Below are 114,417 nucleotides of genomic sequence, written 5' to 3'. Positions count from 1 at the left end.
GTGCGGCTCGTAGGAGCGGATGACCTCCGATTCGCTCTCCAGGCTCACGAAGACGCTGAACCACTCCGGCAGAACATCGCGGTAGCGGTGCCACCAGCCGGGCTGGTTGGCCTCCCGTGCGAGCGAGACGAACCCGTCGATCTCCTCCTGCTCGGTCACCCCGTAAGTGCGCAGCAACTTCTCCACGTAGGGGACTTTGAGCCCGACCTCGGCCTTCTCCATCCGGCGGACAGTGGCGTGCGTGACATCGAGGGCTCTCGCCGCTTGCTCGAACGTCACGCCCGCCCTCTCCCGCAGGTGCTGCAGCCGTTTGCCCAGCACCACACGCAACACGGTGGGCGCCCCACCGCCCGTCCGCGAGTCCGCCACAGTCGCTCCCCTCCAACTGACATCGGTTGAGGGAAGTTTGGCACGCGGGGCCCTTCGTGCACACCCTGTCATTCACACTTCTGCAATTAACAGACTGATCCTTGCCATACGCGAGTGACGAACCGCATAGTGGAGCCGTGGCTGCCCCCCATGACGCCCTGCCCTTAGAACACCGGCCCGTCGGCGCGCCCACGGCCCGTCCGCTGCGTGACGCGTTCCACCTGCCGGCCCGTGACACCTCCGTGGCCGTCGCCCGCGCGCGGGTCCTGGAGAGACTCCGCGAGTGGTACGTGGACGAGGAGTCCAGCGCCGACGCCCAGCTGCTCATGTCCGAGCTGTTCACCAACGCGGTCCGGCACACGGACAGCGAGAAGGTCAGCTGTGAGTTGTGGGTCATCGGGGTGCGGCTGAGACTCGAGGTCACCGACGAGGGCGGTAGCGGTCCGCTGATGCGCCCCCGTATCCCCCTCGGCGCCGGACCGGGCGACGACGAGGGCGAGAACGGGCGAGGTCTGCTGCTGGTGAGCGTGCTCGCCGACGACTGGGGCATCCGCAAGGCCCAGCCGGGCGATCCCGACGCGACGGCAGGGCACGCCGTCTGGGCCGAGTTGGAGTGCCGGCGGACACACGGCTCCCTCCCCGTGCCGACGCAGCGGTGGCCGGCCCCGACGGAGAACTGACGCGGCAGGCACCGCTGACAGCGCCCCGCGCCGATGGCAGGATGCACGGCACTCACCGGCCTTGATCGGGCGTTATTGCCGACCTGTCCCTCAGTGGAGGCGCTGTGTCCGCACGATCCACGCGTCAGCGACAGCACGGAAGATCCCGGATTCCCCTGGTGACGGCACTGGCCGCAGCCCTGGTGGCGGCGGCCACGGCCTGTTCCAGTACCAAGACCACCGGTGGCGGCGGCAGCGAGGTGCAGCTTGTCGACGCGGGCAAGCTGACCACCTGTACGCATCTGCCCTACGAGCCCTTCCAGTTCCGGAAGGGCAAACAGGTGGTCGGTTTCGACGTCGATCTGGTCGATCTGGTGGCGCGGGACCTCGGCGTCGAGCAGAAGATCGTGGACACCCCCTTCGAGGGCATCCAGACCGGTGAGGACCTCAACGCGGGCAAATGCGATCTGGCCGCGGCGGGCATGACCATCACGCCGGTGCGCGAGAAGAACCTGGACTTCTCGCGTTCCTATTTCGAGGCCACACAGGCTCTGCTCGTCCGGAAGGGCGACACCTACGGCTCTCTGGGCGCCCTGAAGGGCAGGAAGCTGGGTGTCCAGCAGTCGACGACGGGCGAGGAGTACGCGAAAAAGCACGCCAAGGGCGTGGAGACCGTCCAGTTCGAGGATCTGGGCCTGCTGCTGACCGCCGTGAAGACCGGCAAGGTGGACGCGGGGATCAACGACAACGGTGTGCTCTACGACTACGCCAAGAAGAACCCGGACACCAAGGTCACCGCCGAGTTCGACACCGGCGAGCAGTACGGGCTCGGGGTGCGCACCGGCAACGACGCACTGCGCGCACAGATCGACAAGACCATCAAGAAGGCGAAGCGCAACGGGCGCTACGACGCCCTGTACAAGAAATGGTTCGGCACGGAGCCGCGCACGTGAGCCGCCGCAACCGCACACGCGCCGTGCGCACCGCCCAGTACGGGGTGCTCGTGCTGCTCGTCGTCGCTGTGGCGCTCGCGGCCGACTGGTCGGAGCTGCGCCGGGCCTTCTTCGACGCCGAGGTGGCCCGGGAGCAGTTCCCGGATGTGGTGACGACCGCGTTGGTCAACACCGTGGTCTACACAGTGCTCGGTTTCGTCTTCGGTCTGGCCCTGGGACTGCTGCTGGCTCTGATGCGGCTGTCGCCCGTGCCGCCCTACCGCTGGCTGGCGGTCGCCTACATCGAGTTCTTCCGGGGCGTACCGGCGCTGCTGGTCTTCATCGCGTTGGGCTTCGGCGTACCGCTCGCCTTCCAGGTGTCCATCAACCAGTACGTGACGGTGATGCTGGCGCTCGGCCTGGTGGGTGCCGCCTACATGGCCGAGACCATTCGTGCCGGCATCCAGGCCGTGCCCAAGGGACAGACGGAGGCCGCGCGCTCCCTGGGCATGTCCTCGTCGCGCGCGATGGTCTCCATCGTCATCCCGCAGGCGTTCCGCATCGTGCTGCCCCCGCTGGCCAACGAACTGATCCTGCTGACCAAGGACTCCTCCCTCGTGTACCTGCTGGGGCTGTCGATGGACCAGTACGAACTGGCCAAGTTCGGGCGGGACGCGCTCAACCAGCACCGCAGCCTCACCCCGATCCTCATCGCGGGACTCTTCTATCTGGCCATCACACTGCCCCTGGGCCATTTGGTGCGGCGCCTGGAAGCCCGCGCGGCAAGGGCGAGGTGAGGAAATGGGCACACCGCACGCGCAGCGGGAGACACACACCGGTGCGGCGACGGCCATCGAGGTGGCCGGGCTGCACAAGTCGTTCGGCGAGTCGGAGGTACTGCGCGGCATCGACCTGACGGTACGCAGCGGCGAGGTCGTCTGTGTCATCGGCCCCTCCGGCTCGGGAAAATCCACGCTCCTGCGCTGTGTGAACCTGCTGGAGGAGCCGACCTCGGGTACGGTCCGGGTGGCCGGCACGGAGGTGACCGATCCGGATGTCGACATCGACCGGGTGCGGCGGCGCATCGGTATGGTCTTCCAGTCCTTCAACCTCTTCCCGCATCTGACCGCGCTGGGCAATCTGACCATCGCGCAGCGCCGCGTCCTGGGGCGGGGGAAGGCGGAGGCGGAGGATGTGGCCAGGCGGAACCTGCGCCGTGTGGGGCTGACGGACAAGGAGGGCAGTTACCCGGCGCAGTTGTCCGGCGGTCAGCAGCAGCGGGTGGCCATCGCCCGCGCCCTGTCGATGGGCCCGGATCTGATGCTGTTCGACGAGCCGACCTCGGCCCTGGACCCCGAACTGGTCGGTGACGTCCTGGCGGTGATGCGGCGGCTGGCCGACGAGGGCATGACGATGCTGGTCGTCACGCACGAGATGAGTTTCGCACGGGAGGTCGCCGACCGGGTGGTCTTCATGGACGGCGGCACGGTGGTCGAGGAAGGCCCCGCGGAACAGGTCGTGGCCGCACCCCGGCACCCTCGCACCCGCGCCTTTCTCTCCCGGGTGCTCGATCCGGCCGCCGCCGACGTGCTGGAGGCGCCCTCGCCGGCGCAGGGGACGCCTCCGGAGGAACGGGCGGCGAACTGAGGTCCCGGGTCCCGTTGTTCGGCCGTCATCGCGGAAGAGGGAGCGGAGTGTCGGACCCTCCCTCTACATTCATAAGCCTCACCGACTTCGCGTGTTCGCCGGCGCCCCGGGCGGCCGGAGCAGACGAAAGGCATTGACGATGGCAGACAGCCCCCGCACGGCGGACGTTCCGGCGGCCCGGCAACCCGGCAGCGCCGACGACCTGCTGGAGCAGGCGAAGCCGTACCGCAACGAGTTGTTGGCGCACTGTTACCGGATGCTGGGCTCGGTGCACGACGCCGAGGACCTGGTGCAGGACACCTATCTGCGCGCCTGGCGGGCCGGTGAGCGTTTCGAGGGCCGCTCCTCCCTGCGCACCTGGCTGTACCGGATCGCAACCAACGCCTGTCTGACGGCGATCGAGCAGCGGGGCCGGCGCCCGATGCCGTCCGGTCTGGGCGCGCCCAGCGATCCGGAGCAGCCGGTGTCTCAGAGCCCGGAGGTGCCGTGGCTCGAACCGATCCCGGACGCCATGTTCGCCGACTCCTCGGGCGCCGGTGATCCGGCCTCGGTGGTGGTGAACAAGTCGACCATGCGGCTGGCGCTGGTGGCCGCGCTCCAGCATCTGCCGGGCCGCCAGCGTGCGGTGCTGCTGCTGCGGGACGTGCTCAAATGGCGGGCCGCCGAGGTCGCCGAGCTGCTCGGCATGACGACGGCCGGCGTGAACAGCGCGCTTCAGCGGGCGCGCGCCCAGCTGGAGCAGGTCGCGCCCGTCGAGGAGGAGCTGACGGAACCGACCAAGCCGTCCGCGCGGGAGCTGCTGGACAGGTACGCGGCGGCGTTCGAGCACGCCGATGTGGCCGCGATCGTCGACTTGTTCAAGGAGGACGCCGTCTGGGAGATGCCCCCGTTCCCGCAGTGGTTCCGCGGCCGGGAGAACATCGTGCGGCTCATCAGCACGCAGTGCCCCATCGGGCGCGACGAGGGCCTCATGCTGCCGACGTTCGCCAACGGCCAGCCCGCGTTCGGCCTCTACAACCTGCGGGAGGACGGCTCGTACCACGCCTTCCACCTCCAGGTGCTCACCCTGCTGGACGGACAGGTGGCCCATGTCAGCGCGTTCTTCGGCACGCCGCTGTTCGCCACCTTCGGGCTGCCGGAGGTGGTGACCGCGCAGGAGGCCGCGGCCCGGCGCTGAGTCCGCGCCGCGGGGCCGCTCGCCACGCGGCTGGGGCGGTTCCGGCCCGCCCCAGCCGCTCCTGGTCTCACCCCGGTGCGGGCCCGGTCCGGCCCGGGGCGGGCCCGCGTGGGCGGCGCCCGTGGACCGGTCAGTCGCCCGGCGTACGGACGCCCAGCAGGTGGTCCATGGCCAGCTGGTCGAGGCGTTCGAATGCCATGCCCCGGCCGGCTGCCGCCGCGGCGTCGAAGTCCTCGTACGCGGTGCGGTCGGCCAGCAGCGCGGAGGGCGTCTCCCCGGCGTCCAGCGTGGGCCGGGAGAGCTGGTCGAGCCGGGATGCCCGCAGCGCCTCCTGGACGGCCGGGTCGGCCCGGAAGGCCGCCGCGCGCTCCCGCAGGATCAGATAGTTGCGCATGCATCCGGCGGCCGAGGCCCACACCCCGTCGATGTCCTCGGTGCGCGGCGGTTTGAAGTCGAAGTGCCGCGGCCCGTCGTAGCCGCTGCTCTCCAGCAGGTCGACGGTCCAGAAGGCGGAGCGCAGGTCACCGGCGCCGAAGCGCAGGTCCTGGTCGTACTTGATGCCGGACTGTCCGTTGAGGTCCAGGTGGAAGAGCTTGCCCGCCCACAGTGCCTGGGCGATGCCGTGGGGGTAGTTGAGCCCGGCCATCTGCTCGTGGCCGACTTCCGGGTTGACGCCGAACAGTTCGGGGCGTTCGAGCCGTTCGATGAAGGCGAGGGCGTGGCCGACGGTGGGCAGGAGGATGTCACCGCGCGGTTCGTTGGGTTTGGGTTCCACCGCGAACCGCAGCTCGTACCCCTGTTCGGTGACGTACTGGGCCAGCAGGTCGAAGGCTTCCTTCATCCGGTCGAGGGCCGCGCGCACGTCTTTGGCGGCGCCCGACTCGGCGCCTTCCCTGCCGCCCCAGGCGACGTAGGTGCGGGCGCCCAGTTCGGCGGCCAGGTCGATGTTGCGCATCGTCTTGCGCAGGGCGAAGCGCCGCACGTCCCGGTCGTTGGCGGTGAACGCCCCGTCCTTGAAGACCGGATGGGTGAAGAGGTTGGTGGTGGCCATGGGAACGGTCATGCCGGTCGCGTCGAGGGCCTGGCGGAAGCGTTTGACGTGTGCGTCGCGCTCGCTGTCGGAAGCGCCGAAGGGAATGAGGTCGTCGTCGTGGAAGGTGACACCGTAGGCGCCGAGTGCGGCGAGCCGGTGCACCGCCTCGGCCGGGTCGAGCGGCGCCCGCGTGGCGTCGCCGAACGGATCGCGGCCCTGCCAACCCACCGTCCACAGGCCGAAGCTGAACTTGTCCGCCGGTTGGGGCTCGTAGCTCATCCTGTCGTCCTCTCACGTGCGGCTGTCGCCACCCGGGCCTATTCGTCAGGCCCGTTGACAAATTAGTATGCGCACAGCACCGGCACCCAGGGAAGGGAACGGCAGCCCATGACCGCACCGGAAGGGCCGCTTGTCATCGGGGTCGACAGCTCGACCCAGTCCACGAAGGCGCTCGTGGTGGACGCCGCCACGGGAGACGTGGTGGCGCGGGGCCAGGCACCGCACACCGTCTCGCCCGGCGACCGCCGGGAGTCCGATCCGGAGGAGTGGTGGCAGGCGCTGCGCACGGCGGTGGGCCAGTGCGGAAGAGCCGCGAGCGAGGCCGCCGCCATGTCCGTCGCCGGCCAGCAGCACGGCCTGGTGACGCTGGACGCCGAAGGCCGCCCGGTGCGCGAGGCCCTGCTGTGGAACGACGTGCGGTCCGCACCGCAGCGCGACCGCCTGGTGGCCGCCCTCGGCGGCCCCCAGGCGTGGGCCGAGCGGGTCGGCAGCGTGCCCGCGCCGGCGTTCACCGTCACCAAGTGGGCGTGGCTGCGCGAACACGAGCCCGAAGCCGCCCGTGCGGCCACCGCCGTCCGGCTGCCGCACGACTTCCTGACCGAGCGACTGACCGGGCGTGGGGCCACCGACCGCGGTGACGCGTCCGGCACCGGCTGGTGGTCCGCGGCCACCGAGTCGTACGACGAGGAGATCCTGGATCTGGCCGGCCTGGACCCGGCGCTGCTGCCGCCCGTCCTCGGTGCCGGGGAGGCCGCGGGCACCGTCCGGGAGGCGGACGACGGCTTCCTGACACCCGGCACGCTGGTTGCCACCGGTACGGGTGACAACATGGCGGCGGCGCTCGGCCTCGGTCTGGTGCCGGGGCAGGCGGTTCTCAGTCTGGGCACGTCCGGCACCGTCTACACCGTCTCGACGCGCCGCCCCGCCGACCCGACCGGCACGGTCGCCGGGTTCGCCGACGCCCGCACCGGGTGGCTGCCCCTGGCCTGCACCCTCAACTGCACCCTGGCCGTGGACCGGATCGCCGCGCTGCTCTCCCGGGACCGTGAGGACGTGGAGGCGGGCGGCCACGTCACCGCGCTGCCGTTCCTCGACGGGGAGCGCACCCCGCACCTGCCGTACGCCACCGGTCTGCTGACCGGTCTCCAGCACGCCACCACCGGCGGCCAGGTGCTCCAGGCCGCGTACGACGGGGCGGTCTTCACCCTGCTGCGCGCTCTCGACCTCGTCCTGGCCGAGACCGGCGAAGGGCCCGGGGACACCCCCCTGCTGCTGATCGGCGGCGGTGCCAAGGGGGTGGCCTGGCGCGAGACGGTGCGGCGGCTGTCCGGACGTGCCGTCCAGGTGCCCGCGGCCGGGGAACTCGTGGCGCTGGGAGCGGCGGCACAGGCGGCCGGTCTGCTGCTGGGCGAGGACCCGGCCGCCGTCGCCCGGCGCTGGCGGACCGCCGAAGGCCCCTCCTACGAGCCGGTGGCACGGGACGAGGAGGCGCTGGACCGGCTCTCCGCCGCGCTCGACGGCGCGCAGCCGCTGCTGGGCCGGCGGTCCTGAACCGACTGCCCTGTCGGTCTCCCCCAGAACGTCGGTGCCAGGACGGACGCTGTCAGCGCCCGACGCCGGGACGCTCGCCAGGGCGTCCACCCCGGACGGCGGCCTGGGAAGGCCGTTCACCGGCTCGACGGCTGTTCCGTACGGCGGCGGGAGCAGGCCGCCCGCGCACGAGGGACCCTCTGTCCGTCATTCCCGGATACGCCGGTCCGCACGTCCCGTCTCCCCTCCGAAGGAGTCTCCATGACAGGTCACGTGCCCGGCACACAGCGGGAGATACGCAGACGCAATCTCTCCCGTGTGCTGTACGCGGTCGCCGGGCAGGGGCCGTGTTCCCGAGCGGCGGTGGCGGCGCGGCTGGGGCTGACCCGCACGGCGGTCTCCACCCTCGTCGAGGAGTTGCTGCGCGCCGGGCTGCTCACCGAACAAGGTCCCACCCCGCCCGGAGGGGGCCCCGGCCGTCCGGGCACCGCGCTGGCGCTGCCGGACCGGGGGCCGTGCGGGCTGGGCGCGGAGATCGGCGTCGACCACCTCGCCGTGTGCGCCGTCGATCCGCGCGGCCGGGTGCGCGCGAGCACGCGGATCGTCTCCGACGGCCGGGACAGCGCCCCGGAACCCGTCCTGGCACGGCTGAGGGAACTGGTGGACGACGTGGCCGTGCGGGCCCGGGAGGAGGGACTCGTCCCCGCCGGACTCGCGGTGGCCGTTCCCGGCCTGGTCGCCCGGGGCACCACCACGGTCGTCCGTGCGCCGAACCTGGGCTGGCACGGCATCGACCTGGCTCCCGCCCTCGCGGGGGCCGGGACGGCGCCGGGGAACGAGCGGGAGGGGCTGCCCCTCGCCGTCGACAACGAGGCCAATCTGGGCGCGCTGGCCGAATTGTGGCTCGACCACACGCGGGTGCCCCGCGATTTCGTTCACGTCTCGGCGGAGATCGGCATCGGTGCCGCTGTCGTGCTCGACGGCGAACTGCTCCGCGGCACCAGGGGATTCGCCGGGGAGCTGGGCCATGTGCCCGTACATCCGCAGGGGCCGCGCTGCGCCTGCGGTGGCCGCGGCTGTCTTGAGCAGTACGCGGGTGAGAGCGCGGTGCTGCGTGCCGCCGGGCTCACCGCCGACGGCGACCGTGCCGCGGCCCTCACCGCGCTGGCGGAGCGTGCCGCACGGGGCGAGGTGCGCGTGCGGAGTGCGCTTGAGGACGCGGGTACGGCCTTGGGCATCGCGCTGGCCGGGACGGTCAGTCTGCTCGACCCGCGCGCCGTGGTGCTGGGGGGCGCCCTGGCCCGCTTCGCGCCCTGGCTGCGGCCCGCGCTGGAGAGGGAGCTGGCCGAGCGGACGGCTGCCCCGGAAGCCGCCGTCGAGCTGCTGGTCTCTCAGCTGGGCGGCGAGGGACCGCTGCTGGGGGCGGCCCATGCGGCCGTCCGCGTGGTACTGGACGACCCTTTGTCGTACGTGGCCTCACGCGTGGGATGACTGCGCGCATGGAGCGCGACCGTTCCGGCCCGGCACCCGCACGGGCGAGGACCACGGCCCGGTCGCACCCCGCACGGGGTACGGCGCGGCGGCGGGCCAGGGAGCCCGGACAGCGCAGCGGGGGCGCACGTCGCGCCCGATGCGCCGCACCAGGGGCCGGATCCGCAAGGGCCAGGGGCCGGATCCGCGCGGCGCGACGGGCCCCAGCGGCTACGGCAACGGGGCGCCAGCGCTTCGGCCTCCATGGACACATGGCATTCACGCACACGCAGGGCCCTTCACGCGTACATCGCGGTGCCCCCTCCCGATATCCCGAACCACCGCGCCGCTCCCTGCACCAGGCCGCCAAGCCCGGCCCATCCACCCCCATCCACCGAGCCCGGCGCGCCCTCCCACGCGCCGGTCCACCGCGCCCTCCCCGTGCGCCGGGCCCGGTCGCGGCTTCGGTCACTGGTCGGCCCAATGGCACGGCCCTACAGCCCTTGGCAGCACCTCCGGGCGGCTGCCATCATCAACGCGCGTCAACTTGTCATGCACGTGCCCCCCATTGCTCCTCCGCTTCCTTCCCCCCACCGGGAGACACGATGGACTCAGCACGCCGGCACCACACACCCTCGCCCTCACACCCTCGCCTGCCCACGCGTCGCGCGCTCCTGCGCGGCGGGGCGGGCCTCACCGTCGCCGCAGGGCTCGCCGGAGCCTCGCTCCTGACGAGCGGTACCGCATCGGCCCGCCCCGGCCACGGCAGGCAGGCGGACCGGCCGAGAGGCCCGCTCGCCGTCGACTACCCCGGCGCCGAGTGGATTCCCGCCTCGTCGTCCAACTACACGGCCGCAGACCGGCCGGAGCAGTACCCGATCGACTTCGTGGTCATCCACGTCACACAGGAGTTCTACGACGACACCCTCGCGATCTTCCAGAACCCCGACAAGGCCGTCTCCTCGCACTACGTCGTGCGGTCCGCCGACGGCCACGTCGCGCAGGTGGTGCGGGAGAAGAACGTGGCCTGGCACGCGGGCAACTGGAACTACAACACGCGCAGCGTCGGCATCGAGCACGAGGGGTGGATCGACCAACCCGACCAGTGGTTCACCGACGCCCTCTACACCGCCTCGGCCGCGCTGACGGCCGACATCTGCCGCCGCCACGGCATCCCCGTGGACCGACGGCACATCATCGGCCACAACGAGGTGCCCGGCGCCGACCACACCGACCCCGGCCCCTCGTGGGACTGGGCGCGCTACATGAAGCTCGTCGCAGCGCACTGACGCCACCCCCGCTCCGCCCGGTGAGGCCCGCCGGGCCCGGCACGGGCCTCACCGGGTACGCCGCCGCCCGACTCGGGAGCCGGCCGCCACGCATCGCCGCACGTGTCGACCGCATCGCGCACGCCTCGACCGCATCACGTACGTGTCGACCGGCGTCCGATAGAAGTAAAAGCCGCTCTCAGTAACCCAGTTCGGGAGCACAGCCGAGCGGACACCCAAACAGTTCAGCCCATCGTGTGACTACCGGCGGAAAGCCTTCCCCGTCCTACCCGGCCCCGTCATCCTCGGTCCGTGCAACAAGGGGACAAGGGGCGCACCGGGGGCCGGAACGCGCGGGCCGGAAGCCGCGCCGGACGGAAGACGCTGACAGCTGCGGCCGTGGCCGCCTGCGCGGCGCTGGGTACGGCACACAGCGCCGCGGCTTTGGGCTCCTCGTCCACCGAGCCGCATGCCACCGAGTCGCCCTCCGCCTCACAGCACGAAGCAGCCCCCTCGTCCGGAGCAGGCGCCGCCGCGCCCGATGACGGCTCCCGCCCGGAGGCTCCCGGCGAGGCCGCGCCCCCGCTCACTTACCGCACCGCACCGGTTGCCCCACGGCTCGTCGGCTCCGTGCCGCACATGTCCCGTCACGACGAGGGCGCCCATCTGTCGGTGCGGGACGGCGGCGCCCGCGTGGACGCGGCGGCCGGGAGAAGCGGTCACTGCGAAGGTGCCACGCTGCACATCCGGACGGCGGACGGCACCGTCGTCCATCTCTCGACGGGGCACCCGTGCCCCACTCCCCCGCCCTCGCCCCCGCCGACTCCGCCCGAGCCGACGCCGCCCGAGCCCACTCCGCCCCGGCCGACACCGCCGCCCCCGGAGCCGACGCCCCCGCAGCAGCCGTCGCCCTCTCCCTCCGCGCCGCCCGCACCCCAGGCCCCGGAGCGGCCGGCCCCGCAGCAGCCCGAGCCCGCCCGGCGGGCAGCGGCGCCCGCTCCCCCACCGCAGGAGCGGCCCGCACCGAAGCCGCGTCCGAGCAAGCCCGCGCCGAAGCCGCCGCAGCCCTCGCCGCCGCCCAGTCTGCTGGCGGTGCCACGCCAGCCGATGCCCGACCGCCAGCAGCCGGACGGCAGCATGTCGATGGTCACCCGCACGCTGTTGATCGTCGCCCCCGCCGTGCTGGCGGCAGCGGCGTTGCGGCCCCGTTCCGGCAGCGGCGGGGCGGCGTCCCGAGCCTCCGGGGAAGCCACCGGCGCGGGCGGTGACTGACCCCCGCGCCCGCTGGCCCGGCATTGGCATGCCGTGCCGCCCACGTCCCGGCGCCGCGGTCCGGAGCGCTTCATGAGGCGCTGCGCGCCGCCGCACCACCGTGCCGTCTGAATCTCCCCTGCCCCGTCCCGCCCGTTTCCGATCCGTCTTCTCATGTTCGTGGAGGCCCCGTTGTCCGAATGGCTCGCGCTGCTCATCGGCCTGCTCGCCGCTTTCCTCGTCGTCGCCGCGGTCGTCGTCCTCAGACGTCGCCGGGTCGTGAACGAGGACCCCTCCGAGACACCCGACGTGATCGAGTACATGACGATGATGATCGGCGTGGTCTACGCGATCGTGCTGGGTCTGGCCATCGCGGGTGTCTGGGAGGCCCGCAACGCGGCTGACGCGGCCGTCACCCAGGAGGCGCAGGCGCTCCACGAGGTGAGGGAACGCGTCCAGGTCTATCCGGCGGCCACCCGCGAACGAGTGCGCGACGGAATCGACGCGTACGTGCGCCACGTCGTCGACAAGGAATGGCCGTACATGGTCGAGCACGGCGAACTCACCGAACGGGGCGACCGCATGCTGGAGCAGGTCCGCAAGGACGTGACCGGCTACGACCCCAAGACCACGCAGCAGGCCCAGGCGTATCAGTCCCTCGTCGACCAGGTCGCCGAGGCCGACAACGCCCGTACGGAACGCGGCGACAGCGCCGAACCGACGATGCCCGGCGTGGTGTGGATCGGACTGTACGCGGGAGCTGCCGTCTCCGTCGGCATGCTCTTCGCCCTCCAGATCCAGCGCTCGGGAAGGGAATTGGTGCTGGCCGGCATCTTCAGCGCGCTGATCGCGTTCCTGCTGTTCCTCGTCTGGTACTTCGACGCGCCGTTCGCCCGGGGGCTGGACGATCCCACTCAGGCGTTCACCTCGCTGTTCCCGCGCGCCACCGGCACCTGAGCGTCCCGGTGGACCGCGCCCGTGCGGTACGTGTGCGTCCTCCGGGGTGTGGCCCGGGGACGCACGCGTACTGGTCGGCGCGCACGTACCGGTGGCGTGCGCCGGCCGTGCGGGACCGGTGCGGACGCCCCTCCGTGGTGACCTGCGGACGACGCCCCCGCCACGTCCGTGTGCCGGAAGGCGGGTGAGATGCTGGCCGTACCGAGAGGCGAGAGACCACGAAGGAGTTCCGGGTGTCCCAGCTCTTCCCCGCCCTGCACACCGCGTCGTCGCAGACGGCACTGCGCTTCGGTGACCGGGCGCTCAGCTACCGGGAGCTCGCCGGCGCGGCCGGCCGGCTGGCCGCCAGGCTGGAGCCCGCCGCCCCGGTGGCCGTGTGGGCGACGCCCAGCCTGGAGACGGCGGTCGGAGTGGTGGCCGGGCTGCTGGCCGGGGTACCCGTCGTACCGGTGAACCCGAAGAGCGGCGAACGGGAACTGACGCACATCGTGACCGACAGCGCGCCGGGCACGGTGGTGGCCGAACCCGGTGCCGAGCTGCCCGGCCCCCTCGCGTCCCTGCTCCGCATGGACGTCGACCTCAGCGAGGAGTCGACAGAGGTGGCCGACGCGACGGAGGCGGCCTGGTTCCCGCCGGCCGAGCCCGCGGCGGAGACGGCCGCGCTCGTCGTCTACACCTCCGGCACGACCGGTCCCCCCAAGGGCGTGGTGCTCTCCCGCCGGGCGCTGGCCAGCAACCTGGACGCGCTGGAGGAAGCCTGGGGCTGGACGGCCGACGACGTCCTGGTGCACGGGCTGCCACTGTTCCACGTGCACGGACTGATCCTGGGCGTCCTCGGTCCGCTCCGTCGCGGCGGCACCCTGCGCCATCTGGGCCGGTTCACGGTCGAGGGCGTGACGCGGGAGATGGCGAGCGGCGGGACGATGCTGTTCGGGGTGCCGACGATGTACCACCGGCTCGCGGACGCCTGCGCGAGCGACCCCGACCTGGTGCGGGCGCTGGCGGGGGCCCGGCTGCTGGTGTCCGGTTCGGCCGCGCTGCCGCTGCACGACCACGAGCGGCTGACCGCCGCCACCGGCCAGCGGGTGATCGAGCGCTACGGAATGACCGAGACGCTGATGAACACCAGCGTGCTCCCCGGCGGGACCTCCCGGGTGGGCACGGTCGGGGTCCCGCTGCGCGATGTGGACATCCGCATCGTGGACGACGCAGGCCGGCGGATTCCGGCGGAGGACACCGAGACGGTGGGCGAGCTCGAAGTACGCGGCCCGAACCTGTTCACCGAGTACCTCAACCGGCCGGACGCCACGGCCGAGGCCTTCGACGGCGGCTGGTTCCGCACCGGTGACATGGCGACGCGTGACGCGGACGGCTCCGTGCGGCTCGTCGGCCGGAAAGCCACCGACCTGATCAAGAGCGGTGGCTACAAGATCGGGGCCGGCGAGATCGAGAACGTGCTCCTCGGCCACCCGGCGGTGGCCGAGGCCGCCGTCACGGGCGAGCCCGACCCCGACCTGGGCGAGCGCGTCGTCGCCTGGATCGTCCCCGCCGCCGGGCAGCAGCCGCCGCGCGAGGAGGAGCTCGCCGATCTCGTGGCCGGCCAGCTGGCCCCGCACAAGCGCCCCCGCCGGGTGCGGTTCCTGGAGGCCCTGCCGCGCAACGACATGGGCAAGGTGCTCAAGCGGGAGCTGCCCGGCCGGCAGGACTGACCGTCAGCCGAGCGCCCCCGGCACCGGCCGCCGGGCCACCCCGGCGGCCTCGGCCAGCCGGCGGTAGGAGTCCAGCCGGTCCGCCGGGTCGTGGGTGTTGAGGGTGAGCAGCAGTTCGTCGGCGCCGGTGCGGGACACGAGCGATGCCAGCTCGTCGGCCACCTCGTCCGCGGTGCCCCACAGCTGCGACTGCCGCGCCGCGTCGAAGGCGGCCCGCTCCTTTTGGCTCATCACCCGGCTCAGGATCTCCTCGGGCGGCAGCAGCGGGGTGAAGGTGCCGCGGGTCCGGGAGACGGCCGTGGACCACGCTTCGGGGATCTGGAGCAGCTCCGCACGCTCCCGGCTGTCGGCGACGGCGGCGTTCACCGCGACGACGACGTAGGGCGCGGCCGGGTAGGCCGCAGGGCCGTCCGGTCCGGCGGCGCCCCGTTCGCCGCCCGTCGGCCCGCTCAGGCCGGCCGCACCGGCCCATCCGCCCTGCCGGGCGTCGGCACCGGCCGGCTCTGCGGCCGGTCCGGCACCGATGGCGGGGGCGCTCGGTGCGGCGGCCTCGCGCGGGCGGAACGTCTCGCGATAGAGGTCGATGGCCTCCCGCATGCGGCGTTCGTCACGGGCGGCACCGATGACCAGGGGCAGCCCGTGCGCCGCGGCCACGGACGCACCGGAGCCGACCGCCAGGATGAACGGCGGCACCCGCAGCCCCTCGGCGGGGCGGGCCCGTACCGTCCCGGTGCCGTCGAAATAGGCGAGCAGCTCGGACAGCTGTTCGCTGAAACCGTCCGCCGCGTCCTTGCCGACGCCGAGTGCCTTCCGGACACCGTCGGTGAACCCGACGGAACGCCCGAGGCCCATGTCGATGCGCCCCGGAAACAGCGACGCCAGGACGCCGAACTGTTCGGCGACCACCAGGGGCTGGTGGTTGGGGAGCATCACTCCCCCCGTCCCGACCCGGATACGGGAGGTGGCGGAGGCCACCGCCGCCGCCAGCACGGTCGGAGCCGAGCCCGCGATCCCGGGTACCGCGTGGTGCTCGGACACCCAGAACCGCGAGAATCCCAGCTCCTCGGCCTGCTGCGCGAAGCGCACCGTCTCCCGCAGCGCCCGGCCGGAAGGCTCGCCCTCCCGGGTGAGGGAGCGGTCGAGGACGGACAGAGGTACCTGAAGCCGACGCGTCGAAGTCACACCCGGTTCAACACGTGGGGCCGCTGTGGATTCCCGCGGCTCATTCCTCGCCCGCCCCGGCCTCCTCCAGCAGCCCGGCGTCGTGGACGAGAAGGGCGATCTGGACGCGGTTGTTGAGGTCCAGCTTGGTCAGGATGCGGGAGACGTGGGTTTTGACCGTGGGCACGCTCATGTAGAGCGAGGCCGCGATCTCGGCGTTCGCCAGCCCGCGGCCGACTCCGACGGCGACCTCGCGCTCCCGTTCGCCGAGGACCGCCAGCACCTCGCGGGCGCGCTCCCGGCGGCTGTCGTACCCGGCGGGGGCGACGTGCTGGATGAGCTGGCGGGTGACGGCCGGCGACAGCACGGGCTCGCCCGCCGCCACCTTGCGCACCGCGGCGACGATCTCGGCGGGCGGCGTGTCCTTGAGCAGGAACCCGGCGGCGCCGGCCCGCAGCGCGCGCAGCACCTGGCTGTCGGCGTGGAAGGTGGTCAGTACGAGGACCTCGGGCGGCTCGGCACGCCGGCGCAGGGTCTCGGTCGCCGTGAGACCGTCCACGGCCGGCATACGGATGTCCATGAGGACGACGTGCGGCCGGTGGGCGTCCACCAGCGGCACGACGTGATCGCCGTCCGCGGCCTCGCCGACGATCTCGATGTCCGGGGCGCCGTCGAGCATCAGCCGGAGTCCGGCCCGCACGAGGGCGTCGTCGTCGACGAGGAGCACGCGGATGGTCATGCGCATACGGTAACCAGCCGCTCAGCGGGCGCAGCCGCCGAGCCCTCTCCGCAGCCGTCGGTCTTCTGACCGGTCACGTCAGGGTGTGCCTGCTGTCCCTGCTCCGACGGGGCTGTCCCAGTCGATGCGGTACCGCAGCAGCCAGTCGCTGCCCGCGGGAGCTTCCTGGCCGGGGTGCGGGGCCGTGCGGTGAGCCGCGGGGCGCTGGACGGCACGGTCGTTGAGGCGGGCGCTGCGTTCGACGACGGCCTCCACCCGGCCCCTGCGCAGCAGTTCGAAGCGTGCGAAGGCCGCCTCCGGTCCCGGCAGGTCCCGCAGGCACTTGGCCAGGACCACGCTGTCCTCGATCGCCATGGAGGCGCCCTGGGCGGCGTTGGGTGTCGCCGCGTGTGCCGCGTCGCCGAGCACCACCAGCGGCCCCCGGGACCAGACCGGGGTGCGGGCCAGGTCGTAGGCGTTCGTGGCGACGATCCCCGCGCCGCTGCCGCGCACGATCTCGGCGGCGGGCGAGGCGTCCTCCGAGAAGAGACCGGCCACATGATCACGCCACCGGGTGTGCTGTCGCGGTGTGGCCGTCGCCAGCGCGGACCGGCTCAGTTCACCGCCGGGCGTGTTCGCGAACCACCACAGGTCGCCGCCGGGGGCCAGGGTGCAGCCGAGGAAGGCACGCCTGCCCCGGATCATCCGGTAGGTACCGGGGGCCGGGGCGATCTCCGGCCCGGCGCCCGGTGTCCGGCCGCATACCGTGATCTGGCCGGTGTGCCGCGGGCCGGGCGCGGCCGGGTCGATGAGGCGGCGGGTGACGGAGTGGAGGCCGTCGGCACCGATGAGCAGATCGCCTTGCGCGGTGCTGCCGTCCGCGAACCGGGCGGTCACCCGCCCGTCCTCGCCCGTGACGGCGTCGACGAGGCGCTTGCCGTACTCGATGGCCGCCCCACGCCGCTCCGCCTCCTGGCGCAGCACACGGCAGAGCACCGCCCGGCGGATCGTCCGCGGACCCGGCGTCTCCTCTTCCGGGGTGCCTGCCGGAAGTCCGCCGGCGATGGGCCGCACCCCCAGACTGTCGCCCGTGTGCGCGAGCATCTCCACTCGTTCGGCGGAGAACGACGCCTCCAGCACGGGCTCGTGGGCGTCGATGGTGCGCAGCGCCTGAAGTCCGTTGGGGAACAGGACGAGAAAGGCGCCCGCATCGTCGTCCGCTGCGGCCGGGTACGCCTCGTGGACCGTCGCGCTGATCCCGGCCTTGCCCAGCGACATCGCCGCCGTGGCTCCCGCGATACCGCCGCCGATGATGAGCGCGTGCGTCATGCCGCCTCCCGAGTGTGCCCGTTCGTGCCGTTCCGTCCTGCCTCAGATACGGACTTCCGGAAAGGCGCCGTCGGTTGCCCCGAGGGGCGTACGCCACTGGCGCACCTGCCGGGCGCGTGGCCGCACGAGGGTGCGCGGGAGACCGCGCCGGGGCGCGCCTTGCAAGAGCGCGCCCCGGCGAAACCCGCCCCCAGGGATACCCGGAGCTGCCGCCGGAAGGGTCCGCGCCCGGAAGGGCCGCATCCGTGCGGCTGTCCGCCTCGGCGCGCGGAACGGCGTCCGCCGGCGTGCGGGTGGGCCACGGGTGGTACCCATGGCCGCCATGGAGTGGTTCACACCGTGGTTCACCGCCCCCGGGTACGGGATGAGCCGGCTGGTCCTCCAGCGCGCCCTGGCGGCCGTCTACCTCGTCGCCTTCCTCTCCGCAGCGATGCAGTTCCCGGCGCTGCTGGGCGAACGCGGCCTGCTGCCCGCCGCCCGCTTCGTACGGCGGATTCCCTTCCGGGCCTCGCCCAGCCTCTTCCACTGGCGGTGCGACGACCGGGTGACGGGGACCTGCGCCTGGGCGGGCGTGCTGCTGGCCGCCGCCGTACTGGCCGGTGCCGCCGACGCGGTGCCGCTGTGGGCGTCGATGGTGATGTGGGCGCTGCTGTGGTTCCTCTACCTGTCGTTCGTGAACGTCGGGCAGATCTTCTACAGCTTCGGCTGGGAGTCGCTGCTGCTGGAGGCGGGCTTCCTCGCGATCTTCCTGGGCAACGCCCGGACGGCACCGCCCGTGCTGACGCTGTGGCTGATGCGGTGGCTGCTCTTCCGCGTCGAATTCGGCGCGGGTCTGGTCAAGTGGCGCGGCGACCAGTGCTGGCGGAACCTGACCTGCCTCTACTACCACCACGAGACCCAGCCGATGCCCGGCCCGCTCAGCTGGTACTTCCACCACCTGCCCAAGCCGCTGCACCGCGTCGAGGTCGCCGCCAACCATGTGGCGCAGCTCATCGTCCCCTTCGGGCTGTTCTTCCCCCAGCCCGTCGCCAGCATCGCCGCCGGTCTGATCATCGTCACCCAGCTGTGGCTGGTGATGTCCGGCAACTTCTCCTGGCTCAACTGGCTGACGATCGTGCTGGCCTTCGCCGCCGTGGACTTCTCCGGGCTCACCGGCACCTCGTCCGAGGCGCCGACCCCGCTGTGGTTCGGCGTCGTCGTGTGCGCGGCGGCCCTCCTCATCGTGGTGCTCAGCTACTGGCCCGCCCGCAACCTGGTCAGCCGCTCCCAGCAGATGAACCGCTCCTTCAACCCCCTGCACCTGGTGAACACCTACGGCGCCTTCGGCAGCGTGACCCGTGTGCGGCAGGAGATCGTGCTGGAGGGGACGGAGGAGGAACGGATCACCCGGGACACCGTGTGGCGCGAGTACGAGTTCAAGGGCAAGCCCGGCAACGTGCTCCGGCTGCCCCGCCAGTTCGCGCCCTACCATCTGCGGCTCGACTGGCAGATGTGGTTCGCGGCCCTCTCCCCCGCGTACACGCGCGGCTGGTTCGAGCCGCTCGTGGAGCGGCTCCTCGTCAACGACCGGAAAACCCTGCGGCTGCTGCGCACCAACCCGTTCCCCGGTCACCCGCCGGCCCATGTCCGCGCCGTGCTCTACCGCTACCGCTTCACCACCAGGGCGGAGCGCCGCGAGACCGGCGCGTGGTGGCACCGCACCTATGTGCGCGAGTTCCTGCCGCCGGTCCGTATCGAGGGAGGGAGCGGAGGCAGCCGGTAGCACTGGGGCACGGCCCGGCCAGTACGACCGGGCACCTGCGTGGCACGCCGGGTGAGTCGGCGCCCACCCGGTCAGTCCGCCGTGTGCCCTGTCTGCTGTGCCGTCGGCGGAACGGGCCGGAGGGCGCCGCTGTTGTCCTCCGTTCCCGACTGGCGGTCCGCGGCGGCCTGCCGCCCGGTTCCGGCGGCTTCCCGGGCCCTGGCAGCGACCTGGCGGACACGCACGACAGTCGCGTCGGCCTCGTCCATCCACACGACGTCGTCGTCCACGTCCGCCTGACCCAGCAGGACGATGAAAACGCGCTCCCATGTGCCGTCCAGCGCCCACGTCCGCAGCCGGTCGTAGACGCCGCGCCAGTGCCCGTATTTCTCGGGGAGGCGGCCCCACGGCAAGCCCGTCTGGAACTTCCAGGCGATGGCGTCGAGCACGTCCCGGTCGTCCAGCGGCCTTTCGCCCCGGGCACCCCGCCTCACCGGCGGACGCTCCGACAGCACCGGCGCGACCCGGGCCCACTGCGCATCAGTCAACGGCACGCCCGGACCAACGACCGGATGACCCGGACGAAACGGCCGCCGACGGACGGGGGGTGCCCGGCGGCCCGACCGACCGGGCCGCCGTCCCTGGGGCCGCCGGGCAGTCCGGGCAGCCGGAAACCAGCGACTCAGGAAACCGGCGTACGGGCCACCTCGGGTGAGGAGGACTCCAGCGGAACGGACCAGGACCGCACCAGCCCCAGCTGCGCGGCCTGCCGCGGCAGCACGGCGTCCAGCGCCCAGTCCGCCAGGACGCGGATCCGGTTCCCCGGCATGGACGCCAGGTGGTAGCCGCGGGTGACCAGGTTGGCGAGCGGCCCCGAGAGCGGGACCTTCAACGGGTTCGCCGCGGCCTGCACCCCGCCCAGGTCCACCATGAAACCGAGGTCGTGGTGCTTGTACGGGCGGGACGCACCGTAACCGAACGAGGCCGCCAGGTTACGGCCCGCGGTCTTGCCCTGCCGCACCGCGTGCTGCGCCGTCATCGGAGTGATCTCCCCGGGCCGGGTCAGATCCGGAACGGCCGCCGCGTCACCACAGGCCATCACCTCCGGGTGGCCGGGCACCCGCAGGTACTCGTCCACCACCAGGCGGCCCTGCTGCGTCTCCAGCCCCAGATCCTTCACCAGCGGGTCGGGGCGCACCCCCACGCACCAGATGAGGGAGCGGGTGGGCACGAACTCACCACTGTCCAGGAGCACGCCCTCGCTGGTCGCTTCCTTGATCGACGTTCCGGGCCTCACGTCCACACCGCGTTTGCGCAGCACGCGGTGCGCCGTCTCCGACAGCCGTTCGTCCAGTTCGGGCAGGACGCGCGGGGCGATGTCGAGCAGCATCCAGCGCGGTCGCTCCCCCTCGGGAAGGCGACGGCCGCCGCCGGCCCGCTGCCCGTCGCGGCTGTGCTGCCGGGCGAGCGCGTCCGTGAACATCTGGCCGTGCGCCGCAACCTCCGTCCCCGTGTACCCGGCACCGACCACGACGAAGGTACGGCGGGCCGCCGCCTCCTCCGGGTCGTCGGCAGCCGCGGCCAGGGCAATCTGCCGGTTGACGTGATCCCGCAGGTACAGGGCCTCCGGCATACCGCGGAATCCGTGCGCGTGCTCGGCGACTCCCGGGATGGGCAGCAGCTTGTTCACACTGCCCACGGTCAGCAGCAACCTGTCGTAACCGAGCTCTCCCGAGCGTCCCTCCGGGTCCACGTAGCGCAGGGTGCGCCGGTCGAAGTCCACACTCCCGACCTCGCCGAGCACCAGACGGACGTGGGGCAGGGTGCCCGCCAGCGAGACCGACACCCGCCGCGGCTCCAGCATGCCGGAGGCCACCTCGGGCAGCAGCGGCATGTAGAGGAAGTAGTCGTTCGGATTCACCAGCACGATCTCCACCGCGTCACGGACAGTGCGCGGGAGCGTACGCGAGAGGGTCCGCGCCGCCTGGTATCCGGCGAATCCAGCTCCGACGATCACAATGCGGGACCGGCTCACAGCCGAGACCTCCTCCCCGGGCGAGGCCGGAGCCGTCCACCGGCCCCGGCCGTCTGTCGCAGGCCACCCGGGTTTCCCCCACCCACCCGCTCAAACTCTGGGGCCCCTGTCCCCGGCGCTGCCCATGGACGGGGGCCTGGCGCGGGGGACGCGAGGAGTCGTCGCCAGGGGCTGGGAGGAGGGGGCCGGGGAGTGAGGAGGGGGGTGGCAGCGAGCACCCCCTGAAGTGCTGTATTGTTCTTTGTGCGCGAGCGGAACGGGGAAAAACCCCGGACCGAACGAGCACCGGGACGTGGCGCAGTTTGGTAGCGCACTTGACTGGGGGTCAAGGGGTCGTGGGTTCAAATCCCGCCGTCCCGACCAGGTTTTAGCTGGTCGAAGGCCGTTTCCACCGAGAGGTGGAAACGGCCTTCCGCGTTTTGTGGTCGATAGGTGGTCGTCCTCGGCACGGGGCAGGCGCACGGGCCCCGACGTTGCAGCGGCGTACTCATGGGACGTGCGGCCTGGTGCTCGCGATGTGGTCGCGGACCTGTTCCTCTTGGTCGAGCGCGGCGGCGATGGCGTCGACGGCCTGGCCGGCCGTGCGCTGGGGGACGCGGGCATAGACGTTCGCGGTGGTGGAGAGCGTCGAGTGCCGCGCGGTCCGGGAGACGGCCCACAGGCTGCGGCCCCCGCTGGCTGGTAGCGACGAGGTGGCGCAGGCCGAAGAGTGCAGCGTGGACGCCGACCCTGCTTGGGGGCCGCGAAGATGTTCGAGGCCCCCCGGGGAGCAGCGGGCGACTGTGACCCCCGGGTTCAGCGGCGGGGATCTCGACGGCCAACGCCTGGAGCCCTCGGTGCGGCGCACAGTCCCACTGCCGTCACGTGGGAGTCCCCGGGCCGGGCACCGGCACACGCAGCAGGGTCTCACCCCCTGGCAGGAATCAGGGGTTTACCGGCATTTTCGCCTCTGTTGGGTGCTACAGCCCTGTTCATAGGCTCCTGGCATCAACCGCTCAGCAGCCGAGGAGAGGGCAGCATCCGTGTTCGACAAAGGAAACGAGCCGAAAAACATGACCCGGCGCACGGCACTGGAGCGTGGTGTGGGCGTCGCCGCGCTCGGTGCGGCCTCCGCGTTCGCCGGCGCGGTGTCCAATGCGCCCGCGGCTTCGGCCGCGGCACACGCGCCCCGCGGCAATGTTCCGACAGCGCGTACCGAGGCCCTTCCCCGGGAAGTGGGCGGAATACGTATCCCCAGGAGCGAAGTGGCGCAGAAGGCAGCGGCGTTCGCACGGAGGGAATCCTCTGTGACGCTCTTCAACCACGTCATGCGAACCTATCTGTTCGGCTGCGTGCTGTTCGATCAGCGCGGTGTCCACTACGACCGGGAAATCGCCTTCGTCGCGTCGATCCTGCACGACCTCGGGATGGTCGAGAAGTACCGGTCCCCGAATGAACGCTTCGAGCTCGACGGTGCCGACGTCGCACAGCAGTTCCTGCGAAAACGCCGCATGTCGGCGGACCGCGTCGAGGTCGTCTGGGATGCGATCGCCCTGCACACCAATCGCCCCATCGCGTTGCGGAAGAGGCCCGAGATCGCCATGGTCTCCGTCGGCTCCGGGCTCGACTTCGCCGGGAACGAGCTGGAGAAGATCCCGTCCGAGACCCTCGATGACATTCTTGGCGCCTTCCCCCGGGAAGGTTTCAAGAAGAACGCGGTCGACACCATGTTGTCGCTGTGCCGCACCAAGCCCATGTCGGTGCTCATGCACCCCTTCGCCGAGGTCGGGCGCCGTCACCTTCCCGACTTCGCCGTGCCCACCGTCGAAGACGTGCTGCTCGCCGCCCCTTTCGACGAGTGACAGAACTGCCGCCCAGGGGCCCGCTCGTCGGAGTGAGCACCCCGGCGGGGCCGCAGGGCGGTCGTGCCACCGCGGACTTCCAGGCAAACCCAGCGGGTAGCCGCCGACGGGCTGCAGGTCACGGTGGACAACGAGGAGGGCTACGCGCGGATCTCCAACTTCGCCGAGATTCCCGTACCCCAGCCGATACGCCGATCCTTCGGTGCGCGTCCGCCGCGCAGTCCGTGACGTGGAACGGCCAAGCAAGCGGCGAACCGCACGGGCGGTCCGTGGTATCCGGCCGACATGTACGGCCACACCGTCGAGTTCATCTGACGTCCCGGCTGCGTCGGCTGCGGTCGGGCCACCACGGGCGCGGCTTGCGAAGCTGAGGGCACCTCCAGCGGGCTACACCGCAGTCGGCTCCGCCGTCTTCCGCACCCGTCAGCACGCCGCCGGGGCCCGTCGAAAAGGGGTCCCGGCCGGCAAGCCGCCGCCCTCGGCCGGCCGCGCGGCGGGCCGACGACGAAGATCTGCCCGGCCCCCGACGGCCGTTGCCGGCCACTGGTCGTCCACCCCACCACCGATCAGGCCACCCATGTGTGCCCGCGTTCCCGCGGGTCATGAGCCGTTCGCGGGCTTCTCGGCCTGGCATAACGCCCGCAACAGGGCAAGGCAAGATGTTCGTCGCCCGCTAGGGACGCCGAACAGCAGCCACCGCATGACTCTTCAGTCAGGGAACCGGCTTCACCTGCCACCGGATGCGCGGGACCAATGCTCGTGGATGGTGGCCAGCTTCCAGTTCCTCCGCAAGGCGGCAGCACTGAGACAGACAGTCTCCTGGGGTGCTTTCACGGGGTCGTCCACCCGTACTCGAACCACGCGCCGTACCACGTTGCCGCGCCCTCGCGGCTCGGGGCACGACGTAGCACTCCGCCCTGCCCCATTTCGCCGGCCGCACGGGCCGGCCCGGAGACGCCTTCGGAGGTCAAGAGCGTCGGTGGATCGAGACCGCGTACGTTCCGCCCATGTACGGATCACGGGACCATGTCGCGTACCGCGCCTCGAGCGCGAGGCCCGCCGCGGCGCAGTGTGCGTCGTAGTCGTCCAGGCTGTAGCCGCGGTCCAGGGAGAAGCCCGCTACCAAGCAGCCGCCCGACCGGACATGCGCCGCCACCCCGGCGACCAGAGCCGGTTCCGTCCCCGCCGGGGTGAACAGGGGGACGTTGCCGGCCATCACCACCACGTCGAAGGACCTGCCGAGGTCGAGTTCGGCCAGGTCACTCAAATGCCAGGGAAGGTCGGGCGCGAGGCGCCGAGCGGTGGCCAGCATCGACGCGTCGACGTCCACGCCCACCACATCGATCCCGTGCCGCGCCAGCTCGATCGCCACCCGGCCCGTACCGCACCCCGCGTCGAGGACACTGGACGGGCCCAGGGCACGCACCAGCGTGGCCTCGCCGTGCACATCGCCGCCCCGGGCGGCGATACCGTCGAACCGGGCCTGATACTCCTCACCGTCCCACGCCATGAGGGACACCCTCGCACAGTGCAACCGCCTTGCCCGCCCCGGCCCGCGGGCTCACCAGCACTCCACTGTTCCGGCTGGGGCGTCGGCCCGCGCCCCGGTCCGCCGGGCGGCGCGCTCAGCACGGGCCCGTTGCAGCACGGCCGTCTCGCTCACCGCGGCATGGCGGCGGCGCTCGGCACGTGTTCTGCTCGAACGAGGCCGGCGCGACGCCGCACCCCGTCCGGCTCCTGGAACGCCCGGCGCTGAGTTCGCGCATCGAGCACGTCTGCTGTTCGACAGCCGCCACCATGTCCGGGTCGATCCGCTGCGGAGGGCGTGACGGCCCGATGTGCGGCGAGCGCGGCGCGGTAGTCGGGGCACACCGCCTCGCGGGTCTTCACCGGCACCTCGGAAACGGCCGGCGCCGTCCGGGCCTGCTCCGTCGTACGGGGCCGTAGCGTGAGGTGCGCCGACTGCCAGGATCCGGATGGTGCGCACGTGTCCGTGCCGACCGTGCGGCTCGCTGCGGAGACGATCCGGGCGATGCTGAGCCGCGGTTGAGTGGCGTAGGCCACGAAGTCCGGGCGCAGACCCGCTGTCCGGTCTCGTCGTGGAACGGGGCGGCGTGGATACGGCCGGCAAAGACCGGGCAGAGGGCAGCGGCGAGGACCGGCCACTGGTCCGGGACTGTGCCTGCGGCACGGAGGCACACCAATACGGAAAGGGTCGCGGGGCGCCCCGTTGCAGACACGATTCAGATGCGTTTTTTCACCGGCGGTCGCCAGATCAGGGAGTCGTCAACGATCGTAGGCTTGTAGCGACTTTCCTCTGTTCCTTCGAGCTGTTTGCGCATCGATGCGAAGAAGTCACTGAGGCTGCTCCATTTGATTTTGGCACTGTCTTCGTGATCGAAAGTTCCCACTTGCCCGAAGGACGGGCCCGGGCGATAGTCGATGAACAGTGCGTCAGCGGTCACATGGTCGGCAATGGGGACCCACAAGGGGTGCCACCAATACCCGACCATTTCGTCGTCGGCGCCAGCAAGAAGATCGGACAGTATCTGATGTCGTTGGATGGCTTCCTGGGCCGGAAGGGGGCGATAATTCTTGGGGTAGAAATATGCTCGCACGTCAGCTTCGGCCTGGGCGACCCCGTTGTGCAGAGCGTAGAGCTGTACAAGTTCACCGGAAAGTTCGACACCGACGGCTTGTCCCAGTTGGAAAACATCCTCCGCAGACGCGGGAGGAAGCAAGACCGCACGGCTGGCAGGAGCGTACGTGGCCAACCATCTGTCGATCTCCGCCCAGTGAGCGAGGGAAGTCTGTCGCATTTCGAACCTTGTCTGATCCATGGGCAGGCCGGCGACGGCGGGAGGCGCTTGACAGAAGCCTGTCCCTGACTGACGTCGTTGCTGCCCGGAGCTGCGGCGCGTACGCGGGGTCCCCATCATCCGCAGGCTCTCCCGGCACGTCCACCGGCGGTACTTCGAGGAAATGGTCTGCGCCGCCTCCGCCCCGCGCGGAGGTGATCGGCGCCGCCGGGCTTCCGGCCGGCGTGCCCGCGTGGACGCAGGTGGTCCGACGGTCGGCGCTGCGCCGGTGGACGCGGGGGTTGAGAGCGGCAAGACGAGCGATGACAAGAAGGTCCGGAGTTTCATGCGGACTGAAGCCCCGCGGTTTGAGTCGGATCGCCGAGCGGTGGAGGTATGGACGGCAGCAGTGTGCGGACGCCTGTCCTGCCGGCCCGTTTGCGGGCGATCCACGGCCGATGACGAGTGGGGCAACAAGGGCGGCCGACGCGTCGCCACGCCGGCCGCCCTGTACGGCGCCGGGCCGCTGACGAAGGAATCACATCGTGCCAGTGAGACTCCTTCACCAGCTGTCAAGCACGGGTCACGATGCCGGGCTGCCGCAGTAGCCGCCGGTCAGACAGGCCCGGAAGTTGAGTCCGCTGATGCCGTAGAAGTCGGCGGAGAACGACTCCCCGTTGGCTGCGGTTTTCACCGGCGTCCAGCCCCGTCCGGCCCACCTTGCCTGGAGGATCACCCACCTGCCGTCCTTGGCGTAGTCGTAGAACTTGCCCCTGTAAGTGCCGTCGTAGGTGCCCCTCGAGTTCTTGTGCCAGTTCCAGCAGACGTGGACCGAGCCCTTGCCGTTGCTCGCCCACACGGTCGCGCACTTGCTGCCCTGAGCGGACACGGAGCTCTGCTCAGCGGCTGCGGCACTGCCGACGAACCCGGTGGTGAGAGCGGTTGCTGCCACCATCGAAGCGATGAGCGATCGGAACTTGACCATGCTGTTCCCCCTGCCGTGATCACGGTCTGATCTTTCCGGTGCTGTGCTTCGCCGAGGATGCCGCTGCCGCGAAGATCGAGACATCCCGTCACGGTTCGGACTTCGTCTCAGCCCAGAACGGTAGTGCGCGGACCCGTACAACTTTCGCAGTAGGCCACAGACTGGCCGTATCAATCCTGGTGAGGGGCCACTCAACTTCCATGTCCAGCTGTCCGGCCTTCTCATGCTGGGTAGCGTGACTGGTTCGTGAAGCGGGCCAAGGAGCGTGCTCAGCCGCGCGTGCGACGTATCTCCGAGCAGCGCTTCGCGACGGCCGGTCCCGGAGCGGGTGCGTCGGGCTCAGTTCGAGCCCGCGCGAAGAGCAGGCAGCACGGCGGCCGGTGGCCTCCCCCCGCCACGCAACTCGACCCGCTGTCCGCCGCTGTCGAGACCTTGCTGCGCAAGGTCGCATCGGCCGGAACCAGCCTGATCCGGGCACAGTTGCACGGGCAGATCCCCCGAGGGGCTGACCTCGCTGAAGCACAACCAGCAGACGGCTGCTGATCCGGACCGGCCGTAGCCGTGGGAGCAATGCGTCCTTGCTCTCCGCGCCCGTCACCGGTGCCGACCACGGCACGTCCCGCCCACCCGGATCGCGGCCACCTTGGGCCGACTACGAACGCGGGAGCACCTGGCGGCGCTCGCGCAATGGGCCGCAGAAGCCTCACGGTTGCAATGCGGCGGCACGCAGCAGGAGCCGGGACCCAGATGCTCTGGACACGGGCGTGCCCTGCCTGGGCGAGGTTGCCGGACTGCCGTTGCACCGCTTAACGCCGGAGCAGGCCGCCGACGACCACGCGGTACTGGAGAAGGGTGTCACCGGAAAGCTTCTGCTCGACGTCGCTTGACGGGCGCGGCCCCCACGAATACTCTCCACGCGTTGATTGGGGATGGCCTCCTGTCATCCGAGTAGGTTTGCGTTCTGCTCATCCTGTGCGCGGTGCTCTTCGCACCTGGCCTGAAAGGGTGTGAAGCCGCCCCCGTAGGGTGAGTTGCGCGGACGGGCACAAGGTGTCTGTCGAGAGGGAAGGGGCCCCGGAGCCGATGGAGCCGAGCGATCTCGTATGGCAGGACGCGGTGGGCCTCGCGAGTCTGGTCTCGGCGGGTACGGTGAGCGCCGTCGAGGTGGTGGCCGCCCATCTCGACCGGATCGAGGCCGTCGGAGACCGGGTGAACGCCTTCGTGACCGTGCTCGGCGAGCAGGCTCTGCACGCCGCGGCGCAACCGGCCGGTGGCCCGCTCAGCGGGGTCCCCTTCACCGTCAAGGACTCCTTCGACACCGCGGGCGCCCCCACCACCTGGGGGTCGAAGCTCTTCGCCGACCGGGTGCCTGAGACCGATGCCACCCCAGTGGCCCGCCTTCGGCAGGCCGGCGGCATCCTGCTGGCCAAGACGAACCTGCCGGAGATGTCCTACTGGACCGAAACGGACAACCGCCTGGCCGGCAGGTCCCTGAACCCTTACGATCCCCAGCGCACTCCCGGGGGCTCCAGCGGCGGTGAGTCGGCGGCCATCGCAAGCGGGCTCTCGCCACTCGGTATCGGGAGCGACGTCGCCATCTCCGTGCGCGGGCCCGCCGCCGACACGGGGATCGCCTCGATCAAACCCACCCACGGCAGGGTGCCGATGACCGGCCACTTCCCCGCCGTACCGCGCCGCTGGTGGCACGCCGGCCCCATGGCCCGCAGCGTGCGCGACCTGCGCCTGGCACTCTCCCTCATGGAGGGGCCCGACGGCAGCGACCCCTACGCCGTGGCGCTGCCCGCCGCAGACCGCACCCGCGGCAAGGGCCGGCTTCGCATCGGCTGGACCGCCTCGGCGTTCGGCCCGGTCGATCGACAGGTCGCCGCCACGGTCGCCGCGGCGGCCACGGCGCTGACCGAGTTGGGGCACGACGTCCGGGAGAGCGAGCTTCCATGGCTCGCCGAGCGGGACTGCACCCTGCTGTCGGCGACGCTGTTCCCCGCAGAGGTACGGCCCGCCCTGCGCGCCGTCACTTCCGGCCGCGAGGGGGCGGTGCACCCGGTCGTCGCGGCGACGCTGGAGTCCCCCGAGGTTCCGCTGGCCGACTACATCGCCGCCGAACAGGAGGTGGAGCACCTGCGGATGCGATGCGCCGCCTGGTTCGCCGACCATGACGTCCTGCTGTGCCCCGTGACGCCCTTCCCCGCGCCGCCTCATGGCCTCAGCCGCATCGACGTGAACGGTGTCTCCCTGCCGGCGCGGGCGGTGATGCGCGCGACCGTACCGTTCAACCTGACCGGCCTGCCCGCCGTCGCGCTCCCCTTCGGGGCCACGGACGACGGCCTGCCTCTCGGCATCCAGTTGGTCAGCCGCTGGTGGGCCGACGACCTCGTCCTCGGCCTCGCGGAGCGCCTGGAGGCAGTCAGCCCTGTCCGCGACCGCCGCCCCGCCTTCTGAGGAGACGTTTCACCCGCGGAGGGTTCGCTCCGGAGGCCGGGCGCTGCCGCCGTTCGCCGGCCTCGCCAGGGAGACGTCGTCATCCCGGACGCAGGTCAGCGAACGGCCGTGCCGGCGGACACGGAGCTTGACGGAGACGTGGTCAGGGTCTGGTCCGCAGAGGGACAGGCGGGATCGGGGCGAGGGGGCCGTCAGTGTTCGCCGGGTGCGGCCGAGGGACCGCGGATTCCGTCCAAGAGGTAGCTGGTGCGGCGGTCGTAGTCGGCGCGGGGAGGGCGCTCTCCGTGTTTGAGGGCGAGGGCGTTGTCGACGACGAGTGCGTGGAGGTCGCCCGCCGTGAACTCCGGCCGCAGCGCGCCGGAGGTCCGCGCCGCTGCGATGAGTTCTTCGTTGGCCTCGCTTCCGACCCGGCAGATCTCCATGAGCTGCTGCGAGTGCGGATATGTCTGCAGCAGGACGTCGTTGAAGGCGGGCTGGCGGTACTGGAGGTCGCGGATCGCGGTGAAGTAGTACGCGATCCGCTCGTCGATGTCGTCGATGCTCCGCGTGCGGTCGATGACGGCGAACAGCGCACTCGCCACGACCTCTTCGATGACGGCTTCGATGAGGCCGATCCGCCCGCCGAACCGGTTGAAGATCGTAGCCTTGCTCACCCCCGCCGCCTTGGCGACCTCCTCCAGGGGCACCGTCAGGCCCTGCCCCTGGAAGGCCCCGATCGCGGCGGAGCGGATCTGCTCGGAATTGCGCCGGGCGTCGGCGCGCAGCCGGGTTTTCGAAGATGCCGCACCGGCCATGGCCCTCACCGTCCTCTTTTCTCACTCACCGCCGTAACTTGACTCGCGCAGTCAGTTTACCTACGGCCGCAGACGGAGAAAGCTGACCCGCATGGTCAATTTACGACTGCCGCCCACCACCGAGACGGACACCGTGGGCGCTCGGAAAGGTCGAGCACATGATCGTTGTCACCGGCGCCACCGGCGGGCTGGGCGGCGCCATCGTCGAGCACCTCCTCAAGCGCATACCCGCCGACCGGATCGGGGTCAGCGTCGCGACACCGCCAAGGCGCAGCACTTCGCCGACCGCGGCGTACGCGTGCGGCAGGGCTCCTACGAGGACCCGGCCGCGCTGCGTGACTCCTTCGCCGGTGCCGAGCAGGTCCTTCTGATCTCCGGCAACGACCCGGCCGCCGACATGGTCGGCCTGCACCGCAATGCCGTCGAGGCCGCGGTCGCAGCCAGCGCCGGGCGGATCCTCTACACGAGCCAGCAGGGCGCCGTCCCCGGTAATCCGTACCGGCCGTCGGACATCCACATCGCCACCGAGGCGATCCTCGGCGACTCCGGAGTCGCCTGGACCGCACTGCGCAACGGCGCCTACGGGCCACTCGATCACCTTCTCGGCCCGTGGCAGCGGACCGGTGTGATCGCCCAGCCGGAAGACGGCCCCGTACCGTACACCGACCGCGACGACATAGCCGAAGCCACGGCGATCATCCTCGCCGGTGACCGCTCCTTCGACGGCCCCGTCACCCTCACCGCGCCGACCGCCCTCACCTTCGACGACTTCGCCAAGATCGCCTGCGACCTCACCGGTCGTACTGTCGAACGCGTCGTCGTGAACGGCAAACGGTGGGTCGCCGACCAGGTCGCGGCCGGTGTGCCGGAGCAGGTGGCCCGGCACTTGCTCACCTGGCATCAGGCGGCCCGCGCGGGCTGGTTCGCCGAAGCCGACCCTCTGCTGGCCGAACTCCTCGGCCGTGCGCCCCGTACCGCCGAGGACCGGCTCGCAGCCGAGATCGGCATCTGACGCCCCTTACCGGTCGCCGGACCGGTGATCGTCGAGTAGGAGGAGGTCGCCTCCGGGCCGCCGACCAGGCATTCAGAAGCAGTCGCAGCACGACGAAGGGCCCCCGCATCCGCGGGGGCCCTTCGCTCGTCGGCGCCCTCCCCCGGGGGGGACTCCCCTTTGCCCTCCTGTCGCCACCCGTCCTGGGGCGAGCCCGGTGGGCCGGTCTCAGGTCGGCTTGACGGCGTGCTCGTGGGTCTCCCTATACTGAACACTGTTCACGTGAACACCGTTCACTAAATATGGGAGGACATCACCGATGAACCCCGACGTGATCATCGTTGGCGCGGGCCCGACCGGGCTGATGCTCGCCTGCGAGCTGGCACTGGCGGGCGTACGGACCCGCGTCCTGGAACGCCGCACGGAACCGCAACGCAATTCACGGGCGCTGAGCCTGCACCCGCGCAGCGTGGAACTGATGGACCAGAGGGGGCTGCTGGACCGGTTCCTCGAGCTCGGCAGGACCGTGCCGGGCTGGCACTTCGCGGGGCTGCGCACCCAACTGGACTTCAGCGCCCTCGACTCCCGGCACGGCTACACCCTCTTCCTGCCCCAGGCACGTACCGAGGCGATCCTGGAGGAGCGGGCGCACGAACTGGGGGTGGAGATCAGCCGGGGACACGAGACTCTCGGCGTGGCCCAGGACGGCGACGGGGTCGAGGTGGAGACGCGCGTTCCCGGCGGCGGCACCGAGACCGTACGCGGCCTCTACGCGGTCGGCTGCGACGGCGGGCGCAGCATCGTGCGGCGGGCCGCGGGGATCGACTTCCCCGGCACGGACGAGACCCTGACCGGGATGCTCGGGGACTTCGCGGTCGTCACCCCGGAGCCCGGCGCCCTGGACGCGGCGCGGTCCCGCGGCGTGATCATCGCGCCGCTGGAGGGAGGGCTCACCCGGTTCGTCTGCCTGGATCCGGAGCGGATACGGGTCCCGGCCCGGGAGCCCGTCACCCTGGAGGAGTTCCGTACGTCGCTCACCCGGATCGCCGGCTCCGACTGCGGGATCGCCGAGCCCCGCTGGCTGTCGCGTTTCGGCAACGCCACGCGGCTCGCGGAGAGCTACCGTTCGGGGCGGATACTGCTGGCGGGCGACGCCGCCCACATCCACTTCCCCGCGGCGGGCCAGGGGCTCAACACGGGGCTCCAGGACGCCATGAACCTGGGGTGGAAGCTGGCCGCCGCGGTGAACGGCTGGGCCCCGCCCGGTCTGCTGGACAGTTACGACGGGGAGCGTCGGCCGGTCGGCCAGTCGGTGACCGAGAACACCGAGGTCCAGACCCTGCTGGCGGAGCTGACGCTGGTCCCGCAGTACCAGCGCCCGGCCGCGGCCCTGCGCAAGCTCCTCGACGAGCTGCTGGGCATGGCCGAGGTCAACCGCCGGCTCGCCGATCAGGTCTCCGCGCTCGGCACCCTCTACCCACCGGCGGACCCGGACGCCGACCCGCTGGTGGGGCGGCGGATGCCCGATGTCGGGCTGACCGCCGCCGGGTCGGAGGCGACGCGGGTGTACGAACTCCTCGCCCGAGGCCGCTTCGTCCTGCTCGCTCCGGCCGAGGGCCCGTCCCTTCGGGAGGCCGTCGAGACGGGCTGGGGCTCGCGGGTCACGGCCGTCACCGTCGACAAGTACGACGAGCACCCTGACCTCGACGGGGTGACCGAGGTGCTCGTACGCCCCGACGGCCACGTCGCGTGGGCCACCCGTACCACCGACGGCGGCGCGCGCCGCGACGAACGGGTCCGGGCGCTGACCGCCTGGGCCGGTACGCCCTCGGAAAGGGGCTGAACATGCCTGTGAACCGCGTCAGTCCGCCGTCCGTGCACAACCCGTCCGACCAGATCACCCAGGTCGTCACCGTCGACGGGATGCGGCTCGTGCATCTCTCCGGGCAGGTCGCCTGGGACGCACAGGGCCGGCCCGTGGGGGTCGGCGACCACGGGGCGCAGGCGGCGCAGATCGCCCGCAACCTCGACGCCGCGCTCGCCTCGGTCGGCGCCACCCGCGACGACATCGTCGAGGAGACCGTCTACGTCGTCGGCCACTCCCCCGAGCTGCTGCCCGCGATCTTCGGGCCGCTGCGGGCCGGAGTCACGAAGACACCTGCGAGCACGCTGGTGGGCGTGTCCGCACTCTTCGCACCGGAATTCCTCCTGGAGGTCCGGGTGGTCGCCGCGCTCCCCGCAGGAGGGAGCCACGACCGGGCCGTACCGGCCGAAGACGCCGCAGCGGGCGAGCCCGCCAAGGCACACGAGCCCCACCAGGGCCGCACGGCATCCCGCACGGGCGAAGACCCGGATTTCGAGACGGCACTCACCCGCCGTGCATGGGAGGACCCGTCCTTCGCCGCACGGCTGGAGCGCGAGCCCCTGGAGGCGCTGGCCTCGATGGGGGTGCACGTGCCCCCGGGAGTCAAGGTGCAGGTGAGACTGCAGAAACGGGACACGCTGTACTACGTCCTCCCACCCGCGAAACGGCCCGACGAGCCGGACCGCAGTGAGCCCGTGAACCTCATGGATCTGTGGCGCAGCGGGGACAACTTCGTCTGGCTGCTGCCCGAACGCCTCAAGACCGAACTGCTGGCCATGCGCCGGAGTTTCCTCGGGGCCCGGACCGGCACCGATACGGCATACGACGCGGAGCAATCATGAACCATGACGCCGGCACCCTCCACACGCTGCGACTCGTCAACGACAGCGCCTACCGGGAGAGGCTCATCTCCGACCCGAAGGCGGTGCTGTGCGAGGAGTCAGGCCACGAGCCGCGCGAGGACTTCGCCGTCGAGGCGGTGGAACAGCGGGACGACACCATCGTCATCCTGCTGCCCGCGGAACCGGAGAACGACGAGGATTTCGCGCAGCGGCTCACCGAGGCGTCCCAGCGCGTGTACGACGTGCTGTTCTCGTCCGGAGTCGGCGGGTTCCTGATCCCGGACGACCGGCTGAAGTGGATTCTGCGGGACATCCGCTCCTCCTGGGCTGCCAGGGCCGAGCAGGAGGGGTGATGGCCACCTTCGTTCTCGTGCACGGTTCCTGGCTCGGCGGCTGGGCCTGGGAACGGGTCGCTCCCGGGCTGCGTGCGTCGGGCCACACCGTCCTGTGTCCCTCGCTCGCCCCGGCAGGACCCCGTGTCGGGTTGCGCACCCACATCGCCGAGATCGTCGCCCTGATCGACGAGCACGCTCTCACCGACGTGGTCCTCGTGGGCCACAGCTACGGAGGCATGGTCATCTCCGGAGCCGGACACGAGCGACCGCAGCGCATCCGGCGACTCGTGTATCTGGACGCGTACTTACCCTCGCCCGGCCAGTCGGCCTTCGACCTCCAGCCCGTCCTGCGCGACGCGTGCGACGCCGCTGCCGCTCTGCGGCCGGAGCGGGAGGCATGGCTGATTCCTCCCCTCGGCTTCGAGACCATGGGGCTGTCGGCGGCCGATCTGGAGTGGGTGACCGCGCGGGCCCGGCCGCTGAGCCGGGCCACCCACGAGGAACCCCTGCCGCAGCCCGTGTCCGGCCACCCTCCCCCGCCGGCGACGTACATACGGCTGGGAGGTTCTCCCCTCTTCGCCGATGCGGCGCATACGGCGCTGCAGCGCGGGGCCCGCCTCCTGACGGTCGAAGGCGCCGCCCATCTGGCGCCCATCAGCGACCCCGAGCGTGTGGTCGCGGTGCTCGGCAGCACAAGCTGAGCAGTTGTCGCCGTGCGTCGCTTTCCCCTCGGCGTCCGCGTCCTCCTGGACGATGCTTCGGCGTGACGGGCTCGTGGCGCACAAAGGTGGCCCCTCGCACGGTGAGGGGCCACCTGCGTGCGCCTGGTGGTGCGTCAGCGCAGCGCGGCGATCATGTCCTCCGCCAGCCTGGCGCTGGAGGCGGGGTTCTGGCCGGTGAAGAGGTTGCCGTCGACGATGTTGTGCTGCTGGTACGCGGCCCCTGCGACGTGGACTCCGCCCAGCTCCCGGAGCCGGGAGGCGAGCAGCCACGGAGCGCCCTCGGCGGTGCCGAACTGGTGCTCCTCCTCGTCGGTGAACGCGGTCATCCTGCGGCCGGTGAAGAGCCAGTTGCCGTCCTCGTCCCGGGCGCTCAGCAGTGCGGCCGGACCGTGGCAGACCGCGCCGATGGGCTTGCTCTCCCTGTCGGCCTCGGCCAGCAGACGGCCCAGGTCGGCGTCCTGGAAGAGGTCGACAACCGGGCCGTGGCCGCCGGGCAGCACCACCGCGGCGTAGTCGTCGATGTCGATATCGGCGAGCTTCAGCAGCGGGCCGAACTCCTCCAGTGCCTTTCGGGCGTGTGCCACGTAGTGACCGCACTCCTCCCCCGCCAGCGCGGGGTCGGCGCTGTGCTCGTCCAGCGGCTGCAGCACCCCGCCCGGGGAAGCGAAATCGACCGTGTAACCGGCCTCCACGAATTTCTCGTGCGGAGCCGCCAGCTCCTCCGCCCAGTAACCCGTCGGGTACGTCGATCCGTCGGTGCGCTCCCAGACGTCGGCGGCCGACATGACGATGAGAACCTTGCCCTTGCTCATAGGAGTTCCTTTTCCGTGGAAAACCGTCCCGGGCAGGCGGCAGCTTGCCCGGGAAAACGGTTGGTCAGGCATTACGCGATTGCGGCGGGGGAATCACTGCGTTCCCGCTCGCCCGCCCCGAGGACGTACGTTCAGCATGGCCTGCCACCAGCCCTCGCGGGCGCCCATAGCAGGCCCTGCGCGACAGCGGACCCGGCAGACCAGGACTGAGAGGGCCAGGCGGGAGAACACCCGCGTCGGCGACACTGACGGGTATGGCCGACAACAACCGTGAGCTGGGGAGCTTTCTGCGGAAGGCGCGTGGTCAGGTGGATCCCGAGCAGGCCGGTCTGCCGCCTGACAGCCGTACGCGGCGTGTTCCGGGCCTGCGCCGTGAAGAGGTCGCCCGCCTGGCAGGTGTGTCGACCGACTACTACACCCGGCTCGAACAAGGTCGTCCGATCACCCCGTCGCCGGGGGTCGTGGACGCACTCTGCCGCGCCCTGGGCCTCGACGAGGCGGGACGCGCCTACGTGCACGGCCTCGTCGGGGTGACGGACGCGCCGTCACGGCGTCGCAGTCGAAGCGTCCAACGGCTCCGCCCCGGTCTCCGCCGGCTCATCGACGCCTTCGACGGTGCACCCGTCCTGGTCCTCGGCCGCCGCAGCGACGTCCTGGCGGCCACCCGGATGGCGAAGGCGCTGTTCACGGATTTCGACCAGCTGCCCGTCCGGCACCGCAACTACGCGCGCTGGATGTTCCTCAGCGAGGAGGCCCGGTCCTTGTTCGCCGACTGGGAGGACCAGGCACGGGCCGCCGTGGAAAGCCTGCGCCTGGAGGCGGGACGGGACCCGGACGACCGAGCCACGAACGATCTCATCGCGAAGCTGCGCGGAAAGAGTACGGAATTCGACCACTGGTGGGAGAAGCACCGGGTGCACCAGCGCACCCACGGCTCCAAACGCCTCCACCACACCCTGGTCGGCGAGCTGACGGTGGAGTACGAGACGCTGATCCTGCCGGGAGACCCCGACACGACTCTCTTCGTCTACACCGCGGAGCCCGGCTCGTCGTCCGCACAGGCACTCGACATCCTGGCCATGTGGACCCTCACCGGCACCGGAGCACCCGCACCCCGGACCGGCACGGCCCGGGAGCAGGACTGACCCGGGTGAACCCCGCCTACCGGTGGCCCACTTGACGGCCCCATCTGTGAGTGGTTTATTACTCACATGCCGAAAGCCACCTCACAGCGCCAGCTCTCGACCGCCGACGAACGGCGGAGGACAGTCCTCGAGACCGCGGTCAGCGCGTTCGCGGACCGGGGCTACTTCGGTACGAGGACCACGGACGTGGCGCAGCGAGCCGGCATCTCACAGGCGTACGTCTACCGGCTCTTCCCCGACAAGGAGGCGCTGTTCGTGGCGGTGGTGGAGCACTGTTTCGAGCGGGTACGCGAGAGCTTGGGCGACGGGGCCGCCGCGGCCAAGGGGAGTTCCGCACAGGAGGTCCTGGACGCAATGGGCAACGCGTACGCGGAACTCATCTCGGACCGCGACCTGCTGCTGCTCCAGCTCCACGCGCAGTGCGCGGCAGCCTCCGAGCCGGCCGTCCGCGAGGTGGTGCGCAGCGGTTACGCGCGTCTGGTCGAGTACGTACGAGGGGTTTCCGGCGCACCGGAGGCCGACGTCCAGCGATTCTTCGCCGTGGGCATGCTGTGTCATCTTGTGACCGCCCTCGGCACCCACGAGGTGGATGCCCCGTGGGCCCGGACACTGTCCGACGGGCTCCGGCACTACTGAGGCCGGGGACCGTTCGCCGCAGAGAGGGGGTGATCTCATGCAGCGCACCGTTGCGGCCCGCTGGGTCGCACTCCTTCCGCTTGCCGTCGTGGACGCACTGCTGTTCGCGCTGTGGCGGTGAGCACCGTGCCGTGAGCTACACGGCTTCTTTTTTGCCCCCAAGAGTGAGTGGTCAACCACACACAACACAGGAGGACCGAGATGCCACCCAACGACCCCACCACACCCGCGTCGCGCGCGGAACGGCTCGCGTGGAAGACCACGCTGACCGTCCTGCTGCTCGCACTGGCCTTCATGGTCACGCTCTGGAACTGACCACGGGCGGCCCGCGCTCGTGAAAGGAGGGCAGCCATGGCCCTCACCACGGCACAGCCCTCCCGGGCGCGGCAGCCACCACCGATGCGGCGCGGCGGGACGAGCCGCATCGCCGGCGTGTACCTGCTGGCGCTGGCGGCAGCACTCGCACTCTGCATGGGGCCCGCCCAACTGCCGTCACCGCTCCACAACTTCGGCAGCGGTCCCGGCGTCGCAGGAGCAGTGATCGCCGGGAGCACGGTGACCGGAACTCTCGGCACACCGGCCTTCCCGCAACTGCGACGGCGGCCGGCCACCACCGCGATCACCACCGTCAGCATCACGCTGCTGGGCGCCGGCCGGCTGCCGGCCGGGACGGGCGGCATGGTCGTCCGCGTCCTGGGCGGGATGCTCGTCGGCGGTACGGGCACCGTGCTCGTCGCACCCGACCTCAGCCTGCTCCTGAGCGAACTCGCTCCCGACGGGCCGCGCGGGCGGGTCCTCAGCGGACTCGTCACGGCGGCCTCCTCGGACAGTCCCTCTCGCCCCTGGCCCTCCGACGCCTCGTCCGCGGGACCGGCCTCGCAGCCGCCTTCACCTGGGCGGGAGGGGCGCCGGCTGCCGACGCGGCCCGGCCCTGGCCGGCCTCCCCGCCGGCCTGACGCGCCGGGTCCGACGCGTCCGCGACAGACCCCGCCACACACCGACCACATCTCTCACAGAAACGAACGACGGAAAGGGAGCACCCCGATGATCCACCACTGCGTGCGCTTCACCATCAAGCCCGGCACGACGCCGACGCAGCTCGAAGACGCCCTCGCCAGCCTGCGCAACCAGGGCGAGGTTATCCCCTCCGTGCACTCCTTCCTCGTCGGCCGCGACCACGGCGGCGAGTACGAGTGGGGCGCCACCTTCCAAATAGCCGATCTGGAAGGCTACTGGGAGTACCTCATCCACCCCGCCCACCGCCGCACCGACGAGATCGGGCTGCCGCTCGTCGACAAGTTCGTCTCCTTCGACATCACCGACGACCCCGACCCCGCATACGGCGACCAAATCGCCGCGCTGCACCGGCGCCGCTTCGACGCCGACCCCGGGCTCACCGAACTCGTCTCCAACCTCAACCGGTACGAAGGCAGCGCCGCCCCCGGCCGCCACGCCGTCTGACATCCACGCCGGGAGGCGGGGCCCGGCGGCCTGACACCGCCGCACCCCGCCTCCCGGGTGTGCCACCGTTCCATGGGGCGCCCTTACGTCCGGTCTGTGGCTCCTCCTCCCCGTGCTCCCCCACCCGGCGCACCCGTCAATCGTTCGATGTAGTCGCGGATCATCACCGGCGACGAAGTCCACCCCTGTTGCCGCGGCCGAAAATGGGCCCATCCCAGTCCTCCCATGTCCCTTGAGGAGAGCCGCACATGAAAAAGCCGCCCGGCCGGGCGCTGTTCGGCGGTGCCGTGATGGCCGCGGCACTCGGGATCGGTACCGGTGCCGGACCGTCGCTCTCCCGCGCCGTCGGTTTCGCGCCCGGAAGTCTGCCGGCCCGGCTGGTGTCGGCCAGGCTGGTCAGCGCGGTGGCCCTGCCCCTCGTTCTCGCGGCGCTGCGCGGCACGGGACGCCGCCCCCGCGACGCGGGGTTCGGCAGGGTGGGCGCGAGTGCCCGCTCGGCACTGCTCGGGGTGGCCGTCACCGGCACGGCGGCGGCACTCGTACTGGGCCTCGGCACGGTGGCGGGCATGCTGCGCTGGTCCGCCCCCGACCTGCCCGCCCTCGCGGCGTTCCTCGCCGACAACACCGCGGTCGCCCTGCTGCTCGAAGCGCTGCCGGAAGAGACCACCCTGCGCGGCTGCACATGGTCGGCGCTGCGCGAGGGGTACGGGGCCGTCACGGCGGCGCTCGGTACGACCGGTGTCTTCCTGCTGGTGCCCGGGGCCTCCACAGTGGTGGCGGCCGGGGTCGCACGGCTGAGCGGAGGACCGCACAGGGCCATCGGCCTCGTCCCCGAGGGACAGCACCCGGTGGACTACCTGATACTGCTGGCGGTCTTCGGCCTCACCCTGGTCGCCGCGCGCACAGCGGTGCGGGACGCGCCCCTGTGGACCTCGATCGGCACCCATCTGACCTTCCTGACCGTCAACCGCGTCACCTACGAGGGCGACCACCGTCACGCGGGCTGGTACACCACGGACCGGACGGCGACCGCACCCCTGCTGGTCCTGCTCTCTCTGCTGCTGACGGCCGCCGCCTTCGTCCTGCTGGGCCGGCTCAACCGCCGAAGGGCGAGTACGGGGACAGCACCCGGAGTGCGCGCGGAGAGGCACGGAGAGGAACCCCGTCCCGCTCCAACGCCGGGAGGTACTTCGCTGCGGGAAACTCCTGGCCCGCAGGGTTCCTGACGGTCGGTCAGGATCGCACGAACCGGCGGTGCCGATGGCCGTGCTCGACGCGTGCGGGCATCACATCTCCTGTCGTCCGCCCCTTCGACATCGCTCACGAACTCGACCGCGCCAATGGCTGGTTGTCGCCCACGAGCAACCGCACGGGAGAGGCAAGCCGCAGGCCACCGCACACGAATCACGCCATGTAATTGCGCCGTCACGGAGCCATTGACTGTGCTGGGGGGCTCTCCTAGGCTGGCCGGGAAGCCCCGAGAAGACAAACGATCTCTGCCCGTTTTCTTTTGGCGGCTGTGCGCCGCCCGCATCAACGCACACGTTGCCTCAGCCGCAGAGGATACGGAGTGTCGCACGCATGGGGATCAGCATGGCGCATCCATACTCCCGGAAGAATGCGCTCGACAGTCTTTCCGACATCGATCCCGATCACCCGGTCCCGGAAGTCGCGGCACTGCTCACCGACGAGCGCAATGACGAACTCCTCGGTTATCTGCAGGCCGAAGCGTTCACCCATGTTTTCACCGGCGACGTCGACAGCACGCCGTCCGACTTCTTCGCCGGCTTGGAACGCGAGTTGCGCAAGGCACCGGCCTACCATCTGTGGGTCGATATCCCGCTCTGCCGCTACCGATGCCATTTCTGCCAGTTTCCGACTCTCGTGACGAGCAGCCGCTCCGAGACGGCGGACGCGACCGCGCGCCGGTGGGTGGACGCCAACATCAAGGAAGCGCGTGCCTGGGTGGAGGCGGTCCCGGCGCTGCGTACGACGCCGGTAGGTGAGTTCTGCTTGTTCGGTGGTACGCCGAGCGTTCTGCCTCCCGGCGAGATCGAACGGCTGGTCGACTTCTACCGGGAGACGTTCGCCATCGACGAGCAGACCTCGATGCGCGCCGAGGGGAGCCCGGACTCGCTCTCCGAGGAGATACTGCAGGCTCTGCGTGCGTCGGGATTCACCGCTCTCGCCTACGGCATCCAGTCGCTGGACGACCGGCTGCTGGCCATCGCCAACCGCCGGCACACCGGGGAACAGGCACTGCAGGTGCGGGAGGCGGCAGAACGGTCGGGATTCGACAGGGTCGACGGCGACCTCGTCTGGGGCCTGCCCGGACAGACCGTCGCCGGGTTCCTCGACGACGTGGACCGCATGATCGCAGCCGAGTTCAGCACCATCGTCGCGATCAAGTTGCATCTGCGCTCCTTCCACGAGGTGGAGTCGGCGATCGGACACGTCTCCCCCGCTCCCTGGGAGGATCCGCGGGTACGCGAGCAACTGGAGCGGCGCGGGTACCCGTGGCCGTCCCTGGGCCGGCAACTCCAGATGAGGGAGGGCGCCGTCGAACGGCTCGCCGCTGCCGGCTACTACGAACACCCCACCACATACTTCCCCCGGCGTGAGGTGGGCCCGGAGCTGTGGCGCTCCCTCAACCTCGACCAGGACCAGCAGGTCCCCCAGGTGGGCATCGGCCTGGGCACCTACAGCTGGTGCGGGGACGCGGAAGCGAACGTGGTGGCTGCTCCCGCGCACTACCTCAAGGCGGTGGAGCAGGGGGAGATCCCGTTCGAGAACGTCACGGCGGTCAGTGCGGAGCACCGTGAGGTGCGGGCGGTGCAGATGGCGCTGTCCACGTGCCGGCCGCTGCGTGAGGACATTCACCGCTCCCGTTTTCCCGGCAGCTCCCTGCTGTCCGGCAGGTGGGGTGAAAAGTTCGACTCGCTCGCCGGGCGCGGGCTGATGCGCGTGGACCGCGAGGCCGGCAGCGTCGCCCTCACCGAGGAAGGGGCCACATTGGTGGAGGCCGTCATCAACACACAGTTGGGCCGGTGACGGCCGCATGCGTGTAGGACTGGTCTGCGGGGACGGTGTGCCGGCCAGTGGTCTGCTCACCATCTTCCGCAACGTGGTCGGCCTCGGCGTCGACCTGCAACTGCTCGACCTGCCCGTGGCCGCCGACCTCGGCTACTCCTGGCGACCCGACAAGCCCGCCTTCTTCCCGCACGGGCCGCGGGAGCAGGAGTCGTCCGCGCTGCTGGAACCGACCCGGCAGGCCCCGCCCGTGCCGGGTGACCCCGGTCAGGCGGCGGCCGAATGGACCGCCATCCGGATGTCGGTCGCGGACAGTGCAGCGCTGCCGGCCGTCGAACGTGCCCGGCTGCACGAGCGGATCGACCGTCTGGCCCGCCACTACCGGCACCACTTCGCGCAGTGGATGCGCCGGAATGGGATCGACTGGACCATCGCCGTCAACATGACGCTGTCGGACGCGGTGCCGGTCACCAAGGCCCTGCACGCCGCCGCGCGCGACCATTACCGCGAGCGGCGGGCCGGCGGCGTGCTGTTCTGGGACCACGACCTCTTCGGCAGCTGCGCGGTGTACGACGAGGGCGTACGCATGTACCCGGACCGTCCCAACGAATTCACGCCGGTTCCGCACGCAGGACCGGGTGTGCGGTGGGCGGTCGTCTCCGAAGCACTCGCGGACGAAGCCGCGACGTACCCGGTGCCGGAGCGGCCCCGGGTGGTGCCCAACATCCTGCCCCACGTACCCACCGAGCCCTTGGAGCCGAAGCACGAGCAGTTCCTCCGCGACCTGGACCTCGATCCCCGGCGGCCGATCCTGCTCAATCCCGTGCGGGTCTTCCGCGTCAAAGGGGTGGAGCTGGCCCTCGAACTGCTGTCGGCGGCCCGGTCCGCCAGCGCCGAGCGCGGTCTGCCCTCCCCGTATCTGCTCGTGTTCGGCAGCCTGGCGGAAGATCCCTCCTACGCCGAGGAGGTCCGGAGCACCGCGCGACGCCTCGGTCTGCTCCCCGACGTGCGCTTCCTCGACGGTGTGCCGCTGTGCAGCGTCCAGAATGCCGACGGGTCCTGGCGGCTGGACGAGATCGACCTCCTCCGTACCGCGGCGGCGAGCGGTGGTGGCGTGGTCTTCACGCCGAACACCGACGACGTCGAAACGGTCGGCCTGGGACCGGCGTTGGCCGCAGTCGCGGACTTGCCGTGCGCGAGTACGAGCTACGCCGCTTTCACTCCGGTGTACGGCGAGGACTTCTTCGTCGTACCGGTGGACCCCGACCCCGCCGGGATGGCCCGGTCGGGTGCCGAGCTCGTGGAGGCCATGCAGTCCCGACGTGCCGGGGAGCGGCGCATGGCCGACCTGTTGCGGCGTAACCGGGCGATCGCCGACCGCCGCTTCCCGACCGGACCGTGGGCGACGCTGCTGACCGAAATGGCGAAGAGCGCCGGCGAGCCGCCCGCACCGCCTGGGTGAGCAGCCCGGGCGCCGCTGGACCACGCTCGCCTCCGCAGCGCTCAGCACGCGGAGGCGGGAGCACTCGCCGCCGCGATGCGGAGCAACTGGAACACGGACGGGCCAGGCGGCCGGTCAGTTCAGCAGGGGCCGGACGATGTTCCCCGGGATCTCCTCCAGCCGGCACGGCCACGCCTGCCACCGGAAAGAAGAAGAGGCGCGGCCCCCGACATCTGCCCTGGTTGCGGCGTACGCAGAACCCGGCCCCACCACCGTGCTGAGGCGAAGACGGGGCCGGGGCACGCACCGTTGAGCGCCGGAGTCAGGTGGGGGCCCTTTTCAACCGGACCGGGCGGCGGTCCTGTTCGCGTTGCAGGGCGCGGAAGTCGTCGAAGAACCCGTAGGAGCGGGCCGGCCGGCCGTCGTGGGACCGTTCGACGGTGCGGTTGGAGTAGAGGCTGTTGAGCAGCCACGGTTGCTTGTGGGGGCCGAAGTCCTTCGTCATGGCGGTGGCCTGGCTGACCCCGTACGTGGCCACGGCGAGGCGGCCGGTGCGGCGGAAGGCGCTCACCTGGTTGCGCAGGAAGTGCTTGTTCTTCTCGAACCAGGGGCTCATGGAGAGGAAGTCCCGCCATTTGCTCTCCGGCATCGGCTTCTCGATCGCTTCCACGATCAGCTGCCACACCGGGGTGTCCTGCGGCAGACGGTACTTGCGCGCGAAGCCGGCGGGAACGGGGTCGCTCAGGTGCTGCTTCCACAGCTGCACCAGGGAGAACTCCGTCACCAAGAACTTCTGGTCCTCGCGGAGCCGGGGCAGGATGTAGTCCAGATACGCCTGCGCCCCCTGTGGCGAGGACACGTGCGGGTGGATGTCCACGCCGTCGAGCTGCCGGGTGCGCCGGACGAAGGACAGCCAGCGCGCGGTGGCCTCCGTCAGTTCGTGCGGCCGGTCGAGGTGGTTGAGCGCCCCCATGTACAGCCGGGTGCGGCAGCCTTGGGGAAAACGTTTCCGCCGGTACGCGATGATGTGCGCGGCGACCTTCTCGTAGAAGGTGTTCAGCGCTCCCGAGCGGCGGTCCTCCGGCAGACTTTCGATGAACGGCTCGTTGCCTATGGCCAGGACGTCGACGCTGTCCAGCACGGCTTCCAGCACCTTGTCGACCCGTGCGAGCTGCACCGCCATCGCGGCGCTGCCCGGCTCCGGTACCGGCCGGTTACCGAACGGGAACTTCAGCGACAGCACCGTGCCGTAGCCGTCACGGTGGGCCGCCAGCAGCTTCTCGACCGCGGCCTGCTCGGCGACCTCGTCCGGCAGCTCGTGCAGTGGGACGAAACCACGCAGCCAGCCCGCGCGGAGGTCGCGCAGCTCCTCGAAGGTGACGCTGCCGGCGTCCTCGTTGAAGTTCGCGCCCAGCGCCCCGTCGGGTCCGTCAGCCGGGCCTGCTCCTCCGGAATGGTCGTCGTCGTGGCCGTCCGGTCCGCTTGAGCACCCCGCAGCAAGCAGTACCGCACCGGAGGCGCCCAGGATTCCCCGCCGGGACCAGCCTTTCCTCATCCGAGACTCCTAGCACTCGCTCATGTACATCCGCCTCCCCTACCCGGCAGCCGGCCGGCGAGTCCGGGATCTGTCGGAACGATGTGTCCGCGGTCCGGCCGCCCTGCGAGGTCATCAAGCATCCGATGGGTGCATCACCGAGGCCACCGCCTTGCGTGCCTCTTCCCGCAGCCAGCGGTGGGCCCGGTCCTGCTCGTACCGCTGGTGCCACATGAGGTAGAGCGGGATCGCCGGCATGTCGAAGGGCAGAGGGAGGGCCGTCAGGTCCAGCTCCTGCCGGACGGTCCGGGTGGTCGCCTCGGGAGCGGTGACGAGCAGGTCCGTCTCCCGGACGAGGTGGAGGGCTGTGGCGGCGGTCGGGGCGGCGGCGACGACCTCGCGCCGTAGTCCGAGATCCTCCAGGGCTTCGTCGACCGGGTCGTGCAGGCGTCCGCGCCGGGAGACGGTCACGTGGCCGGCCGCCGCGTAGCGCGCGGGGGTCAGCTGCTCGGCCGCGATGGGATGCCCGCGCCGCGCGACGACGACGAGAACGTCCTCGCCGACGCGCCGGCTGCGGATGTCGGGCCGGGCCGGCGGCGCGGACGCGGACGCCAGGTCGACCTCGCCCCGCCGCAGTTCGGGGGTGTCGACGGCCGATTCCGTCAGCAGGCGCAGTCGTACGCCGGGGGCCTGCCGGTGGACGGCGCTCACCAGGCCCGCACCGCAGGCGGACACCAGTGCGTCGTGCCAGCGCACGGTGAAGACCCGCTCCAGCGTGGCGAGGTCGACCTCGTCCTGCCCGGACATGACGGCGTGCGCCCGCTGCACCAGTTCGTGGACCTCTTCCCGGATGGCGAGCGCGTGGGCGGTGGGAACCATCGCGTGGCCCGAGCGCACGAGGACCGGGTCCCCGGTCACCTTGCGGATGCGGGCGAGCGAGCGGCTCATCGCGGGTGCCGTCACATGCAGACGGGCCGCGGCACCGGCCACGCTCTCCTCCTCCAGCAGCGCGTCCAGGGCGGTCAGCAGGTTGAGGTCCAATTGCATGAGAGTCATCTTATGGCTTACTGGCATGCATTTGTAGTTATTCCGGAGCGTCCCTAGCGTCGTCATCAGGCCGCCGGACCCCGAGCCGGGCACAGCGCGGCGACATTCGCGAACGATTCTCTGCGGAGGGATGAGCCATGCCCGTACCCAGCACTGCCGGGGTGGACGAACGTCTGCTCGGCCAGGTGTCCGAAGTGGTCGAGGAGGCCGGTGCCGTCCTGCTGGGCCGCCGCACCGCGTACGCCCGGGGGGCGGGCCTCGACGAACTGGTGGCGGAGGTCGAGGCCAACGACCGGGCGGTGCTCGACGTCATGAAGGCCCCGCTGCTCGAACTGCGCCCCGAGGCCCGGTGGGCCGAGGACGAACTCGCCGGCGGCGCCCTGCCGGACGGTGAGTGGTGGGTCGCCGACCCGGCCGAGGGCAACATCAACCACGTCCACGGCATGCCCGAATGGGCCGTGACCGCGACGCTGGTGCACGACAACGTCCCCGTGCTCACGGCCACGCACCTGCCGCTGACCGGCGAGCTCTACACCGCGCTCGCGGGCGGCGGCGCGCATCTCGACGGCGAGCCGCTGAGGGTATCCGCCAAGACCGACCTGGGCGCGGCCATCACCGGCACCGCACAGGCCAGGCCCGGCGAGTCCGAGACGGCGCTGCGCACCATCGGCGATTCCGTCACGGCCATGATGAGGGCCGGACTGCTCGTCAGGGTGTCCGTCCCCGCGACCCTCCACCTCCTGAACGTCGCCGCCGGGCGCATGGACGCGTTCTTCCAGTTCTCCGACGTACGCGCGGACAAGGTGGCCGGAGCCCTTCTGGTGGCCGAGGCCGGCGGCACCGTGACCGATCTGCGGGGCAGGCCGTGGACCGCGGCCAGCCCCGACTTCCTGGCCGCCGCCCCCGGCATCCACGAGCAAGCCCGCCGCGTTCTCGCCCCGCTCGCCTGAACCCCCCGCCCCTTCCGGACTCCGCCCCTGACCACCGGACGACAAGAAAGCAGGCTCTTCCATGACCACCATCGGCATCCTCGGCGCGGGCCGCGTCGGCACCAACCTCGCCCGCGCGCTCGCCCTGGCCGGGCACGACGTCATCGTCGGCCGGCGTGACACCTCCTCCCCCGCCGGTACGGCCGTGCAGGAGGCCGGTGTCCGCGTCACCGGCCAGCGCGACGCCGCCGCCGGCGCGGACATCGTCATCCATGCCACCCCGGGCGACACGGCGGTGGAGCGCCTGAGCGCCCTGGAGAAGGAACTGGCGGGCAAGATCCTGATAGACGTCGCCAACGCGACGCAGGACGGCCCGGACGGTCTCCCCGGGGACCTGCTTTATCCGGGCGGCAGTCTGGCCGAACGGCTCCAAGCAGTCCTGCCCGCCACGCGCGTCGTCAAGACCCTCAACACCATGCTCTTCACCGTCATGACCGCCCCGGGGACACTCAGCACCCCGCCCACCGTGTACCTGTCGGGGAACGACCCGGAGGCCAAGACCACCGTGTCCCGGATTCTGGCCGATCTCGGCTGGCGGCAGGAGTGGATCGAGGACCTGGGCGACGTCACAACCGCCCGCGCCACGGAGGCGACCGTGCTCCTCGTTCCCCATGTGCTGCGCCGCCACGGCTTCCAGCCGTTCGCCGTGTCCCTGGCACGCTGACACCCGCGCCCGCCGTCACCCATGACGCGCCGCAGGGCGGAGCGCTTCCGGCCGGGACGGCATGCCCGGCGGCGGCCCCGGCCAGGACGGCTCTTTTGCGGGAAACACCACGGACAGGGCAAAGGCCGGCCCAGGCCCCGCGCGTCGCCGCGACACCGCGGAGGGTGTCGCGGCGACGTGTCCACGAGACCGGTCTACAAGCCGATCTCCGCGGCGAACGTCCCCTCCTCCAGCAGGTTTTTGACCGCGGCGAGGTAGCGGGCCGCGTCGGCGCCGTCCACCAAGCGGTGATCGTAGGAGAGGGCGAGGTGGGCCATGCGGCGGACGGCGACAGCCTCGTCGCCGTCCTCGCCGCTCGCGGTACGGACGACCACGGGCCGCGCCACCACGGCGCCGATGCCCAGCGCCGCCGTCCGGCCCGAGGGCACGACGGCCGTCTCGAACAGCACCCCGCGCTCCCCGGCGTCGTGGACGGTGAAGGTGGCGCCCGCCTCGGCGTCCGGCCCCAGCCGGCCCGCCCTGGCATCGGCGGCCAGGCCCGCCGCCCCGCGGGCGATGCCCGCCACTCCGAGCCCTCCGACGTCGCGGAGGACGGGGGCGACCACGCCCTGCGCGGTGTCCACCGGGAGAGCGATGTGTTCCCTGTCGAAGTAGGTGACCTCGCCCGTCTCCCCGTCCACCCGGGCGTGAATGGAAGGGTGGGCCTTCAGCGCGCGGGCCGCAGCCGCCACCACGAACGGCAGCGTCGTCAGCGGCACCCCTTCCCGAACGGCGAAAACGTCCGCCGCGCAATCCCGAAGTCGCAGCACCTCGGTGAGATCCACCTCCACGACGGTCGTCAGCTGCGCCTGCTCCCGCACCGCGCGCAGCACCGCGGCAGCCCTCGCGCGGCGCGCCGGCCGCATCGGTACGGTCCTGCCGCGCAGTGGGACCTGCGGGGCCGAAGCGCCCTCGGCGACGGGCGGGGGCGCCGGCTGCTGGGCCGGGCGGGCGGCGGTGGACACCGCCGCGGGCAGGTCCGCCCTGCGGATCCGTCCTCCCGCGCCGGTGCCCGTCACCGAGGAGAGGTCGACGCCCTGTTCACGGGCCAGCCTGCGCACCACCGGGGTGGCGTACGGTACGCCGGCCCGCCGGCCCGGCACGCGGGGAGAGGTTGCCGGGCCCGCGGTCGGTGAGGGGGCAGCCGATCGGTCAGCGGGTGCCGGGGCCGTCTCGCGGGCGGGCATCGCGGCGGGGGCCCGGTACGGGGCAGCGGCGGTCGCCGCCGGGGCGGTTGCGGGGGTTGGGTCCGGGGCGGTCGCCGGGGTCGTGATCGGGGCCGGGCCCGTGGCCGGGGGCGGAACTGGTGCCGGAGCAGGGGCTGTGCCGGCAGCGGGGGCCTGTTCCGGTGCGGCGGCCGGAGTCCGGACTCCCTCACCGGGGGCCGGAGTCCGGGTCGCCTCATCGCGGGATGACGTCCGGACTTCCCCGGCTGCGGACGGCGTCCGGACCTCACCGCCCGAGGACGGCGGGCGAAGAACCTCCCCGGCTGCACCGATGACGGCGAGTCTGCCGCCGACCTCGACCGTTCCGTCCTCCTCGACCACGATTTCCAGCAAGGTGCCGGCGGCCGGCGCGGGGATCTCCGTGTCGACCTTGTCGGTGGACACCTCCAGCAGCGGTTCGTCGGCGGCCACCTCGTCACCGACCTGCTTGAGCCAGCGGGTGACGGTGCCCTCGGTGACCGACTCGCCCAGTTCCGGGAGCAGTACGTCGTGCGCCACGCGCTCAGTCCTCCAGTCCGTAGAGCCGCACCGCGTTGCGGGGCGCCTCCTGCTTGACCTCGCCGCGCTCCGCGAGCCGGCGGAGGACGGCGACGGTGACCGACTCGGCGTCGACGCCGAAGTACCGCCGCGCGTTGTCCCGGTTGTCGGACAGCCCGAAGCCGTCCGTGCCCAGTGACAGCCAGTCCTGGGCGACCCAGGGCCGGATCTGGTCGGGGACCGCCCGCATCCAGTCGCTGACGGCCACCACCAGGCCGGGCGCATCGGCCAGTGCCCTGCTCACATAGGGGAGCCGGCCCTCGTGTTCGCTCTCCATGGCCTCCCGGCGCAGCAGGGTCCAGGAGGGGGCAGACCACACATCTGCGGCGACACCCCATTCCTCGGCCAGCAATCGCTGGGCACCGAGGGCCCAGTGGATGGCCGTGCCGGAGGCGAGCAGCTGCACCCGGGGGGCGTCCGCCGCCAGGCCCTCCGCCTCGCGGTAGCGGTAGAGCCCCTTGAGGATGCCCTCCTCGATACCGTCCCGCTCGGGCATCGGCGGCTGGACCTTGGTCTCGTTGTAGACGGTCAGGTAGTAGAAGACATCCTCGTGCTCGTCGGCTTCGGGGCCGTACATCCGGCGCAGCCCATCCCGCACGATGACTGCGATCTCGTAGGCGAAGGCCGGGTCGTAGGGCAGGCAGGCGGGGTTGGCGGAGGCCAGGAGCTGGGAGTGGCCGTCGGCGTGCTGGAGGCCCTCCCCCGTCATCGTGGTACGCCCTGCCGTCGCGCCGACGACGAAGCCGCGGCCGAGCTGGTCGGCGAGCGCCCAGAACTGGTCGGCGGTGCGCTGGAAGCCGAACATGGCGTAGAAGATGTAGAACGGGATCATCGGCTCGCCGTGCGTCGCGTACGACGTGGCCGCGGCCGTGAAGGAGGCCACCGAACCCGCCTCGGTGATGCCCTCGTTGAGGATCTGGCCGCTGACGGCCTCCTTGTAGTACAGAAGCTGGTCACGGTCGACCGGATCGTAGTTCTGGCCGACGGGCGAGTAGATGCCGGCGGAGGGGAAGAGCGACTCCATCCCGAAGGTGCGGGCTTCGTCGGGGACGACGGGCACCCAGCGTTTGCCGGTCTCCTTCTCCCGCATCAGGTCCTTGACCAGGCGGACGAACGCCATGGTGGTGGCGATCTCCTGCGAACCCGAACCCTTCTTCAGCGCGTCGAAGGCCTTGGGTCCCGGCTGCGGCACCGGTTTGGGAACGACGCGGCGCGCGGGTGCGGGTCCGCCCAGGGCCGCGCGGCGCTCCTTGAGGTAGCGGACCTCCGGGGAGTCCGGCCCCGGGTGGGCGTAGGGGACGAGGTCGTCACCCAGCCGGCTGTCGGGGATGGGCAGCTCCAGCAGATCACGCATGGCGCGGAACTGCTTGCCCGTCAGCTTCTTCATCTGATGGTTGGCGTTACGGGACTCGAAGCCCGGACCCAGGGTCCAGCCCTTGACGGTCTGCACGAGGATCACGGTGGGCGCGCCCCGGTGGGCGAGGGCCGCACGGTAGGCGGCGTACACCTTGCGGGGTTCGTGCCCGGCGCGTGAGGTTCCGACGATGCGGGCCAGCTCCTCGTCGCTGTAGGAGGCCGCCAGCGCTCCCAGCGCCGGGTCCGTGCCGAAGAAGTGCTCGCGGATGTAGGCGCCGTCGCGGGCCGCGTACGTCTGGAACTGGCCGTCCGGTACCTCGCCGAGCCGCCTGAGCAGGGCGCCGTCGGTGTCCGCCGCCAGCAGCGGGTCCCACGCGCTGCCCGGTCAGATAGCGGTTGAACCGCGCCTGGTAGATCGCGGAGAGCGGGCCCAGGCCCATGGAGACGGTGGGGAACTCCCACAGCCACGGCAGGCGGCGCGGATGCGGATAGGAGGGCAGGCCGTCACCCCGCGCCTCGTTGCGGAACCGGTCGAGCCTCCCTTCGTCGAGCCGCCCTTCCAGGAAGGCACGGGCGTAGATGCCGGGAGAGGCGTGGCCCTGGACGTAGATCTGGTCGCCGGAGCCTTGGTCGGCGCCCTCCTTGCCCTTGAAGAAGTGCTGGAAGCCGACCTCGTAGAGCCACGCCGCGGAGGCGTAGGTGGCCATGTGGCCGCCCAGTCCGCCGCGTTCGTTGCCGCGCGTGACCATGGCCGCGGCGTTCCACCGGTTCCACGCCGTGATGCGCGCCTCCAGCTCCGGGTCTCCGGGCGGCTCCGGTTCCTCGGCGGTGGGGATGGTGTTGACGTACGGGGTCTCCAGGAGGTGCGGCATGTCGACGCCGGAGTGCCGGGCGTGGTCGAGCAGGCGGCGCAGCAGGTAGCCGGTCCGGTCGGGGCCGACCGACCGGATCGCTCCGTCCAGGGAGTCGCGCCACTCGGCGAGCTCCTCCGGGTCCTTTTCGGGCAGCTGGTCGAGCTGGGACACGTGGATCCAACCCTTCGTTCGTTCGTGGCAGTCCGCCGACGGCGGCGGTCCGGGCGGTGCCGGTTTGTGGGCACCGGTTCGTGGGCGCCGGTTCGTGGCGGTGCCAGGGCTTGTGGGGTGCCGGTGTGCAGGGGCTGAAAGGCAGCGGAGTGGTGCGGTGGCTGGGGTGGTGTGTGCGGCGCGCGTCGGGGCCGCAGTGGGGTGCGCGGGTGGTTGGGAGACGGGACGGCGCCGGGAACGCGAATGCGGACGCGGATGGCTGCGTGCCGGCGGGTGCTGCTGCCGCGGTGCCCGGTGAGGGGCCGCGCGGTCCGCACTCGCGGAAGCACCGACCGATCTGATTCCGCTCGACGGAATTACCTCTCCGCCATTCAGAATCTATGGAGGCAGACGGAGCGCGTCAATGGCTACCCGCCCGTAACTGCGCAATGATCGATCATTCTTGCCCAGCAGCAGCGGCCCGCAGCAGGATGGCCTCGTACACGCCGGGGTCGTCCCCCGTCACCTCGGGAAACCCCGTGCCGTACGGCCCGTGCCAGCGGGCCGTGACGCCCGGATTGGCCCAGTCCGACCCGTCCGCCAGGAACAGGTGTGGACTGCACACGACCTGGTGTTCGACCGCGCAGGCGTGGTCCTCGGCGATCAGCCGTCGGGCGCGCCCGTCGTCCAGCCCGCGGGCGATGGCGTCCGCGTCCACTCCGGGCGTCTCCGCCGCCACCGCGAGCACCACGGAACGGGCTCCGATCGAACGACTCTGTCCCCAGAACGCTTTGCGCAGCGCACGGTCGAGCGCTTCGGATGCCGCCAACCCCTGTTCCTTGGCGACCTGCACCGCCTCCAGTGCGGGCAGCGAGGAGGACGGGAACTTCCAGTCGGGTGCCCGCCACATCTGCCAGCCCGCACCGGGCTCGATGCGCGCGACACCGCCGACTTCCGAATCGGTGCCGGTACGGGGGCTCGGCCCGTCGTTGAACAGCTCCAGCGGGAAGGCCCGGTGGTCGAAGCGGACTCGTTCCGTCAGGCCGAGCCGTTCCCTGGTCTCGTGCAGCCGGTGCACCCCCACGTGCGCGAACGAGCACCAGATGTCGCTGAAGACGGTGATGGTGCCGGGCGGGGTGGTGGTGCGAGGGTCGGCGGTGCGGGTCATGTCACTCCTGTCGTGGACCTAGGGTTCCGTGGTGGGCCGCGCGTAATCCGTGACGTGCAGTTCCATCAGGCGTCCGAGGTAGGGGTCGCGCCGGCGCACCGCCTCGGTGATGGCCTCGTGGTCCTCCGCGTTCTCGTGCAGTCCCGTGCGCAGCCGGCGCAGCGACAGCCTGGTCCAGGCCTCCACGCCCAGCCACTCCCAGTGACGGATCAGCGCGGGCACCCCGCAGGCGTGGACGATCGCGCGGTGGAAGGCGACGGCGTGCTCGATCTGGCCGTCCACATCGCCCTCGCGTGCGGCCCGGGCCATCGCCCGCACGGGTTCCTCAAGGCTGCTCACGTCCCCGGCGAGACGCTCGGCGGCCAGCTCGGCCGCCCGTCGCTCCAGAGCCGCCCTCACCTGGTAGACGTCGCGAAGCTGCCGGAGCGACAGCTCCCGTACGCGAGCACCTCGGTTGGGGGCACACTCGACCAGTTCCATGGTCTCCAGCACCCGCAGGGCCTCGCGCACCGGCGCCTGACTCACCCCCAGCTCCTGGGCCACGCCTCGCTCGGTGATCCGGTCGCCGGGCCCCCACCGCCCGGTCACCAGCCCTTCCAGGATGAACTGGCGAATCTGCTGGTGCAGGGGTGCGCGGGACAGCCGGGGTGCGGGGTCCGGTGGTCCGGCCGGGGCGGGGTTCGGCATGACGGGACTTCTCCTCGGAGGGGAGGCGGAGAACTCATGAGCAATGATCGATCAAAACGTACCCCATCCCGGCGCAGGAGGGACCCCCTTGACGCCACCGCGCACGCGGGACCGTCGGACGCGGTACGGCTCCCCTGCTGGAACTTGCCTGCCGTAGGAAGGGGGCACCGAGGTGGCGGGGCCGTCTCCTGCCGACCCATTGGTGCGCGTGGTCGAGTCGTTCGCGCCCGGAACCGGCAAGGCCCCGCAGTGTTCGCCACCGGGGCCGGTGCCGGTACCGGTGCCGGTGCCGGTGCCGGTGCCGGTGAGAATGACCGGCGAACTGATCGAGGCGGATGTGGGCGTCGGACGGGGAGGGCGCAGGACACGAAGAACGGGGAGGATGTGCGGCACCGACTCCGTCACCCACCCCGCGGAAGGGGAATGCAGATGGGAGCGCTCTGTGGAATCGATCGTACTGCGCCGACGAATGTGGCCCGTTTTCGTTGGCATAGTTGTCCCAGGGCTCGGCATCGCCATGATCGCCGCCGTATGGAACGTCACCGCCGTGAACGGATTCCGGACGGGCTGGCAGGGTATACCTTGCCAGCGTGGGAGTCATTGTCAGAGTCGCATGCTGCAGGGTCGAACTGCGGGAAACAACGCTCCTCGTGGTCAACCCCTTGCGGACTCACACAATTCCGAAATCAGCGATCAAGGATGTCTCCGTCAATGAAGGCGGGACGCTCGGAGTGTGGATCGACGAGGAGCAGGAAATCCAGTGCTACGCATTCGGAGGATCTCTGATAGATCACTTCCTCGGAACGAGTGACAAGGCTGAGCGAACAATAGAGAGATGGCGCTCTTCCGGGGACACCGCAAGTAAGTCCGAGGCCACTCCGCAGGTTTCGTGGACTCTTTGCCCACCGGCTGATGTGGCGATCTTGCTTTGCATCGTGATCACAGTGACAGGGATCATCTGGATGGCAGTCACGGGAACCTGAGCGCCACGACTGCCTCCAGCGTGTCGAAGGGACTGCGAGGACTGCGAGGACCGGGGCGGGCGCCGGGCTGTGCGGGCTCCGGGAGTGGACGACGACGGGCCACCGGGAGACGGCTCCACCTCGCCTGCGTGCACTCCACGGTGCAGCCCGCTTCCTGATGTGGCTGGGGGAACCTAAATTGGTTGTCATGGCCGGGGATTACGACGAGAGCACACCGCCTCCCTCCTCACCGTCATTGCCACCGCCACCGTCGTCACCCCCACCTCCGGTTGCGCCACCGCCCCCTCAGCCTCCGAGGACACAGAGGACTGACCACGCTCTGTCGAGGGGAATCGTGATCTGCGCCACTTGCACCGATTTACCGCCGGAAAGAAGGCGCGCAACCACGACAGCGACCAGAAACAGAGATCCGATTGTCAACACCCGCACGGCGTTACGGACACCGGCGATGATTTTCCGCTGGTATGCGCTCTCTTCTACGATGGCAGCCCCCGCTTGACTACTGCAGTCGGATCACGCACCCGTAATCGTTGCACGGCTGTACGTCGCCGCCAAGTAACGGCAGCCGGGCGGCCCGGGCTCGGGCCGGCCCTCACAAGAGGCCGTCTGCAGTGGGTACAGTCCCGGCGGGCCGATCGGAGTCGGGGGGCGGATTGGACAGCGCAGTCAGCCAGATCGTGATCGCGGTTCTGGGCGTCGGCGGCACGCTCGCAGCGGCCGTGATCACCCAGCGGGGTGCCGACCGCGCCAGGGCCCGGGAGCTGGAGCACACGAGGCGGCTCCAGCAGGACGACGCGAGTACGCCACGCTCCAGGCGCAGTTCGAGGCGCGGCGCACGTGCTATGCCGCCCTCAGCGCCGGTACGCGCGACCTGGCCAATGCGATGGCCAAGGTCCTGCACGCCCTGGAGGCGGGTGAGGTGACCGAGGAGCTGCGGTCGGAGCTGGACCGGGCACGCCGCGACCACCGCTTGCGTCATGCCGAGGCCCAGATGGTGCTGCCCGACCCCGTGGCGGAGACGGCCAGCACGGCCAACCGTCATCTCGGCGCGATGTACGGGCTGTTGATGCGGCTCGACCAAGGCACCGCCCGGCAGGGTGAGAGTCTGGACACCGCGTGGGAGAGCTTCGACAAGCTGTGGGATCCGCTGTGGAAGATGCGCCACGTCATGCGTGTCGACCTCGGGATCACGCCGCCGGACCAGGACGCGTAGGAGCCGCGCGTCCCCCGCCGGTGTCCCGGCGGGTCCGACCGGGGCCGCGGTGCCCCGGCCGGGCCGCGCGCCGCGCGCCACCGCGGACCCGGGGGCGGCTGTATGCGGCGTCGGCGTCAGCGTGCCGCCGTCTCCCACTCGCTGTCGAGCATCGCGTGGACGATGGAATCGCGCCACGCGCCTGCCTTGTGGATGTGCTGGCGGATGCGTCCTTCTTCCGTCATTCCCGCGGCCCGCATGGTGCGTGCCGATGCCTCGTTGAGCGGGGAACGCGCGCCCCAGATGCGGTGGAGGTGCAGTTCCTCGAAGCCGAGGCCGAGCAGGAGCCGGACGGTCTCGGTCCCGTACCCGAGGCCCCAGGAGGCCGGGCGGAGGGCGAAGCCGAAGGTCGCGCCGCGGGGCTGGTGGGGGTCCATGGCGAGGCGGCCGAAGCCGATCAGTTCGTTGCCGGCCCGCTCGGTCACCGCGAGGGCGTACTCCTCCCGCGGATCGGACGCCGCCGAGGCGATCGACCGGGTGAGGAGGTCGCGCACCTGGTCACGGGAGCGGGGTGCGAAGGACAGGTGCTCGGTGGCCTGCGGACTGCCGTAGATCCCGTACACGGCGTCCGCGTCCTCCGGGGTCAGTTCCCGAAGCGCGAGTCGATGGCCGCAACGGCTGATCGGGTACATGCGCGTGGACTCTACCGGGGGAGCCGGCGGAGCGGGGTGGTTGAGTCCCTCCGGTGCCGGCGCCCGGCCTCACCCCGCCCTCGCTGCCCTCTCCCCCGCCGCGGCGCCGACGGCTCGCTCAGCGCGGCTCTCCGGTGATGATCCACAGGTGGCCGAAGGGGTCCCGGATGCGGCCCGAGCGCTTGCCGTAGGGGCGGTTCTCGATCGGTACGGCCACCTCGGCGCCGTCGGCCGCCGTCATCCGTGCGCCGGTTCCGTCCGGGTCGTCGACCTCGATCTCCATCAGCACAGCTGAGCCGCCCAGATCGTCCGGTGAGAGCCATCCCCATGCCGGGACGGCGGGTGAGACCCGGAAGGACGAGCCACCGAGGCGGTGCTCCACGACGGTGGGCCGGCCGTCGTCGCCCGGGGCGCGGAACACCTCCTCGGCTCCGAGGGCGTCGCGGTAGTACGCCGACGCGCGGTCGGGGTCGGGCACGATCAGGCGGGGCAGGATCCGGTGATGCGTCATGCGCTCGATCATGCGGTCGGGGCGCCGCCGCGTCTTGAACATCTGGGAACAGCCCCGGCCGCGCCGGGCACGGTCTCCTCGCCGAGCGACCGGCAGTGGGCAGGCCCGCCCCCGGCCGCCGGGCCTTCGGTGCGCAGCCATCGGGTGGGTGCGCATCCGGCCATGGCCCGCCACTCACGGGAGAGATGCGCCTGATCGGCGAAGCCCGCTGCGGCGGCCACGTCCGCCAGGCCGGCCTGTGTGGTGCCGAGTGCCGCGAGCCGGCTGCGGGCGGCTTCGAAACGGACCAGTCTCTGGTACTCCTTCGGTGTCACCCCGAGTTCCGTACGGAGCCTGCCGCTCAGGTGGCGTCTGGAGCAGCCGACCAGCTCGGCGGCCTCGTGCACGCGGGAGGTGCGGGCCAGCGCCGCGAGCATCGCCCGCAGTTCCGGTGCGTTGTCGCGTTCGCCGTGCCGGGCGAGGCCGGTGAGCAGGGCGTGTTCGACCAGCGCCTGGCGTTGTGGCCAGGTCCGGCAGGCGGCCAGCCGCTCCGGCAGGTCCGCCAGCGCCGGGGCGACGTCGGCGAGGTCGGCCACGTGCCCGGCGAGCGCGGACGCCGGAAGCCCCAGCAGCGCGGCGGTGCCCAGCGGGCTGAGAGTCACATACACCCCGCGGGTGCACCCTCTTTGCCGCAGTTCGGCCGCGTCCAGGTGCAGCCCGGCCACGGCGGCGCGGTGGCGGGTGCGCGGGGCGGAACGTGCGGCCCACCCGATCTCGACCGGGTCGTCCAGGGGGAGGGTGAGGGACACGGTGGTGGAGGGCAGTCCGCGGTGAACGCCGACCGGGCCGGGGCCGAGATCGTACGCGTCCAACGTCTTCACGTACCGCCCCAGAAGGGAGCGTTGCCTCGTCACGGCGGTCAGTCTCCCTCCCCGCGAGGCAGGACGAGAAGCCAGCGTGCCGGGTGGTTTCACCGCGGGGAGCGGGAGAACCCCTGCCCTCGCGTGGTGGCTTCCGGCGGGAGGAGCCCGCGCGCCGCGAGGAGGGGCGCAACGGACGGGGCGCTGCGCAGGTGCACCAGTGGTGTGCCTGCGGCGCTTGCCCGGGCGAGCGCGGCCGACCAGCGGCGGCGGTCCCGGTGATGATGGGCCGGGCCCGACCACAGGATCGAATCACGGGCCAGCAAGTGGCGGAGCGTCTCACGGTTCCCGGAGAACAGTTCTCGTCCGGTGGCGGCCCGCCGTACCGACCGGACCACCAGACGGGGCAGGCACAGGCGCAGCGGCAGATCCAGCCAGATGGCCAGTTCGGCCCGCGCCAGCAGCGTGTCCGCGACCGCACCACCGAAGTTGCCCTCCGCGATCCAGTCCTCGCCCGCGAGTGCGTCCCGTACCCGGGCGTGGAACTCCGCGGCGGGGACAGGCGTCCAGGCCGGCCCCCAGAACAGGCAGTCCAGCTCGATGTTCGGCAGGTTGGTGTGCGACGCCAGGGCAGCTGCGAGAGTGCTCTTGCCGGAGGCGACCGGACCGACCACGGCGATCCGCCTCGGCGGCCTGCCGGGTGATGCCATGGTGACCTCCGTGCGGCGAAGGCGGGTACCGGCGGGGCATGGGCATGCGGCCCGACTGCTCGCATTCTTCCCCGCGTCAGCCTGTCGGAGACCACCGGCCGGGGCCCGGGCGGCCAGCGTGCGCATTCGGCTGGTCGGTGCCCAAGGGGCCCGCTCCCGCGGTGGTTGGGGGCCTGCGCGGGAGATGGAGGGTTGCCCCAGGGGGCCGCGGCTGTGGAGCGCGTCATCCGGCGTCCCTTCGCCGAGGGGCCCGCGGCTCCGGATGCGCCGGGGGCTCACCGCCCAGGCGCCCGCGCCTCCGGATGCGCGGGTGCGCCGTCCAGGTGCGCCTTCCGGACGCCGGTCGCGGAACGTCCGGTGTGGCTCTTCCGTGCTGTCGGCGGGCGGCAGCGCGCTGCCCGGGTGAGCTGCGGGAGCGGGTGGTGACATCGAGGCGTACGGAGACTGTCATCGATCAGTGAAGCGTGTCTCAAAGCTTGGGCACCAATTCTCCACATCCTCTCTTCATACCGGCTCCGCATGGTCTAGATTGACCGTGCTTCAGGCCTTCGGGCATGAAGCGATGAAAAATGATCTTTAGTTCGGCGCTGCACACAGTCAGCAGTCGCGTCCCCGGCACCAGGTGTGGGCGTGATCGCTTACCGGAGGCCGAGCGGGTACCGGGTGCGGGGAGCACCCGGGACCCGGCAGGTCTTCGCGCACCTTCGAGGTCCGGCGGGCATCCGAGGCCACCGCCGCGGGGGTGGGGTGTGCCCGGGGCGCCGGACGTGCGGGGATGTCGTGCGCGGGGGGCGTGGGCGTCCCGCCGGGGAGGTACAGCGCGGCGCGGGGGCGGAGGCTCCCCGCGGGGGAGATCGCTGCGGGGGGCGTGAGCCTCCCCGGGGGGAGGAACAGTGCTGGGCGAAAACGTCGGAACACTGGCTGTCTGGGGGGGAACCGTGCAACGGGGGGAATTAGCCAGCCCTTTTCCGTCGGCGCGCGGGCGTCTGGCGGACGGGGCGATCGGCTGGCCGGCGACCGACTGGGAGCAGCGGTACCGCCGTACGGTGATCGTCACCGACACCGTGACGACCGCCTTCGTGGTGGCGGCGATCGGTGGCTTCTTCGGGGCCCGTGACGCGGCCAACTGGCACGAGAAATGGGGCATCCTCGCCTTCGGCACCGAGTTGCTGGTGCTGGCGGCGCTCGCGGTGAGCCGGGCCTGGGCCCCGGTCGTGCTCGGTCAGGGCGCCGAGGAGTTCCGCCGGCTCGGCCGCGGACTGTTCACGGCGGCCGTCGTGCTGGCGCTCGGCGGGATCGCCCTGACCTCGCGCAACATCAAACTCTGGATCTTCGTCGCGATTCCCGCGATCGCGCTCGTCACCATGACCGCGCGGTATCTGCTGCGCCTGTGGCTGCACAAGCAGCGCAAGGAAGGGCGGTGTCTGCGGCCGGTGCTCGCGGCCGGAAGCCCGGCCACCGTACGCGATCTGATCGCCCGGGCACGTAAGTTCCCGCATCTGGGCTGGCGGGTGGACGCGGTGTGCACGACCGACGGCCGCGGTATCGACGGCGACCAGCTCGACGGGGTACCGGTCGTCGGCCGGCTGGCGGACGTCGCGGGACACGTCCGGCGCGACGGCTTCCGTGTCGTCGCGATCACACCGGATCCGCACTGGTCACCGGACCGCTTGCAGCGGCTGGCCTGGAACCTCGAAGGCAGCGACGCCGAGATGGTCGTGGCGCCCGTGCTGATGGAGGTGGCCGGCCCGCGGCTGCACGTCGATGCGGTGCTCGGCATCCCGCTGCTGCGGGTGAGCATGCCGGCCTTCACGGGGGGCCGCCGGGTGGTCAAGGAGGTCGTCGACCGGCTCGGCGCGGCCCTGCTGCTGGTGGTGTTCGCACCGCTGATGGTGCTGGTCGCGCTGCTCGTGGTGGCGGACAGCCGCGGTGGGGCGCTCTACCGCCAGCGCAGGGTCGGCAAGGACGGCCGGGAGTTCACCATTTTCAAGTTCCGCACCATGGTCGCCGGAGCACACGGGACGCGGGCCGCGCTGGCCCACCGCAACGAGGGCGCCGGCCTGCTCTTCAAGCTGCGCCGGGACCCTCGGGTGACCCGGGTGGGTGCCGTGCTGCGCCGGTACTCGATCGACGAACTCCCGCAGCTGTTCAACGTACTCACCGGCTCGATGTCGCTCGTCGGTCCGCGGCCTCCGCTGCCGGAGGAGTCCGCCGCGTACGGACCGGACATCCGGCGGCGGCTGCTGGTCAAGCCGGGGCTCACCGGCCTGTGGCAGATCAGCGGGCGCAGTGACCTGCCGTGGGAGGAGGCGGTCCGGCTGGACCTGCGGTACGTGGAGGACTGGTCGCTCGCCCTGGACACGGTGATCTTGTGGAAGACGCTGCGTGCGGTGCTCCGCGGGCAGGGGGCCTACTGATGCGCGGGTGCCGGGGAACGGCCGTCGCACGGATCGCAGGCCGAAAGGGCCTGCCTGGGGGGAGGGACGGGTCATGAGGGTCAGCGTTTTCGGGCTCGGCTACGTGGGCTGTGTATCGGCCGCGTGCCTGGCCGACATGGGGCACGAGGTCGTCGGGGTGGACGTGAACCAGGTGAAGGTCGACCTGGTCAACGGCGGCCGGGCGCCGGTGGTCGAGGAGCGGATCGGCGAACTCGTCGCCGAGGTCGTGCGGACGGGGGCGCTGCGCGCCACCGGCGACGTCCGCGAGGCGATCAGGGACAGTGAGGTGTCGCTGGTGTGCGTGGGCACGCCGTCGGAGCCCAACGGCAGCCTGTGCACCACGTATCTGGAGCGGGTGACCGAACAGATCGGCGAGGCGCTGGCCGAGCGGGGCGGGCGGCACACCGTCGTCTTCCGCAGCACCATGCTGCCGGGCACCTGTCTGAACCTGCTGGTGCCGATCCTGGAGAAGCACGTCGGCGGCACGGCCGGGGTGGACGTCGGGGTGGCGGTGAACCCGGAGTTCCTGCGCGAGGGCACGAGCGTGCGGGACTTCTTCGACCCGCCCAAGACCGTCATCGGCGAGCTCGACACGGCCAGCGGTGACGCGGTGACGGCGCTGTACAAGGGGCTGCCCGGCGAGGTGTTCCGGGTGCCCATCCCGACGGCCGAGGCGATCAAGTACGCGGACAACGCGTTCCACGGCCTCAAGATCGGCTTCGCCAACGAGCTGGGCGCGGTGTGCCAGGCGCTCGGAGTGGACTCGCACCAGGTGATGGACGTCTTCCTGGCGGACCGCAAGCTGAACATCAGCCCCGCCTATCTGCGGCCCGGTTTCGCCTTCGGCGGCTCGTGCCTGCCCAAGGACCTGCGCAGTCTGGTCCACGCGGCGCAGCGGGCCGATGTGTCGGTGCCCATCCTCGCCCATGTGCTGCCCTCCAACTCCGCGCACCTGCAGCGCGCGGTGGAGCTGGTCGAGCGCACCGGCAGGCGCCGGGCGGGCCTGCTGGGGCTGTCGTTCAAACCCGGCACCGACGATCTGCGGGAGAGCCCGCTCGTCGAGCTGGCGGAGCGGCTCTTCGGCAAGGGGTACGACCTCAAGATCTACGACGCCAACGTGAGCATGTCCCGGCTGCTGGGCGCGAACCGCGAGTACATCGAGACGCGGCTGCCGCACCTGGCGCAGCTGCTCGCGGACTCCGTGGACGAGGTCCTCGACCACGCCGAGGTGTGTCTGGTGGGGACCAGTGATCCGGCCGTGCTGTCGGCGCTGCCCATGGGCGAGGGCCCGGTACTGATCGATCTTGTCCGCCTTCCCGACGCCGAGGCGCGCCGGACCGAACCGGGGTACATAGGCCTTGCTTGGTGACACGACGACCAGCGGTGGCGACCGGCCGGACCGGCGCGCGCTGATCCTGGTGGAGAACCTGTCGGTGCCGTTCGACCGGCGGGTGTGGCAGGAGTGCACGACGCTGCGCGACGCGGGCTGGACGGTGGACGTCATCTGCCCCCGGGGCAGCAAGCGGGACACGGAGCCGGAGGCGGAGATCGACGGGGTGCGGATCCACCGCTACCCGTTGCGTGCGGCCACCGGCGGGCCCGCCGGCTATCTGCGGGAGTACGGTGCGGCGCTGTGGCACACGGCCCGGCTGGCCCGCAGGGTCGGCCCGGTCGATGTGATCCACGCGTGCAATCCGCCCGACCTGCTGTTCCTGCCCGCGCTGTGGCTCAAGCGGCGCGGCGCGCGGTTCGTCTTCGACCAGCACGATCTGGTGCCCGAGCTGTACCTGTCCCGGTTCGGCCGCGGCCGGGACGTCCTCTACCGCGCCGTGTGCGCGCTGGAGCGGCTCACCTACCGGGCCGCGGACATCGTGCTCGCCACGAACGAGAGCTACCGGGAGGTCGCGGTGCGCCGCGGCGGACGGCGGCCGGAGGACGTCTTCGTGGTGCGCAGCGCACCCGCTACGGACCGGTTCCGGCCGGTGCCGCCCGAGCCTCAGTTGAAGCGCGGCAAGCCTCATCTGCTGTGCTACCTGGGCGTCATGGGCCCGCAGGACGGCGTCGACTACGCCTTGCGGGCCCTGGCGAAGGTGCGCGACGAGCTGGGGCGGACCGACTGGCACGCGGTGTTCGTCGGCGCCGGCGACGCCTTCGACGCGATGGTGGAGCTGTCCGGGCGGCTGGGGCTGGCCGAGCAGGTGCAGTTCACCGGGCGCATCCCGGACGCCGACCTGGTGCGCTACCTGTCCACCGCGGACGTGTGCCTCTCCCCCGACCCGCGCAATCCGCTCAACGACGTGTCGACCATGAACAAGGTTCTGGAGTACATGGCGATGGGCCGGCCGATCGTCTCGTTCGATCTGCGGGAGGCGCGGGTCTCCGCCGGGGACGCCGCCGTCTACGCGCCCGCCAACGACGAGGCCGAGTTCGCGAAGCTCATCGCGATGCTGCTGGACGATCCCGAGAAGCGGGCCCGGATGGGCAGGACCGGCCAGGAGCGGATCAGCGGGCAGCTCTCCTGGCGGAACTCCCAGCGTTCGCTGCTCGCCGCCTACGCCGCCGCCTGCGACGGCCGTGCCCCGGTGTCCGGGGGCGCCCCGGCCCGGGCGGGGAGGAGGCCGCGCCGTTGAGCGAGGACACGATACGTCTGGCCACCGTCGGGCGGATACTCAGCCGGCGCTGGCGGCTCCTCGTGGCCCTCGCCGTGGCGGGCGCCCTCGTCGGCTACGGCACCTCGTTGCTGTTCCCGCCGCGCTACACGGCGTCGGCCTCGGTGCTGCTGCCCGGGCAGTGGGAGCAGCGCGAGCTGCTGACGCAGGCTCAGGTCGCAACCAGTTCGGCGGTGATAGACCGCGCCGCCGCCGCGCTCGGCCGGCAGGGCGCCGGCGGCGGCGAGCTGCGGGACCGGGTGAGCGCGCAGGCCACCGACGGGAACATCATCCGCATCTCGGGGACGGCCGAGACCCCGGAGCGCGCGCAGAAGCTGTCCGACCAGGTGGCCCAGGAGTTCGTCACGTTCGCCGCGCGGATCGCGGGCGGCGGCGATCCCGAGGAGGCCGCGGGGCCCGAGGCGCTGCGGCAGAAGGTGCGGGAGACCAGCCGGCGCATCACCGCCCTGGCCGACGCGGCCGATCCGGGACGGACGGTGGAGAGCGTGCAGGCCCGCACCACGCTGGAGAAGCTGCGCACCTCGCTGGAAGAGGCCATGAAGAAGCTGGACGAGGCGGACCCGGCGAACGACAAGGCCGACATGGTCGTGATGGGGCCGGCGGCCCGGCCGACGGGCGAGGCGCCGCCGACGAGGGCGCATCTCGTCGGCGGCGGGGCGCTGCTGTTCTTCCTGCTCGCGGTCGTCGGACATCTCGTCGCCGCGCGGATGAACCGCCGGCTGCGCACCGAACCGGAGATCGCCGCGGCACTGGGCACGGCGCCGCTGGGCACCGTGGACGTGCCCGAGGAGGAGCGCGCGCACGGCCCGGGTGGCCGTGGCCCGCGGGCGGTGGTGCGCCGGCTGCTGGGCACCGGGACCCGGTGGGACCTGCCCGTCCCGCACAGATCCGGCGACGAGGCCGGCAGACGGATCCGCTACCGGCGGGTGTGCGCGCGGCTCGTGCACCGGCTGCCGGGGTCCCGGCGGCTGCTGGTCGTCGTCCCGGACGGTGACGGGATCGCCCGCCGCGCCGCAGGGCAGCTCGCCGCCGAGTCCGAAGGCGCCCCGTTGCCCGGCCCCTCCGGCCTCCCCGGCTCGTCGGGCCCGGAGCCCCCCGCGCTGCGGCTGGTGGAGGTGCAGATGTCCCGGCCGACGGTGCCGGACCGGGATGCCGAATCCGGTGCCCTGGTCGTCGTCAGCGCGGGCAGCTGGACGGCGGAGGAGCTGGCCGGTGTCGCCGAGGCGTGCGCGGACGGCGGGCACGAGGTCGTCGGCGTCGTCGTCGCCGGTGCTGTCCGCGCCTCGGGGACGGGGCCGGTCGGCGGCCCTTCGCAGGACGCCGTTCCGGCGCTCGCGGCCCGCGGCCACGCGACGGAAGGTCCGGTGTGACGACGAGCCCGACTTCCCAGCCGCAGGCAGCAGCTCCGCTGCTGGACCTGCACGCGCTGGTGGCGGCCGTGCGCAGGCGGCGGCGCCTGTGGTCCTCCCTGGCGTTGCTGGGGCTGCTGGCCGGCGCGGCGGTGGCGGTCGTGCTGCCTCCGGCGCCGACCGCGGTGACCAAGGTGCTGGTCGCCCACCAGCAGGACCAGCCGAACGACACCGGCACGCTGATCCGCACCGATGTGGAGCTGCTGGGGACCACGCGGATCGCCGGCCAGGCCCTGCGGTCCCTCGGCTCCGCGGAGGAACCGGAAGACTTCATGGCGGACTACCGGGGCACCGGCCTGTCCAACAATCTGTTGCAGATCGAGGTGACGGGCGGCAGCGACGCGGAAGCGGTGGCCCGCGCCAAGGCGCTGGCCGACGCGTTCGTCGCGGACCACGTGAGGCGGATACGGCAGGCCGCGAAGGCCGAGGCCGACGCCCTGCTCGACCAGCGGGACCGCATGCGGGAAGAGCTGGCCCAGGTCAACAAGGCGATCGGGAACCAGCCGGGCAGCGACCCGAAGGCGTCGGCCCGGACCGAGTCGCTCTTCGCCCGCCGGGCCGAACTCGACTCGCGCATCGCCGACTTCGACCAGCGTGCCGCCGAGGCACGCACCGGCACGCCCAGGCTCATCGCCGGTACGCAGATCGTGGACGAGCCGCGCGCGGTACGGCACTCCCTGGCCAGGGCCGCTGTCACCGACGCGGCGGTCGGGGCCGTCCTCGGTCTCGTCCTCGGGCTCGCGCTGGCCGCGGTCGGCGCGGTGGTGGCGGACCGTCCCGTGCTGCGCCGCCAGATCGCGGCGCACCTCGGGGCCTCGGTGATCGCGGAGCTGCGTGCCGCGCCCCGCCGGCGGGCCGTGCGGTGGCAGCGGCGGCGGACCCGGGCGGCGCACGAACGGCTCGCCTCGTCCCTGGCCCGGGCCGTGCGCGAGTCGGACGAACCCGTGTCGCTGCTGGAGCTGGGCTGTGCCCGCACCACGTGTCTGATCGCCCTGGATCTCGCGGGGGCCCTGGCGGCGGAGGGGCCGGTGGTCGTCGTCGACGGTCTGCCCGGCGAGGAGCTCGCCCACGGCCGCCGGCCGGAGGGTGCGACCGTGGTCGGCGCCGGGCGTGCCGAGGACCTGCCGGCTTCCGGGTACCGGCTGGGTGTGGGGTCGGTCGCGCCCGGCACGGCGTGGACCGACCTGGGGCGGCTCGGCCGCCGCACCGTGCTCGTCGTGCGTGCCGGGCACGGCAGCGCCGCGTGGCTGCACACCGTGGCGCGGCAGCTCGCGGACCAGCACATCCCGGTGCTCGGTGTGGTGCTGGTCGACCCCGATCCGCGGGACCGGACCGACGGCACGCTGTGGGACGGGGCGGACACCGCGCTGCGCGGCCTCCACGGGGGGCCCGCCACGCGGAACGGAACGGGCCGGCCGCCGGTGGGGCGGCCGGCCGAGGAGAACACGACGGACCGGCCGCGGACGGAGCGGCCGTCGATGCCGGCCGCACGGTTCCCGGACAACGACCAGGGGGCGCGGTAGCACATGTGTGGCATAGCAGGCACGTACCGGTGGCCGGACGGGAAGATCGTCACCGACCGGCTCACCGATGTCCTCGCCCACCGCGGACCCGACGGGGCCGGCCGGTACGGCCATCCCCTCGGCGACGGCGAAGTGCACCTCGGCCACCGCCGGCTGTCCGTCATCGACCTGTCCGGGACGGGCGCCCAGCCGATGGTCTCCGGCGGTCTGGCCCTCACCTACAACGGCGAGCTGTACAACGCGCCCGAGCTGCGCGCCCAGCTGGAGGCCGCGGGGGTGCGCTTCCGCGGTACGTCCGACACGGAGGTGCTGCTGGAGTCCTGGCGGCGCTGGGGCACCGGCTGCCTGCCGCGGCTGCGCGGCATGTTCGCGTTCGCGGTCTTCGACGAGCGGACCGGTGAGCTGGTGCTCGCCCGCGATCAGCTCGGTATCAAGCCGCTGTTCCTGCTGCGGCGCGGCACGGGCCTGATGTTCGCCTCCGAACTCAAGGCGCTCGCCGCGGTGGCCGGCGGATCGCTGGAGGTGGACCACGCGGCGCTGGTGGCCTCACTGCTCTACTACTGGGTGCCGGACTCGCGTTGCGCGTTCCGTGAGGCGGAGAAGCTGCCGCCGGGGAGCTGGCTGCGGTGCCGGCCCGACGGCCGGGTCGAGCGCGGCCGGTTCTGGAGCCTGAGGGATGTCGCCGCCGAGGGCCGCGAGCGGGCCCGCAGCGGCGAGCTGCCGGATGTGGCCGCCCTGGTCGAGGAGTCGAGCCGGCGGCATCTGCTCTCCGACGTACCGGTGGCCACCTTCCTCTCCGGCGGGCTGGACTCCAGCTATCTGACCGCGCTGGCGGCCCGTCACCGGCCGGGGATCTCCGCATACACGATCGGGTTCCGCGCCGAGGACGCCAGGTTCGAGGCGATGCCGGACGATCTGCGCCACGCCCGGCAGGTGGCCGAACGGTTCGGCGTGGACCTGCACGAGATCGAGATCGCTCCGGACGTGCTCGACCTGCTGCCGCGGATGACGTACCACCTGGACGAGCCGATCGGCGATCCCGCCGCGATCAACACCTTCCTGATCTGCTCGGCGGCGCGCGAGGCCGGGGTGAAGGTGATGCTCTCGGGGATGGGCGCCGACGAGTTGTTCGCCGGGTACCGCAAGCACCTGGCCAATCTGCTGGCGCTGCGCTATCAGCGTGTCCCGCGTCCCGTGCGGCGCGGCCTGTCCCGGGCCGTGGACCGGCTGCCGGTCGCCACGTCCCGGCGCGGGTACCGGTCGGTGCGCTTCGCCAAGCGGTTCCTCTCCTTCGCCGATCTGCCGGAGGAGACCGCGTTCCGGCGCAGCTACACCATGTACGACCGGGACGAGCTGCTCGCCCTGGTCGATCCGGACCTGGCCGGCGCGGTGGACGACGTGCTGGCCGAGCACGCGGACGTCTACCAGGACAACGACCTGGACGACTTCGTCAACCGGATGTGCCTGGGCGACGCCCGGATGTTCCTGCCGGGCCTGAACCTCGCCTACACGGACCGGTCGAGCATGGCCGCCTCGACGGAGGTGCGGGTGCCGTACGTGGACGTCGAGGTGGTGGAGGCGGCCTTCGCCGTGCCCGGCGACCGCAAGATCGCCGGGCGGCAGGGCAAGGCCGTGCTGAAGGAGGCGGCCACCTCGGTCCTGCCCCGGGAGATCGTCTACCGGCCCAAGGGCCTGTTCAGCGCCCCGCTGCGCGCCTGGATGAGCCGGGATCTGGCACCGCTGGTGCGTGAGGTGGTGCACGACGGGGTGCTCGTGCGGTCCGGGTTCCTGCGCCGTGACGCGCTGGCGCGGCTCGTCGCCGAGGACGCCGCCGGGCAGCGGGACTTCTCCAAGCATCTGTGGCACGTGCTGACCCTCGAGTACTGGTACCGCGGCGCGACCTCCGGGTCCGGCCAGGACTCTCCCCTGACGGCGTAGAGACCGCGAGAGACGAAGAGGACTTCGGGTGAAACAGGTTGTGCAGAACTACAAGAGCGGCGAACTGACGCTGCTCGACGTGCCGGTGCCGCAGTGCAAGCCCGGCGGTGTGCTGGTCCGGAGCGCCTACTCGCTGATATCCACCGGCACCGAGCTGATGAAGGTGTCCGAGGCCGGGATGTCGATGGTGGGCAAGGCCCGCTCCCGTCCCGACCAGGTGGCCAAGGTCATGCAGAGCGTGGCCACCAACGGGGTGGGCGCCACCTACCGCAAGGTGATGGGCAAGCTGGACTCCTACACGCCGCTGGGCTATTCGCTGTGCGGGGTGGTCGAGGAGGTCGGCGCGGGCATCGACGAGGTGGCCGTCGGTGATCTGGTGGCGTGCGCCGGCAACGAGCACGCGCTGCACGCCGAGCTGAACTGGGTGCCGAAGAACCTCTTCACCCCGGTGCCGGACGGTCTGGCGCCGCGCCACGCGGCGTTCGGCACCGTCGGGTCGATCGCGTTGCAGGGCGTGCGCCGCGGCGAGCCGCAGCTGGGTGAGGTGGCGCTGGTCATCGGTCTCGGGCTGATCGGGCAGCTGGTGGTGCAGCTGCTGGCCGCCTCGTCGGTGCGTGTCGTCGGGGTCGATCCCGACCCGGTGCGCTGCGAGCTCGCCGGGCGTTCGGGCGCCGCGGCCTGCGGCAGTCCCGGGTCGGCCGCTGTGGAGACCGCCGTCGCCGAGCTCACCGGCGGCCGGGGTGTGGACCAGGTGTATCTGGCCGCCGGCGGCGACAGCAACGAACCCGTCGAGCTGGCGGCCCGGTTGTGCCGGGACCGCGGCCGGGTGATCGACATCGGCAAGTGCCGCCTGGACCTGCCGTGGAACGCGTACTACGAGAAAGAGCTCGACGTGCGGTTCTCCCGCTCGTACGGGCCGGGGCGCTACGACCCGGAGTACGAACTGGAAGGACGCGACTACCCGATCGGCTATGTGCGCTGGACCGAGCGCCGCAACCTGGCGTGCTTCCTCGACCTGATCGCCCGCGGCCGGATCGACGTGGAGCCGCTGATCTCCCACATCGCCGCGTTCGACGATGCCGTCGGGACCTACCAGCGCCTCAAGGACGGTGGTCTGAAGGCCGTGGCCGTGCTGTTCCGGTACCCCGGCCAGGCGGTGCCGGCCGAGGCTCCGGAGATGGCCCTGCCTTCGGTTCGGCGGCGCGGCGGCGCGGCGGCGGCCCCGTCCCGGGCCGCCACCTCACCGGTGCGGCTGGCGTTCGTCGGCGCGGGGAACTACGCGACGTCGATGCTGCTGCCGCACCTGGCGCGGCGTGACGGTGTCGAGCTGGCGGCGGTCGTCACCACGACGGCGCTGTCGGGGGCCAACGCGCAGCGGAAGTTCGGCTTCGCCCACGCCACCACCGATCTCGACGCCGTGCTCGGCGACAAGTCCGTCGACGCGGTGTTCGTGGTCACGCGGCACAGCTCGCACGCCGAACTGACCCGCAGGGCGCTGCTGGCCGGCAAGGCCGTGTTCGTGGAGAAGCCCCTGGCCCTCACCGAGGACGAGCTGGCCGGGGTGCTCGCCGCGGTCGAGGAGTCCGGCAACGACCGGCTCCAGGTGGGCTTCAACCGCCGGTTCGCGCCCTTGCTGCGGCAGGCCCGGCAGCGGTTCGGCCCCCGTACCGGCCCGGCGCATCTGCGCTATCTGGTCAACGCGGGCCGGCTGGAGCAGGGCAGCTGGTACCTCCGGCAGGACACCGAGGGCACACGGTTCGCCGGTGAGGGCGGGCACTTCATCGACACGGCGAGCTGGCTGCTTCAGGCCGACCCGGTCTCGGTGTACGCGGTCGCCGCGTCCAGCAACGAGGACCTCCAGGTCGTGCTGCGCTACCCGGACGAGTCCACCGCCACCCTCAGCTATGTGACCACCGGCTCCCCCGGCTTCCCCAAGGAGACGCTGGACCTCGTCGCGGACGGCAAGGTGCTGCGGCTCGACGACTTCGTCCGCGCCGCCGTCTACGACGGGCGCCGCAAGCAGTGGGTCGGATCGCGGCTGCCCAAGGCCCGGGACAAGGGGCAGAACGCCCAACTGGCCGCGTTCGTCAGGGCCGTGCGCACCGGCGGGCCGATGCCGGTGCCGCTGGAGTCCCTGGTCGCCACCACCGCGGCCACCCTGTCCGTGCGGGCCGCGCTGGCCGGCGGCGCACCGGTGACGTTGACGGGGGCGCGATGAAGGCGGGTGGGACGAGCGCCGGCTGGTACCTGCGGCGGCTGTCCCGGATGGGTCCGCGGGAGATCGGCGGCCGGGCGGCCGACGTGGTGCGCAGGCAGCGGTGGCGGACGGCGCGGCCCCACTGCCCGCGTGTGACCGGCGCCCGGTTCACCGCCGTGCTGCCCGCCGGGACGCTCGAAGCGGTGCCTCCGGACGCCGTGAAACGTCTCCTCGCGGAGGCGGACCGGCTGATGGCCGGGCACGCCACCTGGTTCGGGACCGACCGCGGAGACCTGGCCGACCCGGACTGGTCGTACGACCCGAGGACCGGGCGCCGGGCGCCCCAGGGCTACGCCTTCGACGTGCCGTACCGCGACGAGGACGCCGTCGGCGACATCAAGCAGATCTGGGAGCCGTCCCGGCACCAGTACCTGACCCGGCTGGCCGCCGCCTACGCGCTCACCGGGGACGAGCGGTACGCCGAGCGCGTGGCCGGGCACCTGCGGTCGTGGTGGGCGGCCAACCCGCCGCTGCGGGGCGTGCACTGGGTCAGCGGCATCGAGCTGGGCATCCGGCTGCTGTCGTGGGTGTGGATCCGCCGGCTGCTCGACGGCTGGCCCGGTGCGCCCGGTCTGTTCGAGCGCGATCCGGTGGCACTGCGCCAGATCTGGCACCACCAGCGCTGGCTGGCCGCCTTCCCCAGCCGTGGTTCGTCGGCGAACAACCACGTCATCGCGGAGGCCGCCGGGCAGTTCGCCGCGGCCTGCGCGTTCGGCTGGTTCCCGTCCTCGGCGCGGTGGCGGGCCGAGGCGCTGCGCTCGCTGGAGCGGCACCTGCGGGCCAACACCTTCGGCTCCGGCCTCAACCGCGAGCTGGCCACCGAGTACCACGGGCTCGTGCTGGAGCTCGGCCTGGCGGCGGTGGCCGAGGCGGACGCGGCGGGCGTGCCGGTCCCCTCGTCCGTCCGGCTGGTGCTGCTGCGGATGACCGACGCGCTCGCGGCCGTCGTGGACGACCGGCTGCGACCGCCACGCCAGGGGGACGCGGACGACGGGCACGGTCTGGTCCTCGACGGTGCCGGCACCGACCGCTGGGGCTCGCTGCTGGCCACCGGGGACGCCGTCTTCGGCCGGCTCGACTGGTGGCCGGCGGTGACGGGCACCGATGTGCGCACCCCGCTGCTGGCCGCGCTCGTCCGGCCGTACGCGGCCGGGGGCACCGCACCGGCCACGGGCCGGCCCGTGCGCCGGCCGGCCCACTTCGCCGATGCGGGCATGACCGTCCTGCGCGGCCCGGAGGGCATCTGGTGCCGCTGCGACGGCGGCCCGCACGGCTTCCTGTCGATCGCCGCGCACGCCCACGCGGACGCGCTGTCCGTGGAGGTCCGCCACGACGGCGTCGACGTGCTGGCCGACCCGGGGACGTTCTGCTACCACGGGCAGCCCGAGTGGCGGCGGTACTTCCGCTCGACGCTCGGCCACAACACCCTCGAGCTCGACGGCGCCGACCAGTCCGTGTCCGGCGGCCCGTTCCTGTGGACCCGGCACGCCCGCAGCCGCGTCCTGGTCGCGGACCCCACGGGCGCCCTCGACGGGGGGACGGCCCGCTGGTGCGCCGAGCACGACGGCTACCCGGGCTCCGTGCACCGCCGCCGGGTGGAGCTGACAGCCGCGAGCCGTCAGCTGCGCGTGGTCGACACGGTGCGCGGGCCGCGCCGGGCGGCGCGGCTGGCGTTCCATCTGGGGCCGGCGATCGCCGCGGACCTGTCGGGGAACCGGGCGGTGCTCACCTGGACCCGGGAGGGCGAGAGCTGCTCCGCGGTGCTCGATCTGCCCGGGCAGCTGAGCTGGCGGGCGCACCGCGGGGAGACCGACCCGCCGCTGGGCTGGTACTCCCCCGGCTTCGGGCGCAAGGAACCGGCCACCGCGCTGGTCGGCACGGGCTTCGCCGACGGTACGGAGGAGTTCACCACCGTACTCAGGTTCCACGGCTAGGAGGGGCGCGTGGGGGTCGAGAGGTGGCGCCGGGCGTTGCCCGCGGCGGCGACGGCGCTGGTCGTGCTGGGCGCGGCCGGCTGCGTGGGCACGCCCGGCGCCCCGGAAAAGCCGGCCGGCCGGCCGCCCGCGTCGGTGGCCCCGTCCGTGGCCCGGGTGTGCGCGAAACCGGCGGCCGGGCCGACGAAGGCGCCGGCGGGCGCGGTGAAGGTCGATCCGGCGGTGGTCGGCGATCTGGCCGCGCAGACCCGGAGCCATCCCGCCGGCACCACCTTCTGGCTGCGGCCGGGCAAGCACCGGCTCGAACCGGACCGCTACTCCCAGGTCGTCCCCAAGAAGGGGAACCGCTACCTGGGCGCGCCGGGGGCGGTGCTCGACGGCCGGAAGACCAACCAGTACGCGTTCGGCGGCAGGGCTGGGGATGTCACCATCCGCCATCTGACCGTGCAGGGTTTCGTGGCGCCGCACGACGAGGGCGTGGTCAACCACGATTCGGCCGACGGGTGGGTGATCGAGCACACGACGATCCAGCACAACTCCGGCGCCGGGCTGATGGCCGGCTCCCGCCAGCGGGTCCGCGCCAGTTGTCTGCGCGGCAACGGCCAGTACGGCATGAACGCCTACAAGGACGACGGCCCCCTCCGAGATCTGGTGGTCGAGGGCAACGAGGTCGTGGCCAACAACCGTGACGACTGGGAGCGGCGGCGGCCGGGCTGCGGCTGCACGGGCGGGGTGAAGTTCTGGGCCGTCGACGGCGCTCAGGTGCGCGGCAACTGGGTCCACGGCAACCGCGGAGCCGGGCTGTGGGCCGACACCAACAACAACGACTTCCGTATCGAGGACAACGTTCTGGAGGCCAACGACGGCGCCGCCTTGATCTACGAGGCCAGCTACAACGCGGTCATCCGCGAGAACGCGATCCGGCGGAACAACTGGGTGGAGGGCCGCAAAAACGCCGACCGCGGCGACAGCTTCCCGTTCGCGACGGTCTACCTGTCGGAGTCCGGCGGGGAGCCGCGCATCGAGGCCCGCACGGACAAGATCGAGATCTATCGGAACGTGCTGGAGAACAACTGGTCCGGGATCACCCTGTGGGAGAACGCCGACCGGTTCTGCAACAGTCCGGCCAACACCTCCTCCGGCGACTGCACGTTGCTGGTGCGGGACACCGACCGCTGTGCGCGGCCGGCGATCGCCACCGCGCCGCTGTACGCCGACTGCCGGTGGAAGACACAGCGGGTCGACATCCATCACAACCGCTTCGTGCTCGACGAGTCCGTCGTCGAGTGCACGGTCAAGTGCGGCCGGATGGCGGTGCTGGCCAACTACGGGACGTATCCGGACTGGTCGCCGTACCAGGGCGAGCGGGTGGCCGAGGCGATCACCCACAAGCAGCACAACCGCTGGCACGACAACGTCTACCTCGGGCCGTGGACGTTCGTCGCCCACGACCCGAGCCGGGTGCTCGACTTCGGGCAGTGGCAGAGCGCGCCGTACCGGCAGGACACGGACAGCACCCTCGACCCGCGGGCCGGTGGTTGAGATGGGCGGGAATCCGCGGCACGGCGGGCTGCCGGACGGGCCTCGTACAGCGGGCGCACGGTCCGGCGCCGGGCCCTGCCCCACCACCACACCGAGGGCGGTGGGCATCGTGTGGGGGCTGCTCGTTCTCAACACGCTGGGCTCCGCCGGGGCCGAGACCGTCATCCCGCTGCCCCGCTCCCTCATCCAGATGGTCACCATGGGGGCGCTGGCCGCCGCGTTCGCGCTGGCGCTCGCGCTCAATCCCCGGCTGCGCATCAGGCCCAGCGCCTTCGTGCTCCTGCTCACCCTGCTGCTGGTGCCGAGCGTGCTCTCCAGCCTGCACCTGGAATCGGGCTTCGGCGCGCTGTTCCGCTGCGCCCGGCTGGCTCTGTTCGTCAGCACGCTGTGGCTGCTCACCCGATGGTGGGACGGCGGCCTGACGTTCGTGAGGCACCACATCCGGATGTACTTCGCGGTGCTCGGCTCGGTCGCCGCCGGGGCGGTCGTCTCACCGGGCGCGGCGATGCCCGAGCTGTACGGCGGGCGGCTGGTCGGCGCGCTGTGGCCGCTCACCCCGCCGCAGATCGGACAGTACGCCGCGGTGATCATCGGGCTCGCCGTGCTGCTCGTCCTGAGCGGGCACACCGACAGGGTGAGCGCGGCGGTGGTCATCGTGCCGTCGCTCGTCCTGCTCCTGCTGACCCACACCCGGACGGCCACGCTCGGTCTGCTGATCGGGCTGGCGCTGGCCATCGGCTCGCTCGTGCTGACCAGTGCCGCCGCCCGCCGGTTCTTCACCTGGGCGGCGCTGTGCGCCGCGGCGGCCGGGGTGGGGTTCGCCTCCGCGTTACGGGAGTGGTTCCTGCGCGGGCAGAGCCAGGAGAACCTCTCCAGCCTCACCGGCCGGGCCAAGGTCTGGGACGCGCTGCTGGCGGCGCCCCGGACGACCTCGGAGAAGGTGTTCGGCGTGGGCCTGGGCGACAAGTCGTTCGGCGGGCTGCCCATCGACAACAGCTGGCTGGCCGTCTACCACGAACAGGGCTGGATCGGCATCGCCCTGGTGGCGACCGCCCTCGTCGTGCTCGGCGGCGTCGCGCTGCTGCGGCCACCGTCGCCGGCGCGGGCCTGCGCGATCTTCCTGATCAGCTACTGCGCGATCGCGTCGTACACGGAGGCCGGGCTGGGCGACGCCTCGCCCTACCTGCTGCATCTGGCCGTGGCGGCCTCGCTGCTGGCGGCGCCGCCCGCCGCGGCGCCGCCCCTGTCGGCGCCCGAAGTTTCCCGACGACGCTTCCCGCGATGGGCCGGGGAGGGGAGATGACCTCACGCATGCACGTCCTCGTGGTGCACAACCGCTACGCCTCGGCACAGCCGAGCGGGGAGAACAACGTCGTCGACCAGGAGGTGGAGCTGCTGCGCGCGGCCGGCCACCGGGTCGGGACGTTCGAGCGGCGCAGCGACGACATCGCCGCCCGGTCCCTGCCGGGCAAGGCCGCGGTGCCGCTGCTGGTGCCGTGGAACCCGGCGGTCCGCCGGGAGCTGGCCGCCCGGCTCCGCGCCGAGCGCCCGGACGTGGTGCACGTCCACAACGTCTTCCCGCTGCTGTCGCCCGCCGTGCTGGCGGCCTGCGCCGACGCCGGTGTGCCCGCCGTCGCCACGCTGCACAACTACACGCAGGTCTGTCCGCCCGGCACGTTGCAGCGGGACGGCAGGCCGTGCACCGAGTGCGTCGGGTCGGCACCGCTGCCCGCCGTCCGGCACGGCTGCTACCGCGGCTCCCGGCTGGCGACGGTGCCGCTCGCGGTCAGCCTGTCGGTCAACCGGCGGCGGTGGTGGTCCGGCGTGGAGCGGTTCTTCTGCATCTCGGCGGCACAGCGCGATGTCCTGGTCTCGGCCGGCCTGCCGGCCGGGCGGCTGGCGGTGAAGCACAACTTCGTGCCGGACACGGACGCCCGGCGAACGGGTAGCGGTGAACATCTGCTCTACCTCGGCCGGCTCGCCGAGGCGAAGGGCGTGCGGCTGCTGATGGCCGCGTGGGACGAGATCGCCGCGGGCGGCGGCGCGGGCGTGCCGCTGGTGGTCGCCGGCGCGGGACCGCTGGAGCGGGAGGTGCGCGCCTGGGCGGCGGGCCGGGACGACGTGCGGTACGCCGGCCTGTACGGCCCGGCGGAGTGCCGGCAGGCCGTCGCGCGCTCGGTCGCCGTGGTCGCGCCCTCGACGTGGCTGGAGGCGTTCGGCCTGGTCGTCGTGGAGGCGATGGCGGCCGGAGTCCCGGCCGTCGCGGCCGGTCACGGTGCCTTCACCGAACTCGTCGAGGACGGGCTGACCGGGCTGCTGCACCGGCCGGGTGATGCCGCCTCGCTCGCCTCGTGTCTGCGCCGGATCACGTCCGGGCCGGCCCGCAACCGGGAGATGGGGCAGGCGGCCCGGCGCCGCTACGAGCAGGGGTTCAGCCCGCAGGTCGGGCTGGAACGCCTGGTGGACGGCTACCGCGGCGCCATCGCGGGCCGGTCCGGCGGCGGGGTGGTCCCGCCGCCGGCAGGGGACGGAAACACTGGCTCGCCGCGGGACGGCCGCGCGGGCAGGGATGGGGGCAGTAGATGACACGATGCCGACTCTGCGGCTCGGCGGCGATGGCAAGCGTCGTCGATCTCGGCGCGACACCGCCGTGCGAGAGTTTCCTCGCCGCGGACCAACTGGACCAGCCGGAGCCGGCGTACCCGCTGCACCTGCGGGTGTGCACCGACTGCTGGCTCGCGCAGATCCCGCCGCTGATCACTCCGGAGGAGACGTTCACGCAGTACGCGTACTTCTCCTCCTACTCGACGTCCTGGGTGGAGCACGCGCGCGCGTTCGTCGACGGCGCCGTGCGGCGGCTGGAGCTCGACGCCGCGGGCGAGGACGCCTTCGTGGTGGAGGTCGCGAGCAACGACGGCTATCTGCTGAGGCACATGGTGGACCGCGGCATCCGCTGCCTGGGCATCGAACCGTCGGTGAACGTCGGTGCCGCGGCGCGGGAGGCGGGCGTACCCACGCTCACGGCGTTCCTCGACCCGGCGACCGGTGCCCGGGTCCGCGCCGAACACGGCCCGGCGGACCTGGTCGTGGCCAACAACGTGTACGCGCACATCCCCGACGTGGTGGGGTTCACCCGGGGGCTGCGCGCACTGGTCGCCGACGACGGCTGGGTCTCCATCGAGGTGCAGCATCTGCTGTCCCTGATCGAGCAGAACCAGTACGACACGATCTACCACGAGCACTTCCAGTACTACACGGTCGCGTCCGCGGCCCGGGCGCTGGCGAGCGGCGGACTCGCCCTCGTGGACGTCGAGCTGCTGCCCACGCACGGCGGCTCGATCCGGCTGTGGGCACGGCCCGTCGAGGCGGCCGGCGAACCGTCCGACGGCACCTCCCCTGCCGCGGCAGCCCTCCCCGGCCGGACGCGCGGGGAGGCACCGGGGGCCCGGGAGCGGGTCGCCGGGGTGCTGGACCGGGAGAAGGCCGCCGGGCTGCAGGAGCTGTCCGGGTACACCGAGTTCTCCGCACGGGTGGCCAAGGTGCGCCGCGACCTTCTGCGGTTCCTCATCGAGGCGGCCGAGCGCGGCGAGACCGTCGTCGGCTACGGCGCCCCGGGCAAGGGCAACACCCTGCTCAACCACTGCGGCATCCGGCCCGATCTGCTCCCCTACACGGTCGACCGCAACCCCTACAAGCACGGCCGGTTCACCCCGGGCACCCGTATCCCGATCCTGCCGCCCGAGCAGATCAGCGCCGACCGGCCGGACTACGTACTGGTCCTCCCCTGGAACCTGCGGGCCGAACTGGTCGAGCAGCTCTCCTTCGTGCACGAGTGGGGCGGCCGGCTGGTCTTCCCCATACCGGAACTGAGCATTGTCGAGGTCAAGTGATGAAGGTCGTACTCTTCTGCGGCGGTTACGGACTGCGGATGCGCAGCGGAGCGTCCGACGACGTGCCCAAACCGATGGCGATGGTCGGCCCGCGACCGCTGATCTGGCACGTCATGCGCTACTACGCGCACTTCGGGCACACGGAGTTCATCCTGTGCCTCGGCTACGGGGCGCACCACATCAAGAACTTCTTCCTCACCTACGAGGAGACGGCGTCCAACGACTTCGTGCTGCGCAACGGGCGCACCGAGCTGCTGTCCACCGACATCGCGTCCTGGACGATCACGTTCGTGCAGACGGGCATCGAGTCACCGATCGGCGAGCGGCTGCGCCGGGTGCGGCACCACCTGGACGGCGAGGAGATGTTCCTGGCCAACTACGCCGACGTGCTCACCGACGCACCGCTGCCCCGGATGATCGACCAGTTCGCCCGGCGGGACGCGGGCGCGTCGATGATGGTGGTGCCGCCGCAGTCCTCGTTCCACTGCGTGGAGCTGGGCGAGGACGGCCTGGTCGGTGGCATCACGGCGGTCAGCGAACTGCCGCTGTGGGAGAACGGCGGCTACTTCGTGCTCCGCCAGGAGATCTTCGACCACATTCCCGAGAACGGTGACCTGGTCACCGACGGGTGCGCCCAACTGGCCAAGCAGGGACGGCTGGTGGCGCACCGGCACCGCGGTTTCTGGAAGCCGACCGACACGGTAAAGGAGCGGGCCGCGCTCGACGCCGCCTACGCCCGGGGCGACCGCCCGTGGGCCGTGTGGGAACAGGACGGCACGCAGGCCGGTGCGGCCGGGAGCGGGCACGGCGCCGGAAGGAGGGCTTCGTGATCCGGCTCGGGGCCGGGCGGCTGGAGCGGATCGTGGCGGTGGGCGCGCACTGCGACGACATCGCCATCGGCGCCGGCGGCACACTGCTGTCGATGTGCCTGGCGCGGCCGGGTCTACGCGTCGACGCTCTGGTGCTCTCCGGCGGTGGCACCGAACGCGAGCCGGAGGAGCAGGCCGCGCTCGCCGCGTTCTGCCCGGGCGCCGAACTGGGGCTCACGGTCCACAAGTTGCAGGACGGCCGGCTGCCGGCGCAGTGGGACGAGGCCAAGGCCATGGTCGAGGAGCTGCGCGCGCGGACGGAGCCGGACCTGGTGCTGGCTCCGCGTACCGACGACGCGCACCAGGACCACCGCGGCCTGGCGCAGCTGATGACCACCGCGTTCCGCGACCACCTCGTGCTCGGCTACGAGATCGTCAAGTGGGACGGCGACCTCGGCCGCATGGCGGCGTACCAGCCGCTGTCGCCGCAGGTCGCCGAGCGGAAGGCGGAACTGCTCCAGGAGCACTACCCCTCGCAGCGGCACCGTCCCTGGTACGACCGGGAGGCCTTCCTCGGGCTGGCCCGTATCCGCGGTATCGAATGCCACGCGCGCTACGCGGAGGCGTTCGCCGTCACCAAACTCACTCTCGACCTGGGGGACTGAAGATTGCGCGTTCTGCTGACCGGACACCAGGGCTACCTGGGCACCGTGATGGCCCCGGTCCTGACGGCCGCCGGGCACGAGGTCGTCGGGCTGGACGCCGGCCTGTTCGCCGACTGCGTGCTGGGCCCGCGCCCGGCGGACCCGCCGGGACACCGGGTGGACCTGCGCGACGTCACGGCCGAGCACGTGGCGGGGGTGGACGCGGTGATCCACCTGGCCGCGCTCTCCAACGATCCGCTGGGGGCGCTGGCTCCGGACCTCACCTACGACATCAACCACCATGCGTCCGTACGGCTGGCCCGGCTGGCCCGCGACGCCGGTGTGCGGCGTTTCCTGTACGCGTCCACCTGCTCGGTCTACGGCGCCGCCGGCGGCGACGAACTCGTCGGCGAGGACGCCCCGCTGCGCCCGGTGACGCCGTACGCGGAGTCCAAGGTGCGGGTGGAGGACGATCTGCACGCGCTGGCGGACGGCGACTTCAGCCCGGTGTTCCTGCGCAACGCCACCGCCTTCGGCCACTCCCCCCGGCTGCGCGCCGACATCGTGCTCAACAACCTGGTGGGCCACGCGCTCCTGTCCGGGGAGGTGCTGGTCCTCTCCGACGGCACCCCCTGGCGTCCGCTGGTGCACGCCGCCGACATCGCACAGGCCTTCACCGCCGCGCTCACCGCGCCGCGGGAGGCGGTGCACGCCCGCGCCTTCAACATCGGCAGCGAGACCAACAACGTCACGGTCGCCGAGATCGCCGAACAGGTCGCCGGGGCGGTGCCCGGCTCACGGGTGGTGATCACCGGCGAGACGGGTGCCGACCCGCGCTCCTACCGGGTGGACTTCTCCCGGTTCCGCGCCGCGATACCCGGCTTCGACTGCGCGTGGACGGTCAAGCAGGGCGCGCTCGAACTCGCCGACGCCTACCGGGAACACGGGCTGAGTCGCCAGGACTTCGACGAGCGCTTCACCCGGCTGGCCGTGCTGCGCGCCGCGTCCGAGGCCGGCGCCGTCGACGAGACCCTGCGGCGGCGCCGGTGACCGCGGCCGGGGAGCAGATGCACGCGCTGGTGGAGCGGCTGTACCCGCTGTGCCGGAGCATCACCGGGGACGGTGTGCGCGCCACGCTGCGGATCCTCGACGAGTACCTTCCGCTGCGCGTGCACGAGGTGCCGACGGGGACGCAGGTGCTCGACTGGACGGTGCCCCAGGAGTGGAACATCCGGGACGCGTACATCGCCGACGCGGCCGGCAACCGGGTCGTCGACTTCGCCGCGTCCAGTCTGCACGTGCTCGGCTACAGCCTGCCGGTGTCGGCGACCATGCCGCTGGCCGAACTGCGCAAGCACCTGCACACCCTGCCGGACCATCCCGCCTGGGTGCCGTACCGCACCAGCTACTACAAGCCGGACTGGGGGTTCTGCCTGTCCCAGAAGACCTTGGACGCGCTGCCGGACGGCATGTACGAGGTGTGCATCGACTCCACGCTCGCCGACGGGCACCTCACCTACGCCGAGCACGTGGTCCCCGGGCAGGTCCCCGACGAGGTGCTCGTCTCCTGCCACGTCTGCCACCCGTCACTGGCCAACGACAATCTGGCCGGCATCGCGGTGGCCACATTCCTGGCCCGCGCACTGGCCGAGCAGACGCCGTACTACACCTACCGGTTCCTGTTCGCGCCCGGCACCATCGGGGCGATCACCTGGCTGGCCCGCAACGCGGAGCGGGTGACCGGGGCATTGCCCGGCCGAGGGGGGCCGGGAGCCGGGGGAAGCGTCCAGCACGGGCTGGTGCTGGCCTGCGCCGGCGACCGGGGCCGGCTGACGTACAAGTGCAGCAGGCGCGGCGACGCGGAGATCGACCGGGTGATGCGGCATGTGCTCGGCGCCTCGGGCCGCCCGCACCGCGTCACCGAGTTCACCCCGTACGGCTACGACGAGCGGCAGTTCTGCTCGCCCGGGTTCGATCTGGGCGTGGGTTCGCTCAGCCGCACCCCGTACGCCGAGTATCCCGAGTACCACACCTCGGCGGACAATCCGGACTTCGTCTCCCCCGAGGCGATGGCCGACACGCTCGCCGTGTGCCGCGAGGCGTTCGCCGTGCTGGACCGCAACCGGCGCTACCTCAACCTCAGCCCCTACGGCGAACCGCAGCTGGGACGGCGCGGACTGTACGACGCGCTCGGTGGCCGCAGCGACACCAAGCAGGCCCAGATGGCCATGCTCTGGGTGCTCAACCTCTCCGACGGCGGGCACAGTCTGCTGGATGTCGCCGAACGGTCCGGGCTGCCGTTCGGCACCGTCGCCGACGCGGCCGACGCGCTGCACGACGCCGGACTGATCAAGGTATGACACCGATGAGCACCGGGAGGGACGAACCGGCGGCCCCCGCGGCCCGCGCCGAGGCCGCCCGGCCCCACGCCAGGCGGGCCGTCCTCGGCCGGCTGTCCTGGGGGCTGGCCGACCAGGCGGCCTCCAGCATGACCAACTTCGCGGTGGGCATCTACGTGGCCCGTTCGCTGGGGCTGGCCGCGTTCGGCGCCTTCAGCCTGGCCTGGGTGACCTACGGCGTGGTGCTCAACGTCTCCCGCGGGCTGGCCACCGATCCGCTCATGGTGCGCTTCAGCGGCGTGCCGGCCGCCTCCTGGCGCACGGCGGTGACCCGCTCCTCGGGGACCGCGCTCGGCGTCGGTGCCGCCCTGGGCGCCGGGTGCCTGGCCGTCGGGCCGGCGGTCGGCGGCCGGGTGGGGCCCGCGTTCGTCTGCCTCGGTGTGGTGCTGCCGGCGCTGCTGGTGCAGGACGCCTGGCGGTTCGCGTTCTTCGCCGCCGGCACCGGGCGGAAGGCGTTCGTCAACGACCTGGTGTGCGGCGTCGCGCTCGTCCCGGCCATGCTGGTGGCGGCACGGTTGGGCACCGTGGCCGCTTTCGTGCTCGCCTGGGGCGCGTCCGCCGCGGTGGCCGCGGTGTACGGCTGTTTCCAGTCCGGGATCCGGCCCCGGCCGGGCGGAGCGCGTGCCTGGCTGCGCGAGCACCGCGACCTGGGCTCCCGTTATCTGGTCGAGAACGTCAGCAACAGCGGTGCCAGTCAGCTGCGGGCGTACGGGCTGGGCGCGATCGTCGGGGTCAGCGCGGTGGGCGTGATCCGGGGTGCCGAGCTCCTGCTCGGCCCGTTCCTGGCCCTGCTGATGGGGCTGTCGCTGGTCACCGTCGCGGAGGCGGCCCGCGTGCTGCGGCGCGCCCCGCACCGGCTGGGCAGGTTCTGCGTCCTGCTCGGCGGCGGCCAGGCCGCCGCAGCACTGCTGTGGGGCGGGGCGCTGCTGCTGATGCCGGACCGGCTCGGCGAGCTGGTGCTCGGCGGCGTGTGGCACTCCGCCTCGGCGCTGGTCGTGCCGGTCACGCTCGGCGTCGCGGGCGCCGGACTGGGCTCCGGCGCGGCGGCCGGGCTGCGCGCACTCGGCGCGGCCCGGCGCAGCCTGCGCAGTCAGCTGTTCGCCTCGGCCTGCTACGTCGGCGGCGGACTGGGCGGGGCGGCCGTGGCCGGCACCGCCGGCTCGGCCTGGGGCGTCGCCGCCGCGACCCTCTGCGGCTCGGCCGTGTGGTGGCTGCAACTGCGGTTCGCATTGCGCGAGAACGAGCACGAGACCATCCGTGAAGTGAGGACACCATGACCGCCCTTCCCCGGCTGAGCATCGGCCTGCCCGTCCACAACGGCGAGGAGTATCTGGCCGAGGCGCTCGAAGCGCTGCTCGGCCAGACCTACGAGGACTTCGAGCTCGTCGTCTCCGACAACGCCTCGACCGACGGGACCCAGGACATCTGCCGCCGGTACGCGGCGCGCGATTCCCGCATCCGGTATCTGAGGCTGCCCCGCAACATCGGGGCCGCACCGAACCACAACTACGTGTTCACCCAGTGCCGCGGCGAGCTGTTCAAGTGGGCCTCGCACGACGACCTGTACGCCCGGGACCTGCTGAAGCGCTGCGTGGAGGCACTGGACGAACGCCCCGGGGTGATCCTGGCGCACAGCGGCCAGGCGGTCATCGACGGCGACGGCCGGGTGAAGGTGCCGTACGCGTACGGGCTCGCCACCGACTCGCCGCACGCCCCGGAGCGCTTCCGCAGCCTGCTGTTCGAGCCCGGCGGCGACGACTTCTACGGGGTGATGCGGGCCGATGTGCTGCGCCGGGTGAAGCCGCACGACAGCTATCACCACGCGGATCGCACCTTCGTCGCCGAGATCGTGCTGCACGGGCCCTTCCACCAGGTGCCGGAGCTGCTGTACTTCCGCCGCGACCACCCCACCCGTGCCGAGCGGGCCAATCCCTCCAAGCGCTCACGGTGCGTCAACCTGGACCCGCGCCGGGCGGGCCCGCTGCATCCGACGCCCCGGCTGCTCGCCGAGTACGTCTGGGGCTTCGTCGCCGCGATCCGGCGGGCCCCGCTGTCGCCGGCCGACCGGCGCGCGTGCTACCGCCATCTGGGCGCGTGGCTGGCCAGCCGCGCCCGGCCGGGCGCCGGCGAGCGCGTCGAGGACCGCACCCCGGTCGATCCGGGCCGGCTCTCCGTCTCCGTCGACGCCCTGGTCGCCGGCCGTGAGGGGAGGCGGGCATGACCTCCGCGGCCGGGAGACCCCCGCGTGTGGGGGTGTTCGGCCTGCTCGGCTCCGGCAACCTCGGCAACGACGGATCGCTGGAGGCGGTGCTCGGTTATCTGCGCGCCGAGCACCCCGGGGCGGTCGTGGACGCGCTGTGCGGTGGGCCCGAGACCGTCACGGCCCGGTACGGCATCCCCGCGGCGCGCCTGCACTGGTACCGCGGGGAGTACCGGACCGCGTCACGTGCGGGCGCCGTCGCGGGCAAGGGCCTGGGCAAACTCGTCGACGCCGTCCGTACCGCCGTCTGGGTGCGCCGGCACGATGTGGTGATCGTGCCGGGCATGGGCGTGCTGGAGGCCACGCTGCCGCTGCGGCCGTGGGGTTTCCCCTACGCGCTGTTCCTGCTGTGTGCGGCCGGCCGGCTCTTCGGCACCCGGGTCGCGCTGGTCGGTGTCGGCGCGTCCGCGATCGGCAACCGGCTCACCCGCGCCCTGGTGCGCTGGTCTGCGCGGCTGGCCGCGTACCGGTCGTACCGGGACGCCCCGTCCCGCGACGCGATGCGGGCCATGGGCGTGGAGACGGCGCGCGACGAGATCTATCCGGACCTCGCCTTCGCCCTGCCTACGCCACCGGTGAGTGCGTCCCCTGCCCGGCCGGGACCGGTCTGCGTCGGCGTGATGGCCTTCCACGGCAGCGACGACGACCGCCCACGTGCCGAGGAGATCCACCGTCGCTATCTGGAGGGGACGATCCGCTTCGTCCGCGCGCTGACCGAGGCGGGCAGACCGGTGCGGCTGCTCACCGGCGACGCGGTCGACCAGCCGGTGGTCACCGCGATCCGCGACGCGGTGGACTCGCCGCTGGTCACATCGGCCGAGGCGGGCTCGCTGGCCGATCTGATGCGGGAGACGGCGGCTGCCGAGGCCGTGGTGGCGACCCGTTACCACAATCTGGTCTGCGCACTGAAGGCCGGCACACCGACGCTCGCCCTCAGCTACGCGGTCAAGAGCGACGCGCTCATGGAACGGATGGGGCTGGGCGCCTACTGCCATCCGGCCCGCGACATCGACGCCGGGCGGCTGCTGGAGCAGTTCCAGGAGTTGGAGCAGCGGTCGGCGCAGCTGCGGCGGACCCTCGCCGAACGGAACCTGGCCGCCGCCCGGCGCCTGGAGGAGCAGTTCTCCGCACTGAACGCGATCCTGTTCCCGGCGGACCCGGCGGCCCCTGCGGTCCCGGCGGCCGACCACACCCATGCTCAGCAGGAGGTTTCATGAAGGCGACCCCAGTGCCCGAAATCGACGGTGCCTACCTGTTCGAGCCGACGCCGCACGCCGACGAACGCGGCTTCTTCTGCCGTACTCTCGACGCCGACGTACTCCGCTCGGTGGGCCTCGCCCCGGAGGCTTTCGTCCAGGACAGCGTGTCCCGCTCGGTGCGGGGCGTGCTGCGCGGGCTGCATCTGCGCTCCGGAGCCGGCGAGGCCAAGCTGGTGCGGTGCTCCCACGGCAGGATCTTCGACGTCGTCGTGGACCTGCGCCCCCACTCGCCGAACTACCGCAACCGGGCCTTCTTCGAACTGTCCGGCGAGACGCAGGCGACCTTGTACATCCCCGCGGGCTGCGCGCACGGTTTCCAGGCGTTGACCGAGACCGCCGACACCTCCTACCGGATCGACCGCCCGCACGATCCGGCCGAGGACGTGACGATCGCCTTCGACGACCCGGAGCTGGCCGTCCCCTGGCCGCTGCCGGTCACCTCGATGTCCCAGCGGGACCGGGAGGCGCCGCGCCTCGCCGAGGTCCTGAAGCACACGGAGAAGTGAGGTCGGCGTTGGACACCGAAGCCACCAAAACGCCCGGCGAGTTCCCCCTGCCCCGGTCGCAGCAGGCGAACGAACGGCTGCACTCCCTGATCCCGGGAGGCGCGCACACCTACGCCAAGGGCGACGACCAGTACCCGGAGAATCTGGCCCCGGTCATCAGCCACGGGCGCGGTGCCCATGTGTGGGACATCGACGGCAACCGCTACATCGAGTACGGCTCCGGCCTCCGCTCGGTCAGTCTCGGCCATGCCCACCCCCGGGTGACGGAGGCGGTGCGCCGGCAGCTCGACCGGGGCAGCAACTTCGTCCGCCCGTCCATCGTGGAGGTCGAGGCCGCGGAACGCTTCCTGGCCACCGTACCGACCGCCGAGATGGTGAAGTTCGCCAAGAACGGCTCCGACGTCACCACCGCCGCGGTGCGTCTCGCGCGGGCTGTGACCGGGCGCCCTCGGGTGGCCGTCTGCGAGGACCATCCGTTCTTCTCCGTCGACGACTGGTTCATCGGCACCACGCCGATGTCCGCCGGCATTCCTGCGGCGACCACCGAGCTCACCGTGTCCTTCCCCTACGGGGACCTGGCCGCGACCGACGAGCTGCTCTCCCGGTACCAGGGCGAGATCGCCTGCCTCATCCTCGAACCCGCCGCCCACGCCCAGCCGTTCCCCGGCTCACCCGGCCGTCCGGGCACCGAGGACCCCACTGCCGCGTACCTCGCCGGTCTGCGTGAGCTGGCCGACCGGCACGGCTGCGTACTGGTCTTCGACGAGATGATCACGGGCTTGCGCTGGTCGGAGGCGGGCGCCCAGGGGCTGTACGGCGTCGTCCCCGACCTGTCCACGTTCGGCAAGGCCCTGGGCAACGGGTTCGCCGTCTCCGCGCTGGCCGGGCGCCGCGCCCTCATGGAGCGGGGCGGGCTGCGCCATTCACACGACCGGGTCTTCCTGCTGTCCACGACGCACGGTGCGGAGACCCATGCGCTGGCCGCCGCCATGGCCGTGCTCACCACCTATGTCGAGGAGGGCATCACCGCGCGGCTGCACGCGCTCGGCGAGCGGCTGGCCGCCGGTGTCCGCGAGGCCGCGGCCGGCATGGGCGTCGGCGACCATCTCCTCGTCCGGGGCCGGGCCAGCAATCTGGTCTTCGCCACCCTCGACGAGAACGGGCGGCCGTCGCAGGAGTACCGCACCCTGTTCCTGCGCCGGCTCCTGGCGGGCGGGGTGCTGGCCCCGTCGTTCGTGGTGAGCAGCGCGCTGGACGACACCGACATCGAGCGCACCGTCGAGACGGTGGCCGGGGCGTGCGCGGTGTACCGGAAGGCGCTGGACGCCGCCGACCCCACCCCCTGGCTGGGCGGACGGCCGGTGAAACCCGTCTTCCGGCGACGGGCCTGATGCCGCGTCAAGTGGAGTGCCGACGGCGGGCGTCGGCCGCCTTGTCGACCAGCCATCCGGTCGCGGGAGTCACCGCCAGAGCGGTGCACCAGCCGCCGAGGACATCCGTCGGATAGTGCGCCCCCAGCGCGACCTGGGCCCACCCCATGGCGGCCCCGGCCACCAGCGCCGCCGCGAGCACGAGCACGGTACCGGCCGTCCTGCCGAGGCGGTGCCGGCCGGTCACCGACAGCGCCACCACGAGGGCGAGCGCGGTGAGGAAGGCGGTGTGCCCACTGGGATAGGACAGGTTGCCGTCGCCGTGGATGGTGCGCCCCACCACGGGCTTGAGCAGCGTCGTCGCCACCACGGCCGCTCCCGTCCCCGCGACGGCGAACACCGCGGCGCGAGGCCGCCGAAGCAGCAGGCAGCCGGTCACGGCGACCCCGGCCAGCAGCGCCGCCCCGACGGGCTCCCCCAGAAAGTCGATGGCCGAGGCGGTGACCCGCCACGGCGACGGCGCCCCGTCCACCGCCGGCTGGAGCCATGCGTCCACCGGGCCGGGCCGGCTGTGGCCGGCGTACAGGCTCCCGAGCACGACGACCGTCAGCGTGGCGAGGGCCGCGATCAGCCCGCACCGGGCGCGCAGCGGCGGGGGCAGCACCGCGGGTGCCGGCCGGCCCATCGTGTGGCCGTCCTGTCGTTCCGTTTCCGCTGATGCCAACTCCCCCACCGACGAGCCCCCGTCGTGTCCGCCCGCCGGCCCGCGCGGGAGCCGTCGGTCCGCGCGGCCCCGCACGCTTTGGCCCGACCCTCTCCCGGCCGGCAGCAGCGGGACCTGTCTCCGCCTGGCACCCTGCCCACCCACACGGTCGCGGCAAACCGCGGCCGGAGGGCTACGTGCACCGGCCTTCGGGCTGCGGCCGACGGGCGAGCCGCGGGGTTTCCTCCCGGGCGCCGGCCTCCGCCCTTCCGGCCGCCTCCGCGTGCGCTCCGTGGAGGGGGACGCGCCTGCTCGCCGCCCAGACGGCCAGCGCGCAGACGGCGAACGCGGCTCCCAGGATGCTGGAGCCCGCCCAGCCGTACGCGGTGCAGGCGGCGGTCGTCGTGGCCGCGCCGAGGGCGGAGCCGAGGGAGTAGAAGACCATGTAGCCGCCGATGACGCTGCTGGTGCGGTCCGCATAAGCGGCGGTGAGCTGGTGCTGGTTGCTCACATGGACGGCCTGGACGGCGAAGTCGAGCGCCACGATGCCCACGACGAGGAGCCACAGCGTCCATGGCAGCTGTGCGATCGCCGCCCAGGAGAGGACGAGCAGGGTGAGGGCGAGACCGGTGACGGGGACCGCGCGGCCCGCGTCGGCCCACCGGCCCGCGCGTGCCGCACCCAGTGCGCCGGCGAGACCGACGAGGCCGAACAGTCCGATGCCGCTCTCGCTCAGCCGCCACGGTGTGTCCGCCAACGGCAGGGAGAGTCCGCTCCACAGGCTGCCGAACGAGGCGAACAGGAAGAAGGCGATCAGCCCGCGCGACAGGAAGAGGCGCTGCCCGAACAGTCCGGCGAGGGAGACGAGGACCTGCCCGTACTTCGCGGGCCCGCCCGGGCGCCCCTCCGACGGCAGTGCGGTCAGGACGAGGGCCGCCAGTCCGAGTGACAGCGCCGCGAGCACGGCATAGACGCTCCGCCAGCCCCACACGTCCGCGAGGGTGCCGGTGACGACCCGCGCGCCCAGGATGCCGACCACGACACCCGAGGTCACCACGCCGATGTTCCGCCCGCGTTCGGCGGGTTGCGAGACGGTCGCTGCGTAGGCCACCGCGGTCTGCACCACGACGGCGAACAGCCCGGCCACCGTGAGCCCCGCGAGCGCCGTCCATGCTCCTGGCGCGCAGGCCGTCACGGTCGCGCCCACCGCGGTGACCGCCAGGTGCCCGGCGATGAGCCGGCGCCGGTCGGCCACCACGTCACCGAGCGGCACCAGCAGCACCAGCCCTACCAGATAACCGAACTGTCCGGCCGCGACGATCCAGCCGGTGAGCCCCGCCGGGATGCCGAGGTCCCGTCCCATCGGTTCCAGCACCGGCTGTGCGGCGTAGACGCCCGCCACAGCGACACCGCACACCACCGCCAGCAGCAACCGCCGCCATACGCCCATCGCACCCAGCCCCCAAGCCAAATCAGTAGCAAATTGCAACCGTTTTGACGGTACGGCAGGATGGTTTCAATCCGCAACTCACCGGGAGGTGTCATGCCGCGCCCCGCCATGCGCGCCCCGAACCCCGACTGGACCGACCCCGGCTGCCCCGTCGCCCGCTCGCTCGACCTCGTCGGCGACAGATGGAGCCTGCTCGTCATCCGTGACGCGATGGACGGGGCACGGTCGTTCACCGAGTTCCAGCGACGCACCGGCATCGCCCGCAACATCCTCACCGACCGCCTGCGCAAGCTCACCGCTCACGGGCTCCTCGCCCAGCGCACCGCACCGTCGGGGCGCCGCCGGGAGTACGTGCTCACCGACGCCGGCCGCGACCTCTTCCCCGTCATCCTCACCCTGCGGCAATGGGGGGAACGCCACGCCTACGCCCCCGGCGAACCCCACTCCACCCTCGTCGACCAGCAAGGCGTCCCCGTGCCGGAGTTCGCACCGGCCGGCGCCGACGGCACCCCGCTCGGCGCCGACACCACCCATGTGCGCAAGACATGAGCGGCGGTCAGCGGCTGACGCGAAGGCGTGCCGTCTCAGCGGCTCCCGCGGCTGTTGAGCCGGGCGGCCTGGCGCGTCAGGTGGTGGCGCTCGGCCAGGTCGGGTGCCTTGTGGGCCGCCTCGGCGTACAGCCGCGCCGCTGTCGCCAAGTCGCCGTCGCGCTCGTGGAGATAGGCGGCCACCGCGGCGTACCGGGGCAGTGAGGCGTCCAGCTCAGCCAGCGCCAGGAGGCCCGCGCGCGGGCCGTCGGCCTCCCCGAGGGCGACCGCCCGGTTGAGCCGGACGACGGGACTGCCGGTCAGGCGCACCAGTTCGTCGTACCACTCGACGATCTGCACCCAGTCGGTCTCCTCGGCGGTGGGCGCGTCGGCGTGGAGGGCCGCGACGGCGGCCTGCGCCTGGAACTCGCCCAGCCGGTCCCGGGCGAGCGCCGCTTGCAGAATGCCGACGCCCTCGGCGATCGCCGCCGTGTCCCACCGGCCGCGGTCCTGTTCGGCCAGCGGCACCAGACTGCCGTCAGGCGCGGTCCGGGCGGCGCGCCGGGCGTGGTGGAGCAGCATGAGAGCGAGCAGCCCGGCCACCTCGGGGTGGTCGACGGCGGTCGCGAGCTGCCGGGTGAGCCGGATGGCCTCGGCGGCGAGGTCGACATCCCCCGAGTAGCCCTCGTTGAACACCAGATACAGGACCCGCAGCACGGTGGCGACGTCGCCGGGCTGGTCGAAACGCACGCCGGAGACGGTGCGCTTCGCCCGGCTGATGCGCTGCGCCATGGTCGCCTCGGGCACCAGATACGCCCGGGCGATCTGGCGGGTGGTCAGCCCGCCGACGGCGCGCAGGGTGAGGGCGACGGCGGACGACGGTGTCAGCGACGGATGGGCACACAGGAAGAAGAGCTGGAGTGTGTCGTCCGCCGCGGGGGCCGGGCCCGGCGCCGGCTCCTCCTCGACGCGGTCCTCGCGCCGACGGCGGGCGGCGTCCGCCCGCACGGCGTCGAGGTACCGCCGCCACGCCACGGTGACGAGCCAGCCCCTGGCGTCCCGTGGCGGATCGGCCGGCCAGGCCCGGAGCGCCTCGACCAGTGCGTCCTGCACGGCGTCCTCGGCCGCCGCGAAGTCGGCTCCGCGGCGGACGAGGGTGCCGATCACTCCCGGAATGAGGCTCCTGAGCAGGGCCTCGTCCATCGGAGGTGTCACTCCGAGACGGTGGGCGGCGCGGCCAGGAACGGACGCACCTCCAGCCACTCGTGGATGGGTTCGCCACCCGCGCCGGGGGCGGCCGACAGCTCCCCGGCCAGCTCGACGGCGCGGTCGTAGCTGTCGACGTCGATGACCATCCAGCCGGCGATCAGGTCCTTCGTCTCCGCGAACGGCCCGTCGGTGACCGGCGGGCGGCCCTCACCGTCGTAGCGGACCCACGCGCCCTCGGGAGCGAGGGCCTGCCCGTCGACGAACTCGCCGGTCTTCTCCAGCCGCGCCGCGAAGTCGTTCATGTACTGCACGTGCGCCGAGATCTCCTCCGGGGTCCACCGGTCCATCGGCACGTCGTTGACCGGAGCCGGGGCGCCGCGGTAGTGCTTCAGCAGCAGGTACTTGGCCATCGTGCTTCTCCTCGGTCTCGGGCGACCCATTGTGTCGCGCTCACCCCGGGGACGGAGCCGGACGCGGGTTCTCGACATCGCCGCCGGAATTTTTTTCCGGACCCGGCGGGGAGGGGACGGGAGCTCACGGGAAGCCGTCGCGGATTCGGGCTCGGACCGTGCCGGTGACCGGCTCGTGGCTCAACTCCGGGGGGACGTTGCGCCTCCGCCGGGAGTCCCTCGCTCTTCCCCTCGCACAGGAATCACCGGCAGTCGGCCGGATCACCGGCCGAAGCCGCCCCGGCGCCCGGGGCGGCTTTCGACGGAAGCTTTCGGCGGGGCGGCGGCTCACTCGCACGGGGCCGCGACGACGCGGCGTTCCGCCCTGAGCTGGAAGAGACGCAGGAAGAAGGCGGCGGCGACGATCACCACGATCGCCGCTGCGTAGATCTCGGTGGCGGTGCGCAGGCCGAGAGCGGTGACGGCGATGCCGCCGAGCACGGCGGGCACGCTGTTGCCGAGGTAGTTGATCACGTTCGCCGAGGCGAAGACGGCACTGCGCTCGTGCGGTCCGGCGAGCCGGGCGAAGGTTCCGAACGTCGCCAGCACCGAGGCGCCGACGCCGACGCCGGCGACCGCGGTGCCGGCGGCGGCGAGCCAGAGGAGGTCGTCCATGGTTCCGGCGAGTGCGGCCAGGACGCCGAGCCCGAGCAGCGCGGAGGAGGGGGCCAGCAGCGAGGACGCGGGACGGGAGCGGAGCACGGCGACGGCGAGCGCCCCGGTTCCGGCCAGCAGGGTCACGACGACGCCGCCGGCCAGGTGACTGTGCAGTCCCAGCAGCTGGGCCGCGACGGACGGGCCGAGGGAGAGGAACAGCCCGGTCAGCGCCCAGCTGGCGATCATCGCCGGCACCACCGGGACGATGTCCGCGCGCAGGTGCGCGGGCAACGCGGCCCGGGGCCGCAGGGAGGCGACGGCTCCGGGCTTGCGCGGGGAGGTCTCCGGCAGCAGGGCCGTGAGCACGGCCGCCGGCACCATGACGCCGAGCAGCAGGGCGTAGACCAGGCGGGTCGGGGCGGGGCCGAACTCCACCAGTGCCCCGGAGCCGAGCGCGCCGAGGGCGAGCCCGGTCAGCGGGGCCACCGAGGTGAGGACGCCGGCGCGGCCACGGGCGTGCGGCGGTTCGAGATCGACGAGGGCGGCGCTCAGCGTGGTCGTCGCCGCACCGGTGGCGACGCCCTGCAGGACCCGGGCGATTGCCAGGACGGTCACGTTCCCGGCGGTGAGGAACAGCAGGAGCGAGACGGCCTCCAGCGCGATCGCCGAGGCGAGCACCGGCCGGCGGCCGAGGTGGTCCGAGAGGGCCCCGATGACGAGCAGCGAGCCGAGCAGACCGACGACGTACAGGGCGAAGACAGCGGTCATCACCCACGCGGCGAAGTGCCATTCCTGCTGGTAGATGGGGTAGAGCGGGGACGGCACGCTGGAGGCGGCCAGGAAGACGACGAAGACGGCGGCGACCGACGCGAAGGCGGCTCCGCGTCGCACGCGGCGCCTGCCCCCGGCCTCGTCGGAGGGTATGGCGGACACAGCGGAGTCAGTGGACATATACATCTCGCAGCGATCTATGCGTTAGTGGCTTTTACGCTAACACAAACGCAGTGATCACTGCGCCAAAAAGGCAGCGATCAGTGCGATACTGGCCGGGTGTCCACTAGCGCTTCCTCTTCTCCACAGGCCGGGAGCCGGCCGGGGGGCCGCTCCGCCCGGGTCCGCGCGGCCGTCCACCGAGCCGTCCAGGAACTGGTCGCCGACGAGACCAGCGAACCCCTGACGATCCCGGTCGTCGCCGCCCGCGCCGGTGTGCACGCCACCACGGTCTACCGCCGCTGGGGCACCGTCGGTGAACTGCTCGCCGACGTCGCGACCAGCCGGTTCTCCGGTGACATCGTGGTGCCGGACACCGGAAGCCTCCGCGGGGACCTGGAACGCTACGCCTCCAGTCTCGCCAAGGACCTCGGCGACCCGGACACCCTCGCCCTGGTCCGCGCCACCCTCGGCTCCGGCGGGGAACAAGGCGCCGCCGCATGCCGCGGGGAACGCCGTCAGCAGATCGAAGCCATCCTCGAACGGGAGCGGTGCCGGGGCGGGGAGCCCCCCACCCCGGAGCAGACCACTGACGCCCTGATCGCCCCCCTCTACTACCGGGCCGTCTTCACCGACGAGCCCCTCAGCCCCGAATGGACACGGGGCCTCGTGTCACATCTCCTGGGCGACTGACCGCACCCCCTGTACCCGCGCGCGTACGCGTACGCCCATGACCGGCCCGGGAGGCGCGGCCGGCCCCCTCCCCCGAGGCCGGCCGCCGCCCCCGCCCGCGCCGGCGAGGAATCATCCGCGGCCGTGGAAGCTGCGGTGCAGCCCGCGAAGTTGCTCCGCCAGTTCGGGAACCGGCCCCTGGACGGCCAGGCCGGGCACGACCTCCTGGACCGGCAACGGGCTGACGGGGGAGGAAGGCACACCCCATTCCGTGAGCCACCGGGTGAGCTGAGCGGTCGAGTGCGCATACACGATACGGCCGAGACCGGCCCACCCGTGGGCGGCGGAGCACATGGCGCAGTGCTCACCGGAGGTGTACACGGTGGCGGCGGCACGCGACTGCTCCGGCATATGGGCGGCGGCCCACCGCGCCAGCGCGAACTCCGGGTGCCGGGTGCGGTCGTGGAGGCTGTTGACCCGGTTGCGCTCCTCGGCCAGGACCCGGCCGCCGGCATCGACCAGGACCGAACCGAAGGGTTCGTCCCCGGCCTCCAGCGCTTCGGCGGCCAGCTCCACGGCCCGTTGCAGGTGCCCCATCTCGTCGGGGGTCGGATCGGCGGTCGGCACAGAATCAAGTCCTCACAGGCGCGGTCCGAAACAGCGTGCTGCCCGCCCTGGTTCAGGCGGTGGGGGCGTCGGCGACACGTCGGCTGCCGCCGTTCCGCTGCTGCCACAGACGGTAGACATCGACGGCGGCGTCCCGCGGCTCGTGCCGCATCGGCAGCCGCCGCTCGGTGTGGTCCTTGGCGAACTCGCCGTAGAAAGTGGCGAGTTCGAAGTACTTGCGGTCGTCGACATAGTGCGGCTCGTAGGCGTCGCGGCTGGTGAGGAAGACGACCTCGTCGGGAGAGCAGTAGTAGAGCGCGCCCAGGCACATGGGGCAAGGGTGGGCGAGGACGTAGATCGTCGTGCCCACCAGATGCTCGGTGCCCAGCTTGGTGCACGCCTCGCGGATGGCGAGGATCTCCGCGTGGGCCGTGGGGTCCGAGGTCTGGGCGACCTTGTTGGGGCTCTCGGCGAGCACGTCGCCGTCCTTGACGATGACGGTGGCGAAGGGGCGTCCGCCCTCTTCGACGTTCTTGCGGGCGATGTCGATGGTGCGCTGGGCGAAGTCCATGGGTGTGCTCCTTGCGGGTGCACCCGTCCGACCGGCGGACGGTGTGTGTGGGGAACGTACGGGGCGGCGGGCCGGCGAACCGGTCCCGGCCCGCCGCGGCCGGGAACCCGCTGACGCGGGCGAGGGGTGCGGCTCAGTACGGCTTGGTCGGCAGGTACTTGCCGTCCAGCGTGATGACGGCCCGCTCGCCGCCCTCCGGGTCGGCGACCTTCTGCACGTCGAGCTTGAAGTTGATCGCGCTGATGATGCCGTCACCGAACTGCTCGTGCACCAGAGCCTTCAACGTGGTGCCGTAGACCTGGAGCATCTCGTAGAAGCGGTAGATCGTCGGGTCGGTCGGGACACGGTCCGGGATGGAACCCCGCATCGGGATGGTCTGCAGCGTGCGGACGGCGTCCTCGTCGAGCTCCAGCAGCTCCCCGACGGCCTCGGCGGCCTGCCGGGGAAGCGCCTGCTGGCCGAGTACGGCGGCGGTGACGAAGGCGACCGAGAGCTGTGCGGCGTCCGCGATCTGCTGCCACGTCAGGTCCTTGCGGATCTTGGCGGCCACGGCGGCCTCGGTCACGGCCTCACGGGCGGCGGGCGACAACTGGGCGTGCGTCATGAGAGGTGCTCCTGTCGTACGGGGCCGGGCCGGGCGGCCCGGGCGGTCGGGGGTCGGAGATGAGTGGTCAGGCGACGGCGGCCGGGAGGTCGACCGTCGCGACGGTGCCCGAGGGGATGTCGAAGACCCAGCCGTGCAAGGCGAGCTGCCGCTCGGCCAGTGCACGGGCCACGGAAGGATGGGTGGCCAGATTGGTGAGCTGTGCGGCCACGTTGGCCCGCACGAGCGCGGCCACCCGGTCCCGGCCCGGCTCCTTCGGAGCGGCGGCGCGGGCCCGGGCCGCGTCCGCGTGCCGCAGCCAGTCGGCGAGCGCCGGTGTCGCGCTCAGGTCGTGCTGTTCGGCCAGGGCCGTCATCGCGCCGCAGGCGGAGTGACCGCAGACGACGATGTCACGCACACCGAGTACGGCGACCGCGTATTCGACGGTCGCGGTGACACCGTCCGCGCCCGGCGTGTGGGCGGGGACGAGATTGCCGGCGGTCCGGACGACGAACAGTTCGCCGGGCCCGCTCTGGGTGATCGTCTCCGGTGGCACCCGGGCGTCGGAGCAGCCGATGAACAGCGTGCTGGGCCGGTGATGTGCGGCCAGCCGGGCGAACCGCTCCGCTTCGGCGGGAAAGACATGACGCCGAAATCGCGCCACGCCATCCCAGAGGTGGTGCATTTCCCCTCCTGTCGTGGCATGCCGGCCCCTGCGGCCTGGCGTTTTCCACCCTGCACGACCAGGGCGTATAGAGTCCAAGACTCACTACCCATTGCAGCTATTACTTGCATCTATAGGAATCCGCGCGCGACCCGTTCGCCGCATCTATGCTTTCGGCATGGGTCCGGAGCTGCGCCATCTGCGTTATCTGATCGCCGTGGCGGAGCACGGCAGTTTCACCCGTGCCGCCGAAGAACTGCGGATCTCCCAGCCCACCCTGTCCCAGCAGATCAGACAGCTGGAGCGGGCCGTGGGCGCCCGTCTGCTCGACCGCAGCGGCAGACGCGTCCGGCTCACCGACGCCGGCGGCGCCTACGTGCACTACGCCCGGCGCGCCCTGCGGGACCTGGCCGCCGCCGACCGTGCCGTACGGGATGTCGCCGACCTGTCCCGCGGCAGTCTGCGCCTGGCCATGACCCCGACCTTCACGGCCTATCTGCTCGGCCCCCTCGTCCAGGAACTCCACGGCCGGCACCCGGGCCTCACCCTCGACGTGCGGGAAATGGCGCAGGACCGTATCGAAGCCGGTCTCGCGGCCGACGAACTCGACCTCGGCATCGCCTTCGAAGGCCCTCATCTGCCCGGCATCACGGCGACCGGGCTGTTCACCGAGACGCTCAGCCTGGTGGTGACCGCGCACGCCCCGGGAAAAAGCCCGCCCCCTCCCCTGCCGGTGGGCGCGCTGGCGGAGCAGCGCCTCGCCCTGCTCAGCGAGGATTTCGCGACGCGCGTCCACATCGACGGCTACTTCGCCCGCCACGGCATCAGCCCTCCCATCTCCGTGCAGGCCAACTCGATCCAGGCCCTCACCGAAATCGTGCGGCGCACGCCCGCCCTGGCCACGGTGCTCCCCGACGCCATCACCGACGACCACCCCCATCTGACCCCCGTCGCGCTCGACCCGCCGCTGCCGGCGCGGCGGGTCGTCCTGCTGCGGCGGGACAACGCGTACCAGAGCGCGGCGGCCCGCGCCTTCACCGCACTGGCCCGGCACCTGGTGCGGGAGCGCGGCTACCCACCGGCCGGCGGTGACCACCGGGCCGGACAGCCGGACGAGGAAGGGGGCATGAGGGCGGCAGACGAGCGCGAGGACGGCCCGGCCGCAGCGGCCGGGCCCTGACGTTCCCGCGCACCCCGGCCCCGCACCGGGACAGGGGATCGGCGCGGTGTGCGTGCTCCGTATCCTTTGCCCCGCCCCGGACCGCAGGGACCGTGCCCGGGACGATGTGGACTCGCTCCCCGTGCCTCGCCGGGCGGACGACGGGGCACGGGTCACGGCCGCACACCGAGGCGGCGTGCCGCGGCCGCCTGCCACCGGGCCCGGGCGGCAACGACCGGGCCCGGTGTGGTGCGTTTGCCCGAGCGGCCACCAGGCGGGCGGGGCGGGACCCCGCGGGCCCCGCGCGGCCCTCACCGGGACGGTGCGGCCGACCGGTCGGGGGCGTCCGCCGGTACGACGTTGCCCTTGCTGTTGCAGTGGACGGTGAACGGCTCCCGCTCGCCGAGTTCGTAGAGGTCGACATCGACCTCGTCCGGCGGGACATCGCCGGGAAGCTCGGCATCGGCCGCCGTGCAGGCGATCTGGCCGACGGCGGCCAGTTCCATGTCCGCGATCTCGTACGGCAGGTCGACCGAGACCTTGCCCCGGCCGGCGGGGCGTGCCGTCAGCCCGCCGTTCATCGGCGGCAGCACACTGTGCAGGCCCCGGGCGCGTTCGGCCCGGGTGGGGCCGTCGAGCAGCAGGTCGAGCGCCGCTTGCGGGCCGAGCGCCGCCGGGGTGCGGCGCGAGACCACCTGGCTGCCGTGCGGGCCGACGAAGTAGAGCCGGGCATGGTGCAGCTCGCTGCCGGGGGACGCCAACCCGCTCGCGGGGGCGCCCGCCGCCTCGGGCCCCGTGGTGCTGACGCCGCACCCGGTGAGCAGCCCCGCCACCAGGGGTGGCACCAGCGCCGCAAGGAGAACCCGGCGCCTCATGACGCCTCCCCGGCACGGTCCTGCGGCGCGGCCGACGGCAGGGTGACGGTGAAGAGCGCGCCGCCGCCCGGAGGGTTGGCGGCGGTCAGGGTGCCGCCGTGGAGGCGGACGTTCTCCCGCGCGACGGACAGTCCGAGACCGCTGCCGTGCGAGCGGGTGCGGGCGGAGTCGGCCTTGTAGAACCGGTCGAACACGTGCGGGAGCACCTCCTCGGGGATGCCCGGCCCCCCGTCGCGGACCTCGACGACGACCCGGGGGCCGGCCTGGTGTGCCCGCACGGTGACGGGCGGGCCTCCGTGCCGCAGGGCGTTGCCCACGAGATTGGCCAGCACCACGTCCAGGCGGCGCGGGTCGAGCCGGGCCCGCACGCCCTCGGGCAGTTCCGCGTTCACCTGGCCCGACCAGCCCCTCAGCTGGAGCGTCTTGCGGATGGAGGTGGCCAGGTCCACCTCGTCCAGGTGGAGGGCCGCCGCGCCCGCGTCGAAGCGGGAGATCTCCATCAAATCGTCCACAAGCCGGGTGAGTTTGCGGGTCTCGTCGCTGACGAGGCGGACCGCGTCGGCCGTGTCCGGGTCCAGGTCCGCGGCGCCCTCGTCGAGCACTTCGGTCACCGCCGCCATCGCGGCGAGCGGGGTGCGCAGCTCGTGGGAGACGTCGGCGGCGAACCGGCGCGCGTTCTCCCCCATCCGGCGCAGCTCGGCGTCGTCCCGCTCCAAGGTGGCGGCCATCTCGTTGAACGTGCGGGTCAGATCGGCGAGTTCGTCACGGCCCGTCACCGGCAGCCGGGTGTCCAGACGGCCCCCGGTGATCTCCTCGGCCGCGCTGCGCAGACGCCGTACGGGACGCAGCAGGCTGCGCGCCGCCAGCAGGGCCGGCACCAGCGCGAACAGCAGCGCGGGGACCGCTCCGGCCTGCGCGGCGGTGACCAGCGCCGCGATGTCGGTCTTCTCGTCGTGCAGGGAGAGGGCCGCGTACACCGTCAGGCCCGAGGCGCCACTGCCCCGCGTCCGCTCGACCGGCATGGCGATCAGCAGCCACGGCTCACCGTGGCGCTCCACGCGTTGCCGCACGGTTCCGCCGTCGCGGGCGGCGGTCCGCAGCTCCCGGGGAATGCCGCCCGCACCGGCGCGCAGGTCACCGTACTCGGCCGAGGTGCGCCACTGCCGGGACTCACCCACGAGATCGAGCTGCTTCACCAGGGCCGTCAGATCGCTGCGCGACGGCGTCGCGGGCAGGCCCGGGGCGAGTGAGTCGGTCTGGACGCGCAGATCGGACACGGCCGCGTCCTGCGCGCGGTCGAGGATGGCGGCGCGTGCCTGCCGGAAGGTGAGCGCGGAGGTGAGCAGGGCGCTGAGCGCCGAGACGGCCAAGAATGTGAGCACCAGACGGGTACGGAGGCTCTGCACGGGCCGGCGGGGGCGGAGGCGGGACCGGGCAGGGCGCACGGGCCGCGGGGACGTGCGCCTCACAGCGGTCCGAACCGGTAGCCGAAGCCACGCACCGTCTGCACGTACACCGGCCGGCGCGGATCGTCCTCGATCTTGGCCCGCAGCCGCATCACACACGCGTCCACCAGGCGGGCGTCCCCGTAGTAACTGTGCTCCCACACCTGTTCGAGGAGCTGCTGGCGGCTGAAGACCTGTCCCGGGGCGGCGGACAGGAACAGCAGCAGCTTCAGCTCCGAGGGGGCCAGCAGGAGTTCGGTGCCCTCCTTGAAGACCTGGAGCGCCTGCCGGTCGAGGACGAGGCGGCCGTGCGTCTCACGGGGACCGTCGGGTCCGGGAGGGCCGGACGGCTGCGGGGCGAGGCGGCGCAGCACGGCACGCATCCGGGCCTCCAGGACCTCGCCGCTGGCCGGTTTGACGATGTAGTCGTCGGCGCCCGTCTCCAGGCCCATCACCATGTCGAGGTCGTCGCCCCGCGCCGAGAGGATGATGATCGGCAACTGCCGCACCGCGCGGATGCGGCGGCACACCTCCAGGCCGCTCATACCGGGCAGCATCAGATCGAGCAGGACCAGATCCGGCCGGAAGTCCTCCAGCGAGGCCAGGCCGTCCTCCCCGCTGGCCACCTCCTCGACCTCGTGGCCGCGGCGGCGCAGGGCGAGGGTGACGCCGCGGCGCACGGCCGGGTCGTCCTCGATGAGCAGGACTTTGGTCATGGTGTTCTTCTCGTCGGTCCTCTGTCGTCGGCGGCCTTCCGGACGGTCGCCCGGTGCCGGTGCCGTACGGTCCCGGTCCCGTCCGCGGGAGCACGGCCCGCCCCGGGCAGCCGCTTGCCCAATGATCGGCTGCCTGTTTGATCGCTTGCTCTCCATTGTGTGAGGAAACGATGACAGCCGTCCTCCTCACCCGGCCCCGGGCGCGTCCGCAGCCGCGCCGCGATGACCGTCCCTCTCCCGGATCATGATGAGTCGATGACAACGGCGGATCCGAGGCCCGGACGGTGCTTGCCTGACCGGCATGAACGCACACATGAACACCGCCCGGCGCGCCGCCTCCGCCACCCGTGCCACCGTCCGTCCCCTCCGCCGCCCCGCCCTCGGCAGCGCCCTGGTCACCGGGGCGCTCCTCGCGCTGACCGCATGCGGCGGGCAGACGGCCGCGCACGACGGCGCGGGCACCGACGGAAGCACGTCGCGGCACGGCGGCGGCAAGAAGGTGCTGTGGATGGGCGACTCGATCGCCGGCGGCGAGGCACCGGCCCTGGCCGCGGCGGCGAAGGCCGCGGGGCTCCGCTTCAAGGACGCCAGCTCGACCGGAGGCGGCACGGTGGTCGCGGGACAGGGACCCACGAAGCAGATCGCGGCGCACACCTGGAAGCGGCTGTCGAAGGACATCGCCGCCTTCCACCCGGACGTCATCGCCTACCAGATCACCACCTACGACTGGGACACCGAGGCCGGGCAGCGCCACGCCTACGAGAAGCTGGGCCGCACCGCCCGGAACGCCGGTGCCGAACTGGTGATCGTCTCCGCCCCGCCCTTCACCGTCGACGACTTCTACAAGCCGCACGAGAAGGCCATCCGCAGCGCCCCCAGGGCCGCCCGGCAAGCTGCCGCCCGGAGCGGTGGAAAAATCCACTATTTCGACTCCGCGGAGTTGTGGGGCACCGACAGCCGCGCGCGGCGGGCCCAGCGCTCCTCCGACGGGATCCACGCCTGCCAGCAGGGAGCGGCGGCGTTCGCCAAGTGGTTCGGCGAGAAGCTCGGCAAGCAGTACGGATTCGCCCCGGCCCCTCCCCGCAAGTGGGCCCAGGGGGCGTGGACCGGCTCCGGGCACTACGCGGACCTCGGCTGCCGCTGAGGCGCGGCCACCCCGCTCTCCCCCCCACCCCACCCATGCCCCGTCGGCCCGTGCCGGCGGGGCCCGAAGGACTGCTGCCATGCCGACCCTCCCGCTCACTCCCGCATCCCGCCGGCGCGCCCCGAGGGCCCGTGTTCCCCGGCGGGATGCGGGCCGCGCACACATCGCACCGCTGGACGGCCTGCGCGGTGCCGCCGTCCTGGGCGTACTCCTCTTCCACGCAGGGCTCTTCAGCGGCGGATTCCTCGGAGTCGACCTGTTCTTCGTGCTGTCCGGCTTCCTGATCACCGGGCTCCTCCTGCGGGAGGCCGGTACGACCGGCACCGTCGGCCTCGCCCGTTTCCTCACCCGCCGCGCCCGGCGGCTGCTGCCCGCACTGGCCGCCATGGGGGTCGGCACGCTGCTGCTGACGTGGGCATCCGGCTCGGCCGTCCTGCTGCGTCTCGCCCTCGACGACGCGCCCTGGGCGGCGGCCCAGGCGGCGAACTGGCACTACATCGCCGAACGGATCGGCTACTGGGACGCTTCGGGCACCCGCGTCTTCAGCCACCTGTGGAGCATCGCCGTCGAGTGGCAGTTCTACCTGCTGTGGCCGCTGGTGGTCGCCCTCCTGGCCCGGCTGCGGCGGCCGGAACACTGGACCGCGGCCGTCTCCGCGGCCAGCGCCCTGGCCTCCCTGGCGGCGATGCTCCTGCTGCCGCACGCCGTCGACACCACCCGCCTGTACGAGGGCACCGACACCCGCGCCGCGGCGCTGCTGCTCGGTTCGCTCGCCGCCACCGCCCCCGTCCGCCACGCTCTGGGCCGGCTGCACGGCCGGGCGGCCGACCTGGCCTGCGGGGCACTCGTCTGCGGCTTGGCCGCCTACTGGGCGGTCACCGACGGGGAGCACAGCCCCTCACTGTTCACCGGCGGACTGTTCCTGCACGCACTCGCCGCCGCAGCGCTGATCGCCCTGCTGGCCGGTTCACCCGACGGACACGCCGGGCGGATCCTCGGCGCGGCGCCGCCCCGCCGGCTGGGAGAGCTCTCCTACAGCCTCTACCTGTGGCACTGGCCCCTCTACGTCCTGCTCCCGCCCGAAACCCTCGGCTTCGGCGGATGGCCGCGCGCCGTCGCCCTCATCGGGCTCTCCCTGCTCGCCGCCGCGCTCTCCACGTACCTGCTGGAGAACCCCGTACGGCACCGCGCCTCCTGGACCACCGGGCGGACCGGCGCCCTCGTACTGGCCGCCGCACTCGCCGCCACGGCCGTCCTGTGGACGCTGCTGCCCCGGCCCCCGCTGGGCGCGGGCTCCGTGGACATCTCACAACTCGCCGTCGGTGCACGAGAGGTCGCCGCCGGGCCCGCCCTCCCCGGGCACTGCGCGCCGGCGTGACGCCTCCGGTGCGCACCCGCCAGGCCGGGGGCGGGTATTTTTCAAGGATCAGACGATTTGAGGGAGGGCCCGGGTGCCTGGCAAGCAGCGTGGTGCCGATGCCGGCGAACGGAAGGACGCGGTCGCGGCCATCATCGAGGACTGGAGGCGCGAGCGTCCCGAGCTGGACACCACGCCGCTCGAGGTACTGGCCCGGCTGCACCGTACGTTCGTGCTGTACCAGGCGCAGACCAACCGTCCGGTGAGCGAACACGGACTGTCCTGGGCGGGCTTCGACGTGTTGACGGCGCTGCGCCGGGCCGGGGAGCCCTTCCAGCTCACCGCGGGCGAGCTGGCGGCCAGCGGGCTGATCAGCTCCGCGGGGGTCACGCTGCGGCTGGACCGGCTGGAGAAGGACGGGCTGATCGTGCGCGAGCGCGACAGCGAGGACCGCAGAGTGGTGCACTGCCGGCTCACGCCGGAAGGGCTGAGGGTGATCGACGAGTTGTTCGTCCAGCACCTCGACAAGGAGCGGCACATGCTCGCCGGTCTGACCGCCGAGGAGTGCGGACAGCTGAGCACCCTGCTGCGCAAGCTGGAAGTCTCCCTCGACGCCGCACGCCAGGAGGAGTCCTAGCCTCTCCCCGCCCCCGGCCGGCCCGGCCGTGTCCACTCGGGCCGGCCGGGGGTGCGCCGCGGGTTGCGTCCCGGTCTCAGTTCGCGCCGGCCAGGGCCGCCGCCTGCTTCTCCGCCTCGGCGCGGTAGAGCCGGCGCAGCCGGACCACGCCGAGGTCGTGCTGGTAGAGATTCTCCGCCTGGTCGGCGTCGCGCGGCATGCCCTCCAGCATGACCCGGTCCTGTTCCAGCACCTCCCAGTGCCGCTCCTCGATGAGCGTGCGGTAGAGGAAGCGCCAGGTGTCGCGCTGCCAGCCCTGTACGCGGCGGTAGCGCCAGAAGAAGACGCCGCTGCGCCGCTCGTCGATGGGGCAGATCATGCCGACGATGCCGAACGGGCCGCCGGGTCCCGCCGAGGGCGGGTACGGGATGGACAGGTCGACCCAGTCGACGCCGGTGCGGCACAGCTCCACCCAGTCGAAGTTGACGCCCCGCTGGTCGGTCTTCTCGAAGAAGTAGCCGCGGCCGGTCTCCCGGATACGGAACTTGGCGGTGGTGTCCCCGTCGAACATCGTGTGGGACTCGTGGTGGAGGAAGGCGCCGTGCATCGGGTCCAGCAGGTTCTCCATGCCGTACCGCCAGGGCGTCTCCCACTCCGCGTAGCACAGGAAGGAGTCGCACTCCGGGTCCGTGAGGGGGTCGGGGAGGGTGAGGTCGCAGGGCTCGGGGTGCCGGGGGTCGCCGAAGTAGGCGAGGATCGCGCCGCCGGTCTCCCGTACGGGCAGGCTCCGGACGAGCTGCTTGCCCTCCAGGTTGCAGCCGGGCAGCCCGGGTACCGAGGTGACGGTGCCCTCACCGTCGACCTCGACGCCGTGGTACCAGCAGGCCACGCGGTCGCCGAGGTGTTTGCCCAGGGACAGCGGCGCCCCCCGGTGCGGGCAGCGGTCGGCGAGCATGTGCAGGGTGCCGTCGGAGCGCCGGAAGAGCAGCCATTGTTCGCCGAGCGCTGTCACCTTGCGCAGGGCGCCGGGGGCGACGAAGCGGGAGGGGACGACGGGGTGCCACTGGTTGCGCAGCCCGGTGGCGTAGATGTGGTCGGCGGTCGGGGCCGGGGTGGCGGCGGTGGTCATGGGTCTCACGCTCCCAGGCGGTGCATCTCGTCGCGGAAGGACTGCTCGGTCCAGGGCCTGCCGTCGGGGGCGTGCACCTGGCGGGCGTTGAGGCCGCGCACCACGTCGGCCAGGTCGTGCCCGACCTGGGTGAAGACCTCTTCGAGGGTGGCGGCGAGTTTGTACTCGTACGGGGTGGGCTCGTGGGTGCGGGTCTGGTGCACTTCGAGGTAGCGCTGGGTCATCTCGGCTCCAGGTGCGGCGGTTCGGTCACAGGTCGAGGACGAGACGGTCGGAGGCGCAGCGCGAGACGCAGATCATCATGGTCGCGCCGCTGTCCCGTTCGGTCTCGCTGAGCAGGAAGTCGCGGTGGTCGGGGACGCCTTCGAGTACGCGGGTCTCGCATGTGCCGCAGATGCCGTCGCGGCACGAGCTGGGCACGGGCACACCGGCCGCCTCGACGGCCTCCAGGACGCTGCTGTCGGCGCCGACCACGACGGTGTGCCCGGTGCGGCGCAGCTCCACGGGGAAGGCGGCGTCGTCGCCGGTGCGCTCGACCACCGGAGCCGCGAAGCGCTCGACGTGCAGCCGGCCGGCGGCGCCGAGGGCGGCGCAGCGCTCCTCGGCGGCGGCGAGCAGCGGTTCGGGGCCGCAGCAGTAGACGAGGGCGGACGGGTCCTCGGTGAGGGGGGCGAGGGCGGCATCCAGGTCGATGTGGCCGTACTCGTCCTGCGGATGGAGCCGCACTTCGTGGTCGGGGCCGGCCATGGCGGCGAGTTCGGCGCCGAAGGCCATGGAGTCGCGGCTGCGGCCTCCGTGCACGAACTGCCAGGGTGTGCCGGCCCGTGCGGCTTCCCGGGCCATGGGGAGCAGCGGGGTGATGCCGATGCCGCCCGCGACGAAGACGTAGCGGCCGGCCGGGGCGAGCCGGAAGTGGTTGCGCGGCCCCTGGGCTCGGACGGTGGCGCCGGGGCGCAGGGTGGTGTGCACGTAACGGGAGCCGCCGCGCGAGGCGGGCTCGTCGAGGATTCCGAGGCGGTAGCGGCCGGTGTCCTGCGGGTCGCCGCACAGGGAGTACTGGCGGACATGCCCGCCGATGTGCAGGTCGAGGTGGGCGCCGGGTTCCCAGGCGGGCAGGGGTTTGCCGTCGGGGTGGACCAGTTCGACGGTGAGGACGCCTGCGGCCTCCCAGGTCATGCGGTGGACGAGCAGGTCGAGTCGCGTCTCCTCGGCCGGTTCGGTCGGTGTGTGCACGGCGTCGTCCTCCTCACGGGGCGGTGGTGGGGGCCGGCAGCTTGACCGGCGGGGTGAAGGGGGTCTTCATGGGGCCGAGCGCCCCCAGATCGACCTCGACGAGGGTGGGCCCGTCGGCGGCGACTGCGTCGGCGAGGACGGGGCCGGCTTCCTCCTCCGCGGCGATGCGGGCGTAGGGCAGGCCGCAGGCGCGGGCGAGCAGCGCGAAGTCGGGGGTGGTGAGGTCCACTCCGCTGCGGCGGTCGAAGTAGCGGTCCTGCATGTTGCGCAGCACGCCGTATCCGCCGTCGTTGAGGACGACGAGGGTGAGGCGGGGCCGGGTCTGGGCGAGGGTGAGGAGTTCGCCGAGGTGGACGGCGAGCCCGCCGTCGCCGGCCATGACGACCGTGGGTGCCTGGGGGCGGGCGAGGGCGGCTCCGATGCCCATGCCGAGGCCCTGGCCGATGCCGCCGCCGCGCGGGAAGACGTTGTCGCGGGGGTCGAAGATCTCCAGCAGCCGATTGCCCCAGCTGCTGGAGGCGATGGTCACGTCCCGGGCGATGACGGCTTCGCGTGGCAGCGCGGCGCGCAGGGCGTCGCAGAGGGCGGCTTGCGGGCCGATCGAGACGCGCAGCCGGTCGCGTACTTCCGTGCGGACCGCGTGGAGACGGGCGGCCCAGTTCTCGTCGGCGGCGGTCTGCTCCGGCAGCCGGCCGAGCAGGGCGGCCAGCACGTGGGGGGCGTGTCCGTGCAGTCGGTGGCGGGCGGGGTAGGAGCGGCCGAGCGCGTCGGCGTCGAGGTCGATCTGGATGTGTGCCGCGGGCAGTTCCAGGCTGTAGTCGGCGGTCTCGTTGGACCGGAAGTGGGTGCCGACGCTGAGCAGTACGTCCGCGTCGGCGAGCAGGGCGCGGCCGGCCGGGGTGGTGGCGAAGTTGCCGATCACGCGGGGGTCGTCCTCGGGGATCACGCCGCGTCCGGAGTTGCTGGTCAGCAGTCCGGCGCCGGTGCGCTCCAGCAGGGCGGTCAGCTCGGTGCGGCAGACCGCGGCCCCGCCGCCGGCCCACACCAGGGGGCGCCGGGCCCGGGCCAACAGCCGGGCGGCGGCGTCGAGTTCGCCGTCGTCGGGGGCGGGCGCCGGGTGCGGGGGCCGTACGGTGCCGGGTCCCGCCGTGAGCGCGTCGAGCACGGCCGGGTCCTGTGCGGCGTACTGGAGGTCGATCGGCCACTCCACGCTGGCCGGTCCGGCGGGTGCCGTCAGCGCGGCGGTGGCGGCCTCGCACAGTACGCCGGCCGCCCGTGCGGCGTCGGGCACGGTCGCCGCGTACGAGGAGACCGCGCGCAACATGCCCAGCTGGTCCTTCGTCTCGTGGATGAATCCGCGTCCGCGGCCGAGGTGGGCGCTGTCGATCTGTCCGGTGATGTGCAGGACGGGCGCACCGGCGGAGAGGGCTTCCACGAGTGAGCCGGCGGCGTTGCCGGCGCCCGTGCCGGTGCTGGTGAGGGCGCAGCCGATGCCGCCGCGGGCGCGGCCGTAGGCGTCGGCCGCGCTGACGGCGGTGGCCTCGTGGCGTACGGGGACGAAGCGCAGCTCGCGGTCGACGGCCGCCACCAGGGGCAGGTTGTGGACGCTGACGATGCCGAAGACGGTGTCGATGCCCAGGTGGCATAGGAGGGCGACGAGGAGGTCCCCGCCGTCAGGTGGTGCGGAGGGCTGGTTCATGAAGGGGCTCCTGGGAGGGGGTCGGTCAGGCGACGCCGCGGCCGACTCCGCCGCAGACGTCGATGCCGGTGCCGGTGATGTAGGAGGCGCGGGGCGAGAGCAGGGTGACGATCGCGTAGGCGACCTCCTCGGCGCGGCCGAGCCGGCCCAGCGCGATGCCCCGGTCGGCGGCGAGTTCGGCCTGCCACTCCTCGTACGGCATGCCGGAGCCGGCCGCGGCGTGGCGGCGCGTCCACTGGCCGGTGTCGATGAGTCCGAGGCACACGGAGTTGACGCGGATGCCGTCGCCGGCGAGTTCGGTGGCCAGGGACTTGGAGAGGTTGAGGATGCCGGCGCGGGCGGCGCTGGTGGTGATCAGCCGGGGTTCGGGCTGCTTGGCGAGCACGGCGTTGACGTTGACGACGGCGGCGGCGTCGGAGGCGCGCAGCGGTCCGAGGGCCGCGTGCAGGGGGTTGAGCACCCCGGCGAACTTCAGTTCCAGTTCGTCCCGCCAGTCCTCGGCCGTCGTCTCGGCCAGCCGCTTCATACGGGACTGTCCGGCGTTGTTCACCAGCCCGTCGAGGCCGCCGAAGTGTGCTGCGGCTCGCGTGGTGAACTCCCGTACGGCGTGCGCGTCCCGTACGTCGCACACGCCGGTCAGCAGCTGGTCGGGGCCGGCGTCGAGGCGGGCCGCCGCCCGGGCGAGCCGGTCGGCGTCCCGGCCGCAGGTGGCCACGCGGGCGCCCTCGTCGAGCAGCGCGCGGACCGTGGCCAGGCCGACGCCCGAGCTTCCGCCGGTGACGAGTACGGTGCGGTCGGCGAGGCCGAGGTCCATGGCGTTCTCCGTGGTGGGTGAGGCGGGGATGGTCCGGTGGTCGGGCGGCGGCCCGGAGGGCCGGGGTCAGTGCATGGTGAAGCCGCCGTTGACGGCGATCACCTGTCCGGTGAGGTAGCGGGCCTCCGGGCCGAGCAGGAAGGCGATGAGCCCGGTCAGATCGTCCGGCTGCTGGGGGCGGGAGATCGCCCGCAGCGTGCGGTAGAGCGCGTGCCGTTCGGCCGGTACCCGGTCGGTGGACTCGCCCTCGGTGATGCCGGGGGCGACGGCGTTGACGGTGACGCCCTTGTCACCGACCTCGCGGGCCATCGCCCGGGTGAGGGAGATGACCGCGCCCTTGGAGGCGATGTAGTGGGCCAGCCTCGGCGAGCCGTACAGCGCCGCGTCCGAGGCGAGGTTGACGATGCGCCCGCTGCCGGTGGCCACCAGATGGGGCAGCAGTGCCCGGGCGACGAGCCAGGGGCCGCGGGCGTTGACCGTCATGATGCGGTCCCACTCGGCCACGTCGATCTCGTGGAACTCCTTGCCGCCGACCGCGTCCGCCAGGCCCGCGTTGTTGACGAGCCCGTGCACGGGGCCGAGTGCGGCCACCTGTCCGGCCAGCGCCGCCACCGACTCGGGGTCGGCGACGTCCACCCGGACGAAGTGCGCGTCGGCGCCTTCCGCGCGCAGCGCCCCGGTGGCGGACTCGCCCCGCTCCGGGTCGAGTTCCGCGACGACGACGCGGTGTCCGTCCGCCGCGACCCGGCGGGCCGTGGCCAGTCCGAGGCCACGGCCGGCGCCGGTGACGACGACGGTCCGCCTGCCACTGTCGTGCCTGCTGTGCGCGCTCATCAGTCGCGCGTCACGCCGTGCATGGGCGAGTGCTCGGGGTAGGTCGGCACCTGCGGCTTCTGCGTGCCGATGACGACGCAGAACAGCGCGTCGGTGTCGCCCTCGTTCTTGAGGCTGCGGGCGACGCCGGCCGGGACGACGATCATGTCGCGGTAGCCCAGGGTGCGGTATTCGACCTCGTCCTTGCCGCGGTGGATGCCGACGCGGACCTCGCCCTCCAGGACGAAGAAGGCTTCCTCCACGTCGTGGTGCGTGTGCTCGGGGCCCTCGGCGCCGGGCGGCAGCAGCATGTTGGAGAAGGTGAAGCCGCCGGAGGGCAGTATCCGGTTGTCGCCCTCGTGGTTCCCGGTGGCGCCGGAGCCGACGTAGCGGATCTGTGCGCGGCGGTACTGCTCACCGGCCTTGGTCTGGAAGGCGAGGGTGTCCCAGTCGGGCTCGCGGCTCTCCCGGGTCGCGATGAGGCTGTCGGTGTAGGCGGCCAGGTCGCCGCCGTTGTCGTACGCGGTGGTGGAGAGAGGCATGGTGTGCTCCTTTTCGGTCGTGGGTGGGGTCATTGGGTGCCGGTCGTTGGGTGCCGGTCGTTGGGTGCCGGTCGTCTGTGCCGGTCCTGGTGCCGGTTGTGTGCCGGTAGTGGGTGCCGGCGGTGGTGCCCGTTGGTGCCGGTCGTGGGCCCGCCCCGGAGGGCTGTTCACTCGGGGATGCGGTCGGTGATGCTCAGGTGGGACAGCACCCAGGCGTTGAACGCCTCGGGCTGTTCCTGGTTGGCCAGGTGACCGGCGCCTTTGACGATCACGTAGGCGGACTTGTGGAGGGGGCCGGCGAGGGACTGGCTCGCCTCGACGCCGGTGACCTGGTCCCGGTCCCCGCACAGCACGAGCGCGGGCGCGGTGACGGCGGGGAGGAAGGGGCCGAGGTCGGTGGCGGCCATGGACTCGGCGGCGTAGCCGTAGCCCGGCAGCCGGACGGCATCGGCCATGGTGTCGGTGACGCGCCTGACGAGGGCGGCCGGCGCCTCGGGCGAGACCAGTCGCGGGCCGCGCTTCTCGGCGAAGGCGCGGGGACCGAGTTCGGCGAGCTCGGCAACGCGTGCCCGCATGCCCGCCGCTTTTCGCGGGTCGGTCCCCGAGCCGCGGCTGCTGTCGGCGACGACGAGGCTCGCCACGAGCGCCGGGTGCCGGACGGCGGCCTTGAGCGCGACGACTCCGCCCCAGGAGACGCCGAGGAGGTGCGCCCGGCCGCCCTCCCCGGCATGGCGCCGGATGAGGGCAGCCGCCGTGTCGGCGAAGCCGTCGAGGTCCAGCGGGCCGCGGGGGTCGGCGGACCTGCCGTATCCGGGCGCGTCCCAGGCGAGGAGGCGCACCCGTGCGGAGAGCCCGTCGAGCTGCGGGACGAAGGCGGCGGAGGAGGAGCCGATGCCGTGCAGGCAGACCAGCAGCGGCCCGTCCTGTCCGGCCTGTTCGAGATGCAGCCCGTCGATGTCGTACGCCGTCCCGGCCGTGCCGCTCACAGGATCTGCCCCGTCCGCCCGGCGAGCGCCGCGAGGCTGCGCAGCACCGCGTGGGGCACGACCTGGCTGGTGGCCGGGTTGGCCGGGTCGGGCCGGTGCTCGACCTCGAAACGGTAGGCACCGTGGCTGCCGGACGCCTCGATGAGGTGCCGGGTCCGGGTGGCGGCCGGGTCGGCGACGACGCGTACCGTGACCCGGTCGAGGTCGCCGACGGCGAGGGCGACCGAGGCGGCGACGTTGGTGGACCGGGGGAACTTGGCGGGCACGTCCCGCGCGGTGCCCGTCATCACCTCGACCGGCGCCTCCGCGGTGCGCAACCGGGCCAGCAGCCGCTCGTCCATCCACGGCTGTTCCAGGGTGGAGGGCAGTTTGGTGGTGGTCAGCCGGACCTCGTCGAGGGGCCCCAGCCCCCGCACGGCCTGCAACAGGTCGAGGCCGCCGACGGCTCCGCCGGTGAAGTAGACCCGGCCGGGCCCCGCATCGCGCAGCCGGACGAAGAGGCCGGCGTCCGTCAGCGCGCCGGTCGAGGCGATCAGCAGGTCGGTGCCCGAGCGCAGCACACGCTCGCCCCACTCGCGGACGACGGCCTGGCCCGCCGCCTCCACGATCAGATCGCAGCGCTGCAACGCGTCCTCGAAGCCGAGCTGGGGCGCCGGGCAGTCGCTGCCGAGCACCCGGTTGTCGACCACGCATGCCAGCGCGGCGCCGGGGACGGCTCCTTCCGCGAGGGCCCGGCCGACGACACGGCCGATGGCTCCCCAGCCGACGAGGCCCACCGTGCGGGTGGTACGGGAAGGGGCCTGCGGCGGACCCGCGCAGGTGCGGGAGGCCGCGGGGGCGGCGGGGCGGGTGGTGGCGGTCATGCGGTGGCCTCCTGCGGAGCGGATGCGCGGTTCGCGGCGAGCGGGCCGGGGTCGGGGCGGCCGGCCATGTGGGCGCGGATCTGCGCGGAGGGCGGCCCTGCCGTGCCCCACAGGTCGGAGAGTTCGGGGGTGCGGCGCCAGACGCGGGCGATCCAGGCGTCCTCGACGATCTGGGCGACCTCGGAGGTGTACTCGCACACCAGTCCGGCCGGGTCGGTGAAGTAGGAGAAGGTGTTGTCACCCGGTCCGTGCCGGCCCGGCCCCCACTCGGGGACGATGCCGTGGTGCCGCAGCCGGCCGAGCCCGCGCATGAAGTGGTCGAGCGACGTCATCTCGTACGCGACGTGGTTGAGCGACGCCCACTCCGCCTGGTTGAAGGCGATGCAGTGGTGGTCGGCGTTGCAGCGCAGGAACGCCATCTGGTGCTCCGACCAGTCCGAGACCCGCAGGCCGAGGACGTCGCAGTAGAAGCCGACGAGGGCGTCGATGTCGGCGGTGTTGAGCACGGCGTGGGTGACCCCGACGGGCACCGCGGCGTCCCTGCCGCGCGGTGCGACGGCCTCCGTGTGGGCGCTCAGCTCGATCAGCCGGTGCTCGGGGTCGGTGAACCGCAGCCCGTAGCCGCCGCCCGCCTGCTCCAGCGGTCCGGGACCGGCGACGGGGACGATGCCCCGCAGCAGCAGCCGGCGGGCCGCCTCGTCGATCTCGGCGGGGGTCGCGACGGCGAAGCTGATCCGCCCGAGCCCGTTGCGCTCGGCGGGGCGCAGCGCGAGGGCGTGGTGCTCCTCGCCGGTTCCGCGCAGCCAGACGCCGTCGCGGCCGGACTCGACGGTCTCCAGGCCCCACACTTCGGTGTAGAAGTCGGCGGCCTCGGTGAAGGCGGGGGTGTGCAACTCCACGGAGCGCAGGGCACGCAGCCGTGCGATGGGCTCGTGCGGGGCGGCGTCGTGCGGCATCGTCGTCTCCAACTGTGCGGGCGGGGGCGGTGGTCGGGGGCACGCGGCTCGCGGTGACGGTCCGGTGCGGGGGCGGCGGGACGGTGGGCGGCGCGGTGCCGCGGCCGGCCGTACGGCCCGGTGACGGTGGGGGCTGCGGTCAGCCGGCCCAGGGCAGCGGGTGGTCGTCGGTCGACCAGTAGAGGCTCTTCTGCCGCTGGTAGCCGCGGATGGCCTCGCGGCCCTTCTCCCGGCCCAGCCCGCTGTCCTTCATGCCGCCGAACGGGGTGGAGACGCTGAACTGCTTGTAGGTGTTGATCCACACCGTCCCGGCCTCGATACGCCGCGCCACGCGCCACGCGGTGCGGTGGTCGGCGGTCCAGATGCCGCAGGCGAGGCCGTAGACGCTGTCATTGGCCTGGGCGACCAGATCGTCCTCGTCGTCGAACGGCAGGGCGACGAGTACGGGGCCGAAGATCTCCTCCTGGCACACGGCGGCGGAGTGGGGCAGCCCGTCCAGGACCGTGGGCAGGTAGTAGGCGCCGTCGCGCCAGCGCTCGCCCTCGGGTGCTCGCCCTCCGCACCGCACGCGTGCTCCCTCCGCCCGGGCCCGCTCGACGTGCGCCGCGACGGCGTCCCGGTGCCGGTGGTGGACGAGCGGGGCAACCTGGGTGTCCGGGTCGGTTCCGGGGCCGACGCGCAAATCGCGGGTGCGGGCGACGAGTTCGTCCGTGAACTCCTCGTAGCGCGAGCGCGCCACGAACAGCCGGGAGCCGGCGACGCAGGACTGGCCGCTGGAGGAGAAGATGCCGAACATGACTCCGGCCAGTGCCCGCTCCAGGTCGGCGTCCTCGAAGACGATGGTCGGCGACTTGCCGCCGAGTTCCAGCGAGACGGGCATGACCTTCTCCGCGGCGACGCGCCCGATCCTGCGTCCGGTCGCGGTGCCGCCCGTGAAGGCGACCTTGCCGACGCGCGGGTGGCCGACGATCGCCTCGCCGACGACGCTGCCCGGGCCGGGCAGTACGGAGAGCAGCCCGGCGGGCAGTGCGGCTTCTTCGAGTGCCCGGTGGACCAGTCGGCCCAGGGCGAGGGCGACCAGCGGGGTCCACTCGGCGGGCTTGAGGAGGACGGCGTTGCCCGCGGCCAGCGCCGGGGCGAGCTTCTGGGCGTCGCTGGCCACCGGCGAGTTCCACGGGGTGATGGCGCCGACGACGCCGATCGGTTCGTGCAGGCTCAGCGTGACGTACGGGCCCCGGGAGGGCGTGACGGCGTCCTCGGCGGTCTCCAGTGCCGCGGCGGTGTAGCGAAAGGTGCCGGCCGCGCTGCTGACGAGGGCACCGGTCTCGGTACGGCTCTTGCCGGTGTCGGCGGTCTGGAGATCGGCCAGCCGGTCGGCGTCGTGTTCGATCAACTCGGCGATGCGGTGCAGCAGTCGGGCCCGCAGGTGCGGGCGCAGCTCGCGCCAGACCGGTTCGGCGGCGGCCTCGGCAGCGCGTTCGGCGGCCTCGTGGGTCTCCTCGGCGGAGACGCTGTGGACGGTGGTGAGCGTCCGGCCGGTCGCCGGGTCGACGGTGTCGACGGGTGGTCCGGCGCCGCGCCGCCATTCTCCCGCGATCAGGGCCTCGTCGGCGGGGAGTTCGAGCATCGGGGGACCTCCATGCGGGACGGGGGGGGGGGGGG

The 114,417-nt window shown here is 72.3% G+C and carries 99 protein-coding genes, 1 tRNA gene and 2 pseudogenes (1 of these 102 only partly in view); 57 read left to right on the top strand and 45 right to left on the bottom strand.

Annotated elements, in window-relative coordinates; all coding sequences use genetic code 11:
- Positions 1-369 carry the 5' portion of a helix-turn-helix domain-containing protein gene (locus IO40_RS0124795; protein ID WP_016471372.1) on the bottom strand. The gene continues 504 nt to the left of window position 1, outside the view, so the window shows 369 of its 873 coding nt (coding positions 1-369); its start codon is at positions 367-369; the stop codon falls past the left edge of the window.
- A gap of 158 nt (positions 370-527) precedes the next feature.
- Between IO40_RS0124795 and IO40_RS0124790 the strand changes: the two genes are divergently transcribed.
- The 5 genes from IO40_RS0124790 (at position 528) to IO40_RS0124770 (ending at position 4,784) form a co-directional block, all read left to right on the top strand.
- On the top strand, positions 528-1,049 hold the full coding sequence (locus tag IO40_RS0124790; protein WP_397610807.1) for an ATP-binding protein: 522 nt from the start codon (positions 528-530) through the stop codon (positions 1,047-1,049).
- Between the two features lie 158 nt (positions 1,050-1,207).
- Positions 1,208-1,981 carry a basic amino acid ABC transporter substrate-binding protein gene (locus tag IO40_RS0124785; RefSeq protein WP_016471370.1) on the top strand — a complete coding sequence of 258 codons (774 nt, stop codon included), beginning with the start codon at positions 1,208-1,210 and terminating at the stop codon, positions 1,979-1,981.
- The gene (locus IO40_RS0124780; RefSeq protein WP_030405617.1) at positions 1,954-2,757 is read left to right on the top strand and encodes an amino acid ABC transporter permease; all 804 of its coding nucleotides are present in this window, start codon (positions 1,954-1,956) and stop codon (positions 2,755-2,757) included. The genes IO40_RS0124785 and IO40_RS0124780 overlap by 28 nt, the downstream gene beginning before the upstream one ends.
- Positions 2,758-2,761: 4 nt before the next feature.
- Positions 2,762-3,607 carry an amino acid ABC transporter ATP-binding protein gene (locus tag IO40_RS0124775; RefSeq protein ID WP_016471368.1) on the top strand — a complete coding sequence of 282 codons (846 nt, stop codon included), beginning with the start codon at positions 2,762-2,764 and terminating at the stop codon, positions 3,605-3,607.
- A gap of 139 nt (positions 3,608-3,746) precedes the next feature.
- A complete protein-coding gene (locus tag IO40_RS0124770) occupies positions 3,747-4,784 on the top strand; it encodes a sigma-70 family RNA polymerase sigma factor (protein WP_016471367.1) in 1,038 nt (345 codons plus the stop codon).
- 130 nt (positions 4,785-4,914) lie between these two features.
- On the opposite strand, the gene xylA is transcribed toward IO40_RS0124770, so the two are convergent.
- A complete protein-coding gene (gene xylA, locus IO40_RS0124765) occupies positions 4,915-6,096 on the bottom strand; it encodes a xylose isomerase (protein ID WP_031176160.1) in 1,182 nt (393 codons plus the stop codon).
- A 108-nt stretch (positions 6,097-6,204) separates the two neighbouring features.
- Here xylA and xylB point away from each other — a divergent pair, with 108 nt between their 5' ends.
- The 6 genes from xylB (at position 6,205) to IO40_RS0124735 (ending at position 14,281) form a co-directional block, all read left to right on the top strand.
- Entirely contained in the window at positions 6,205-7,647 is a 1,443-nt protein-coding gene (xylB, locus tag IO40_RS0124760; protein WP_031176159.1) for a xylulokinase, read from the top strand.
- Between the two features lie 240 nt (positions 7,648-7,887).
- Positions 7,888-9,117 (top strand): ROK family transcriptional regulator, encoded by a 1,230-nt coding sequence (locus IO40_RS0124755; RefSeq protein WP_016471364.1) that lies wholly within the window; start codon positions 7,888-7,890, stop codon positions 9,115-9,117.
- A 584-nt stretch (positions 9,118-9,701) separates the two neighbouring features.
- On the top strand, positions 9,702-10,385 hold the full coding sequence (locus IO40_RS0124750; RefSeq protein ID WP_016471363.1) for an N-acetylmuramoyl-L-alanine amidase: 684 nt from the start codon (positions 9,702-9,704) through the stop codon (positions 10,383-10,385).
- A gap of 291 nt (positions 10,386-10,676) precedes the next feature.
- Positions 10,677-11,636 carry a hypothetical protein gene (locus tag IO40_RS37745; RefSeq protein WP_135566785.1) on the top strand — a complete coding sequence of 320 codons (960 nt, stop codon included), beginning with the start codon at positions 10,677-10,679 and terminating at the stop codon, positions 11,634-11,636.
- A gap of 171 nt (positions 11,637-11,807) precedes the next feature.
- The gene (locus tag IO40_RS0124740) at positions 11,808-12,572 is read left to right on the top strand and encodes a bestrophin-like domain (RefSeq protein ID WP_031030888.1); all 765 of its coding nucleotides are present in this window, start codon (positions 11,808-11,810) and stop codon (positions 12,570-12,572) included.
- A 233-nt stretch (positions 12,573-12,805) separates the two neighbouring features.
- On the top strand, positions 12,806-14,281 hold the full coding sequence (locus IO40_RS0124735) for an acyl-CoA synthetase (protein ID WP_016471360.1): 1,476 nt from the start codon (positions 12,806-12,808) through the stop codon (positions 14,279-14,281).
- 3 nt (positions 14,282-14,284) lie between these two features.
- Here the strand turns inward: IO40_RS0124735 and IO40_RS0124730 are convergent, their stop codons facing one another.
- From IO40_RS0124730 to IO40_RS0124720, 3 genes are all read right to left on the bottom strand, one after another.
- Complete coding sequence (locus IO40_RS0124730) at positions 14,285-15,463, bottom strand: MsnO8 family LLM class oxidoreductase (protein WP_016471359.1); 1,179 nt, start codon at positions 15,461-15,463, stop codon at positions 14,285-14,287.
- Between the two features lie 40 nt (positions 15,464-15,503).
- Positions 15,504-16,187: a response regulator transcription factor gene (locus IO40_RS0124725; protein WP_016471358.1), complete on the bottom strand. Its 684-nt coding sequence runs from the start codon at positions 16,185-16,187 to the stop codon at positions 15,504-15,506.
- Positions 16,188-16,259: 72 nt separating this feature from the next.
- Entirely contained in the window at positions 16,260-17,489 is a 1,230-nt protein-coding gene (locus IO40_RS0124720) for an FAD-dependent monooxygenase (protein ID WP_016471357.1), read from the bottom strand.
- A gap of 313 nt (positions 17,490-17,802) precedes the next feature.
- Here IO40_RS0124720 and IO40_RS0124715 point away from each other — a divergent pair, with 313 nt between their 5' ends.
- Positions 17,803-19,251: a lipase maturation factor family protein gene (locus tag IO40_RS0124715; RefSeq protein ID WP_031176157.1), complete on the top strand. Its 1,449-nt coding sequence runs from the start codon at positions 17,803-17,805 to the stop codon at positions 19,249-19,251.
- A gap of 71 nt (positions 19,252-19,322) precedes the next feature.
- Here IO40_RS0124715 and IO40_RS35345 read toward each other — a convergent pair whose 3' ends face one another.
- Positions 19,323-19,784, bottom strand: coding sequence for a transposase (locus tag IO40_RS35345; RefSeq protein WP_063830990.1), 462 nt, complete (start codon positions 19,782-19,784; stop codon positions 19,323-19,325).
- 128 nt (positions 19,785-19,912) lie between these two features.
- Entirely contained in the window at positions 19,913-21,265 is a 1,353-nt protein-coding gene (locus tag IO40_RS0124705) for an NAD(P)/FAD-dependent oxidoreductase (protein ID WP_030405606.1), read from the bottom strand.
- 286 nt (positions 21,266-21,551) lie between these two features.
- Between IO40_RS0124705 and IO40_RS0124700 the strand changes: the two genes are divergently transcribed.
- A tRNA-Pro gene (locus IO40_RS0124700) sits at positions 21,552-21,628 on the top strand.
- A gap of 659 nt (positions 21,629-22,287) precedes the next feature.
- A complete protein-coding gene (locus tag IO40_RS34030; protein WP_030405605.1) occupies positions 22,288-23,106 on the top strand; it encodes an HD domain-containing protein in 819 nt (272 codons plus the stop codon).
- 967 nt (positions 23,107-24,073) lie between these two features.
- Here IO40_RS34030 and IO40_RS0124690 read toward each other — a convergent pair.
- The 3 genes from IO40_RS0124690 to IO40_RS0124685 form a co-directional block, all read right to left on the bottom strand.
- Complete coding sequence (locus tag IO40_RS0124690) at positions 24,074-24,616, bottom strand: class I SAM-dependent DNA methyltransferase (RefSeq protein ID WP_016471352.1); 543 nt, start codon at positions 24,614-24,616, stop codon at positions 24,074-24,076.
- A gap of 733 nt (positions 24,617-25,349) precedes the next feature.
- Positions 25,350-25,925: an SMI1/KNR4 family protein gene (locus IO40_RS37740; protein WP_157846449.1), complete on the bottom strand. Its 576-nt coding sequence runs from the start codon at positions 25,923-25,925 to the stop codon at positions 25,350-25,352.
- A 562-nt stretch (positions 25,926-26,487) separates the two neighbouring features.
- Positions 26,488-26,889 carry a hypothetical protein gene (locus tag IO40_RS0124685; RefSeq protein ID WP_030405604.1) on the bottom strand — a complete coding sequence of 134 codons (402 nt, stop codon included), beginning with the start codon at positions 26,887-26,889 and terminating at the stop codon, positions 26,488-26,490.
- A gap of 1,083 nt (positions 26,890-27,972) precedes the next feature.
- On the opposite strand from IO40_RS0124685, the gene IO40_RS0124675 reads away from it, so the two are divergent.
- Positions 27,973-29,349, top strand: coding sequence for an amidase (locus IO40_RS0124675; RefSeq protein WP_030405603.1), 1,377 nt, complete (start codon positions 27,973-27,975; stop codon positions 29,347-29,349).
- A 191-nt stretch (positions 29,350-29,540) separates the two neighbouring features.
- On the opposite strand, the gene IO40_RS0124670 is transcribed toward IO40_RS0124675, so the two are convergent.
- Positions 29,541-30,143, bottom strand: coding sequence for a TetR/AcrR family transcriptional regulator (locus IO40_RS0124670; RefSeq protein ID WP_016471347.1), 603 nt, complete (start codon positions 30,141-30,143; stop codon positions 29,541-29,543).
- Positions 30,144-30,301: 158 nt separating this feature from the next.
- On the opposite strand from IO40_RS0124670, the pseudogene IO40_RS34025 reads away from it, so the two are divergent.
- The 5 genes and pseudogenes from IO40_RS34025 (at position 30,302) to IO40_RS0124640 (ending at position 34,876) form a co-directional block, all read left to right on the top strand.
- Positions 30,302-31,155, top strand: a pseudogene (locus tag IO40_RS34025) (NAD(P)H-binding protein).
- Positions 31,156-31,453: 298 nt separating this feature from the next.
- Positions 31,454-32,977 (top strand): monooxygenase, encoded by a 1,524-nt coding sequence (locus IO40_RS0124660; protein ID WP_030405602.1) that lies wholly within the window; start codon positions 31,454-31,456, stop codon positions 32,975-32,977.
- Between the two features lie 2 nt (positions 32,978-32,979).
- Positions 32,980-33,840 (top strand): Rid family hydrolase, encoded by an 861-nt coding sequence (locus tag IO40_RS38995; protein WP_234336578.1) that lies wholly within the window; start codon positions 32,980-32,982, stop codon positions 33,838-33,840.
- Complete coding sequence (locus IO40_RS0124645) at positions 33,837-34,193, top strand: hypothetical protein (protein ID WP_016471343.1); 357 nt, start codon at positions 33,837-33,839, stop codon at positions 34,191-34,193. The genes IO40_RS38995 and IO40_RS0124645 overlap by 4 nt, the downstream gene beginning before the upstream one ends.
- Positions 34,193-34,876, top strand: a complete 684-nt coding sequence (locus IO40_RS0124640; protein ID WP_016471342.1) for an alpha/beta fold hydrolase — start codon at positions 34,193-34,195, stop codon at positions 34,874-34,876. Before IO40_RS0124645 ends, IO40_RS0124640 begins: the two co-directional genes overlap by 1 nt.
- 134 nt (positions 34,877-35,010) lie before the next feature.
- On the opposite strand, the gene IO40_RS0124635 is transcribed toward IO40_RS0124640, so the two are convergent.
- Positions 35,011-35,709, bottom strand: a complete 699-nt coding sequence (locus IO40_RS0124635; protein WP_016471341.1) for a type 1 glutamine amidotransferase domain-containing protein — start codon at positions 35,707-35,709, stop codon at positions 35,011-35,013.
- 254 nt (positions 35,710-35,963) lie between these two features.
- On the opposite strand from IO40_RS0124635, the gene IO40_RS0124630 reads away from it, so the two are divergent.
- The 6 genes from IO40_RS0124630 to IO40_RS0124595 all read left to right on the top strand — a co-directional run bounded on the left by IO40_RS0124630 (position 35,964) and on the right by IO40_RS0124595 (position 43,443).
- A complete protein-coding gene (locus IO40_RS0124630) occupies positions 35,964-36,854 on the top strand; it encodes a helix-turn-helix transcriptional regulator (RefSeq protein WP_016471340.1) in 891 nt (296 codons plus the stop codon).
- Between the two features lie 66 nt (positions 36,855-36,920).
- Entirely contained in the window at positions 36,921-37,490 is a 570-nt protein-coding gene (locus tag IO40_RS0124625) for a TetR/AcrR family transcriptional regulator (RefSeq protein ID WP_016471339.1), read from the top strand.
- A gap of 351 nt (positions 37,491-37,841) precedes the next feature.
- Positions 37,842-38,951: a Dabb family protein gene (locus IO40_RS38295; protein WP_234315452.1), complete on the top strand. Its 1,110-nt coding sequence runs from the start codon at positions 37,842-37,844 to the stop codon at positions 38,949-38,951.
- Positions 38,952-39,199: 248 nt separating this feature from the next.
- Positions 39,200-40,177, top strand: a complete 978-nt coding sequence (locus tag IO40_RS0124605) for a CPBP family glutamic-type intramembrane protease (RefSeq protein ID WP_031176156.1) — start codon at positions 39,200-39,202, stop codon at positions 40,175-40,177.
- 355 nt (positions 40,178-40,532) lie between these two features.
- Entirely contained in the window at positions 40,533-42,002 is a 1,470-nt protein-coding gene (locus IO40_RS0124600) for a radical SAM protein (protein WP_051698057.1), read from the top strand.
- 7 nt (positions 42,003-42,009) lie between these two features.
- Entirely contained in the window at positions 42,010-43,443 is a 1,434-nt protein-coding gene (locus IO40_RS0124595; protein WP_031176155.1) for a glycosyltransferase family protein, read from the top strand.
- Positions 43,444-43,744: 301 nt separating this feature from the next.
- On the opposite strand, the gene IO40_RS0124590 is transcribed toward IO40_RS0124595, so the two are convergent.
- Together IO40_RS0124590 and IO40_RS0124585 are read right to left on the bottom strand one after the other, a co-directional pair.
- On the bottom strand, positions 43,745-44,977 hold the full coding sequence (locus IO40_RS0124590; protein ID WP_030405596.1) for a hypothetical protein: 1,233 nt from the start codon (positions 44,975-44,977) through the stop codon (positions 43,745-43,747).
- 114 nt (positions 44,978-45,091) lie between these two features.
- Positions 45,092-46,003 carry a LysR family transcriptional regulator gene (locus tag IO40_RS0124585; protein ID WP_030405595.1) on the bottom strand — a complete coding sequence of 304 codons (912 nt, stop codon included), beginning with the start codon at positions 46,001-46,003 and terminating at the stop codon, positions 45,092-45,094.
- Between the two features lie 137 nt (positions 46,004-46,140).
- Here IO40_RS0124585 and IO40_RS0124580 point away from each other — a divergent pair, with 137 nt between their 5' ends.
- Both IO40_RS0124580 and IO40_RS0124575 read left to right on the top strand, forming a co-directional pair.
- Positions 46,141-46,953 (top strand): inositol monophosphatase family protein, encoded by an 813-nt coding sequence (locus IO40_RS0124580; protein ID WP_016471331.1) that lies wholly within the window; start codon positions 46,141-46,143, stop codon positions 46,951-46,953.
- Positions 46,954-47,014: 61 nt separating this feature from the next.
- Positions 47,015-47,656: an NADPH-dependent F420 reductase gene (locus tag IO40_RS0124575; RefSeq protein ID WP_031176154.1), complete on the top strand. Its 642-nt coding sequence runs from the start codon at positions 47,015-47,017 to the stop codon at positions 47,654-47,656.
- A 194-nt stretch (positions 47,657-47,850) separates the two neighbouring features.
- Here the strand turns inward: IO40_RS0124575 and IO40_RS0124570 are convergent, their stop codons facing one another.
- From IO40_RS0124570 to IO40_RS0124555, 4 genes and pseudogenes are all read right to left on the bottom strand, one after another.
- The gene (locus tag IO40_RS0124570) at positions 47,851-49,419 is read right to left on the bottom strand and encodes a 2-oxo acid dehydrogenase subunit E2 (protein WP_051719304.1); all 1,569 of its coding nucleotides are present in this window, start codon (positions 49,417-49,419) and stop codon (positions 47,851-47,853) included.
- A 4-nt stretch (positions 49,420-49,423) separates the two neighbouring features.
- Positions 49,424-51,839, bottom strand: a pseudogene (locus IO40_RS34020) (pyruvate dehydrogenase (acetyl-transferring), homodimeric type).
- Between the two features lie 436 nt (positions 51,840-52,275).
- Positions 52,276-52,986 carry a DsbA family oxidoreductase gene (locus IO40_RS0124560; RefSeq protein ID WP_031176152.1) on the bottom strand — a complete coding sequence of 237 codons (711 nt, stop codon included), beginning with the start codon at positions 52,984-52,986 and terminating at the stop codon, positions 52,276-52,278.
- 18 nt (positions 52,987-53,004) lie between these two features.
- A complete protein-coding gene (locus IO40_RS0124555) occupies positions 53,005-53,673 on the bottom strand; it encodes a GntR family transcriptional regulator (RefSeq protein WP_031176151.1) in 669 nt (222 codons plus the stop codon).
- 590 nt (positions 53,674-54,263) lie between these two features.
- Here IO40_RS0124555 and IO40_RS39880 point away from each other — a divergent pair.
- Positions 54,264-54,656, top strand: a complete 393-nt coding sequence (locus tag IO40_RS39880; protein WP_078565836.1) for a PH domain-containing protein — start codon at positions 54,264-54,266, stop codon at positions 54,654-54,656.
- 883 nt (positions 54,657-55,539) lie between these two features.
- On the top strand, positions 55,540-55,869 hold the full coding sequence (locus IO40_RS38290; protein ID WP_016471324.1) for a hypothetical protein: 330 nt from the start codon (positions 55,540-55,542) through the stop codon (positions 55,867-55,869).
- A gap of 116 nt (positions 55,870-55,985) precedes the next feature.
- On the opposite strand, the gene IO40_RS0124545 is transcribed toward IO40_RS38290, so the two are convergent.
- The 4 genes from IO40_RS0124545 to IO40_RS0124530 all read right to left on the bottom strand — a co-directional run bounded on the left by IO40_RS0124545 (position 55,986) and on the right by IO40_RS0124530 (position 58,600).
- The gene (locus IO40_RS0124545) at positions 55,986-56,540 is read right to left on the bottom strand and encodes a GNAT family N-acetyltransferase (protein ID WP_016471323.1); all 555 of its coding nucleotides are present in this window, start codon (positions 56,538-56,540) and stop codon (positions 55,986-55,988) included.
- A 118-nt stretch (positions 56,541-56,658) separates the two neighbouring features.
- Positions 56,659-57,051, bottom strand: a complete 393-nt coding sequence (locus IO40_RS0124540; RefSeq protein ID WP_033229628.1) for a VOC family protein — start codon at positions 57,049-57,051, stop codon at positions 56,659-56,661.
- An 8-nt stretch (positions 57,052-57,059) separates the two neighbouring features.
- Entirely contained in the window at positions 57,060-57,944 is an 885-nt protein-coding gene (locus IO40_RS0124535; RefSeq protein WP_031176150.1) for an AraC family transcriptional regulator, read from the bottom strand.
- Between the two features lie 56 nt (positions 57,945-58,000).
- A complete protein-coding gene (locus IO40_RS0124530) occupies positions 58,001-58,600 on the bottom strand; it encodes a P-loop NTPase family protein (protein ID WP_016471320.1) in 600 nt (199 codons plus the stop codon).
- A 938-nt stretch (positions 58,601-59,538) separates the two neighbouring features.
- Here IO40_RS0124530 and IO40_RS0124525 point away from each other — a divergent pair.
- The 21 genes from IO40_RS0124525 to IO40_RS0124425 all read left to right on the top strand — a co-directional run bounded on the left by IO40_RS0124525 (position 59,539) and on the right by IO40_RS0124425 (position 87,468).
- A complete protein-coding gene (locus IO40_RS0124525; protein WP_031176149.1) occupies positions 59,539-61,017 on the top strand; it encodes a sugar transferase in 1,479 nt (492 codons plus the stop codon).
- Between the two features lie 73 nt (positions 61,018-61,090).
- Positions 61,091-62,407 carry a nucleotide sugar dehydrogenase gene (locus tag IO40_RS0124520; protein ID WP_016471318.1) on the top strand — a complete coding sequence of 439 codons (1,317 nt, stop codon included), beginning with the start codon at positions 61,091-61,093 and terminating at the stop codon, positions 62,405-62,407.
- Positions 62,397-63,668 carry a glycosyltransferase family 4 protein gene (locus tag IO40_RS0124515; RefSeq protein ID WP_031176148.1) on the top strand — a complete coding sequence of 424 codons (1,272 nt, stop codon included), beginning with the start codon at positions 62,397-62,399 and terminating at the stop codon, positions 63,666-63,668. Before IO40_RS0124520 ends, IO40_RS0124515 begins: the two co-directional genes overlap by 11 nt.
- Positions 63,665-65,077, top strand: a complete 1,413-nt coding sequence (locus IO40_RS0124510) for a Wzz/FepE/Etk N-terminal domain-containing protein (protein ID WP_031176147.1) — start codon at positions 63,665-63,667, stop codon at positions 65,075-65,077. Before IO40_RS0124515 ends, IO40_RS0124510 begins: the two co-directional genes overlap by 4 nt.
- A complete protein-coding gene (locus tag IO40_RS0124505; RefSeq protein WP_031176146.1) occupies positions 65,074-66,639 on the top strand; it encodes a Wzz/FepE/Etk N-terminal domain-containing protein in 1,566 nt (521 codons plus the stop codon). The genes IO40_RS0124510 and IO40_RS0124505 overlap by 4 nt, the downstream gene beginning before the upstream one ends.
- A 3-nt stretch (positions 66,640-66,642) precedes the next feature.
- Complete coding sequence (gene asnB, locus IO40_RS0124500) at positions 66,643-68,577, top strand: asparagine synthase (glutamine-hydrolyzing) (protein ID WP_031027548.1); 1,935 nt, start codon at positions 66,643-66,645, stop codon at positions 68,575-68,577.
- A 28-nt stretch (positions 68,578-68,605) separates the two neighbouring features.
- A complete protein-coding gene (locus IO40_RS0124495) occupies positions 68,606-70,795 on the top strand; it encodes a bi-domain-containing oxidoreductase (protein ID WP_031176145.1) in 2,190 nt (729 codons plus the stop codon).
- Positions 70,792-72,768: a heparinase II/III family protein gene (locus IO40_RS0124490; RefSeq protein ID WP_031176144.1), complete on the top strand. Its 1,977-nt coding sequence runs from the start codon at positions 70,792-70,794 to the stop codon at positions 72,766-72,768. The genes IO40_RS0124495 and IO40_RS0124490 overlap by 4 nt, the downstream gene beginning before the upstream one ends.
- 9 nt (positions 72,769-72,777) lie before the next feature.
- Entirely contained in the window at positions 72,778-74,310 is a 1,533-nt protein-coding gene (locus tag IO40_RS0124485; protein WP_031176143.1) for a right-handed parallel beta-helix repeat-containing protein, read from the top strand.
- Position 74,311: 1 nt separating this feature from the next.
- Complete coding sequence (locus IO40_RS0124480) at positions 74,312-75,613, top strand: membrane protein (protein ID WP_031176142.1); 1,302 nt, start codon at positions 74,312-74,314, stop codon at positions 75,611-75,613.
- 8 nt (positions 75,614-75,621) lie between these two features.
- Complete coding sequence (locus IO40_RS0124475; protein WP_031176141.1) at positions 75,622-76,896, top strand: glycosyltransferase; 1,275 nt, start codon at positions 75,622-75,624, stop codon at positions 76,894-76,896.
- Positions 76,893-78,200 carry a class I SAM-dependent methyltransferase gene (locus IO40_RS0124470; protein WP_031176140.1) on the top strand — a complete coding sequence of 436 codons (1,308 nt, stop codon included), beginning with the start codon at positions 76,893-76,895 and terminating at the stop codon, positions 78,198-78,200. The genes IO40_RS0124475 and IO40_RS0124470 overlap by 4 nt, the downstream gene beginning before the upstream one ends.
- A complete protein-coding gene (locus tag IO40_RS0124465; protein WP_016471307.1) occupies positions 78,200-79,030 on the top strand; it encodes a glycosyltransferase family protein in 831 nt (276 codons plus the stop codon). The genes IO40_RS0124470 and IO40_RS0124465 overlap by 1 nt, the downstream gene beginning before the upstream one ends.
- Positions 79,027-79,674 (top strand): PIG-L deacetylase family protein, encoded by a 648-nt coding sequence (locus IO40_RS0124460; RefSeq protein ID WP_031176139.1) that lies wholly within the window; start codon positions 79,027-79,029, stop codon positions 79,672-79,674. The genes IO40_RS0124465 and IO40_RS0124460 overlap by 4 nt, the downstream gene beginning before the upstream one ends.
- Before the next feature lie 3 nt (positions 79,675-79,677).
- The gene (locus IO40_RS0124455; RefSeq protein ID WP_016471305.1) at positions 79,678-80,703 is read left to right on the top strand and encodes an NAD-dependent epimerase/dehydratase family protein; all 1,026 of its coding nucleotides are present in this window, start codon (positions 79,678-79,680) and stop codon (positions 80,701-80,703) included.
- Positions 80,704-80,720: 17 nt separating this feature from the next.
- Positions 80,721-82,013 (top strand): DUF4910 domain-containing protein, encoded by a 1,293-nt coding sequence (locus IO40_RS0124450; protein WP_078616290.1) that lies wholly within the window; start codon positions 80,721-80,723, stop codon positions 82,011-82,013.
- A complete protein-coding gene (locus IO40_RS0124445; protein ID WP_031176138.1) occupies positions 82,010-83,329 on the top strand; it encodes an MATE family efflux transporter in 1,320 nt (439 codons plus the stop codon). The genes IO40_RS0124450 and IO40_RS0124445 overlap by 4 nt, the downstream gene beginning before the upstream one ends.
- Positions 83,326-84,273 carry a glycosyltransferase family 2 protein gene (locus IO40_RS0124440; protein ID WP_016471302.1) on the top strand — a complete coding sequence of 316 codons (948 nt, stop codon included), beginning with the start codon at positions 83,326-83,328 and terminating at the stop codon, positions 84,271-84,273. The genes IO40_RS0124445 and IO40_RS0124440 overlap by 4 nt, the downstream gene beginning before the upstream one ends.
- On the top strand, positions 84,270-85,529 hold the full coding sequence (locus IO40_RS0124435) for a polysaccharide pyruvyl transferase family protein (RefSeq protein WP_016471301.1): 1,260 nt from the start codon (positions 84,270-84,272) through the stop codon (positions 85,527-85,529). The genes IO40_RS0124440 and IO40_RS0124435 overlap by 4 nt, the downstream gene beginning before the upstream one ends.
- Positions 85,526-86,077 carry a dTDP-4-dehydrorhamnose 3,5-epimerase family protein gene (locus IO40_RS0124430; protein WP_031176137.1) on the top strand — a complete coding sequence of 184 codons (552 nt, stop codon included), beginning with the start codon at positions 85,526-85,528 and terminating at the stop codon, positions 86,075-86,077. The genes IO40_RS0124435 and IO40_RS0124430 overlap by 4 nt, the downstream gene beginning before the upstream one ends.
- Before the next feature lie 8 nt (positions 86,078-86,085).
- The gene (locus tag IO40_RS0124425) at positions 86,086-87,468 is read left to right on the top strand and encodes a glutamate-1-semialdehyde 2,1-aminomutase (protein WP_031176136.1); all 1,383 of its coding nucleotides are present in this window, start codon (positions 86,086-86,088) and stop codon (positions 87,466-87,468) included.
- Between the two features lie 7 nt (positions 87,469-87,475).
- Here the strand turns inward: IO40_RS0124425 and IO40_RS0124420 are convergent, their stop codons facing one another.
- A complete protein-coding gene (locus IO40_RS0124420; protein WP_031176135.1) occupies positions 87,476-88,132 on the bottom strand; it encodes a phosphatase PAP2 family protein in 657 nt (218 codons plus the stop codon).
- Positions 88,133-88,343: 211 nt separating this feature from the next.
- Positions 88,344-89,600 (bottom strand): MFS transporter, encoded by a 1,257-nt coding sequence (locus IO40_RS0124415; RefSeq protein WP_016471297.1) that lies wholly within the window; start codon positions 89,598-89,600, stop codon positions 88,344-88,346.
- Positions 89,601-89,693: 93 nt separating this feature from the next.
- Between IO40_RS0124415 and IO40_RS0124410 the strand changes: the two genes are divergently transcribed.
- Entirely contained in the window at positions 89,694-90,149 is a 456-nt protein-coding gene (locus IO40_RS0124410; RefSeq protein ID WP_016471296.1) for a winged helix-turn-helix transcriptional regulator, read from the top strand.
- A gap of 35 nt (positions 90,150-90,184) precedes the next feature.
- On the opposite strand, the gene IO40_RS0124405 is transcribed toward IO40_RS0124410, so the two are convergent.
- The 3 genes from IO40_RS0124405 to IO40_RS0124395 form a co-directional block, all read right to left on the bottom strand.
- On the bottom strand, positions 90,185-91,330 hold the full coding sequence (locus tag IO40_RS0124405; RefSeq protein ID WP_016471295.1) for an RNA polymerase sigma factor: 1,146 nt from the start codon (positions 91,328-91,330) through the stop codon (positions 90,185-90,187).
- Between the two features lie 8 nt (positions 91,331-91,338).
- Entirely contained in the window at positions 91,339-91,746 is a 408-nt protein-coding gene (locus IO40_RS0124400) for a YciI family protein (RefSeq protein ID WP_016471294.1), read from the bottom strand.
- A 327-nt stretch (positions 91,747-92,073) separates the two neighbouring features.
- Complete coding sequence (locus tag IO40_RS0124395) at positions 92,074-93,315, bottom strand: MFS transporter (RefSeq protein ID WP_234029837.1); 1,242 nt, start codon at positions 93,313-93,315, stop codon at positions 92,074-92,076.
- A 117-nt stretch (positions 93,316-93,432) separates the two neighbouring features.
- Here IO40_RS0124395 and IO40_RS0124390 point away from each other — a divergent pair, with 117 nt between their 5' ends.
- A complete protein-coding gene (locus IO40_RS0124390; protein WP_016471292.1) occupies positions 93,433-94,005 on the top strand; it encodes a TetR-like C-terminal domain-containing protein in 573 nt (190 codons plus the stop codon).
- A gap of 111 nt (positions 94,006-94,116) precedes the next feature.
- Here IO40_RS0124390 and IO40_RS0124385 read toward each other — a convergent pair whose 3' ends face one another.
- From IO40_RS0124385 to IO40_RS0124370, 4 genes are all read right to left on the bottom strand, one after another.
- Complete coding sequence (locus tag IO40_RS0124385) at positions 94,117-94,581, bottom strand: nucleoside deaminase (protein ID WP_030405567.1); 465 nt, start codon at positions 94,579-94,581, stop codon at positions 94,117-94,119.
- Between the two features lie 82 nt (positions 94,582-94,663).
- The gene (locus IO40_RS0124380; RefSeq protein ID WP_016471290.1) at positions 94,664-95,161 is read right to left on the bottom strand and encodes a nucleoside deaminase; all 498 of its coding nucleotides are present in this window, start codon (positions 95,159-95,161) and stop codon (positions 94,664-94,666) included.
- Between the two features lie 133 nt (positions 95,162-95,294).
- Positions 95,295-95,765 (bottom strand): cyanase, encoded by a 471-nt coding sequence (gene cynS / locus IO40_RS0124375; RefSeq protein ID WP_016471289.1) that lies wholly within the window; start codon positions 95,763-95,765, stop codon positions 95,295-95,297.
- Between the two features lie 67 nt (positions 95,766-95,832).
- On the bottom strand, positions 95,833-96,429 hold the full coding sequence (locus tag IO40_RS0124370; RefSeq protein ID WP_016471288.1) for a carbonic anhydrase: 597 nt from the start codon (positions 96,427-96,429) through the stop codon (positions 95,833-95,835).
- Positions 96,430-96,586: 157 nt separating this feature from the next.
- Between IO40_RS0124370 and cynR the strand changes: the two genes are divergently transcribed.
- Positions 96,587-97,588 carry a transcriptional regulator CynR gene (cynR, locus tag IO40_RS0124365; RefSeq protein ID WP_016471287.1) on the top strand — a complete coding sequence of 334 codons (1,002 nt, stop codon included), beginning with the start codon at positions 96,587-96,589 and terminating at the stop codon, positions 97,586-97,588.
- 290 nt (positions 97,589-97,878) lie between these two features.
- Here the strand turns inward: cynR and IO40_RS0124360 are convergent, their stop codons facing one another.
- From IO40_RS0124360 to IO40_RS0124350, 3 genes are read right to left on the bottom strand one after another with little or no spacing between them, the layout of a single operon-like run.
- Positions 97,879-98,442 carry a GerMN domain-containing protein gene (locus IO40_RS0124360; protein WP_016471286.1) on the bottom strand — a complete coding sequence of 188 codons (564 nt, stop codon included), beginning with the start codon at positions 98,440-98,442 and terminating at the stop codon, positions 97,879-97,881.
- Entirely contained in the window at positions 98,439-99,911 is a 1,473-nt protein-coding gene (locus tag IO40_RS0124355; protein ID WP_016471285.1) for a sensor histidine kinase, read from the bottom strand. The genes IO40_RS0124360 and IO40_RS0124355 overlap by 4 nt, the downstream gene beginning before the upstream one ends.
- A complete protein-coding gene (locus tag IO40_RS0124350; protein ID WP_016471284.1) occupies positions 99,908-100,603 on the bottom strand; it encodes a response regulator transcription factor in 696 nt (231 codons plus the stop codon). Before IO40_RS0124350 ends, IO40_RS0124355 begins: the two co-directional genes overlap by 4 nt.
- A 301-nt stretch (positions 100,604-100,904) precedes the next feature.
- Between IO40_RS0124350 and IO40_RS0124345 the strand changes: the two genes are divergently transcribed.
- The 3 genes from IO40_RS0124345 to IO40_RS0124335 all read left to right on the top strand — a co-directional run bounded on the left by IO40_RS0124345 (position 100,905) and on the right by IO40_RS0124335 (position 103,741).
- On the top strand, positions 100,905-101,747 hold the full coding sequence (locus IO40_RS0124345) for an SGNH/GDSL hydrolase family protein (RefSeq protein ID WP_016471283.1): 843 nt from the start codon (positions 100,905-100,907) through the stop codon (positions 101,745-101,747).
- A gap of 79 nt (positions 101,748-101,826) precedes the next feature.
- Positions 101,827-103,125, top strand: coding sequence for an acyltransferase family protein (locus tag IO40_RS0124340; protein ID WP_031176132.1), 1,299 nt, complete (start codon positions 101,827-101,829; stop codon positions 103,123-103,125).
- A 73-nt stretch (positions 103,126-103,198) separates the two neighbouring features.
- A complete protein-coding gene (locus IO40_RS0124335) occupies positions 103,199-103,741 on the top strand; it encodes a MarR family winged helix-turn-helix transcriptional regulator (RefSeq protein ID WP_016471281.1) in 543 nt (180 codons plus the stop codon).
- A 76-nt stretch (positions 103,742-103,817) separates the two neighbouring features.
- Here IO40_RS0124335 and IO40_RS0124330 read toward each other — a convergent pair whose 3' ends face one another.
- The 11 genes from IO40_RS0124330 to IO40_RS0124280 all read right to left on the bottom strand — a co-directional run bounded on the left by IO40_RS0124330 (position 103,818) and on the right by IO40_RS0124280 (position 114,382).
- A complete protein-coding gene (locus tag IO40_RS0124330) occupies positions 103,818-104,849 on the bottom strand; it encodes an aromatic ring-hydroxylating oxygenase subunit alpha (protein WP_016471280.1) in 1,032 nt (343 codons plus the stop codon).
- A 5-nt stretch (positions 104,850-104,854) separates the two neighbouring features.
- The gene (locus IO40_RS0124325; protein WP_016471279.1) at positions 104,855-105,073 is read right to left on the bottom strand and encodes a recombinase-like helix-turn-helix domain-containing protein; all 219 of its coding nucleotides are present in this window, start codon (positions 105,071-105,073) and stop codon (positions 104,855-104,857) included.
- 25 nt (positions 105,074-105,098) lie between these two features.
- Positions 105,099-106,025 (bottom strand): PDR/VanB family oxidoreductase, encoded by a 927-nt coding sequence (locus IO40_RS0124320; protein WP_041968582.1) that lies wholly within the window; start codon positions 106,023-106,025, stop codon positions 105,099-105,101.
- 70 nt (positions 106,026-106,095) lie between these two features.
- The gene (locus tag IO40_RS0124315) at positions 106,096-107,781 is read right to left on the bottom strand and encodes a thiamine pyrophosphate-binding protein (RefSeq protein ID WP_031176130.1); all 1,686 of its coding nucleotides are present in this window, start codon (positions 107,779-107,781) and stop codon (positions 106,096-106,098) included.
- Positions 107,782-107,806: 25 nt separating this feature from the next.
- A complete protein-coding gene (locus IO40_RS0124310; protein ID WP_031176129.1) occupies positions 107,807-108,595 on the bottom strand; it encodes an SDR family oxidoreductase in 789 nt (262 codons plus the stop codon).
- Positions 108,596-108,661: 66 nt separating this feature from the next.
- On the bottom strand, positions 108,662-109,429 hold the full coding sequence (locus IO40_RS0124305) for a 3-oxoacyl-ACP reductase family protein (protein WP_030405555.1): 768 nt from the start codon (positions 109,427-109,429) through the stop codon (positions 108,662-108,664).
- A complete protein-coding gene (locus tag IO40_RS0124300; RefSeq protein ID WP_016471274.1) occupies positions 109,429-109,950 on the bottom strand; it encodes a cupin domain-containing protein in 522 nt (173 codons plus the stop codon). The genes IO40_RS0124305 and IO40_RS0124300 overlap by 1 nt, the downstream gene beginning before the upstream one ends.
- A 167-nt stretch (positions 109,951-110,117) precedes the next feature.
- Positions 110,118-110,936 (bottom strand): alpha/beta fold hydrolase, encoded by an 819-nt coding sequence (locus tag IO40_RS0124295; RefSeq protein ID WP_016471273.1) that lies wholly within the window; start codon positions 110,934-110,936, stop codon positions 110,118-110,120.
- Positions 110,933-111,799 (bottom strand): aspartate dehydrogenase domain-containing protein, encoded by an 867-nt coding sequence (locus IO40_RS0124290; RefSeq protein ID WP_016471272.1) that lies wholly within the window; start codon positions 111,797-111,799, stop codon positions 110,933-110,935. The genes IO40_RS0124295 and IO40_RS0124290 overlap by 4 nt, the downstream gene beginning before the upstream one ends.
- Positions 111,796-112,755, bottom strand: coding sequence for a VOC family protein (locus IO40_RS0124285; RefSeq protein WP_016471271.1), 960 nt, complete (start codon positions 112,753-112,755; stop codon positions 111,796-111,798). The genes IO40_RS0124290 and IO40_RS0124285 overlap by 4 nt, the downstream gene beginning before the upstream one ends.
- 139 nt (positions 112,756-112,894) lie before the next feature.
- The gene (locus IO40_RS0124280) at positions 112,895-114,382 is read right to left on the bottom strand and encodes an aldehyde dehydrogenase (protein ID WP_016471270.1); all 1,488 of its coding nucleotides are present in this window, start codon (positions 114,380-114,382) and stop codon (positions 112,895-112,897) included.
- Positions 114,383-114,417: the final 35 nt, after the last annotated feature.

Source organism: Streptomyces albus subsp. albus, from assembly GCF_000725885.1.
In the GTDB taxonomy this organism is placed as follows: domain Bacteria; phylum Actinomycetota; class Actinomycetes; order Streptomycetales; family Streptomycetaceae; genus Streptomyces; species Streptomyces albus.
Note: the sequence above shows the minus strand (reverse complement) of the source record. Positions and strands in the feature narration are given on the sequence as shown.

Excerpts from the sequence above, each read along its gene's own strand:
- IO40_RS0124780 (WP_030405617.1), top strand. The coding sequence starts at position 1,954 with ATGGTTCGGCACGGAGCCGCGCACGTGAGCCGCCGCAACCGCACACGC.
- IO40_RS0124775 (WP_016471368.1), top strand. The coding sequence starts at position 2,762 with ATGGGCACACCGCACGCGCAGCGGGAGACACACACCGGTGCGGCGACG.
- IO40_RS0124770 (WP_016471367.1), top strand. The coding sequence starts at position 3,747 with ATGGCAGACAGCCCCCGCACGGCGGACGTTCCGGCGGCCCGGCAACCC.
- xylA (WP_031176160.1), bottom strand. The coding sequence starts at position 6,096 with ATGAGCTACGAGCCCCAACCGGCGGACAAGTTCAGCTTCGGCCTGTGG.
- xylB (WP_031176159.1), top strand. The coding sequence starts at position 6,205 with ATGACCGCACCGGAAGGGCCGCTTGTCATCGGGGTCGACAGCTCGACC.
- IO40_RS0124755 (WP_016471364.1), top strand. The coding sequence starts at position 7,888 with ATGACAGGTCACGTGCCCGGCACACAGCGGGAGATACGCAGACGCAAT.
- IO40_RS0124750 (WP_016471363.1), top strand. The coding sequence starts at position 9,702 with ATGGACTCAGCACGCCGGCACCACACACCCTCGCCCTCACACCCTCGC.
- IO40_RS0124725 (WP_016471358.1), bottom strand. The coding sequence starts at position 16,187 with ATGCGCATGACCATCCGCGTGCTCCTCGTCGACGACGACGCCCTCGTG.
- IO40_RS0124720 (WP_016471357.1), bottom strand. The coding sequence starts at position 17,489 with ATGACGCACGCGCTCATCATCGGCGGCGGTATCGCGGGAGCCACGGCG.
- IO40_RS0124715 (WP_031176157.1), top strand. The coding sequence starts at position 17,803 with ATGGCCGCCATGGAGTGGTTCACACCGTGGTTCACCGCCCCCGGGTAC.
- IO40_RS0124690 (WP_016471352.1), bottom strand. The coding sequence starts at position 24,616 with ATGGCGTGGGACGGTGAGGAGTATCAGGCCCGGTTCGACGGTATCGCC.
- IO40_RS37740 (WP_157846449.1), bottom strand. The coding sequence starts at position 25,925 with ATGCGACAGACTTCCCTCGCTCACTGGGCGGAGATCGACAGATGGTTG.
- IO40_RS0124685 (WP_030405604.1), bottom strand. The coding sequence starts at position 26,889 with ATGGTCAAGTTCCGATCGCTCATCGCTTCGATGGTGGCAGCAACCGCT.
- IO40_RS0124675 (WP_030405603.1), top strand. The coding sequence starts at position 27,973 with ATGGAGCCGAGCGATCTCGTATGGCAGGACGCGGTGGGCCTCGCGAGT.
- IO40_RS0124670 (WP_016471347.1), bottom strand. The coding sequence starts at position 30,143 with ATGGCCGGTGCGGCATCTTCGAAAACCCGGCTGCGCGCCGACGCCCGG.
- IO40_RS0124660 (WP_030405602.1), top strand. The coding sequence starts at position 31,454 with ATGAACCCCGACGTGATCATCGTTGGCGCGGGCCCGACCGGGCTGATG.
- IO40_RS38995 (WP_234336578.1), top strand. The coding sequence starts at position 32,980 with ATGCCTGTGAACCGCGTCAGTCCGCCGTCCGTGCACAACCCGTCCGAC.
- IO40_RS0124645 (WP_016471343.1), top strand. The coding sequence starts at position 33,837 with ATGAACCATGACGCCGGCACCCTCCACACGCTGCGACTCGTCAACGAC.
- IO40_RS0124640 (WP_016471342.1), top strand. The coding sequence starts at position 34,193 with ATGGCCACCTTCGTTCTCGTGCACGGTTCCTGGCTCGGCGGCTGGGCC.
- IO40_RS0124635 (WP_016471341.1), bottom strand. The coding sequence starts at position 35,709 with ATGAGCAAGGGCAAGGTTCTCATCGTCATGTCGGCCGCCGACGTCTGG.
- IO40_RS0124630 (WP_016471340.1), top strand. The coding sequence starts at position 35,964 with ATGGCCGACAACAACCGTGAGCTGGGGAGCTTTCTGCGGAAGGCGCGT.
- IO40_RS0124625 (WP_016471339.1), top strand. The coding sequence starts at position 36,921 with ATGCCGAAAGCCACCTCACAGCGCCAGCTCTCGACCGCCGACGAACGG.
- IO40_RS38295 (WP_234315452.1), top strand. The coding sequence starts at position 37,842 with ATGGCCCTCACCACGGCACAGCCCTCCCGGGCGCGGCAGCCACCACCG.
- IO40_RS0124605 (WP_031176156.1), top strand. The coding sequence starts at position 39,200 with ATGAAAAAGCCGCCCGGCCGGGCGCTGTTCGGCGGTGCCGTGATGGCC.
- IO40_RS0124600 (WP_051698057.1), top strand. The coding sequence starts at position 40,533 with ATGGGGATCAGCATGGCGCATCCATACTCCCGGAAGAATGCGCTCGAC.
- IO40_RS0124595 (WP_031176155.1), top strand. The coding sequence starts at position 42,010 with ATGCGTGTAGGACTGGTCTGCGGGGACGGTGTGCCGGCCAGTGGTCTG.
- IO40_RS0124590 (WP_030405596.1), bottom strand. The coding sequence starts at position 44,977 with ATGAGGAAAGGCTGGTCCCGGCGGGGAATCCTGGGCGCCTCCGGTGCG.
- IO40_RS0124585 (WP_030405595.1), bottom strand. The coding sequence starts at position 46,003 with ATGCAATTGGACCTCAACCTGCTGACCGCCCTGGACGCGCTGCTGGAG.
- IO40_RS0124580 (WP_016471331.1), top strand. The coding sequence starts at position 46,141 with ATGCCCGTACCCAGCACTGCCGGGGTGGACGAACGTCTGCTCGGCCAG.
- IO40_RS0124575 (WP_031176154.1), top strand. The coding sequence starts at position 47,015 with ATGACCACCATCGGCATCCTCGGCGCGGGCCGCGTCGGCACCAACCTC.
- IO40_RS0124560 (WP_031176152.1), bottom strand. The coding sequence starts at position 52,986 with ATGACCCGCACCGCCGACCCTCGCACCACCACCCCGCCCGGCACCATC.
- IO40_RS0124555 (WP_031176151.1), bottom strand. The coding sequence starts at position 53,673 with ATGCCGAACCCCGCCCCGGCCGGACCACCGGACCCCGCACCCCGGCTG.
- IO40_RS38290 (WP_016471324.1), top strand. The coding sequence starts at position 55,540 with ATGGCCAAGGTCCTGCACGCCCTGGAGGCGGGTGAGGTGACCGAGGAG.
- IO40_RS0124545 (WP_016471323.1), bottom strand. The coding sequence starts at position 56,540 with ATGTACCCGATCAGCCGTTGCGGCCATCGACTCGCGCTTCGGGAACTG.
- IO40_RS0124540 (WP_033229628.1), bottom strand. The coding sequence starts at position 57,051 with ATGACGCATCACCGGATCCTGCCCCGCCTGATCGTGCCCGACCCCGAC.
- IO40_RS0124530 (WP_016471320.1), bottom strand. The coding sequence starts at position 58,600 with ATGGCATCACCCGGCAGGCCGCCGAGGCGGATCGCCGTGGTCGGTCCG.
- IO40_RS0124520 (WP_016471318.1), top strand. The coding sequence starts at position 61,091 with ATGAGGGTCAGCGTTTTCGGGCTCGGCTACGTGGGCTGTGTATCGGCC.
- asnB (WP_031027548.1), top strand. The coding sequence starts at position 66,643 with ATGTGTGGCATAGCAGGCACGTACCGGTGGCCGGACGGGAAGATCGTC.
- IO40_RS0124490 (WP_031176144.1), top strand. The coding sequence starts at position 70,792 with ATGAAGGCGGGTGGGACGAGCGCCGGCTGGTACCTGCGGCGGCTGTCC.
- IO40_RS0124480 (WP_031176142.1), top strand. The coding sequence starts at position 74,312 with ATGGGCGGGAATCCGCGGCACGGCGGGCTGCCGGACGGGCCTCGTACA.
- IO40_RS0124475 (WP_031176141.1), top strand. The coding sequence starts at position 75,622 with ATGCACGTCCTCGTGGTGCACAACCGCTACGCCTCGGCACAGCCGAGC.
- IO40_RS0124470 (WP_031176140.1), top strand. The coding sequence starts at position 76,893 with ATGACACGATGCCGACTCTGCGGCTCGGCGGCGATGGCAAGCGTCGTC.
- IO40_RS0124465 (WP_016471307.1), top strand. The coding sequence starts at position 78,200 with ATGAAGGTCGTACTCTTCTGCGGCGGTTACGGACTGCGGATGCGCAGC.
- IO40_RS0124450 (WP_078616290.1), top strand. The coding sequence starts at position 80,721 with ATGCACGCGCTGGTGGAGCGGCTGTACCCGCTGTGCCGGAGCATCACC.
- IO40_RS0124445 (WP_031176138.1), top strand. The coding sequence starts at position 82,010 with ATGACACCGATGAGCACCGGGAGGGACGAACCGGCGGCCCCCGCGGCC.
- IO40_RS0124440 (WP_016471302.1), top strand. The coding sequence starts at position 83,326 with ATGACCGCCCTTCCCCGGCTGAGCATCGGCCTGCCCGTCCACAACGGC.
- IO40_RS0124435 (WP_016471301.1), top strand. The coding sequence starts at position 84,270 with ATGACCTCCGCGGCCGGGAGACCCCCGCGTGTGGGGGTGTTCGGCCTG.
- IO40_RS0124430 (WP_031176137.1), top strand. The coding sequence starts at position 85,526 with ATGAAGGCGACCCCAGTGCCCGAAATCGACGGTGCCTACCTGTTCGAG.
- IO40_RS0124420 (WP_031176135.1), bottom strand. The coding sequence starts at position 88,132 with ATGGGCCGGCCGGCACCCGCGGTGCTGCCCCCGCCGCTGCGCGCCCGG.
- IO40_RS0124415 (WP_016471297.1), bottom strand. The coding sequence starts at position 89,600 with ATGGGCGTATGGCGGCGGTTGCTGCTGGCGGTGGTGTGCGGTGTCGCT.
- IO40_RS0124410 (WP_016471296.1), top strand. The coding sequence starts at position 89,694 with ATGCCGCGCCCCGCCATGCGCGCCCCGAACCCCGACTGGACCGACCCC.
- IO40_RS0124405 (WP_016471295.1), bottom strand. The coding sequence starts at position 91,330 with ATGGACGAGGCCCTGCTCAGGAGCCTCATTCCGGGAGTGATCGGCACC.
- IO40_RS0124400 (WP_016471294.1), bottom strand. The coding sequence starts at position 91,746 with ATGGCCAAGTACCTGCTGCTGAAGCACTACCGCGGCGCCCCGGCTCCG.
- IO40_RS0124385 (WP_030405567.1), bottom strand. The coding sequence starts at position 94,581 with ATGGGGCACCTGCAACGGGCCGTGGAGCTGGCCGCCGAAGCGCTGGAG.
- IO40_RS0124380 (WP_016471290.1), bottom strand. The coding sequence starts at position 95,161 with ATGGACTTCGCCCAGCGCACCATCGACATCGCCCGCAAGAACGTCGAA.
- cynS (WP_016471289.1), bottom strand. The coding sequence starts at position 95,765 with ATGACGCACGCCCAGTTGTCGCCCGCCGCCCGTGAGGCCGTGACCGAG.
- IO40_RS0124370 (WP_016471288.1), bottom strand. The coding sequence starts at position 96,429 with ATGCACCACCTCTGGGATGGCGTGGCGCGATTTCGGCGTCATGTCTTT.
- cynR (WP_016471287.1), top strand. The coding sequence starts at position 96,587 with ATGGGTCCGGAGCTGCGCCATCTGCGTTATCTGATCGCCGTGGCGGAG.
- IO40_RS0124360 (WP_016471286.1), bottom strand. The coding sequence starts at position 98,442 with ATGAGGCGCCGGGTTCTCCTTGCGGCGCTGGTGCCACCCCTGGTGGCG.
- IO40_RS0124350 (WP_016471284.1), bottom strand. The coding sequence starts at position 100,603 with ATGACCAAAGTCCTGCTCATCGAGGACGACCCGGCCGTGCGCCGCGGC.
- IO40_RS0124345 (WP_016471283.1), top strand. The coding sequence starts at position 100,905 with ATGAACGCACACATGAACACCGCCCGGCGCGCCGCCTCCGCCACCCGT.
- IO40_RS0124340 (WP_031176132.1), top strand. The coding sequence starts at position 101,827 with ATGCCGACCCTCCCGCTCACTCCCGCATCCCGCCGGCGCGCCCCGAGG.
- IO40_RS0124330 (WP_016471280.1), bottom strand. The coding sequence starts at position 104,849 with ATGACCACCGCCGCCACCCCGGCCCCGACCGCCGACCACATCTACGCC.
- IO40_RS0124325 (WP_016471279.1), bottom strand. The coding sequence starts at position 105,073 with ATGACCCAGCGCTACCTCGAAGTGCACCAGACCCGCACCCACGAGCCC.
- IO40_RS0124320 (WP_041968582.1), bottom strand. The coding sequence starts at position 106,025 with ATGACCTGGGAGGCCGCAGGCGTCCTCACCGTCGAACTGGTCCACCCC.
- IO40_RS0124315 (WP_031176130.1), bottom strand. The coding sequence starts at position 107,781 with ATGAACCAGCCCTCCGCACCACCTGACGGCGGGGACCTCCTCGTCGCC.
- IO40_RS0124310 (WP_031176129.1), bottom strand. The coding sequence starts at position 108,595 with ATGGACCTCGGCCTCGCCGACCGCACCGTACTCGTCACCGGCGGAAGC.
- IO40_RS0124305 (WP_030405555.1), bottom strand. The coding sequence starts at position 109,429 with ATGAGCGCGCACAGCAGGCACGACAGTGGCAGGCGGACCGTCGTCGTC.
- IO40_RS0124300 (WP_016471274.1), bottom strand. The coding sequence starts at position 109,950 with ATGCCTCTCTCCACCACCGCGTACGACAACGGCGGCGACCTGGCCGCC.
- IO40_RS0124290 (WP_016471272.1), bottom strand. The coding sequence starts at position 111,799 with ATGACCGCCACCACCCGCCCCGCCGCCCCCGCGGCCTCCCGCACCTGC.
- IO40_RS0124285 (WP_016471271.1), bottom strand. The coding sequence starts at position 112,755 with ATGCCGCACGACGCCGCCCCGCACGAGCCCATCGCACGGCTGCGTGCC.
- IO40_RS0124280 (WP_016471270.1), bottom strand. The coding sequence starts at position 114,382 with ATGCTCGAACTCCCCGCCGACGAGGCCCTGATCGCGGGAGAATGGCGG.